Source organism: Paenibacillus sp. UNC499MF (genome assembly GCF_900107975.1).
GTDB lineage: Bacteria > Bacillota > Bacilli > Paenibacillales > NBRC-103111 > Paenibacillus_F.
Window position 1 is genome coordinate 180,304 of the sequence record NZ_FNVF01000005.1, and the last position, 113,256, is coordinate 293,559.

The window sequence follows — 113,256 nt, forward strand, 5'->3', positions numbered from 1 at the left end:
GACCCGTTCGCGAGCGCATCCCTTGTCACGGCTCCGCTTGCCAGAGCCTCCCTCGTCACGGCGCCTTCCGCGAGCACCTCGCCCGTTACGGCGCCGGCCGTCAGCGCCTCGCTCGTCACCGATCCTGCAGCCAGCGCTCTGCTTGTCACCGACCCTGCAGCCAGCGCTTTGCTTGTTACCGCGCCTTCCGCCAGTACTCTGCCTGTCACCGAGTCTGCCGCCAGCTTCTCGCTCGTCACCGAACCCGCAGCCAGAACATCCCTCGTCACGGCTCCGCTGGCAAGCGCATCACTCGTCACCGCTCCGCTCGCCAGCGCCTTGCTCGTCACCGCTCCGTTCGCCAGTGCTTTGCTCGTCACGGCGGCTTCCGCCAGCGTTTCGCTGGTCACGGCATTGTCAGACAACGCTTCACCCGTCACGGCTCCGGCCGCCAGCGCCTCACTCGTCACCACACCTTTGGCCAGATGCTGCTGCTTGACAGATCCTGCCGCCAGATGGCGTCCTTCTACAGCGCTGGAGGCAAGATGGATGCCGCTGACCGCGCCTTCCTTCAAGTGGCTTCCGTTCACGCCCTGCTCGGATATTTTAGCGGCCGTAATGGCGTTGTTCGCGATATGAACGGATTGAACGCTAAACGGTTGGATATGCTCGCTTTCAACGGCTCCGCGGGCAAGCTTTTTACCCGTCACACTGCTGTCATTCAGTTTGGCCGTGCTCACTGCGTAATCCGTCAGTTTATCCGTCGAGACGGATTCCGTCGCAAGCTTCGATGTGGTGACAGCCTGATTCGCCAAGTGAGTCGTCAAAACGGCACTTTCGTCAATATGCCGGCTTTCGACGGCTCTCCGGCCGATTTTCCCCGATTTTACGGCTCCGTTCTCAATCAGCTCCTCCGTAATTTGAGCTCCGCCGATATGACTCGAACGGATTTCCCCCTCCGCGATATGAATCGAGAGAACGGAACCGTCCGCCAAGTGCTCGGGACGAACCGATTTTTTCGCAAGCTCCCGGGAGCCTACCGCTTCTTCCGCCAATTGGGCGGAATCGACGACGCCGGGAGTCAGCTTTTCCCGTGTTACGGAACCCGGTTTCAAATGCTCGCTCCCGATCACTCCGCTTCCGATATGCTGGTCCCCCACCGAACCTTTCGCCAAGTGGATCGCATTTACCGCACTTGCGGAAATTTTGTCCCCCGCTATCGTTCCGGACACCAAGTGAGAAGCCGAAATACTTGCCGGCGCTATTTTTTCCCCGGTTACCGCTTCATTCCGGAGTTTCTCGGTAGTAATCGCGTCTTCGGCAAGCTTCGCCGAATTAATGACATAGTTGCCCAGATGGCGGGACTGGACGGCGCCGCTTTTGATTTTATCCGAAGTTACGGCCTGATCTTCAAGAAGTTCAGGAGTGATACTGGCTTCGGCCAAGTGATGCGACTGAATCGAATAAGGGGCGAATTTGGCGGCATCGATCGTTCCGTCGGCGAGTTTTTCCACCGTGATGCTTTTGTCCGCAATTTTATCGCTGGTAATCGTGCGGATCTGAATATGATCGCCGTTCACGATGCCGTAAGCCAAATGCTCGCGGAGCACCGCACCGGGAGCCAGCTTCTCGCTGGTTACGCTGCCGTCGGCCAGTTTCGAGCGCTCAACCGAAAAATCCTGGAGAGAGCGTGTGCCGATACTGTTCGGCTTCATTTTCGACTCGTCAATGGCACGGCTGGCGATTTTCTCGCCCGTAACGGCGGCTTCCACGATATCGTCGGTATATACGACGCCCTCGCTGCCCCGTTCTTCTTTGCGCTCGGACAAAAGCAGCAGCGGCGAACCGTTTCTACCGGTTTTCACGCTGTCCGGCCGGGCCCCGCGATTTGATTCGCCGGCATCCTCCGAAACTTCCGAAGCTTTCGAAGCCGCTTGAACTTCCGGCACTGCCCCGGGCTCCGGAGCTTTCGGCGCTGCAGGTGCCGCTGCAGGTGCCTGGGCTTCCGGTACTTCCGGAGCTTCTTCATCTTCCGGATCATCGGAATACCCGGCTGTTTCATCATCGTCCCTTTCGCTTACCCGCAAGTCCTCCTCCTCGTCACGCAGCAGCAGATCTTCTTCGAAATCCTCGGGCATTTCTTCCCCGGCAAAAATATCCTCTTCGGACCCAAGCTCGGCGGCAACCGACTTGATCTCGCTTTTTTCGCGGGGGGCTGACGTGTATTCCTTTGCCAGTTTCCTGACCGGTTCCGTCTGCTTTCCTCCCCCGGATGCTCCTTCGGCTTTTGCCCGCAGGAGGCCTTGAGGCTTAGCCTTCTCCGACGATCCTCTTTTGGGTTCCCCCGACGGTTCGGCTTTGCGGACCGTTTCGGCTTCCGCTTTGGAAATGACCGCATCGGCACGCCCCTTCTTCTTCGGCTCTTCATCGAGCCAGCGCAGTTCATTCATGCTCGCGTTGTATTTACTGGAGGCCGGACGCTGCGCGCCTCCTGCCGGATTTTTCTTTTTTTTCATTCCCATCTCCCTTTCCGGTTCTTCTCCCTCCTGTATCCTATGCAGCGTTCCGCTCCGGTGTTTATGCCTATTTATGAAAAAAAAGGCGCGGACATCGTCCGGCCTCGATTACTTATTTTTTTCAGGGCAGCAGGCCGTAAAAAGCCCGCTGCCTCTCCGCCATCTTTTCCCACGTGTACAGCTCCGCCACCCGCTCCAGGGAGCGCTGGCCCATCTGGCGCCTCAGATCTTCATCGGCCAGAAGCCGCGAGATGGCCTGCGCCAGTTCCGCTTCCACCGACTGGATAGGCACCAGCAGCCCCGTCGCTTCGTGAAGCACAATTTCGGGGATGCCCCCGACCCGCGTGGCGACAACCGGCACTCCCGAGGACATGGCCTCGACGTTGACGAGTCCGAACGCTTCGATCCGCATCGAAGGTACGGCGACGACGTCGGCCAGACGGAACCAGGCGGGGATTGAATCGTGCGACACGTAAGGAATGAAGCGGATATGGTCCGGATACCGGGACGCCAGCCTTTTCAGCTTCCTGACGTAAGCGGTCTGTCTCGTGCTGCCGTAGCCCGCTCCGCCGATGACGAGCAGCACGGCATCCGGGTGAGCCGCAAACACGGCGGGCATCGCGCGCAGCAGCTGCTCGACGCCCTTCATCGGCATAAGCCGCCCGGCGAAGACAATCACTTTGCGCCCCGACAGCCCCAGGGACGCCAGCATCTCCTGCCGGGCCTCCTCGTGGAACATCCGGGGAGCGAAGATCGACGGGTCCGCTCCCAGCGGATTCACGACTACCTTGTGAGCGACGGAGGGGGCCCGCCGGATGACCTCCCGGCGCAAATAGTCGCTGTTGACGAAAATAAGATCGGCACAGCGGAGGCATTCGGCGGCCTCTTTGCGCCCGATATGAGGCTTCGATATGAAGGTGATCGAATGCAGGCCCAGACAGATGGTCGCCCGTTTCATCCGCTTCCGCAAATAACGGACGAACCGGGGCCTGTTCTCTACCTGGATGAGATCGGGGTTCATCGGCCTGAGCTTCCGGTAGACCGCCTCGATGTACGGCAGACCGCTTTTAAAGCTGGGACGAACATAGGTGACGCCTCCGATCTGCTCCCTTGCCGGCCTGCGCCTCGTTCTTCTTCCCAGAACGGTGACCTGCGCCGTCTCGCTGAGCCGGTCCGCAAGACGCTCCACCACATGCTCGACCGAACTGCTGGTTCCGGAAGGAACGGCGAACGATCCCGGCGACACGATGGCTATGGATGAGATGTTCATCATTCACCTTCCTCTCTTATGGGTGAATCCGCACGACGGTGCCGATCGGAACGAGGCGGGACAGCGCAAGCACATCCTTGTTGTGCATTCTGATGCAGCCGTGGGAAGAACGCTTGCCGATGGAAGAAGGATCGTTCGTTCCGTGGATGCCGTAATGCTTCTTCGACAATCCCATCCAGAAAGCTCCGAAGGGTCCGCCGGGATTCGGCTCCTTGTTGACGATAGTGAACGTGCCCGCCGGGGTGCTCGTTCCCACCTTCCCTACACCGACCGGATAAGTCTTCACGGTTTTGCCGTCATCGGATAACGTCAGGACAAATGTCGAGGTATTGATATCGATGCGATATGCCATCTTGTGACCTCCTTAGGTACTGCATCCAGACCTTCTAACCTTCTGCAAAACGCTCCTCCTATAAGATATGACGGCCGGACTCGCCTTGGTTGGGTAAATTGTCAATAGAAAAACACCCGCAGCCGCGTTCGCCTGCATGCACAGGGCCGTTCGGACCGGAATGCGGGTGTCTTTTAACGCTGCAAAAATCCGATAAATTAAGTTTTATTGATTTTTACAAAGAAGCTTCACTCCCCCTTGTGCTAAGCTGACCATAACGCTGGCATTTTACATTTTGATAGAAAGGGAAAAAAGTAATGAACAGTGGGTTCACTTCCTGTCTGCAAATTTTTCCGGTTCCCCGTCTTCATGAGACGGCGGGCTTTTACGAACGCCTCGGTTTCAGAGCCGTCTACTATCTCGAAGCTTCCGAACCTCACGTCTGTCTCTACAAAGACGCCGTCGAAATCGTGCTGACAGCCTCCAAGCTGGGTGCGATCGTGCCTAACCGGGTCGTTCACGGCTGCGGATACGATGCGTATTTGATTACGGACTCCCAGGAAGAAATCGAAGCCGAGCTCGTCCGGCTGGGTGTGAAAATCGTCCGTCCCCTGTCCGTAACGGACTACGGCAACCGCGAGCTTGTCTTCGAAGATATCGACGGACGCTGGATTGCAGTCGGTAAAAAACTGAATGAAAAAAGGGCCGCTACCCGGTAGCGGCCCTTTTTATTATCGTTATACCGGATACCGGTATAACGGAAGTATTCCTTGCCGGCATGCCATTCCCTCACAGATGAGGTTATTTAATGCCCGACTGCATAAAGCTGTTCATAAACTGGCGCTGGAACAGCAGGAAGCCGGCCAGAAGAGGCGCAATCACGATCAGCGTCGCCGCGCTCACCTCGGCCCATTGGGCTCCGGTTTCGAACGACTGGGCGAAAATGGCCAGACCGACCGTAAGGGGGCGGTTTTCTACCGAGTTCGTCACGATAAGCGGCCAGAGGAAGTTGTTCCAGTGATAGCTGACCGATACGAGGGCAAAGGCCACGTAAGACGGGCGGGCAAGCGGCACATAGATGCGCCACAGGATCTGCCACTTCGTGCAGCCCTCCATCACGGCGGCTTCATCCAGCTCGGGAGGAATCGTCTTGAACATCTGCCTCAGCAGAAAAATACCGAAAGCCGAAGCGAAATACGGGAGCATGATGCCCAGTTTCGTGTCGAGCAGGCTCAGCTCCTTGAGCACGTTATAGTTCGGGAAAACGAGCACGTCGGCCGGAATCATGATCTGCACGAGAAACAGCATAAACACAAATTCTTTTCCTTTAAAGTTCAGCCGGGCAAAAGCAAAGGCCGCCATCGTTACGGTTAGCAGCTGAACGATCAGAATGCCTCCGGTAATGAGCAGCGTGTTGCCGTAGTAAAGCCCGAACGGAGCGGCCGACCAGACATGCCGGAAATGCTCCAGAGTAAAATCCCACGACAGCGTGGGATTGATTACGGAATCCTTGGGCCGGAATGCGGTCCACAGCATCCAGACCAGAGGTACGATCCAGACGAGCGCAACGAGAAACATGAGCGCATTCAGCCAGAAATCGAGGGTCAGCGGTCCGCGGGCGAGCAGCCTGCGTCTGGCGGATGCGGGCCTTTCCGTGCCCCCGCGGCGTGAAGCTTCGGGTGCCGCAGTCCCGGCGGTTGTGGAAGTCATAAGTTCCACCCTCCTTTTTTTTAGCGCAAAATTAACGGTAGTGAATGTTCTTGTCGAGTCCGAAATATTGAAGCGCCGCAAACGCCATCAGCAGAACGATCATCACCATCGTCAAAGCCGAGGCAAGCCCCTGATCCCAGAAGCTGAACGCCGTATCGTAAATATAGAAAAGAAGAAGGTTGCTCGCGTTGTCGGGTCCGCCTTTTGTCATAATGAACAGGTGATCGACCAGCTTGAACGAATTCGTCAAAGCCACGATCATCACAAACAGCGTTGTCGGCATAAGCAGCGGAAACGTAATTTTACGAAACACGGTCCAGCGTCCGACTCCGTCCATTTCGGCGGATTCATACAAGTCCTTCGGAATATTCTGCAGACCGGCGAGATAGAAAATCATCAGATATCCCGCTTCTTTCCAGACGATCATCGCAATCATCGCCCACATGACCGTTTCCTGGCTTCCCAGAATGTTGACCGCCTGGGATTGTCCCAGCCAGCCCATCGCTCTGCTGAGCAGCCCGTACTGCGGCGTATAAATGAACAGCCATACGTTGGCGATGGCAATCATCGGAATCATATTCGGGTAAAAGAAAGCCGTACGGACAAAGCCTTTCGCCCGGAGCGCTTTATTGGCGAACGCCGCCATGACCAGAGCGAGCGCAATGGCCGTCGGCACCGTGCCGATCGCAAACCAGACGTTGTTGCGCAGCACTTTCCAGAAGACGGCGTCCTCCGCCATATGCTTGTAATTGTCGAGTCCCGTAAAAATCGGCTGCGGCGTAGCCAGATCAGCCTGATGGAAGCTTAGGATCAGTGTCTTGAGCATCGGATAAAACGTAAACAGAATAAGAAACACCAGTGACGGCAGCAGAAGCAGCCACGCAAACCCGTTTTCTTTCCAAACCGCGACTTTCCCGGTCATTGTCTTCCCTCCCTGCGCTTTCCGGCCGGTTGAATAAAGAATCGGCAGAGCCAAAGGAGACCCTGCCGACCGCATTTCCGCTCCGGCCCGCTTACTTGTTGAACGGCGCCAGCGCCTTGTCCGCTTCTTCCTGTGCTTTCTTCAGCGCAGCCGCCGGTTCCGCCGCACCGGTAAGCACTGCCTGGAGCTGATCGCTCAGCGCTTTGGACACTTTACCGTTGTTGTGCGTGGACAGCTCGGCTGCCGCATGCTGGAGCTGGTCGCGGGCGACAAGCGCCGGCGGGAACTCCGCTACGTACTTTTTCATCACGTCGGTTTCGTAAGCGGATTTGCGCACGCCCACGTAGCCGGTCTCAATGCTCCATTTGGCCGCACGCTCCGGCTCCGTCATAAACTTGACGAATTTCCAGGCCGCTTCCTGCTTTTTCTTATCGATATCTTTGAAAATGTAGAAGTTGCCGCCGCCCGTCGGGCTTCCGTACGATTTCTTCTGCGGCAGGAACGTCACGCCGAAATCGAACTTCGCGTTTTTCTTCACGTTCGTCAGGTTGCCTGTCGTGTGGTACATCATCGCGGTTTTACCGGCGATAAAGTCGGAAGGCACCGTCGCCCACTCCGTTACGCCTTCCGGCATAATTTTGTCCTTGCGGGCCATATCGGACCAGAATTGAAGCCCTTCGGCGTTTTCTTTTGTATCGAAAAAGACTTTTTTTCCGTCTTCACTCATCAGGTTCTTGCCGTTTTGCAGGGAAAACGTCTGCATCATCCAGTAAGCGAAACCGGATACCGGAATTTCAAGCCCCCAGCGGCCTTCCTTCTTCAGCTTCTTGCCGTATTCGGCCATCTCTTCCCATGTTGTCGGCGGTTTGTTGGGATCGAGACCCACTTCCTTGAACATGTCCTTGTTGTAGTAAAGGACGATCGTGCTGCGCTGGAACGGGATGCTGTACGTTTTGCCGCCCGTCTGGGAGTTGGCCAGGAAAGCCGGGTAGAAATCCGACAGCCAGTTCTTGTCTTCCTTGGCGATAAACTCGTCCAGCGGAATGATCGCATTCATGTCCAGCAAACTGTAAAGCTCCGTCGACAGGTTAACGGCCACGTCCGGAGGCGTTTTACCCTGCACGCCCGCCTGGGTTTTCACGGTCGTATCCGCGTAGCTTCCGGTATATACCGGCTTCACGGTGATGTCCGGGTTTTCTTTCGTAAAATCGGCCGCCATCGCTTCGATCGTTGCCGTCAGAGGGCCGCCTACGGCGATCGGGTAGTAGAACGTCAGCTCGGTTTTCTCTTTCGCTTTTTCCGTTCCCGCCCCCGGGGTGCTTGCGCTCGTTTCCGTTTGAGGCTTGGCGCAGCCCGCCATCAAACTTGCCGTAAGCAGTGTCAACACACTCATTTTCGCGATTGTCCGCATTGGATAGTCTCCCCCAAATAAAATGATTTCGGTATTTGCAGTACACCGTGCTTGTCCCCAATGTAACACTCCATTTCCACCGCTGCGTTAACGTTTTGTAATGGGGATGTTAAATATTTCTTCATCGGAAGGCTTCGCAAACGCCTCCAGTGTCGGTACGATCCAGTCCGGCATGACCGTTCCCGCTCTCACCTCCTCCAAAGTCGCCGCGCCCGTCAGCACGAGCGCCGTGCGCATGCCGCTGGCGCGGCCCAGCAGGATGTCCGTCTCCAGACGGTCGCCGACCATGACGCACCGGTCCGCCGCCTTGCCGGTCCGGCGGAGGGCCACCCGCGCATAGTGCGGCGACGGCTTGCCCGCGACGACCGACGCGCGGATGCCCGAAGCCGCCTCGATGGCGGCGGTCATGGCCCCGGTGTCGGGCAGCTCGTCGCCTTCCACCGGACAGTACGTGTCCGGGTTGCAGGCAATGAGCTGCGCCCCGGACCGCAGCGCCCTGGACGCGGCATGCAGCTTCGCATAGTCGAAGCGCCGGTCCATGCCGACGACCACGTGCGTCGCCTCCAGCGGCGTCCGCACGACGCGGATGCGCTGCGCGTCCAGCTCCGCGATCAGCGCTTCCTCGCCGACGGCGAGCACCCGGGCCTGCGGAGCCTGCTCCGCCAGGTAGGCGGCGGCAGCCGCCGCTGCCGTCACGACCTGCTCGTCGCGGACGGCAAGGCCCAGCCCCCGCAGGCGGCGGCCGCAGTCCGCGGCCGTCTGCGTCGTCGTGTTGGTCAGGAAGCCGACCGTCTTGCCGGCTTCCTCCAGCGAGCGGATCAGCTCCGCCGCTCCGGGAAGAAGGCGTCCTCCGAGGAAGATCGTCCCGTCGAGATCAAAAAAATAAGCTTCTGCATCGTTCCATTCTGTCAGGCCCCGCAACCGTTTTGCCTCCTCAAACACTTCACCGGCCGGGAAGAAGACAACCCAAAAAACCCTTTATCCAATACGCGCCGGGCACAGGAAACAAGCGTACAAACGGCTCCCGTCGATAGCGGGACTTCCGTCGTGCCTTGCCCTTGCGGCGAATACTGCATAAAGGGTTTTCTCCTCATCTCAACCCTTACCGATTCAGTTGGTTCTCTCTTTGCTTCTACTTTATCCCTCAAGTGTTAGCGCTGTATGAACGCGGTTTTAAAGATTTGTAAAGATAACGGGCGCCGTCCGCCAAGCCTCGCAGGACCCTCTGCGGATTTAACGGACAACCGCCTCGTCCGCGCGCGGACGCTTCGCTTCCTTCACCCACAGAGCCCGGCTGCCCATGGAAACCGCCGCAGCCCCCGCCTGTAAAGCCGTTTCAATCTCTTCATGGTGGTGGATCAACCCTCCCGCTATGACCGGCACGCTCAGCCTCTCGCTGACTTCCGTAATAACGCGCGGAATCAGCCCCGGCATAATCTCCACGGCGTCGGGCGCGCTCTGCTGGACGTTGGCAATGCCGTTCTCCAGAGCCGCCGAATCGATAAGGAACAAGCGCTGAACGGCCGCCAGGCCATTCTTTTTCGCGTGCTTGATCAGATGCGTTTTCGTGGAAATAATACCGGTCGGCCTGACCTTCTCGGCCAAATATTTAATAATGATGGGATCGCTTCCGAGCCCGGCTATGAAATCAACGTGCAAAAACACCTTTTTGCCGCTGTCGAGCACCTGCTTCACATAATCCTGAACGGTGAACAAATCACCGACCAGCAGAAAAACGACCGGAAGGTCGCTTGCGCACGCCAGTTTCAAATCCTCCGAATGCCGGACGGCCGCAATGATGCGTCTCGGTCCCAGATTGCCGATTCCTTTATCCATAGTCACCCTTCTTTCTTCCGTCCCCATTATCGTAACCGCGGCCTGTTTGCCCTGTATTAACGGCATGTTTTTTCGTTGTAAAATCGGCCGGAAAAATATTTGTATCCGTTTCCAGTTTCTCCTATTGCCACTGTTCCGCTTTTTATCTATACTGAACGATGTACCATTTTTACAAAAACTTAATAGCAAGTTCCTCATCCATTTTTCGATGAGGTAGAGGTTGCGGGTGCTAGGAGTATTCCGGGGGAGACGATAGAGACGTCAGTGAAGCCGGAAGAAAGGAGCAGCCGCCGAAATTCGGGCCGTCTCTCTTGCGTCCGGATTGGGTCCGTTCCCGAACAGGGGCGGAACTGTCACTGCTGCCCTTCCAAGCAGCGGTGTTGCGCTATCTTCATGGAAAAGGCGAGATAGAAGCAGCAGCCGCGAAAACTCCTTTTCGGGGCTTTTTATGTTTTCTTTTATTAACCGACGGTTAGCGCAGCAGGCAAGAAACAAATTATTGACAGAGGTGTTCTTTATGAAACAACCGAACTCCGGTTCCGAAACTACGGAGCTTAAGCGCGGCCTGAAATCCAGACATTTAACGATGATTTCGCTCGGCGGTTCCATCGGAACCGGACTCTTCCTGGCCAGCGGCGGAGCCATTCATTCCGCGGGTCCCGGCGGCGCTTTAATCGCTTACGCGGCTATCGGCATCATGGTCTATTTTCTCATGACGAGTCTCGGGGAACTGTCGGCGTATATGCCGGTATCGGGCTCCTTCTCCACCTACGCTTCCCGGTTCGTCGATCCGGCGCTGGGATTCGCCCTTGGCTGGAACTACTGGTTCAACTGGGCCATCACGATTGCCGCCGAATTATCCGCGGCCACCCTTATTATGAAATTTTGGCTGCCCGACAGTCCCTCCATTCTATGGAGTCTGCTGTTCCTGGTCCTGATGTTCTCCCTGAACTACTTGTCCGTCCGCGGATACGGGGAGTCCGAATACTGGTTCGCCCTGATTAAAATCGTGACGGTTATCGTATTCATCATCGTCGGGATTCTGATGATTTTCGGCATTATCGGCGGCGAGTCCGTCGGGTTCAGCAACTTTACGCTGGGCGACGCTCCCGTCAGCGGCGGATTTATGGCCGTTCTCGGCGTATTCATGGCCGCGGGCTTCTCCTTCCAAGGGACCGAGCTTGTCGGCGTGGCGGCCGGTGAAAGCGAAAATCCGCGCGAGAACGTGCCCAAAGCGATCCGCACTATTTTCTGGCGCATTCTGCTGTTCTATATTTTCGCCATCTTCATCATCGGCCTGCTCATTCCCTACACAAGCGACAACCTGATCAGCGGCGACGTCGAAAATATCGCGATCAGCCCGTTCACGCTCGTGTTCGAGAAAGCCGGCCTGGCGTTCGCCGCCTCCGTCATGAATGCCGTCATCCTGACATCCGTCCTGTCCGCCGGCAACTCCGGCATGTACGCATCCACGCGGATGATCTGGACGCTTGCCCGCGAAGGCAAAGCGCCACGCTTCCTCGGCAAGCTCGACAAGCGCGGCGTTCCGGTACTCGCGCTGATCGCGACGGCTGCCGTGGGCATGTTCGCCTTCCTCGCCTCCATGTTCGGCGACGGCGTCGTGTACATCTGGCTGCTCAACGCCTCCGGCATGTGCGGATTCATCGCCTGGCTCGGCATCGCCGTCAGCCACTACCGCTTCAGACGCGCTTACACGGCGCAGGGCAAGGACCTTCGCGATCTGCCGTACCTGGCGAAATGGTTCCCGTTCGGCCCCATCTTCGCCCTGATCGTCTGTATCGTCGTGATCCTCGGCCAGAACTATTCCGCCATCTCGGAAAGCGGCGTCGACTGGGCGGGTCTGACCGCTTCGTATATCGGAATTCCGCTGTTCCTGATCGTCTGGATCGGGTATAAAGTCAAAAAGAAAACGAAGGTGCTCCGCCTCGAAGAATGCAAATTCGACGATTAAACGGCGAGCCTCACACAACAAAGAACCTCCCGTCCGCCAAGGACCGGGAGGTTCTTTGTTGTGCCGGGCATTGCCGCAGCCCGCTTACATGTTGATGTTGCCGACGTTGGCTTTGACGACGATCTCGTCGAACTTCGCATCCGAAGATTTCTTCTTCGACAGGACCGTTCCAAGTATGGCACCAAGAAATCCGAGAGGAATGGAGATGATGCCCGGATTCGTTAGCGGGAACAATGGCGTGCCCACGAAGATGGCCTTGCCTACTTCCGGGCTCCACACGCTCGGGCTTGCGGCTACGAGCACCAGAGAAGAGATCAGGCCGACGAGCATGCCCGTTACCGCTCCCGCCGTGTTGAAGCGCCGCCAGAAGACGGTGAACAGAATGACCGGCAGATTGGAGCTTGCCGCAATGGCGAAGGCGACGGACACGAGGAACGCGACGTTCAGCTTGGATGCGGCCAATGACAAGATGATCGACAGGATGGAGACACCGACCGACGCCCAGCGGGCTACCTTCATCTGCTCGGACTCCGTTGCTTTTCCCTTGCGCAAGATATGGCTGTAGAAGTCATGCGCGAACGCGGAAGCCGCGGAGAGAACGAGGCCGGTGACGACGGCCAGAATCGTCGCGAAGGCGACGGCCGCGATGAAGGCGAAGAAGAAGTCGCCGCCGAGCGCTTTGGCCAGGAGAGGCGCCGCCATGTTGCCGCCCTTGTCTTCCGCGATGATATTGTCATACCCCACAAAAGCGGCCGCACCGAAGCCGAGGAACAGCGTCAGCACGTAGAAAATGCCGATGATCCAGGTGGCGTACACGACGGAGCTGCGCGCGGTCGGAGCGTCCTTCACCGTGAAGAAGCGGATCAGAATGTGCGGCAGACCGGCCGTCCCCAGCACAAGTGCCAGATTAAGCGAGAGCGTGTCGAGCGGGATTTTATACTTATTGCCGGGGTCCAGAAACTTCTCTTTGAGAGGAGTAACGGCTTTCAGCTGATCGAACATTTCCGTCACGCTGAAGTTGAACTTCGAGAACACGACGATCGAGAGAATAAAAGTTCCGCCCATCAGCAGCACCGCTTTGACGATCTGTACCCACGAAGTTGCCGTCATCCCGCCGAATACGACGTAAACGGTCATGAGCAGGCCGACAATCAGTACGGACGTCGTGAAATCGAGTCCCAGCAGCAGCTTGATAAGCGCTCCGGCGCCCACGAGCTGAGCGATCATATAGAAGGTGGAGATCGTGATCGTATTCAAGGCCGCCACGCCCCGGATTTTCTTTTCGTTGAAACGGGCCGCAATCATATCCGCCACCGTATATTTCCCCAAATTGCGGAGAGGCTCCGCCACGAGATAGAGAACGACCAGATACGCGACAAGAAAACCGATGCTGTAAAAGAACCCGTCAAAGCCGGCCAGCGCGATCGTGCCCGCGATTCCGAGGAAAGAAGCGGCCGACATGTAATCGCCTGCGATGGCCAGACCGTTCTGCCAGCCCGTCAGACCTCCTCCCGCGGTGTAAAAGTCATCGGTGGAATTGGTTTTTTTGGCCGCAAAATAGGTAATCAGAAGCGTGATCGCCACGATGCCCAGAAATAACCAGAATGCCGTCAGATTCACTTGACTTCCCTCCAAGTATGAGAAATGAGATCAGCCTTTCATTTGCTGCCGGATTTGCTGTACCATCACATCGAATTTAGCGGCCCGGCGCGAGTAAAGGATACACAGCACCCAGGTCATAATAAACTGCGCAAAGGCGAATACCCACGCCCAGGAGACGGAACCGAATGCGGGGGCGTTAAGCACGGTGGTATAAGAGGTGAGAATCGGGAGCGTAAAATAAAAGGCAAAGAAGAACAGGGAAAGCGGTAAAATGAACTGTCTTTTTCGTTTCAATAAAGCTTGGAACTGACTGGACTTCGCGATTTCCGTGTAGTTGAGCTCTTTGACTCGCTTTTTCATCAGGTTCCTCCTCCTAAATTTGTTTCGTGTGGAAAGCGCTTTCATTCAAAGCTAACTTTATTATATATAATCTTTACATTTTGTACCAGTTTTTTTATCCATAAAAAATCGGTTTCAGCCTCTCCTTGCTCTCCCCGAAAAAATTCCTTCTACTATAAGACGCTGAAGCGCATACAGACCGAGCCATCCGCCGCTGGCCAGAAAGAGCGGATTCAGGAACACCTTGTGCACGCTGGTCATAAAGACCGTGTCGTTCACAAGAATCTCCGTCACGGTTACCCCGGCAATCGCCGAAAAAAGTACCAATGCGGCATATGCAGCGACATCCATTATCCTTTTGGCTCCGGCAGCTTTATTTTGAAGCCAGACGAGCAGCCACGGAACGGCGATAACCGCTCCCCACACCAAGCCGGACATAAGATCTACCCCCTTTTCTAACCAGCTTGCGCAGCCCTGGTCGGATTCATACCTGCCTGCCCGAGGATATAGGCACGGTCCCGGCGAAAAGGCGCGTTTTCAGCCGATGAGCGCCCGAAAACGCCGGGTCGCGGCAATTGTCAAAACGTTCATTCTATGGCAAGATAAAGCGGAGACTATAGTCACGTACAGATAGGAGCATTGAACCAAGCATGAAACCATTGTTTCGACTTATGACGGAACTCTCATCCCGCAAATGGATTTCCCGGATGACCGGTTCGTTTTCCAAATCCCCTCTCAGCCGCTCTCTTATTCCGTGGTTTGCCAAGTCATACGGCATTCCGGTGGAAGAGGCGGAGAAGGCAATCGGGGAATACGCCACACTCAACGAGTTCTTCACCCGCCGCCTGAAGCCCGGACTCCGTCCGGTCGATACGGATCCGGCCGCGCTTGTCAGCCCGGTGGATGCCGTTATTACCGGCTACGGCCCCGTAGAGGCGGGCCAGATGCTCAGCGTCAAGGGGCAGGATTACACCGTCGAGGAGCTGCTTAACCGTTCCCCGCGTACGATTAATTACGAGAAGGGCTTCTTTATGGTGCTTTATTTGAGCCCGACGGATTATCACCGTATCCATTCCCCGGTTACCGGCAAGATTCTGGAGAAAGAGCACGTTCCCGGCAAAGTATACCCCGTGAACGAATTCGGCCTGCGCCACATGACACGCGTGCTCAGCCGCAACGAGCGTCTCATTACCGTAATGGAGCACGAAGCCGGTGAAATTGCCGTCGTGAAAGTCGGCGCGCTCAACGTCAGCTCCATTCAGTATGTGGAAGGCCTCCCGTCTCATCTGCAGGCGGGCGACGATCTCGCTTATTTCGAATTCGGTTCCACGGTTGTGCTCGTCACCGAGAACGGAATCCTGACGCCGCGCTCCGATCTCCAGGTGGGCAGCAAAGTCCGCATGGGCGAACGGATCGGTACGCTTAAGCGTCCTACACATTAGCATCACGAAAGGAGTTCGTGCCCTATGGCGTCGCAGGCGACAGTCAGCGCCGGCACCGCACGACCCTCTGCAGGAATTCCTTCGTCGAAACCGACGGTCTACAAGGTTCTCCTTGCCATCAGTCTCGTGCATTTGTTCAATGACTCGATTCAGTCGGTCATTCCGGCTATCTATCCGATTTTAAAAGACAGCATGACGCTTTCCTACGCCCAGATCGGATGGATCTCGTTCTATTTCAATCTTACCGCTTCCATCATGCAGCCCGTAATCGGCATGTATACCGACCGGAAGCCCAAGCCCTACATGCTGCCGCTCGGTATGGCCGCCACCTTCCTCGGCATGCTCCTGCTCGCGTTCGCGCCATCGTACGGGTTCGTGCTGCTGGCCGTCTCGCTGGTGGGCCTCGGATCGGCGGCATTCCATCCGCAGGGCTCGAAGGTCGCCCACCTGGCCGCAGGCTCCCGCAAGGGACTGGCCCAGTCGATCTTCCAGGTCGGCGGCAACGCGGGCCAGTCGCTTGCTCCGCTGCTGACGAAATGGATCTTCATCCCGCTGGGCCAGTTCGGTTCGATCTGGTTCACCCTCGTGGCAGGGGCCGCCATGCTCGTGCAAACGTTCATCGCCCGCTGGTACAAGGGCGTGATCGAGGCCGGAGCCGTCACGGCGAAGAAGACCGTCCAGCGCGCGATGGATCCCGCCAAGCGGAAGAAGATCATCACCGCGGTCATCGTGCTGGTGTTCCTCGTCTTTACCCGCTCGTGGTATGCGGCGGCCATGACGAGCTATTACGCCTTCTATTTGCGCGATGTCGTCGGCACGACCATCGATCAGGCGCAAATCTATATCTTTCTGTTCCTGGCCGCAGGCGCGCTCGGAACGTTCTTCGGCGGACCTCTCGCCGACAAGTTCGGTCAGAGAACCGTTATCTTCGTCTCCATATTCGGAGCGGCTCCGCTTGCCGCTCTAATCCCTTACGTCAGTCTGGGATGGGCGACCGTGCTGCTGACGCTGACCGGATTCGTCATCTTCTCCAGCTTCTCCGTCACCGTCGTTTACGCGCAGACGCTTATCCCGGGGAAAGTCGGCATGGTATCCGGCCTGATTACGGGCTTTGCGTTCGGCATGGGCGGAATCGGAGCGCTCGTTCTGGGCAACCTGATCGACGCCCACGGAATCAGCCTCATCATGAAGCTGTCCAGCCTGCTGCCGATTCTCGGCATCCTGACCTTGTTTCTTCCGTCAGACCGCAAGCTGCGTGAATGGTCCGCAGAAGTATAAGCAACAAAAAACCGGTACTCCCCGTGGGGAATACCGGTTTTTTGTTGTTGTATCCGCAGCTCTTTATGAGCGGTCATTTCTCAGCCGACGTTTCCTACTTCAACCCGTCCATTCGTTTAAAGCCAAGATCACGACAGCCGCCAGCGCCAAAAGATAAAAGGCTCCTATTGCAATGGCTGCGGCAGCTCCCGCTATTTTGGCTATACCCAGCAGCGCTTTTTTCATTCTCTACCTCCTTCATCAGGCTGTAGCGACGGCCTCGACTAAGGTTGATCTATCAAAAATTCCCACGGGCCTTTTACCCGCGTATGAAGGGAAGACACCTTCAACTCGTACTCCTTCTGACCGGGCTGAACCGACAGAAGCATCCACTCCAGCTTATCAGTTTGCTCGTTACGGTGCCAGACCGCACCGCCGTTTAACAGACTTGGGGGAAATTCGTACAAGGTCTCGGCCGCCTGCTCGTCGCCATGAAGCTCGAACCAAATGCGGATGCTGTCTTCTCCGGCATCACCTTCTCCGTCAATTTTCTCCCCCTTGAGAATTCTCTCCACCCGGCTCACCTTGACCGGAAAACCAAACAGGTCGAACGTCCGGTTAATTTCCAGGCTGCCCTTTTCAGGAATAGGAAGCCGGATAGAGGCTGGATTTTCATAATTTCTTGTAAGGGCAAGGGCCGGCATGACCAATTTGACTCCTCCCTCCATTCCTTCCGTGCGGTCCCAATAAACTTCATTCGGATTAGGAAATGCCTCATCCTGACTATAGGGAATTTCCTTTTCCGTATCGGAAGCCAAAAGTTTCGCGGGTGGAATTTCATTGTAAGAAGAATGAAATCCGTACGAATCGATTTTAGTCTGTCCCGCTATTTGAGGAAGAATTGTCACTTTCATTTTCTGTTCATTCACCGCTGTGCTGACCGCGGTCAACCGGATCCCGTTATGCTCCTCCGTAGGGCCGAGGTCCTCAATCTGTTCCGCTTCCTGGGGAGTTACCAGCTTCAAAGGAAAGCTATCTTTGCCGGCGAGCAGCACCAAGCCGTCGGTAACTTTAATCCGGCCCTCATACCCGTATAGACCGGTCCAGCCCCCTTCTGCCCCCGTGATCATCGCTTGACGGAAAAGATACTTGTCTCCATAGATGTTCCGGAGGACAACCTCGTCATTCTTCGGAATGCCGGTACCTACCAGAGTAATGGTAGAATGTTTCTCCCCAATGGAGACCCCCCTGATTTCGACAGTCCCTCGTCCGATCTTATGAACGGACGGCTGAGGCTGTACGTATTCCACCCGCTGCTCTGTCTTTTCCGAATCGGTCACTCCCCCAAAACCGGGAAGATACTGAAGCACACGCCGCATTTGGGCGGCTACTTCCGGCTGAGATCCGACAAGCGTTGCGCCGGCAAGCAGCAGAGCCGCCGCTGCGGCCAGGAGAGCATATGCGCGCCGGCGCTTCGGCCTATTTTTCCTCATTCGCCCGTCGGACAAAGCAGCCGGTGCAAGCTCCCCGGATGAGCGAGCAACCTCAACCCTGGTCGAAATGCCGGGAGTGGTACCGGCTATTTTCTCAAGAGTCCGTTCCTTGATTATTTTCAACCTGCCGGGATCTTTCTCCAAAAGAAATTCCGCTGTATCCAAGTCGGGAATGTGATTCTCTGCCAAGTCGGCCGTTATTTCATCCATGAGCCCAAACCATTCCTGCTCTTCGTGTTTTTTCATGAGATCCCCTCCCTGCGGGCTGTTTCCATTTGTTCCTTGAGCCTTTTTCTGGCCCGGTACAAACGATTTTCAACTGCTTTTGCCGTCAGACCCACAGCAGCCGCAATCTGCTCCACGGACTCATAGAAGTAGTACCTCCGATAAAAGATAATCCGGTCCTTGTCATCCAGACTGTCAATCAAAACTAAAATTTCTTTCTGTGTCTCCCGGTCTAAAACGATCTGCTCCGTATCCGTTTCGGCAGTAAAATCCGTCACCGTAAGCGTCTCACCCATCCGGTTTTCCGAGCTCAATCGGCGGCGGTAATCCAGCGCTTTATATTTTGCGAGAATAAGCAGCCATGTTTTATAAGGTCCCCGTCTTGGTTCATATTCCGCGCTTTTGTTCCAGGCGGCGGCAAAAACATCGCTGACACATTCTTCGATATCCTCCCGAGGCGCCGCTTCTTGAAGAATACGTTGCACAAGGCCATATACATTCGAAGCATATAAATCCATAAGCGCTTCCAGTGCGGCAGGATCCTGTTCGGACATCCCACGTGCCAGCCGCTCCTCCACTTTTTCCATATGGTGTCCCCCCGCATGTCCTTGCCTCAAATCCGTTTTATCCGGTCAATATGTACTACGTCCGTTCCCTCCACAATCACACAAGGCGAAAGAAATATCGTCCAAACCGTCGCACATACACTTAAAAAAGCGGAGATTCTTCTTAACCGCCAGGGTTTGCTTCAAGCGGAACCGCGATCTTTTTCATGCGATCCGCCGACGGCAGCAGGCCTTTTCCCTTTCACATTGTTTTTTCATCCAAAGGAGGCGCAGAATGGGCATCTACATACCCGTTGAGCAGGGAGTTAACCTTTACGTCGAGGATTGGAACCCCGGACCCGGGGGCGGCGGCAAAACGATTCTGTTCATTCACGGCTGGCCGCTTAACCATACGATGTTCGAGTATCAGTTCGATCAGCTTCCGAAAGCCGGATACCGCTGTATCGGCCTCGATTTAAGGGGGTTCGGCAAATCCGACCGCCCATGGGGAGGCTACTCCTACGACCGGATGGCGGACGATATACGCCGCGTAATCGAGGCGCTTAGGCTCGAAAGCATTATCCTGGCGGGGTTTTCCATGGGCGGAGCCATTGCGATCCGGTACATGGCCAGACACGGCGGATTCGGAGTTTCCAAGCTGGCTCTGTTCGCTCCGGCAGCTCCCCTGTTTACCAAACGGCCGGATTTCCCGTACGGCAATTCAATCGAAGAGGTGAATCATCTCATAGAGGGAACTTATACCGACCGGCCTAAAATGCTCGAAGATCTCGGCGGCCGTTTTTTTGCCCGGTATGTGTCGAACCCGCTTCAACACTGGTTTCACGGAATCGCTTTGTCTTCCTCCGGGCACGCGACCGCGATGAGTGCGGCACTTTTGAGAGATGAGGATATGCGTCCCGACCTGCCCAAAATTTCAGTGCCGACGGTGATCTTCCAGGGAGCGCAGGACATGATTTGTCCCTATCCGCTCGCGCAGGCGACACAAGCGGGTATTAAAGGTTCGGAGCTTGTGCCTTTTGCATACAGCGGGCATGGCTTGTTTTACTGCGAGATGGGCAAATTCAACCGGGAGCTGATGCGGTTCGCCGGTTCCTAGCTCCGGTTTGTTGTACGGTTTGCTATTCGGTTTGTCCGCGTGAAGCTCCCTGCTCCCTGCTCGCGGTCCCCGGCATTCGGTTCGTTATTCAAGTCCGTTCTTACGTTCGCAATTCCGTTCAACCGGATTCGGGCGCATGGTGAGAAGACATTTTTTTAACCGTTCAACCCCGTGTTCCCATTGCCAAATATTGTTAACCTTGCTATACTTCATAGAAAACTTCGGACGGGGTGTCTATTATGAAAAGAAAACTAGGCTGCTATCATGCCCACTATTCCAATATCGAACATATCGAGAAAGCCCTCGGCTCTTATGACATCGAGCTTGTACATTTCGTCGATCCCGGTCTGGACCGGATTAAGAACGACAGCAATTTTACCGAAGAGCTGGCCATGAACAAAATAAAATCCACACTCGACTGGTTAGCCAGCTGTCATGTGGATGCCATTTTGATTACCTGTACGTATTTTACGGCTCATCTGCCTGAAAATTTCTCCTGCCCGGTGCCGATTATTAAAATCGACGATCCTTTGTTTCATAAAATTTTGCATTTGAACCGGCCCTCGGTTCTCGTTTTCACCAATCCTTCGACTGTCGAAGGCACGATGGAACAGCTCCATAAGTTTGCGGCCGCGGCCGGCCAGGAGATCCAGGTCGAACCGGTTCTCCTGGAAAATACGTTCCAGCTCGTTATGCAGGGCAAGAAAAACGATTATATCGAAGCGGTTTCCAGAGGCTTGTTCCATGCCATCGAAGACCATCCCCGCAAAACGGTGTTCGCGGCCCAGCTGTCCATGGTGCCCGCCGCCCAGCGGGTCGGTAGGGAAAGCGACGCGTTCCTCGGCAACCATCTCGACGCCCTTCCGGGCTATCTGAAAGATATCCTCAGCCTCGAAGCCGTGGGCCGCTGAGGCGGGTCCACAGCCCGGAAGGAATACCTACCGGTTCTCATAATAAGAACTTGGCCGGAACACGCCCCCGCTTTCCGCGTAGAATGCCTCGTTCAGCTCGAACAGTCCGTCGCGCGTGCGGGTCCAGCCCGCTCCGGCCGCCGGATGATAGCTTTCGAGCCGGTCCCAGCCGCGGTAATTTTGCCCGCCGTTGGATTCGATCAGGCCGTATGCCATCCCCGGCAGAGGCCGCAGGTGAGCCGCCAGCACGCGGGTCCACTCCACGAGCAGCGGATTGGCCGTAAGGTCGGCGCAGAAGCACGGCACTCCCCGTTCGGCGGCCAGAGCAGCGACCTTCAGACTCAGGCTCATCGACTTCGCCGCAGGTTTAAGGGCGAGGGCGCCATAGCCGAGGTCCATGTAATAGCGGGCGTCGCTTTCGGACTGAATGCTCTCATCCCCCGCAATACGGGCCGGCACATCCTCGACGGAAATTTCGCGCCCGTCCAGAAACGGCTCTTCCACCAGAATAACGGAAGGCAGCGATCCGCTGCGGTCCGCATCCTCCAACAGCCGCAGAAGATCGTCCTTGGCCGCGTAACGGCCGTTCAGATCGAGATAGTAAGACACCTCCGCAGGGGCCGGGCGGGTCTGTAAATACGCTTCCGTCAGTTCATGAATATGACGCAGGCGCCTGCTGTCCCAATCAATCATATCGTCGCCGCCGGACCCCAGCTTGATTTTGAGTACGGTACAGCCCTGATCCAGCAGGCCGGTGATTTCACCGTCTTCCGTACCGTAAGCAATGGCCGGTACGGCTGCAACCGCCTCCGTCTTCTGCTCGCCCAAGCTGCGGAATTCTTCAGGCAGCAGGTGAGAGAAGCGGTAGATCCCGCGATCCCGCGCGTACAGCACCCAAGCCGCGAAATCGACTGCCGCGAGCGCGTTCAGCACATAAGTGGGCCGGACATCCGGATGCCCCTGTCGGGCAAACCAGGACTGCGAAGGCCGCCCATACAATTCTTCGAACAGCTCCATCGGATGCGCGAAGGAGGCTCCTTTCAGCGACTTTACAGTCTCCTCCGCGAATTTGTACATAAGCTCGTTAGCTCCCTGTTCCCCGAGAGAAGCCATCAGATTCGCGTCCGACCATAACGGGCTTTGGACGCCCACTCCCGTACCCTTGTGACCGCTTTCACCGGTCAGCGTGACAATCGGCTGCCACAGCTCCGTTAGTTGTCCTCCTTTAAATCCGAAAGGATGAAGCAGCGGTTCCCGATCGGCCCGCAGGTTGCTTTCCGTGATTGTCAGCATGCGTTCTTGCCCTCTTTCTCCCCGTCCGCCGGGGTTTTCTTTTAACGGGCAGCGTAACTCCACACCCGCACAAGCACATTTCATCGTACCCATATCTTAGGAGCCACGGTAGGGCCTGTCAATGAATCGGCCATTTATCGCAACTTTATAGACACGGATGCAGTAAAATGAGAGGGAAAGAAGGGCTTAAAAACCATGCGCACAAGACCGATTTATTTGCTCTACGGAGGACTCTGCCTACTACTGACGGCCGTATACACGACCCGGTTTATCAGCGGCATGCCGGAAGTTTACAAACAGCGGACCGGGCCGCTGGGAAATGCCCAGCATTTTGATGACTTGTTCTCGAAAGGTTTGCCCTGTGCCGTTCGGCCCTGGTTATGACCTTTTTTTATCTGATTCTATATTTGGCCGACAGACCGATAAAAGAGCGAGATCAAGAGCCCGGATAAGCATGATTCGGCTTTTCCAGGGTCCTGCTGACGACATCCCCCGGTTATAATTGGATTCCCGCGCCTGGAACGGCGGGTCCTGCTTCGGTCCATGTTTATCGCTTGCGGGAAGTCCCGCCGGGTTAGCCGGACAAGACCTCCAAAGCGAGCAGCTGACCGGTTCTTTTCGTTACGGTGGCCTTCACCTGATTGCCCGCCTCCAGAAGCTCTCCGCTTTCCCCCGGCGGTATTTCCTTAGACGGCAGCCTGTAGCGCTTCACCTTGCCCTCCCGCGTTTTCAGCGACAGCCTTCCGTTGTTATAAGCCGTTACCCGGCCTTCAAATTCAACGTGACGGGATTCGATCATATCGAGCAGGACACATCCGGCGGTAAAAAGCGCAAAAAGCAGGCCCAGAACGATCAGCGGCCTAAGCGAGGCAGGCTGGTCCCAGCTTTGGATCATCAGCGTGACAAACATAAAAACGCTGAATAACGAACCGGCCAGCAGGGGAAGCAACGGATTTCGTATTTCAATCGTCTTCATAAGCTCTCCTCCTCGGCAAATGAGCGCTGTTTCGCGCAAGCAAGCTTTGTCCTCTATATTCATCCTCCGGCTGGAAACATCGCCGTGTTCTCTCCCTCTACTCTAACGAATTAACCTTGGAAAATAAATACATAATTACAAATTGTTTTACGGGTCCGTAAAAAAGCCCCCGTACCGGCCGGTACGAGGGCTTCTCGAAACTAAAATCCATTCATTGCGCTAACTTTACTTACACTGTGGAAAGGATGCCTCATCAAGAGCTTACAGATGAGCCGCCAGCTCCGTCACGAAACGCTCCAGCATAACGCGGTCGGTTTCATCAAAACGGGCCAGGCTGGGGCTGTCGATATCCAGGACGCCCAGCAGCTCGCCGTCTTTAACGAGCGGTACGACAATCTCCGAGCGGGAGGCCGCATCGCAGGCAATATGCCCGGGAAACCGCTCCACATCCTCTACGACCAGCGTCTCGCGCTTCTGCGCGGCGGTACCGCATACTCCGCGTCCGAGCGGAATGCGCACGCAAGCCGGAAGTCCCTGGAAAGGTCCGAGCACCAGCTGCTCTCCCTCCAGCAAGTAGAAACCTACCCAATTTATGTCCCGGAGAAACTGGCCGAGCAGCGCCGAAGCGTTCGCCAGATTGGCGATCCTGCTAGTCTCCCCCTCAATGAGCGCCTTCAACTGCGCTGTGACGAGAGAATACTGCTCTTCACGGGTTCCTCCGTAAGATTCCGTATGAAACATAGTATCGCCTGCTTTCCTAGTAAAACTGTAACCAGGAATTTATTATAGCATACCCGCGCCGTCCGCGGACTGCTCGGACTGGACGCTTTCGTCACCGCGGATATCCGCGCTTTTCCGTCTGGCTACGCCGGTTTCGTAAGCGGCCGCAATCACGGCCTCGCGGACCTTCTTCACGACCTGCTTATTGAACACGCTCGGAATGATGTAAAGTTCGTTGAGTTCTTCTTCCGAAACGACGGACGCGATAGCTTTGGCGGCCGCCAGCTTCATCTGCTCGTTAACCCGCGTGGCGCGGCAGTCCAGAAGACCGCGGAACAGGCCCGGGAAGCACAGGACGTTGTTGATCTGGTTCGGATAGTCGGAGCGGCCCGTCGCCATGACGCGCACGTAAGGCTCCGCTTCTTCCGGCGCGATTTCCGGTGTCGGATTCGCCATGGCAAATACGATCGGATCAGCCGCCATTTTCTTGATGTCTTCCACTTTAAGCACACCCGGTCCCGACAGGCCGACAAAAATATCGGCTCCCTCGATCACGTCGGAGAGGCGTCCTTTTTCCTCATTCGGATTCGTATTCTCGGCATACCACTGCCACGATTGATACGGATACGATTGGCCGCGGACGAGTGCTCCTTCACGGTCCACTCCGATCACGTTCTTAACGCCTGCCGCGAGCAGAATCTTGGTGCACGCGATGCCGGCCGCTCCGATGCCGCAGACGATAACCTTGCAGTCTTCGAGCTTCTTGCCCGCGACCTTGACGGCGTTCAGCATTCCCGCAAGCAGAACGACCGCCGTACCGTGCTGGTCATCGTGGAAAACGGGTATATCCAGCTCTTCGACAAGCCGGTTCTCGATTTCAAAACACCGCGGGGACGAAATATCCTCCAGGTTGATTCCGCCGAAAGCCGGGGAAATCGCTTTCACGATCGATATAATTTCTTCGGGATCCTGTGTATTGAGGCAGATAGGAAAAGCGTCTACGCCGGCAAACTGTTTGAACAGCATCGCCTTACCTTCCATAACCGGCATGGCCGCTTCCGGACCGATATTGCCCAGTCCAAGAACCGCCGTACCGTCCGATACAACGGCAACGGTGTTGCGTTTAATCGTCAATGAGAACGCTTTCGAAGGATCTTCATGAATAGCCATACAAACGTTTGCCACTCCGGGTGTATACACACGGGACAAATCATCACGGTTTTTGATCGGTATTTTCGGCGTCGTTTCGATTTTACCGCCCAAGTGAAGCAGGAACGTCTGGTCGGACACGTTAATGACTTTTACGCCGTCCAGCTCGTTCAGGGCCTTCACGATGGCACCCGTATGATTCTGGTCGCTTACATTAACGGTAATATCCCGGACGGTAACGGTTTTCGTCGAACGGTTGACGTCAATTGCCACGACATCGCCGCCGGCGTCTCCGATCGTAGTCGCGATCTGTCCGAAATTCGTGCGTTCTTTCATCATCTCAAGCCGCAAAATAATACTTGTACCTCCGGTAAATCCGGCCATATCCAATCACTCCTACGGTAATTCTATATTGCGGAAAAGCCTCGGCGAGTCAAACCGGGCTCGTCCTTCATTCACATCATAGCACAAACCTTTTGGAGATTCCCGCATGCCTATAAAAAAGTTTCCGTCAGGACTTCTCCCATCACGGCGATGCCGCGGCCGATCTCCTCCCGGGACAAATGTCCGAAACCGAAACATGCCGCGGGTCTTTCTCCGCAGCGGACATGCCTCCCCGCGTCCCGCCAGAAAACACCCCGCCCGGCACATGCGGAGGCGAAGCGCCTGTACTCCTCAGCGCCGCCTTTCCACCAGCCGAAAATATGAAGCCCCGCTTCGCTCGGCATCCATTCGAAAGCGGAATCCAACGCGGTCAGCCCCGAACGCAGCAGGGCGGCTTTCTCCCCGTATACCCGCTGCATTTTGCGCAGATGGCGCTCGTAGGCACCGCTGTTCATAAAAGAGGCCAGGGCCCGCTGCTCCAGCATCCCTGTCGTCAGCGGCTCATAATGCTGTTTCGCGCGCCGGAACGGCTCGACGAGAGACGGCGGCAGCACCGCATAGCCCAGGCGCAGGCCCGCGTACATCGTCCGCGAGAACGTGCCGACGAACAGGACGCGGCCTTCGCGGTCCAGGGCCTTCAGGGGCTCCAGCGGCCGGCCCGCGTAGCGGAACTCGGTGTCGTAGTCATCTTCGATGATGACGGCGCCGCGTTCCTTCGCCCAGCGGAGCAGCTCCTGCCTCCGCTGGAGCGGGAGAACCGCCCCGGTCGGAAACTGCCGTCCGGGGGTGACGAACAGCAGCCGCGCGTTCCACGGCTGCGGGATGATGCCCTGCGCGTCGACGGGCGCATCGACGGCCTTGCCGCCTGCGGCGGAGGCGGCGCGCACGGCGCCGCTGTACCCGGGCGATTCGACGACTACCTCGTCGCCCGGGCCTACCAGCAGCTGCATCGTCAGCGCGATCGCCTGCATCGACCCGTTCACGATTGCGACGCAATCGGGGTCCGCGTCGATGCTTCGCGAGCGCCGCAGATGCAGCGCGATCGCCGAGCGCAGCGAATAATCGCCTTGGGGGTCGCGCAGCGGACCCTCAAGGAAGGCGGCGCTGCGCACCTGCTCGTGCAGGCAGCGGTTCCAGGCCTGCCGCGGGAAAACCGCACTGTCCGTGCCGGACAGCTCGAAGACGACGGCGTCCGGTACCGCGGGTATGTGCGGCTCCGCACTCCGGGTGCGGTTGTGCGTTTGGTCCGCCCGCCCGCGGGTGCCTGAATGAGCCGCGGGCTGTACGCCGCTCGCTTGCGCGCTCCCTGCTCCTGCCCGCTCCACGCCGCCATTGTGCCCTCGCCCAGCAGCGCGTGCACCTGCCTGCTCCACGCCACCATTGTGCTCGCGCCCGGCAGCGCCTGATCCTGCCTGCTCCACGCCGTCATTGTACTCTCGCCTGGCAGCTCCTGCTCTTGCCTGATCCACGCCGCCATTGTGCTCGCGCCCGGCAGCGGCTTCACCTGCCTGCTCTACACCGCCATTGTGCTCGCGCCCGCCAGCGCGTGCACCTGCCTGCTCCATGCCGTCATTGTGCTCTCGCCCGGCAGCGCGTGCACCTGCCCGCTCCACGCCGCCATTGTGCTCTCGCCTGGCAGCGCCTGATCCTTCCCGCTCCATGCCGCCATTGTACTCTCGCCTGGCAGCTCCTGGTCTTGCCTGCTCTACACCGCCATTGTGCTCGTGCCCGGCAGCGCCAGCATCCGCGCCTGAATCCGGGTCAGCACCGCCCGGCCTCCGTTCTGCTCCACCGTACTCCCTCCTCGGGCTATCGTCCTTCTTTCCCGCCCCGTCGCCGCTCTCTTCTTTCCGCCTGCCGCCCCCGCCTCCCGGCTGCATCAAAAAATCCCCCCACGCCGACAACAAAAGGGGTTCCTCCGATAGGGAGCCGGTTCCCGCCCCCTGATCGCTCCGGTAAGCAACGAACGTCCCTTTTCCCGGCCTGCCTTCTACGTATCCTTCGGATATCAGCATCTCATACACTTGCGTAACGAGTCCCCGGGAGATTCCATACACCTCCGCAAGCTCCCGGCTGGAAGGAAGTTTTGAGCCCGATTCCAGTCTTCCTTCTACTATACTTTCCCGCAGCGCATGGTAGAGGGCGGTATTTTTATGGGGAAACAGTTGTGCATAATGATTAAAAGGGATTAAAATCTTCACATAAACCTCCGCCGAATTACGGTGCAAATAATAAGCCGCCTGTTCTTTTTCTCTGCTTCTTACCATCTCACAGAGCCGTGTTCAAAATCAACGGTATTTTAGCAGGCCTCCGGCTGCGCATAAGCCGAGTCCCATTCCGGGCGGTCTCTGCGAACTTTTATAGGGGGAAAGCAAAGCCGGGGAGATCTTTCCGCTCCCTTTTGAGGAAGCCTAAGCCGCTTACCCGTTCGATTAGGCACATTTAAAGCCGCCGCCTCTTTCCCGGGGCTGTTCCGGCAGCGGAGCGAAGCAGGGTTTCCCGCCCGTCTCATCTCCGGAACCGTAACAGGACAGACGCTAACGGTCTGCAATCGGCGCACAGAAAGGAAAATGATATGATTTTGCCTGGTTTGCGTATAACCATCCGGACCGCTCGCGACCGGTTTCGTACCCATTGGAAAAAAAGAGCCGCGCAGGCTCCGCGCTTGTTCGCTTTCTACTCGCTTTTATCCTGGCTGGGCCTGGCCGTCTTATGCCTGTCCCTGCCTTATATGAAAGACAGCCGCACATTGGTTGTGCAGGCATTTGCCTCTTTTTACGTGCTGTGGCAGCTGTGGATCGTCTGCCGTTCCAAAACCGTCGGCTGGTCCGCGTACGCCGCCTTCTTTATCATCGGCACCTGGATCGTGGCTCCGCTTAACACGCTGTTCATTCAGCTGGTCTTCCTGCCGTTCGATCCCGCGGTTTACGCCGTCTGGAACGCGTCGCTCGTTTCTCCGCTGACGGAGGAGCTGATGAAGCTGGCCCCTCTGCTCCTGTTTTTGTGGGGCTCGCGCAAGGCGACTTCGCTCAGTCTGTCCGACTTCGCCCTGATCGGCGGCGCTACCGGTGCCGGACTCCAGTTCCTGGAGGAATACTGGATGAGGCTGCATGCCAGTCTGGAGCCGGCCGGCTCCGCGGCGGTTTCGCCCGATAACGCGATGAGCTGGAACCTGTTTCATTTCCTGCCCTCCCTTGAGCAAGGTCTGGCTTCGCCTTGGACCGGGCACACGGCTGCGACCGCCCTCTGCGCCCTCGGCCTCGGAATCGCCATCCGCCTGCGCAGAGTCATCGGCAAAGCCGCTTACGCGCTGCCCGTCTTCCTGCTTGTCTGGGTCGCCGCGGATCATGCGGTGCATAACGGAACACAGGCCACCTGGCTGAACGGGTTTCATATGACGCTCGGAGGCGGCGCTTATACGAAAGCGTTGTTTATCGTGCTGCTGATCGGTGCCGTCGCGTATGATTATGCGGACTTGAACCGCATACGGAAGGGGCTGACTTTGCTCCGTTCCGAAAACTTGATCGAACCGTTCCGCGAGCTGTACCGTTCTGTGGATGCGCTGCGGGAAGGCGCCAAACGGTACGTAAGCCTGCTCCGTTTCTACCGGATCCGGCGCCGTCTGGCCTTCACCCTGCTGTACGGCAAAAAAGACGCCAAACGCAGTCTCGGAACTCTCCAGGATGAGATGAAGACACTGAACAAGGCGGCTGTTCCCGTTCTGCTTGCGGCCGGCTTCCTGCTGCTGAGCGCCGGAGCCTGGAGCGGCGGACTTGCCGCTGCCGCAGGAACAAGCCCCGCAGGCAGTGCCTGCGTTTCCTGCCTCTACGCTCCCACCGCGGCTTGGTGGAGCGGGCAGAGTGCCGCCGGGAAAGGCGTGCTTCTGCTGGGCACCGCCTTCCTGTTCACTTCCTTCTTCCCTCTGTGGGGCGCGGTAAGCGATACGCTGGCGGGCAGCTCCAATGCCCGCCGCAAACACGCCGGCCGGCTGCAGCCCGGCGAGATTTTGCCGCTGCTCGGCGCGTTTCCTCCGCGTACGGCGGCGGCGGCCGGCCTGCGGCTGCTCCTCGACCGCCTGGCGGGTCTTGCAGCCGGGAAGGAGCCTTCCGCGCCTGGCGCGCAGACGGCTTCACCTGGCGCGCAGGAGCAGGCTCACGCGGCCAAGGACGCGGAAGCTCCGTCTGCCGCGGAAAGCGCGGCGGATGCCGATGGCGGCGCTGAGGGTACGGCTGGCGCGGCGCGTGCCGGAGCCGCACCGGAACGCCGGCACCGTTTCACGACGGCGCGCACGCGGCAGACCGTCCACCGGGGTGAGCAGGCTTATTCTCCTGCCGGAACACGCTACGGAGGCGGGTGGACGGTGAAGGGGCTGCGCAACTGGAACGGCTTCTTGAACGCCGTCAGCCGGGACCGCTGCACCGTGGTAAGAATGGAGGAACTGCCGGAGAACGGAATCCGCAGAGCCGTCATCAGACGGCAGGGAACGGACCCCGTAACCGGAGAAACGTTCACCTCCCTGACATACGGCAAAACGTTTTATCCCAGCCATTACAACGATTCGGAAATCGACCGGTTAGGAGAGGACGCGTTGAACAAGGCTATTCTTCATAACCGGCTGCAAGCGCAGAACGACCATCGCGGCCGCCTTCAGGCGTATACTTTTAAAGAAGAAGTCGTCGGGCCCGACGGAAAAATCATCGGGGTTCAAGGCAGAGTCCTCCCCGATGCCGAAGGCAATTTGACGGAAATTAGCGACCATTTCCCTTACAATCACCGCCAGACGGTGTCGTTCCGCACGCTTGCGGCGGATCAGGATTAAATTTTTCCGGTTAGACGTCCGTGTGCCGCTCTTGTATCCGGCGCTGCGGTATGCGGAATGTCCGGAAAGGAGGATACCCATGGAAGCCAACATGGAGCTGCTGCGGCATTTGGCCCAGATTCACCGTCCCATCGATACGGACGCCGATGATATCTGGCATTACATGATTTTGAATATGGAAGAGGATGCCCTGGATCCTCCGGCGCTTCAAGCCGTCGCCTCCGCCCTGGAGAGCGAAACGAATCAGGGAATCGGTTTCCGGGAAATTCAGTTCGAGCGTGTGCTCGAACACCCGGAGCTTGTCGAAATGGAATATTACGAGACGAATCTGGTATGTCCGCGGGAAGCGCTGGCCGCTCACATCCGCAAGGTGCTTTTGCTGTACGATGCGGGGATGGAAGCCTAGCCTGACGCCTCGACCATCCCTATACAAAACAAATTCGACATACCGCAGAATTTGCCGTCGCATGCTTGTATATCATTCGGCGTTCTTCTCCTCCCCGCACGTTTTCCGGAGCTTTACTACCGGTTCTTGCGGGTACAAACGGCTTCCGGATACCGGGGGCCGTTTTTTTTAGGTAACGCAGTGACGCATTCCGGTAAGAAGTGCTATAATAATGGCTAAAATGAATTTCCATAACCCCGGAAGGATGGAGCGGAATGAACCCCCTTGCTAAGCAGTTGAATGAAACCATCGAAAAAGAAAACGCCTATGTGTACGAGATGTTGTCGTCGCTGGGCAAGCAAATTTATTTCCCGAAAGTCGGCATTTTGAGCCAATCGGCCGAGGCTAAAGCGAAAGCCGGTAAATATAATGCCACGATCGGTACTGCCATCGAGAAGGGTCAGCCTATGCACCTGAAGGTCATTCAGGATACGCTGTCCGCCTATGATCCCAAAGATCTCTACGAATACGCGCCTCCCGCGGGCAAACCCGGTTTGCGTACCGCCTGGCGTAAAAAAATGCTGGAGGAGAATCCGTCCTTAAGCAACAAAACGTTCGGCAATCCGATCGTGACCAACGCCCTTACACACGGCCTGAGCGTTGCGGCCGACCTGTTCGTGGAAGCGGGGGACCGCGTCATTATTCCGGATAAAAACTGGGAAAACTACGAGCTCACCTTCGGAATCCGCCGGGGTGCCGAAATCGTGACGTACCCGCTTTACAATGAAGACAACACCTTTAACTCCGCAGGACTCCGCGAACGGCTCCTTGCCCAGAAAGAAAAGGGCAAAGCGTTCGTCGTCCTGAATTTCCCGAACAACCCGACGGGATATACACCGGGACCGGAAGAAGGACGCCAGATCGTTTCGGTGATCCGCGAAGCCGCGGAAGCGGGCATCAATGTCGTGGCCGTTACCGACGACGCGTATTTCGCCCTGTTCTTCGAGAATTCCCTGCAGGAATCTCTCTTCGGCCAGCTTGCCGATCTTCACGACCGCGTACTGGCCGTTAAAGTGGACGGCGCTACGAAAGAAGAATATGTGTGGGGCTTCCGCGTAGGTTTTATCACTTACGCCGGCAAGAATGAAGCGCTGCTCAGCGCACTGGAGCAGAAAACACTCGGAATTATCAGGGCCACGATCTCTTCGTGCTCGCATCCTTCGCAGACGTTTGTCCTGCACGCCTTGAATTCTCCGGAATTCAACGCCCAAAAGCAGGAGAAGTTCGAAATCATGAAAGGCCGCGCGAACAAAGTGAAAGCACTGCTCGACAGCGGCAAGTACGGAGACTCCTGGGATTACTATCCGTTCAACTCCGGCTACTTCATGTGTCTGAAGCTGAAAACCGTCGATGCGGAATTGCTCCGCCAGCGCCTCTTGGAAGTATACGGCGTCGGAACAATCGCCCTGAGCGAAACGGATCTGCGCGTCGCCTTCTCCTGCATCGACGAAGAAAATATCGAGGAGCTGTTTGACCTGATCTATCAAGGAGTACGCGACCTTGAAACGGTTTCCGCGAATTAAGCGAAATTTCCTTGCGATACTCAAAAAGCCCGGCTGCTGCAGCCGGGCTTTTTTATCTTATGTGAGGAAGCCGCAGAAGCGATTCCATGCAGATTCATATCGTGCTCCAGGTCGTGAAAGTCAATGGAGCCGCAAGACGAGGTAACGATCAAGGGGGCGCGGAGCCGGTTCACCTCAACGGCACCCACATAGTTCCGTCCCACTGGACCGGCGTTCCCGCAGCCGTTCCGGCCGCGATTTTAGCCGCGGGCACCCGCACCGTCCTCCCCTCGATCTCCAGCACCGCCGACGTTTCGTCCAGCTCCAGCACGATACCCGGACGCCGGATTTTGCAGCTGCTTTTCTCTTCCACTGGCTTTCCTCCATTATCTTGTCATCGTTGCGGCGGCTCCGTCTCCTGTCCAATCGAGAGCTTTCCGCACCGAGCAAACCTCCCGGCGCGCGGTGCTAGGCGTCACACTATGCCTGCGCCGTACCCTGGGCCCGGTAATTGCCGGCCGCGTGACGAGTTCACAGCCGGCAGACGGCGGCCGGACATTACTCCCGCCTTCACAGCTCATGGACGGTGACTTCGCTGCGGACCATAAACCGGGCGTTAGGGCCTGCCTGACCGATTCCTTTGGAAATATAATAGGTTCCGTAAGAGGTTTGATGCAGGCCTTTCGTAATCCCTCTTGCCGGGAGCTCTCCCTTCCGGATAAACCGGAACAGAAACGGCACATGGAACTGCATGCCGTGAAAATGCCCGGCCATCAAGTAAGCAAACGGGCGCTGCAAGCGAAGGACAAGGTTCGGATTGTGGGTCAGCACAACGACAGGCTTGCGTGCAGCGACATGCCGGAACGCTTTCCCGATCCGGCTGTGCCCGGTTCCGAGATCATCGATGCCGACGAACTGGAAGGCGCCGAGATCCGCGGACGAGTTGTTCAGCAGAACAACGCCCGCCTCTTCCAAAATCGCGATAAGCTTCCTCATTCCGGCCGGGTCCAGGCGGTGATCGTGATTGCCGAGAACGGCAAACGCCGGAATTCCGCGGGAAGCGACCGCCTTCAGCATCTTTTCAACTTTCGGCAAATGTTTGCTTCTGCGGGTAAAGTCGCCGGTAAGCGCGATATAATCCGGCTTCTCCTCGTCGATCAGCCGAACAAGCCTGCCCGGACGGATTCTCAGCTTTTCAACATGAATATCGCTGATCTGCAAAATTTTAATTCCGAGCCCGGCGGACACCCTTACGCGCTCAACTTTGAGCCACATGGTGGGGACGATGAAGAAGAGATACGCGCAGGCTGCCGCAAGCAAAAGCCACACAAGTACGGTCATAAATCTCATCCTGTTCCAGATAAAGGTTCCTTCCACCATAAGGCACGCATCCCGCGTTCGTCAAGGTACGGATACCCCGGAAAAGGCATTAAAACAAAAGCTCAAATTGTGTCTTTTTTTGTCGAAATTTGATACCTTGTACAAATAGGGTCCGGAAGCTATAATGAGATTACATAATGGCATTTTATACCTATTATTTTAAAGGATTGGAGGTAAACGCGATGAAACGCTGGGTTTTTGCTATTGTCACGGTTGCGGCATTGGTTTACTCATCCGGACTGGCTTTTCCTTGGGGTCCGTGAGCCACTTAGAGGAACTGGGCTGAGCCTGGTTCTTTTTTTTATTTGGAGGTTAATATGATCTACTTCATCGTTCTGGCTATCGTCATTACCCTTCTTTCAGGACGGAATCCGCTCTCCTTGGTAGAGAAAGTGAACTTCAAACTGCCCTATCTCCTGCTCGGAAGCTTTGCCGCCCAAATCGTGATTTTCACCGTAACGGTCCGGACAAACCGGACGTACCCTTATTGGACGGAAGCGGCCATTTTGGCTGTGCTTCTGTTTTTGTGGCTGAACCGGAAAGTTCCCGGCATCCCCCTTATTTTCCTGGGCGCTCTCTGGAACTGGACGGCTCTTGTCATACACGGAGGACTGATGCCCGTATCCGATACGGCGCTGGCATGGGCGGGACTTGCGAGCCTGCCGGAAAACGAACCCCGCCATCAGCTTATGGAGGCGTCCGCCTTCTGGTGGATGGGCGATTGGATTCCGCTTGTGCGAAGAGTAATCAGTATCGGCGATATAGGGATCGGGGCCGGACTTGTCCGGTTCATGCTCGGAAATACGGTGAAGAGGAGGAAGAATGAAGGACCATAACCCGTTTACTTTCGTGCTGTCGGCTTTCGGAATCCTCACCTTGATCACCGCATCGGCTTTTATCGTGCAAAACGATTACGATCTGAAAATTTTGCTGCCTATCGCCGTCATGGTCATCGTTTTTGAAATGATGCCCCTTAAAATGCCTAACGGCACTTACTTCAGCGGCGTCACGATCGGTTTTATTGTTTCTCTGTTTGAAATGGGATTTTTTGCAAGCACTTTCTTTCTTGTTCTGAACACACTCACGTTTTTTACGCTGCATTCCAAGCCTTTCTATAAAATCAGATGGTTCCGCTTCTTCTCCACGCTCGGCATGTATGGCGTCAGTATGCTGGCTGCCTGGGGTACAGGCGTTCTGACCGCTCAGGCCCCTCTGTACGTCAAAATCGTCTGCGTATTTCTCGCGTTCGAGGGCGTGAACCTCCTGCTGAGGCTGGGCATCATGCGTTCGGTCACAGGTACACCCGTTTCCGCAGGCAAAGCCATTTATGAGGCGCGCAGCCTTCAAATCGGCATCCTGATCGCCTCGGTCGTGCTTTATAAAATGCTGAAGCAGCCCAGCTACGAGCTTTTCATTTCGGAAATCATCTTCACGATCATTGCGATCAAGATTATCCATTATTTTGTTTCCGGGTATTTGAAGCAGATCGATATCATTGAAGAGAGCAACAAGCGCTACAAAAAGATGGCTTATTACGACTCGGTCACCGGTCTGCCCAACCGGGCTCATTTTAACGAACGATTGACTCAGGACATTGCCGTGGCACGGGAAACGAAGGGGAAAGTCGGACTTCTTTTTCTCGATCTCGACCAGTTCAAAAATATTAACGACACCATGGGACACATCAGCGGGGACGCCCTGCTCGTTCAAGTGGCCGGACGGCTGCAAAGCTGTCTGGGGCAAGACCATACGGTATCCAGGCTGGGGGGCGATGAATTTACGATTATCGTGCGGGATATTACGGGGGCGCAGGACTGCGTTCTGGTCGCCGAAACGGTCCTTTCCGCTCTGAAAACGGGCTTTTTCCTGCAAGGTAAAGACATCTATATTACGCCGAGCATCGGCATCAGCCTGTATCCGGACAACGGCTACGATTCGGAAACGATCGTGAAAAACGCGGACACCGCCATGTACAGGGCCAAGGAGCTCGGCGGCAACTTGTACTCCATGTTCACCTCCGACCTGGAAGAAAATATCGAGAAGAAACTGATTTTGCAGAGAAATCTACATAAAGCGCTGGAACGCGGCGAATTCCATCTCGTCTATCAGCCCCAGCTCGAGCTGGATACGGGCCAAATTCAAGGCATGGAAGCCCTTGTCCGCTGGAACAACCGGGAGCTTGGCCTCGTATCTCCCGATGATTTTATCCCGCTTGCGGAGGAAAGCCGGCAAATTCTCGCAATCGGCGAATGGGTGCTGAGAACAGCCTGCGAGCAGAATAAAGCCTGGCAGAACGAAGGCTTTCCGCCCGTCAGGATGGCCGTTAATTTGTCTTCCATCCAGTTTGAACACGACGAGCTGATCCCTACCATCCGGCGCGTACTAGGTGAAACCGGGCTGGAAGCGCGGTGGCTGGAGCTGGAAATTACGGAGAGTCTTCTGCTCCGCAATAAAATCAAAACGATGCGTACGCTCAGGCAGCTCAAGGAACTCGGCGTTCACATCGCGATGGACGATTTCGGCGTCGGCTATTCCTCACTCAGCTACTTGAACTATTATCCGTTCGACCGGCTTAAAATCGACAAGTCCTTCATCCATCATATGGGGGAGCGCACGGGAGACGAATGGATCGTCCGCACGGTCATCCAGCTTGCCCACGGCCTCCATATGACGGTCGTTGCGGAGGGGGTCGAGACGGAAGAGCAGCTTGCCTATTTGAAAGAACAGGGCTGCGATTGCATCCAGGGCTTCCTGATCAGCAAGCCGCTTGCCCCCTCCCGGCTGAAGGAAAAGATCTGGAAAGCCGCCGGAGCGCCGGAACCCCGGCCGGATTAATACGGAAGACCCGCAGGCGGCTGCGGGTCTTTTCCGCGTTCGGGCGTGGCGGGGGCGCCTGGAGACGGCGGCATGGACGGGTTTCCGAGGCGGACCGGACCTTGGTACCGAAGGCCAGGAAACCGTATGCGGGACGAGCCGGGCTGTTGTACAGTTCGGCGGCTCATCGGGGGGCTGTGCATGGCACGACAGGGTCTACGGAAGCCGGGAGACCGTAAATCCGAGGGCGTGCCGGGCTTGCTGTACAGCTCGGCGGCTCATCAGGGCAGGCCTTGCTGCGGACAGAGGGCGGCGGAAGGCCGGAGTGAGCCCTCGCAGGGACCCCGGAAAGAAAAAAGGCCGTCTAGCGGGATTTCCACATTGCTAAGAAAACGAGCCCGTACAAAAGAGACTATCTCTCCCTTTTCCTTAATGCAGCAAGGTGTATGAAAAGAAACAATGCGGAGCGGAACGGAACTTTGACCTTGGAACGCAAATTTGTTACAGTTAAGATTACAGTTAAACCGTTTTTGTTACAGTTACCCACAAGAGGTGAGCTTATGTTGAAATTGGGGATTCTGGATCAATCGCAAGTAGCCGAAGGCCGTTCGGCCTCCGACGCTCTTAAAGAAACAACCCGGCTGGCACAGGAAGCGGACCGTCTCGGCTTCAGCCGCTACTGGGTTTCGGAGCATCACGCTTCGAAATCGCTGGCCCATTCGAGCCCCGAGGTGCTCCTGGCCCATCTCGCGGCGGCGACCTCCCGCATCCGCGTGGGCTCCGGCGGCATTATGCTGCCGCATTACAGCGCCTACAAGGTCGCGGAGAACTTCCGCCTGCTGGAAGCCCTGCACCCGGGCCGGATCGACCTCGGGCTCGGCCGCGCGCCGGGCGGCATGCCGCTGGCGACCCGCGCCCTGCAGGCGGACAAATACGTCAGCATCGACCGGTATCCCGATCAGGTAGCCGATATCGCCGGCTACCTTCACGAGTCGATGCCTCCCGAGCACCCCTTCGCCGCGCTGCAGGCCTCGCCCTCCATACCGACGGCGCCGGAGGTATGGCTGCTCGGCTCCAGCGGCGAAAGCGCCCGCATCGCCGCCAGACAGGGCGCCGCGTTCGGCTTCGCCCAGTTCTTCGGCAGCCCCGGCGGCGAGGAAGCCATGCGCCACTACAAGAAGCACTTCCAGCCTTCCGTGCTGGGCGACAAGCCCCGTACGCTGGCAGCCGTTCTGGCCGTCTGCGCGGACACCGAGGAAGAAGCGAACAAGCTCGCTTCGAGCACCGATTTGTACTTCCTGCGCCTGGAACGCGGCCTGGAGCTCGGGTTCTTCCCTTCCGTAGATACGGCGCTGAATTATCCTTACACGGAGTATGACCTGGCCCGCATCAAAGAGCGCCGGGAAAAACGCATCGTCGGCAGCCCCGAGCAGGTTAAGCGTCAGCTTCATGCAGTTGCGGAAGCTTACAGTGCGGATGAGCTGCTGATCGTATCGCCGATCCACAATTTCGGCGCCCGTCTCCGCTCTTACCGTCTGATCGCCGAAGCCTTCGGTATGAAAGCCGAGGGGTAAAGCAGGGCGGAGCATGACGCGGGCCAAGCCCTGCTGAGCGGCTTCGGCGGCTTCACACGGTAGCCGTCCGGCCCGCTTCTTCGACAAGGCGCTTCGCAAAGGGGCCGCTCGTTCAAAAAAGCCGCAGTCCGGGCATTTCCCGGATTGCGGGCTCTTCGGCCGTATTGTGCCGGTCCGCTCGCTTAGTACGGACCAACACGGCTGGGCCGATACCGCACGATAGACGGCTTGTTCTTGCCGGACGCCTTACTCTTGCGGCCTATGCAAACGATTTTCATACGGCAGCCCTACCTTCATAAAAAAGCCCGGAGCTTGGGATTTCTCCCAAACACCGGGCCTTTTGCCGTGTTTTTTATTTAATGACAATCGTCTCGACGACTTTGTCTTTGCCTTTCAGCTCAACCGGAGTCGGCTTAACCAGACGGCTTACGTCGCCCTGGATCACAACGTCGGAAGCTACCTTGTACGTTGCTTTGTCTCCACTACCGTACACCTGATTTGTCACGGTAACCGTAGCGATACGCCCGTCCTTGTTCAGCGTCATGGAGTCGAACAAGCCGCTCACCTGCAGCGTACGGTCTTCAACCGCTTTTTTCGTTACTTCGATAAAAACAACGGTGTTGTTGTACGAGCGCAGTCTGACGACATCCCCGTTTTGAAGCTGGGACGCGCTTACTTTGGCGCCGTTGCGGTAAACGAACACTTCAGGGTGCAGCGCATACGTCTTCAGGGTGCCGTTCTGATCAAGCACCAGCGTATTTCCGCTCACGGTACCCGTTACTTTGCCGACAGCCGTGGTTTGGTCCTGTCCCGGCATCTGGCTGTCCGTACGATCCAGCAGCGCGGCGAGCTGAGCGCGGGTTACCGGCATATTCGGACGGAACGTGTTGTCTTCGAAACCGTCGATCAGCCCTTTCTCGATAGCGACGGCCACATAACCGACGGCCCCGGCCGGAATCTGCTTCGCATCCTTGAACGAAAGCTGCGTGTTGACTTTCGCTTTAGCCTCGCCGTCCAGTTTCATCGCTTTCACGAGAAGGATAGTCGCCCACAGACGGTCGGCAGGCTTGGACGGCTGAACCATGTCCTCGTTTTCGCCGAACAGATCGTTCTCAAGCGCCACGGCCACGTAACCAACCGCCCAGTCGGGAATTTTGTTCGCATCCTTGAAGTTCAGCTTTGTCTGCTTCTCTTCGTTTGATTCCGCTTTATCGCGCAGGCCCATCAAGCGGACGGCAGCCGTAATGGCTTCAATGCGGGTAACCGTATTCCGCGGCTTGAACGAACCGTCCTCATAGCCTTCAAAAACACGCTTCGAAGAAAGGCTTGCAATATTTTTCAGCGCCCACTCCACATCCGAACCCTTCAGATCGTCAAACGTAATCCGGAAATCGAAAGAGCCGTGTACGCCTCCGTTTTTGCCATCTTTCCAATCTTTATCCTTATCGTGGTCCTTATCCTTGCCGTTTCCGTTAGCGAACGCGGCAGTGCCTCCGCCCATTGCCATAGCGAGTACGAGCGTGGATAGAACGGTTTTTTTCATGTTAAGTTTTTTCATCGGAAAACTCTCCTTTGTGCGTGTGGGAATCAGCCCCGGCCCGGGCTGGATGAACCGGCAACTCTTCGCGAAGTATTACGGTTTACACTATAGCAATTCTGGGAGTCTCGGCGTTTTAGGGGGGTCCGTTTCAAGAGCAACCGGTAAAATGATGAAAAAAAGTCCCACTCTACCTGAGAGTGAGACCGATCACGACGAAATCCGGATCAAAACGGACTTCTTTAATATGCACGATGGACGGCAAGTACGAATCTAGAGAAATCGCTGCGGGGGCGATAGAAACCACTCCCTGCGGCACTTCGAAGCTCCGGATATGCGTACCCGTATGCGTTACGGTCAGTTCCTTGCCTGTCCAGGCCAGTTTAAACGTCATTTGCGCCCCGACAGGAACGGTATTTTTCCAAAGCAGATTCACATCCGCGGTCAGATTATCGCCGCTTCTTGTAAAGTCCGCTCCGGTTATCGTTACATCGGGGGATACCCGTGCATGTTTGGCGATCGCCTTTTTGCCGAGCTGATTGAGTTCTTCATCGGATATGCGGACCTCGGGCTTCTTGCTCCGGATAATATCCACCAGTTGGCTTTCCAGCGAAATGTCCGTATACGCCAGATCAAGCTGCTGCTGCGGTTTGATATACGTCAACAGGCCCCAGGCCGCCAGCCCCGCCGCAACGGCCAGAACGAGCAGGACCACGATTATGCGCCGAATGATTTTCATGTTTATTCCCTCCTTGCCGTAATGACGCGCACGCTCTATTTACCCGGCGGACCCCAAATGAAAAAGCCGGTTCAACCGAACCGGCCTGGAGTCTTATACGCGTACCTCGGCCACGGTTATTTTCCGTCGCCGTCTCTTTTGGCTTTCAGCCATTTCGGCGCGCCTTTGTTTTTGCGGTCCTGGGCGGTCTCCTGCTTGCGGGCGGCCTTGCGCGAGGCCGGCTGCTGCGCGGAGCTTCCGCGCGCCGCTCCTCCGCGTCCCTCGGCCGTACCGCTCCGGGCGGCTGAGCCTGCGCTGCCCCGGCCCGTACCGGCCGGCGCGCCGCTGCGGCCGCTCTCCCCGCGGCGGTCCGCGGAGAGGCGCTCCCCGCCCGCGCCGGAGGCTCCGCCGCGGCGGGCTCCCGCTTCGTCGCTGGATGCGCTCCGGGCCGGGCCCGGTACGCGGGCTGCCCCGCCGCCCGCGTCATCCCGGCGCGGTGCGCCGCGGAAGCCGCTGCGCGGGCCTTCGCCGGCGTCGACCACCCGGCCCTCGTACATCTCCTTCTCGTCGATGGAGATGCGCAGAGCCTTGCGGAACTTATCGATGATGAACCGCTCCTTCGGAGCGACGATCGAGATCACGGTTCCGCTGCGGCCCATTCTTCCGGTACGCCCTGCACGATGCAGGTAGTACTCGGCGTTAAGCGGCATGTCGAGGTTGATGACATGCGTCACTTCCTCGATGTCGAGCCCGCGGGCCGCGACATCGGTAGCCAGCAGCAGCTGGAACTTGCCTTCGCGGAACGACTGCATGACGTTCGCCCGCTGCTGCTTGCCGGCCTCCCCGTAGAGCGCCTCCACGGACAAGCCGAGGTGCTGCAGCTTCGATACGACTTCGGACACGTCGGCCGTCGCATTGACGAACACCATCGCTTTGGGCGGTTCGTAAAGGCGGACGATCCGGCGGAGCGTGTCGATTTTATTGCGGGCTTCGCAGTTAAAAGCGAAATGCTCCAGCGTGGAAGCCGTACGCTGGTCGGGATTGATCCGGATCTCGGCGGGATCGTTCATCAGGCTTTCCGCCGCTTGCCCGATCTCGGCCGGAATGGTCGCCGAGAAGAACAGCGACTGCGACGAGCGCTGCAAGGCTTTAAAGATCGCATAAACTTCTTTCATGGAGCCCAGCTCCAGCACGTGATCGACTTCATCCACGATCAGCGTGGATACATGATGCACATTCAGTTTACGAGCCTTGATCAGCTCGTTGATGCGGCCGGGGGTACCGATAATCAGGTGCGGAGAGCCCTTCTTAAGCTTCTCCACCTGCCGGGCCAGAGCCGCTCCTCCGATCAGAGCCTGACACTTGATGGGGCCGTCGCCGATCAGATCTTCCGCCACGCGCAAAATCTGCATGCCGAGCTCCCGTGTCGGAACGATGATGGCCGCCTGGACATGCTTCGCGTTCACATCGATCCGCTGCAGGGCCGGAAGCAGGAATGCGAGCGTTTTGCCCGTTCCCGTTTGCGACTGCACAATAGCGTCCCGTCCCGTAAGAATGAGCGGGATCGCCTCGGCCTGAACGGCCGTCGGTTTGGCTATCCCCCGTTCCTTCAACTTTTCCGCCCAGACGGGGGCGATTTGCAGCTGTTCAAAATTGTCGTACATGAAGAACCTCTTTTCTGTATACCGTTGTTGTTTGTCTACATTATACGCGAGGAAGCTCCCGGTAACAAACCGGAATCACGCCAAAAAAGGATGGGCTGCGGGGCTTGACCGCTTTTCCCACCCCTTAACGGGTAGTATTGGCCTGCGTGAAGCGCTTATTTAAGAAAATCCCATTCCTCCAAAAGCATTTGCCGGATCGCTTCGCGCGCACGGTACAGACGCTGCCGGATGACGCCTTCCGTCACGTTCATCTCCTCGGCCATTTCCTTGTAAGACATGTTCTGAACGACTTTCATCGCCAGAATCTGCCGGTAAGCGGGGCTGAGCTGGTTCACGTAATGGCTTATCGCTTCCTGCATGATCTTCAGTTCAACCTCCTTCTCCAGCGGTGTGCTGCCGGCCTCGTATGCCGGGGCGGTTTCCCTTAGCGTCAGCGTAATCTCCGAATCCAGTTCGTTGCGGTTGCGCTTATGTTTCTGCAGGTAGTTAAGCGTCACGTTGCGCGTCAGCTTCTTCAGCCAGCTTTCATATTTCTCCGTTTCCTTCAACTGAGGAGCCTTGTCGATCGCGCGGAGAAACGATTCCTGAATAATATCCTCGACCAGATTGTGATCTTGCAGGATAAAATAAATGGTCGGATAGACCATGACATGGAATTCTTTATATATTTTTTCCTGGAGGCTTTTATCCAGGTGGAAGTAATTCGATGTAAACAAATGAATCATGTACTTTGACATGAGACATCCCCCTTATGTAAACCATTCCTAAAATTCATATTAGGCTATAGCGAGGGAGTTAACAATATTAAACAGCAAAAAAAATCATTATATTTACAGAAAAAGCTTACATTTCTATCCAAACCTGCTTCTAAGTCTCATTTCGTATAAATACAGGCGGGATAACGCCATTTTCAGCTCCTGAAATGGAGGTTTTTTTCTGTTTTTAATTAGGAATTTTAAACTAATTTTCTTCTTTTTTGCTTTTCTTCCCTTCTATTTCATTTCTTTTTTGCTCCATCCAGCGGAATACCTCGTCCAGCGCCACTTCGTCCATTTCTTTCGGAAAACGGTGCTCAAGCCCTTCGTAAATGAGCATGGTGTGGTCTTTGCCCGCATGTTCAAGCGCCGCTGCCAGCTTGTAAGCGTGCGAAACGTTAACCTGCGGATCGGCGGTTCCGTGCACGATCAGTACGGGAGAGTCGATAAGGTCGGCCCATCTGGCCGGCGACCTGCGGATATATTCATCCGCCTGCTTGAGGGGATGGCCGACAACCCGTTTGAGCATGCGCCGCAGGTCGACCCGCTCCTCATACGTGTCGTGAAGGTCGCTGACGCCGCCCCATACGACGACGGGGCCGACTTCCTCGCAGTCTCGGGCGGCCAGCAGCGCCATCAGGGCGCCGCGGGAGAAGCCGATCAGCGAGACCGGTACGGAAGCGACCTCGGGCAGATCCCGCAGCATCAGCAGCCCGTGATACACATCGTACCGGTCCTCACCGGCAAAGTCCTCGCGTCCTTCTCCCCCTTCGTTGCCGCGGTAGAAGGGCGCGAAGACGACACAGCCCCGCCGCGCCATCGAAACGATCCGGCGGATCCGGACCATTCCTACACGCCGGATGCCTCCCCGGCAGTAGACGACGGCCGGCAGCGGCTCCGCGTGATCCGGCACGGCCAGGTAACCTTTCACGCGAAGTCCCTGGGCCGCATACGTCACAACGTACAGCGACACGTTTCTCGCGTGCCGGGACAACAGCTCCCGCTCCAGGAGCTGGCCGTCTTTCAGGCTTCCCGCTTCGCTTCCGCCTGCCGCGCGCACGGCAGGCGACAAGGTGACCGGCGAGAGGGTGCTGATTTTTTTCCCCGATTGAATGGATTCCGACATGGTTGTACAGCCTCCTTGTATGTAAACGTCGTGATTGCAAGAATGAACAGATGCGGATGGGGTTGCCTCCGCGCTGGAACTTTACAGTCCCCCTGGCTTCCGATAGACTGGAAGTATCTTATTTTCATACGGAAGGAATGATCTTATGAGTCAAGAATTCGAAAACGAGTTTAACGCCCTCGTATCCAAAGCGGCCGAGCTGTTGACCGGAGACGATTCCTCCGAAATGACCGAGAAAATAAAAATCTGGGCCATCTATCAACACTTACATAAAGCGATGCCCGCCCTGACGAATCACTGGAACGGCTCGCATCCCGAAGCCAAAGCGCAAGTCCGGGCGATTTTCGAGGAAATACGCGATCTTAACGAGCGGCAGAAAGCGAGCCGGGGCAAGCCTGAATAAGATTCCGTCTCCACAGCCACAATAAGCCGGAGATCCCTTATAAAGGAGCAAAGGCATATGTCTAAAATCGCAGTCGAAGACAACTTGTCCAGTGTCAAACAGGCCCTGCAGAGCAGCGGCTACGAGGTTACCTCGTTAAATCAGGCGGACGGAGCGTCCTGCGTGGTCATTTCCGGTTTGGACCAGAATGTGATGGGCTTTGCGGACGCCGTCACCTCCGCTTCCGTCATCAACGCTCACGGCTTGACGGACGAAGAAATCGTTCAGGAAGTAAGCAGAACGACCGGTCAAAACCAGGGCTTCTGACCGGAGCGGCCGGTTCCCGTTTTTTTCCCGCAAGTTTTGCCGCACCAAACAACGGATTAAAAAAGCGATTCTCCTTCTGGGGAGAGCCGCTTTTTTTCTTGGCTTATTTCTTGTTCAGCATACGCTGCGCGGATTTATCCAGCAGGCGGGGAAACAGCGAATACAATTTCGTGCCTATTCCCGCTATAAAAGGGAGGTCGATCTCCGCTTTGTCTTTCTCGACCGCGCGAATGATCGCCCCGGCCACCCGCTCGGGCTTCAGCATAAACCAGCTGATGTTCTTGACGTAGTTCCCCGTAGGGTCAGCCCGTTCGAAGAACGGGGTGTCGATCGGGCCCGGGTTGACGGCGCTCAGCCGGACCCCGGTGCCGGCCAGTTCCTGGCGCAGCGAGTTAGTCAGGCCGAGCACGGCGTGCTTGGTGGCGGAATATCCGGACGATTTCGCCGATCCGATTTTGCCGGCCATGGAAGCGATATTGACGATGTGGCCGGAGCCCGATGCGATCATGGCCGGGAGAACCGCTTTCGTGCAGCGGACGATGCCCAGGTAGTTCACGTCCATCATCTCTTCGAACTGCTCCAGCGGGGCGTCCACAAACCGTTCGAATACGCCGAATCCCGCGTTGTTGATAAGAACGTCGATCCGTCCGTACTTCGCCGTAACTTCGGCGAATACCCGGTTCACTTCGGCGGTGTCCTGCACATCGAGCCGGTACACGCCGCACTGCCCGCCGATCTCTGCCGCCAGCTCTTCCAGCTTGTCCCGCGACCGTGCCATAAGGACGGGCACGGCTCCGCGCTGCGCCAACGCCCGCGCGGTCTGCGCGCCGATTCCGCTGGAGGCCCCGGTGATGACGACTATTTTGCCTTCAATATTCATGAATGTGCTTCTTCTCCTTCCGGTGACGCTTGTAGGCTTAGTATACCTTACGCGGCTTTTCTTCACCAGGCGGTGGCGGGCGGGAGGATTTTATTCCGCCGTGTTTACTGAGAGCGGCGCTTTGAGACCGGTGCGGCGGATGGGAGAGTTTGATAATTATAAAATTTCGTAGAATTTGGCTCACAAATGGGCCGCGCCTTCTTCTCCGTCCCGTAAAAAAGAAATCAAAAAAAGACTGCTTCCTATAGAAGCAGTCTTTCCGCGGCTCTCCGGCTTGATCGGGTTAATCTAAGCGAGAAGAACCTGAATATCCAATTCTCCGATTCCGTCCATGAGCAGAGGAACCGTCAGCGCTTTCAGTGCATCCACCTCATGAATGTCTCCCGTGACAACCTTGGGGGGTGTAATGTCAACCTTGATGCCCTGATTGTACAAGATCGTGCTGGCGTTGCCGCTGATCATGTTGCCGAGCTCGGAAATCGCGCTGTGTCCCATTTCGTCCAGTTCGGTCAAAATAAATCCGCCCATCATAGCGGAAACCATCCGTAGCGCCGTTGACTCTTCAAAGCCGAAGCGTATGTTTCCCTGCATTTGACCGGTCATACCGATTTGTATCCATACATAACGTTCGATAAAGTAAATATCTTTGACAGACAATTTACCGGTAGTCGGACGCACGTTCGCGACTTGTTCGATGACAATCCGCGCGGATTCCAGAAAAGGATTGATGTATTCCGCTTTCATGTGCTCTTTAACCCCTTTACCAACATATAGGAACAACAAATTGATTTCACAAGGTGATCAAACCGTCCCTCCGGTTTAGGCACTCATGTCGGATTTTTCACGAACCAACTTACACATTTTTCTACATTATATAGTAAAATTCTTTGTCCGTATACTTCTTTTGTCCTATTTTATCCATGTCAGATTTGAGACTTTCTTATCATTGGACCTATAAAGCGGAGGCAATCGGGAAAAGAATCGAGCGGCGGACCTACTTGCCGATTTCCGTATTTTCATCATGCGGTCATAAACGAATCAGACGTTTACCGGATTAGACGCCGCCGAACCGCTTTGCACGTCATAAATGACCCCGCTTGTGAGGAAGCATTCCGTTTGGTACGATTAAAGGTGAGGTGAACAAAACATGCACGGATTTTTAATTGATTTGGACGGCACATTGTACAAAGGGAACGAAGCCATACCGGGCGCGAAGGAGTTTGTGGAGCGGCTCAAGGAGAACGGTCTTCCTTATCTCCTTGTAACCAACAATTCGTCCCGCTCGCCGGAACACGTAGCCGGCCATTTGAACGGAATGGGCATAGAAATCGGCCCCGACCGCGTGTACACGACGGCCATGGCATCCGCCCAGTATTTGCTGGAACACGGCAGCGGGAAGCGTGTTTTCTGCATCGGCGAAGCAGGACTGCAGAACGCTCTGCAGGAAGCCGGATTCGAGCTTACCGAGAAGGAGCCGGACTATGTCGTTCAGGGTATCGACCGGCAGCTCACCTACGACAAGCTGGCATCGGCGGTCAGGCATCTGCTCGGCGGCGCCCGGTATATCCTGACGAACCCGGACCACCTGCTTCCGTCCGACAGCGGCCTGATTCCCGGAGCGGGCTCTATTGGCGCCCTCATCCGGACCGCTTCCGGCGCCAATCCGGTCGTTATCGGCAAGCCGTCGCCGATTATTATGAACTATGCTTTGGCCCGTCTGGAACTGGAGGCGAAAGACACATGGGTGATCGGCGACAATACCGCGACGGACATCGGCGGAGGGATAGCGGCCGGCTGCCGGACCGCCCTCGTGCTTACTGGCCTTGCCACGGAAACGAACGTTCAAGAACAGATTTCGAAGTCCGGGAACGAACCGGACCTGATTTGCCGCGACCTGCCTCATTTATGGAACAGCCTTATGAAATAATCCGGCCTGATGCCGGAAAGTACACGGAATCTTATCCATGTGAAGCGGGATTCCTTTTGAGAAAGGATGCCCGTTTCCCCCTCTTCCGTCAAACCCGACCTGACCGACCGTACGCCGAACCGTTTGTCATTTATTTACAAACGTTCGTTGAACTCTCCCCGGCGATCCTTTATAATAAAACTAAATTTAAGTTATCTCGTTATATGTTTCGATAAATTTTACTTATATCGGAGGGCTGCCCATGAATCTCAATCAATTGGAGACGCTCATCACGATTTCCAAGACGATGAGTTTCCGTAAGGCAGGCGAACTTCTCAACCTGACGCAGCCGGCCGTATCTGCGCAGATTAGAAGCTTGGAAGAAGAGTTCGGGACGATTCTGATCGACCGCAACCAGCCTGTAACGCTGACGGACAGCGGCAAGCTGTTTCTGGAGCATGCCGAGAGAATCCTCCGCACCGTCGAGGATTTGAAGCAGCGGCTGGCCGATCTGAGCCAGACTCCCCAGGGCCATATCCATATCGGGACGACCACGTCCATTGCCATGCAAATTTTACCGCGGGTTCTGTTTTATTTTCAGGACCAGTTCCCTTTAATCAAAACCACCATTCATTCCATGACCTCTTCGCAAATTATGGCCAGTGTCGACAACGGCAGTGTAGATATCGGCATTTCATATCTCTACGAAAAGTATCCGTCTCTGGAAGCTTCCGTCCTGTACTACGACACGTTCGAGCTCATCGTCTCCACCAGTCACCCGCTTAGCCGGTACGCACATATTTCCATCGAGAAGCTGCGCAATCTGCCCTTTATCATGCTGTCGCCGGAAACGGCGGGACGCCGGTTCGTGGATCAGGTGTTCAAGACGTACGATATCAACCCGCAAATCGTTATGGAGCTGTCCAGCAGCGAAGAAGTCAAACGGATGGTAGAGCTGAATCTCGGCGCCGCCATCATCTCCAAGTTGTCTGTCGTCAACGATCTCGACCACGGAACACTGAAAATGGTGAAAGTAGACGAGCTCGATATCACTCATCCCGTCGGTGTTGTGTACAAATCCGGCCGCTATCTCAACTCTGCGATGCATCAGTTCCTGCAGGATTTGAAAGGAATGCCGGAAACTCAATTTCTCGGTTCCGAATAGGAGGGCTACTAATGAAATTCGATCTTCATACGCACAACGAAAGATGCGGGCATGCAACGGGGACCATCCGTCACTACGTAGACGCGGCGGTGGAAGCGGGCTTGTCCGTGATCGGCATTTCGGATCACTCCCCTTATTTTTACAGCGAGCAGGACCAGCTGTTTCCCGGGATTGCCATGGGCAAAAGCGCTTTCGCCGCCTATGTGGATGAAGTGCTGAGCCTGAAGAAAGAATACGCGGGCAAAATCGAAGTGCTGCTTGGCGTCGAATCCGACTTTTTCCCGGAGCATCTGGACTTGTACCGTTCCATGTATGAGAAATTCCCTTTCGACTATATTATAGGATCGGTGCACTTGTCCGGAGGCGTCAGCATTTTTAACAAAAACCGGTGGAAAGGGCTTGACGAAGCCCAGCATATCGTCCATAAAGAAACTTACTACGATCTGATCCAGCAGTCGGCCAGAGCCGGACTGTTTCAGATACTGGGTCATATCGACGCGATGAAAGGATTCTATCCCGCTTTCTCGGACATCCCCACTCCGAAAGTGGACGAAACTTTGAAAGTCATCGCGGAAGAGGACGTGGCGATTGAAATCAATACCTCCGGCAAAACCAAAACCGTCGGGGGCTGGTATCCGTCCGATCTTATACTGGAACGTGCCCTTCATTACGGGGTAAAAGTCACTTTCGGCTCGGACGCCCATGTTCCCCAGCGTGTCGGCGACGATTTCGAGCTGGTAAGCAAGCGGCTGAAAGAAATCGGCTTTAAAGAATGGTGTTTCTTCCGCAATAAAGAGCGGGTTCTCGTTTCCTTGTAACTTCCCCGCGTTTATAAAAAGTCAAAAAGAAACCGGCCGTCAAACGGCCGGTTTCTTTTTGATTCTAAGCTGAGATTGCTTGAGCATTCCCGCACTTAACGGAAGCAGCGGAAAGAACACTCTAACTGCATTAAGCCTCAGCAGTCTGCTTTTGAACCGTTATCAGGCAGTAACGAAATTACTGGAAGCGGTAGTTGGCGGAATTGTTATTTTGCTGGGAGTAGATAGCGGTATTGTTGAAAGATTGCTCCAGCTGCCCGCAAATTTGCGACACGTGCTGCAATTGCTGGACGGCACGGCTGTGGCCTTGAAGAGCCGTTTGGATAATCTGGCTCGCTTGACGCTCTCTTTGGGCAAGCTGTTCCAGCTGCTGGGCGTTCTGCTGCTCTTGCTGAAGCAGCTGCTGGTATACGGCACTTGCCTGCTGCGTTTGCTGGATAAGCTGTTGAACCGTTTGCTGACAGTGCTGCAGCTGTTGATTGTAATTGTTATACATCGTGTAGTCCCTCCGGTAACGTAGTTTGGGCGCCTTCACGGACTGCCTGGAATAGCTTCCCCTCCCTACCGGAGATCATACAGGAAAAAAGCGTCCGTAACATCGGATACAACTTATATTCACGATGCAGCGTACTCATTCTGAGGCTGCCGGACATTATGGCAGCGGATGCAGAAAGGTTTCCGGACAAAAAAAGCAGGCTTACCAACGGGGTAAGCCTGAAACGTTGTATATTAAAAAGGGGGTCTTGGTTATTATAATACCTCCCTTACATTATAGGAACGTAACAGAAATGTTTCATTTATGTAACAAAATTGAAAGCGTTCTCTTATATTCCGACAGCAACTTCCCCGTGTTCGGCAGCATTCGCCTATGAAAAATCCGCTTTTGACTATTTCATAGAACAGCCGTTGCAGGATTTCGGGACGTGACGTATAATTCCAACAGAACAACCTGGTAAAGTGTCTACTATCGTCCGTTCATTCATATAACAAAAGCCGGAAAGAAGGTACAAGCCATGACCGATTATCATCATCTTGACCATGTAAAGGAACAATCCACTTCCAAGCGTACGCTGTGGATTACCCTTCTGCTCACGTTATTTTTCACCATTGTCGAAGTTGTCGGAGGGATTATGTCGAATTCCCTTGCCCTTCTCTCCGATTCCGCGCATATGATCTCAGACGTTATTGCGCTCGGACTCAGCATGACCGCCATTTACCTGGCCTCAAGAGAACCTAACAGCCGGTATACGTTCGGCTTTCTGCGGTTTGAAATTATCGCCTCCTTCCTCAACGGGCTGGCCTTGGCCGTCATCGCTATCGGAATCCTTGTCGAAGGAATCAAGCGCTTTTACGATCCGCAGAACATTGATTTCAAACTTATGCTCATCATCTCCTCCATCGGATTCGTGGTCAATCTGGTGCTCACACTGGTTTTGCACCGCAGCATGGAGGAAGAGGAGAATCTCAATGTCCAGAGCGCTCTCTGGCATTTTATCGGTGACTTGCTCAGCTCCGTAGGAGTTATCATTTCGGCGGTCATCATTTACTTTACGGGATTGCTTTGGTTCGATCCCCTGATCAGTATCGTAATCGGCGGCATTATTTTCATCGGCGGCAGCCGGATCATTAAAGAATCTTTCCTCATTCTTATGGAATCCGTTCCCGCCAAGTTTAATCTGGAGGAAATCCGCGGGGACATCGGTAACGTCGAAGGCGTCGAAGATGTCCATGAAATGCACCTTTGGGCGATTTCGACCGATCATTACTCTCTGACCGCGCACGTTTTTATCGATGACAAAATCCAACCTTTCTGCATCATTCTCGCCATTAACGAAACGCTGAAGGAAAAGTACGGCATTACGCATTCCACCATTCAAATGGAACATGCGGGCATTCATCCTCACGGCGAATACGGCCGGGAATTTCTGAAGCACCGGGAGGAAAAGCACCAGGAAAATTCTCTGCCTCCCGTTCATAAACAAGCTGTGACATGATAGGCAAACGGCATTGCAAAACACCGGTTTTCCCTAAAGGGGTCCGGTGTTTTTCGCTTTTCCGGGCTTGTACCATTCTTATGCCGGGTGATTTATAATGGATCTAATGGTTCCATCCCAGTCAACCTATCGGAGGTGCTTCCCATGAAAGCAGTTCTTCTCGAAACATTCGGCGCTCCGGAATCGTTCTCCGTCGGAGAAATTCCTACCCCCGCCGTCCTTCCCGGACACGTGCTTATCCGCGTTGCAGCCAGCGGCGTGAATCCGATCGACACGCGGATCCGCCAGGGGCTTATGCCGCATCTCGCTCCGCATGCTCCGGCAGTCCTGCACGGCGACGTGGCAGGCACCGTCGAAGCCGTGGGCGAAGGCGTGACGAAGTTCCGGCCGGGCGACGAAGTGTACGGCTTTGCCGGGGGCTTCAAGGGCTTCGGCGGCGCACTCGCCGAATACATGCTGGCCGATGCGGAGCTCATCGCCCGCAAGCCCGCCTCGCTCTCGATGAGCGAGGCGGCGGCCCTGCCCGTCGTGGCGCTTACCGCCTGGCAGGGGCTGTTCGACCGGGCGCGGCTTCAGCCCGGCCAGCAGGTGCTTGTGCATGCCGCCGCAGGCGGGGTCGGCCATGTCGCGGTCCAGCTCGCGAAATGGGCCGGTGCCGATGTCTACGCGACGGCATCCTCCGGCGCGAAGCTGGACATCGCTTCGCGGCTGGGCGCGGACGGCGTTATCAACTACCGGACGGAACCGGTAGAGGATTACGTCCGCAGATGCACGGCCGGCGGCCAGGGCTTCGGCGTCGTGTTCGACACGGTCGGGAAGGATAACCTCGACCGTTCCTTCGCCGCCGCGCGCACGGGCGGCCATGTCGTCGCCATCGCCGCCCGCTCCACGCATGATCTCAGCCCGCTTCATGCGAAAGGGTTAACGCTGCACGTGGTGTTCACCGTGCTGCCGCTTCTGACCGGCGTCGGCCGCAAGCATCAGGGCGAGACGCTGGAGCGTCTTGCACGCCTGGCCGACGAAGGCCATCTGCGCCCGCTGCTGGACGAGCAGCGGTTCACGTTCCGCGACGCGGCGGGAGCTCACCGCCGCCTGGAGTCGGGCAGCGCGATCGGCAAAGTCGTGCTGACGAACGACCTGTAAGGGCGTGAGTGTCCGCGGATACGGAAGGCAGGCTAAGCTGTGGCAGCAGACTAGCCTGTGGGCAGCAGACGACCCATGCAGCGGATGTTGCGGTGTTCATGCGCCTCAGTTCTACTACCGATAGTTGGAGACCGGTCAGGGAGCCGACCCGCGCTTTCAGCTCTTAAGCTTCCAGCGGCTTCGTGACAAGTTCGCCCCGCCGGAAACCCGCGCGGCTGCCGCTAAAATGCTTTTTTCCCTAAACCTTACAAGCCTCAGGCTTCCCTTCCATAAAGCTAAAAGCACATCCTTGCAAAGAAAAGAGCCGAAACGCTGACGCGTTCCGGCTCTTTCTATGTTTTCCCGCAAGATGGGGTCGGCTGCGCCTCCAAATCAAGCCGGCTTAAGCTCCCCTGCTTTTCCCCTCCGCAGGTGAGGATAGGCGATTCCGAAAAGAATAAGCAGGACGCCCGCCCACTGCATCAATGATACGTTTTCCCGAAGCACCGCCGCCGACAGCACGACGGCTACGGGCAGCTCGGCAGCTCCCAGAATGGAACCCAGACCCGTACCCAGCTTCGGCATGCCGTAGTTAAAGCACACGGTCGGAATCACAACTCCGAACAACCCCACGAGCAGCGCATATTTCCAGAGCCCCTCACCGAGCGCGCCGTTCCATATAAAACTCGGCGTATGATATACGAATACGAGCAGAAGCCCTCCCATATTCATCATCAACGTCCGGTTAATGGCCGGAACTCCCGTGCTCACCTTGCCGCTGAAATAAATAAAACCGGTATATGTCACGGCGGACAGCAGGCCAAGAACCACTCCCGTTACGGGTAAATCGATGGAGCCGAGGTCGGCCACTCCGGAGGCCAATCCCGTTCCGATCAGGAGCAGAACGAGGGAGACCGCCTTCGCGCGGCTCGGTCTTTTGCGTTCCAGCACCGCTTCCAGAATGACGCCGATCCAGGTGAATTGGAACAGCAGCACGATGGCAATGGAGGCCGGAACCGTCTGCAGGGAATTGTAATATAAAATACCGGTCGAACCGGTTGTCAGCCCCACCATAAGCAGCGGAATCCACTGCCCCGGCTTCATCTTATAGCGGGAGAGCGCCAGAACGAGTACAAGCGAGATCAGCGTGCCGAACAAGTTCTGGGCGCCAACTACCTCACCCGGCTCGAAACCCGCGTCATACGCGAATTTAACGAACGTAGAGAGCATCCCGTAACTGCATGCTCCCAGGAATACCAGAATAATCGCTTTCCACATGATGTGCTCCTCTTCTCTCTTACCGAACTAACGGCGTGGAACGCTTTATTTCATTAGCATGCCGCAGATTTTCTTTTCATAACAAAAGCACTTCCGCGCGGAAGTGCTGCGCGGAAGTGCCGTATTCATTATTCTATGCGGGGCAGGCGTGATTACATGCCCAACCATTTTTTGAACAGACGTTTCGTGGTGTCCTTGTTCATCTCCGCAATGGAAGTCGTGAGCGGAATGCCTTTCGGACAGGAACGCACACAGTTCTGCGAGTTACCGCAGCCCTCGATGCCTCCGTCTTCCATCAGCGTATCGAGACGCTCGTCCTTGTTCATTTCACCCGTAGGGTGGGAGTTGAACAGGCGGACTTGCGAAACCGCGGCAGGACCGATGAAGCTTGTCTTCTCGTTTACGTTCGGGCAAACTTCGAGACATACGCCGCACGTCATGCACTTGGAAAGCTCGTAAGCCCACTGACGCTTCGATTCCGCCATACGCGGTCCGGGACCCAGATCGTACGTACCGTCGATCGGAATCCAAGCTTTTACTTTCTTGAGGGCGTTGAACATCCGGGTGCGGTCGATAACCAGGTCTCTTACGACCGGGAACGTACGCATCGGTTCAACGCGGATAGGCTGCTCCAGTTTGTCGATCAAGGCAGCGCAGGCTTGACGCGCTTTGCCGTTGATAATCATGGAGCAGGCGCCGCATACTTCCTCGAGACAGTTGGATTCCCAGCAAACCGGAGTCGTTTCGCCGCCGTCCGCTTTTGTCGGATTGCGCTGAACTTCCATCAAAGCGCTGATCACGTTCATATTCGGACGGTACGGGATTTCAAACTCCTCTTTGTAAGGAGCCGATTCCGGGCTGTCTTGACGGGTGACGATAAACTTGACCGTTTTGCTTGGTACTGCTGCTTGCGCTTCGGCCATGATCAATGCCCTCCCTCTTTCTCTTTCTTCTTCTTGTCCGTAGTGTAATCGCGTTTACGCGGTGCGATAAGCGATACGTCTACGTCCTCGTATTCGATAACCGGACCTTGAGGCGTCCACTTCGCTTTGGTCGTCTTCAGGAAGTTGTCGTCATCGCGTTCCGGGAACTCCGGCTTGTAGTGAGCGCCGCGGCTCTCGTTACGCAGAAGAGCGCCCAGCGTCATCGCTTCGGAAAGTTCGAGCATGTTCCAGAGCTGTCTCGTGAAGGCCACACCCTGGTTATTCCAGCGTGCAGTATCCGTCATGTTGATATTCTGGAAACGTTCTTTATATTCTTTAATCTTGACGATCGTATCTTCAAGGTTTTTGTTGTAACGCACGACGGTCATGTTCGAAGTCATCAGCTCGCCGAGCTCTTTGTGGATGACATAAGCATTTTCCTTGCCGTCCATTTTAAGCAGGCTTTCGTAACGATCGGTGTGCTTCTGCTTCTCGCGGTCGAACATGGCGGTGGACATATCTTCCACATGCTTGTCGAGACCTTGGATATATTCGATTGCTTTAGGACCTGCCACCATACCGCCGAAAATAGCGGATACGAGGGAGTTCGCGCCGAGACGGTTCGCCCCGTGAACGGAGTAATCGCACTCGCCTGCCGCGAACAAGCCCGGAATGTTCGTCATTTGGTTGTAATCGACCCAGATGCCGCCCATCGAATAGTGAACCGCAGGGAAAATCTTCATCGGAAGCTTCCGCGGATCGTCGCCTGTGAATTTCTCGTAAATTTCGATGATGCCGCCCAGCTTAACGTCCAGTTCTTTCGGATCTTTGTGAGACAGATCCAGGTAAACCATGTTCTCGCCGTTGATGCCGAGCTTCAGGTCGTTACAAACGTGGAAAATTTCACGGGTCGCGATATCACGCGGTACCAGGTTTCCGTAAGCCGGGTATTTCTCCTCAAGGAAGTACCAAGGCTTGCCGTCTTTATACGTCCATACGCGTCCGCCTTCACCGCGCGCGGATTCGGACATCAGGCGAAGCTTGTCGTCGCCCGGAATCGCGGTCGGGTGAATCTGGATGAACTCGCCGTTCGCGTAGTAAACGCCCTGCTGGTACACGGCGCTTGCCGCCGTACCGGTGTTGATAACGGAGTTCGTTGTTTTGCCGAAAATGATGCCGGGACCTCCGGTTGCCATAATAACGGCATCGGAAGAGAAAGTCTGAATTTCCATGTTGCGCAGATCCTGGGCCGCAATTCCGCGGCAGACGCCGTCGTCATCGATGACCGCGCCGAGGAATTCCCAGTGCTCGAACTTCGTCACGAGTCCCGCTGTTTCGAAACGGCGGACCTGCTCGTCGAGCGCGTAAAGCAGCTGCTGGCCTGTCGTAGCGCCGGCAAATGCCGTACGGTGGTACTTCGTACCGCCGAAACGGCGGAAATCAAGAAGACCTTCCGGTGTCCGGTTGAACATAACGCCCATCCGGTCCATCAAGTGGATAATGCCGGGAGCTGCGTCACACATCGCCTTAACCGGCGGCTGGTTGGCGAGGAAGTCGCCGCCGTATACCGTATCGTCAAAGTGCTCCCAAGTGGAGTCGCCTTCACCTTTCGTATTAACCGCACCGTTGATGCCGCCTTGGGCGCACACGGAGTGGGAACGTTTTACAGGAACCAGGGAGAAAAGCTGTACGGGCACACCCGCTTCCGCTGCCTTAATGGTTGCCATCAGGCCGGCCAGACCGCCGCCGACGACAATTACTTTTGAATTAGCCATTGCTGGTCACCCCTCCGATCATTCCGCTAACGACAGGAAGCTCCTGAAATTGCGGGTCTTTAAATGCTACGAGAGATGCGATGAACATCACGGACATAACAAGGAACAAGCCGATCCAGATATAGGAAGATACGCGTTGGGCGCGCGGGCCCACCGTGATGCCCCAGCTGACGAGGAACGACCACATGCCGTTTGTAAAATGGAAAGACGCGGCGATAACGCCGATTACGTATATAGTCAGCAAAAGAGGCTGAGATACGATGTCATGCATCGTCTGTCCTAAGCGTTCATGCTCTACGTTGCCGATTGCCACTTGAAAACGCGTTTCAAAGAAATGCCATGCCACGAACAGGAAGGTAAGAACCCCCGTGATCCGCTGCCACAAAAACATCTGGTTGCGGAAATAGCCGTAGCGGCTTACGTTGTTGCGGGCCGTAAACGCCACGTACAGGCCGTAAACGGCGTGGTACAGCAGCGGAATCCAGATCCCGACGATCTCGAGCACAAGCACGAGCGGCAGGCTGTTCAGCCAGTTGATTTGATCCACAAACGCTTCAGGTCCCTTAGTTGCTTCAAAGTTGGTAAGCAAATGCTCGATCAAGAAGAAACCAACCGGAATAACGCCAAGCAAGGAATGCAGCTTGCGGTTAAAATACGAGTTCTTGCCCATTAGTAATGCTTCCCCCCTCAAATTTTCGCCTCGACACGATACGTCTCGACAATTCCAGACAAAACCAAATTCCATTGTACTCCCCTGTCCGGGGACCGTCAACCGCCAAAAAAGGCACACTCATCGCTTTTTCCTGCCTCGGATTAGCGACAATGAGCCGAAATTTTTGTGAACAACTGGTGACATATACATCGTACCTCTTTATCGCTTATAATGGAATTGCTGTTTTTTTATATTCATTATAATATTTTTGCATAATAAGAAGAATTTAAACCCCAGGGAGGCACGGATCATGGAACATCTCGACGTTTTTGCTGTCGTTGTCGAACAGGCCAGCTTGAATAAAGCGTCGCAGGTGCTAAATTTGTCGCAGCCTGCCTTATCGCGCAAGATCATGAAGCTGGAGGAGCAGCTCGGCGTCCAGCTCTTCTCCCGGAAGGGCAAGCGACTCGATTTGACCCGGGCCGGCGAGATCGCATACGAGTATGCTTTGGAGCAGAGGCAGGGCGAACGCCGCTTCATGCAGACTCTGTACGAATATAAGACCGCCGGGCGCCATATGAGCCTGACCATCGGAGCGAGTCTGACCACGCTGCAGACCACACTGCCCGAGCTCGTAACGATGTACCTCGCGGAATATCCGTCTACGGACATGAAAGCCCTCACCGGCAAGACTCACGAGATCGTCATGATGGTCAAGGAAAAGAAAGTCGACATCGGTCTCGTCGCCTCTTCTATCGATCAGCCCGGCCTTGCCTGCGAGCCTCTTTTCGACGACCATCTTTGTCTGGTGCTGCCGCAGGGCCATCCTTACCTGGAACGCGAGGAGCTGTCCATCGCCGATTTGAACGGCCTCTCGATGATCCTCTTCTCCAAAGGCACCTGGTACCGGGTGCTCACCGACGAGCTGTTTCACCGCTTTTTCATTTTTCCCGACGTCAAAATGGAAATCGACTCGTTCGAAGCGATCATGCGGCTCGTCGTTACGTGCCAGGCGGCCACGCTGCTGCCGAGGTCGTACCTGCACGACCGTTCGTCCGAGCATGACGGGCTCTGCGTCCGTGAACTGCCCGAGCTTATGAAAACGCCGCGGACCACCTCGCTGATTTTCGTGAAGGAAACTCACCAGAACGAGGCGGTCGCGCATTTTATCCGCAAGGCCAAAGCGCATTTCGCGGGCTTGAGCCAGTAAGCCGGGCCCCGGCAAGGGCGGCAGCCGCGCGGGCGCCTGGAACCCAGATGCGGTCATGCCTGTATGACGGCCAAGCCCTCAGCCTGCGTCTATGCTCCAAGAAGCCGCCGGTAGTGCCTGCACTGCCGGTTGCACAGAACCTTGCGGCCCTGCACGGCCTGGCGAGGTTTTTTTCGTCAATGCTTTGTTAAACTGTGTTGTTGACTTTTTAATGAAGCAATCGGCAGCATAGTGGAATTGATTATTTCCGCTTGACCCTGACACTAATGTCAGGGCTTATAATATTTGTATAACCTGCAGAAAGGGAACAAGATAAGTTATGGATATTACTCCCCAAGAAGAAATCATGATTAAGGCTCTCCGTGAGGCTGCATTACCTCCTTTATTTGTGCTCATACGTGTTAGAAATGATATTTCAAACGATACTGTAAATATCGAAGAGAGTCGAAGAGATGACGTCGTAAAAACAATGGAAAAATACATCAGCCCATTATGGAAAGACTATCATGAGGGGAAAAATTCACAAGCCAAAGAAGAATGAACCACCGAATCGGGCGGTTCATTTTTCTTTGGTAAAAAACACTCGGGATAACAGAGCCTTCGTCAAAAAACCGCCCCTGCTGGAAGCAAAGGCGGTTTCGGTCCTCATTGATTTTATCTCCGATAGTCAAGCTTTCCGTTATTGCGGTCTCGGCTCCGCGGACGGGACGCTGTCCTTGCCCCCGCTGCCGCCCTCAGCAGCCTCCTCAAGGCCCAGTTTACGCGCCACAAAGGCCGTGGTGCTTGCCTGGAACAGGATGGTGATCAGCACCGCCATAAACGTAACGGAGGCGATCAGATCCGCATGGGCGATGCCAAGCCCCGCCACCATGCCCGAAAGAGCCGCCGGAATAACGCCGGTTTCCCTCACCCAAAACATAAACACAATCTCTCTCCAGGTCCATTTCGCTTTGCGGTCCGGAAGCGTGCAGACAAGCACGGCCAGCGGACGGGCGATGAACATGAACACGAAAATAATGCCGAGACTCGGCCACAAATACTTGAGGAGCAGCGGAAAGTTAACCTGGCTGCCGAGCAGAATGAAAATCAGCATGCGCATCAGAACAGTCACATTTTCCGAGAAATGGTTCATCTCCTGCTTTTTATCCTCCATATGAAGCTTGAAGACGTCGGAGTTGCCCCAGATGAGCCCGGCCGTGAACGTCGCCATAAAACCGCTGACTCCCAGATGCTCGCCCGCCAGGTAAGAGCCAAGAGCCGCCGCCAGCATCAGAATGGTCGCGTAATCGCGCAGAAAACCGATTTTGACGTGCGCGGTCAGGAAGGCTCCCGCATACCCGATAACGGCGCCGACCGCCAGCCCGCCCAAGGCGGTTTTCACAAACTGCCATATGCCCGAAGCGGCTGATACCTGCTCCGTTCCCAGAAGAACGGCAATCAGCGAGAAGGTAAGAATGGAGCCCGTCGCGTCATTGAATGCCGACTCGCTCTCCACCGTCTCCCGCACCTTGGTCCGGATTCTCACCTGCTTGAACACGGGAATGAGTGTAGCCGGATCGGTGGAAGATATGATGGCGCCGAGCAGGAGCGCGTGCAGCCAGGGCAGGCCGAGAAACCAGTGGGAAGCGGCCGCGACCGCCCCGCACGTAAGTATGACCCCTGGGATGCTCAGCAGTGTGACGGAGATCCAGACATGCTTCAGCCCGCTCAGCCGGATATTGCGTCCTCCGTCGAACAGAATGAGCGTCGAGCCTATGATCAGAATGAACTGGTTGGTCAGCGAGCTGCTCGGCTCGGCGATCCAGTGAAACGCTTGTCCGAAAATCATTCCCGCGATCAGAAAAAGAGCCACATCGGGCAGGCGGAGCCACCCCGCCAATTTGCCGAACAGCATGCCCAGAACCACGATCAGGATAAATAAATACAGCTCATAATCAATGAGCTGTGTAAAACTATTCTCCATGCGCATACGCCCCTTTTCTTACCGGATTACGCGGCTCTCAAACGTATCGATCTGCTCCTTCGTGCCGATCACGACCATGACGTCTTTCTCGTGCAGGACATCTTCGGCGGTAGGCGCGATAATCACGTCGTCCGTTTTATTGATGGCGACGATGCTGCAGCCGTATTTGGCCCGCGGATCGAGCTCTTTCAAGGTCAGGCCGGATATACGCCGGGATACGACGAGCTCGGCGATCGTGTAGTTTTTGGACAATTCGATGTAATCGAGAAGATTCGGCGACACCAGCTGATGAGCCACCCGCACGCCCATGTCCCGCTCCGGAAAAATAATCCGGTCCACGCCGATTTTCTCCAGCACTTTGGCATGCTGATCGGTCAGCGCCTTCGCGACGACCGTTTTGACGCCAAGCTCTTTCAGCAGAATGGCGGCCATGATACTCGCCTGGATGTTGTCCCCGATAGCCACGACGGCGCAGTCGAAATTACGGACGCCGAGCGAGCGGAGAACCTCTTCGTCCGTCGCGTCCGCCACTACGGTATGGGTGAGCTTGTCGCTCATCTCGTCCACTTTCTCTTCGTCTCTGTCAATGCCCAGCACCTCATGCCCGAGCTGAGTCAATTCTTTGGATAAACTGGAACCGAAGCGTCCGAGTCCGATAACTGCATATTGAATGAAAGCCATTGTTTTGTTTCTCCTTAACCTATCGTGATTTTTCCTTCGGGATAACGGTAAAGCTCTTTCTCGGCCTTAGGCTGCAGCGCATATGCCAGTGTAAGAGGACCGAGACGTCCGGCGAACATGGTGAGGGCGATCATGACCTTACCGAACAGGGTAAGCTTCGTAGTCAGCCCCAGGGTGAGTCCAACGGTGCCGAATGCCGAAGTCACTTCATATAAAATCATAAGAAACTCGTGATCTTCCGTCGTAGACAGCAGCATGGTGACAAAAATAACAAGAAAAAGTGCAAACATCGTCAGCGTGATCGCCTTCAAAATTCGTTCCTTGCCGAGACGGTTGCGGAAGAAGACGATATCTTCTTTACCGCGCACCATCGCGACGATGGCTCCTACAAGCATCGTAAACGTAGTCGTCTTGATCCCGCCCCCGGTAGATCCCGGAGAAGCACCGATAAACATCAGGATGATCATAAAAAATTGAGTGGCCTGGCGGATAGCGGCGAGATCAAGCGTGTTCGCCCCCGCCGTACGCGGTGTGACCGATTGAAAAAACGAAGCGAGAATTTTGCCGCCGAAGTCCAGCGAACCCAGCGTTTTTGAATTGGAATACTCGAAGATGAAAATCACGAGCGCTCCGGTCACGATCAGAATACTTGTGGCGCTCAGCACCACCTTGGAGTGGAGGGTCAGCCTCTTCGTTTTCCGGTAATCCATCACATCGGACATGACGATAAAACCGATTCCGCCCAGAACGATGAGCGCCATCGTCACTACATTGGTAATAAAATCGTCGGCGTAAGCGGTCAGCGAAGTGAAGGGGCCCGTGATCGGACCGAACAGGTCAAACCCCGCATTGTTGAAAAAGGAAACGGCGTGCCAGATGCCATAGTACAGCCCCTTCGGAAAACCCAGATCCATCGACCAGCGGGCCGTGAACAGGACGGCCGCGATTCCTTCGATCGTCAGCGAGTAAATCAGTACTTTCCGGAAAAGGCGTACAATGCCTTCCATGCTGCCCTGGTTCAAGGCTTCCTGGAGCAGCAGTCTTTCGCGGAGCGATATCTTCTTGCGCAGGATAAAGGCAAAAAGCGTCGCCATACTCATGAAACCGAGGCCGCCGATTTGAATGAGCGAAATAATTACGATTTGCCCGAACGTCGTAAAATGCGTTCCGGTGTCAACCACGACCAGACCTGTCACGCAGGTAGCCGAGGTGGCCGTAAAGAGGGCGTCGATGAACGGAAGCGGAAGCCCGTCCGTTGACGAGATCGGCAGCATCAGCAGGCCGGAGCCGATAAAAATAATGAGCGCGAACCCGAGAACGAGAATCTGCGGCGGCGTAAATCTCGACTTTTTTAGCACATGATTTCCTCCTATATGAAGCACAAAAAAGACACTGGAGTCCCACTGCCCTTTCGGTTATGGTTCCTGCTGGTCGCCTACGAAGTTAGCTGACGGATTCGGATGTACAGGCCACCCTATTTACCCTGCCCGATTCAGGCACAAGCGGTAAAATTCACCCCAATGTATGGTTCCCCCGTTTTCCTGCGGAAATTCGGCGTATGAAGTTGTGCGAAGAAATGATCATCCGCATTATATATCTGTTATTAAACAAGCACAAAGCCCTTTTAACCGGATTTTACGGGAGGAAACTTAGACAATCTTCCTGCAGCTAACTGGGAGACACGAATTGGCATCCTTACGCAAACTGTGATACGGTAAAAAAAACGATCGGTGAAGGAGCTGACCATGAAAAAATACGGTCCGGATAAACCGCTGCTGCTTCTGGCCCTGACCGGATTCCTTCTGTATGCGGCCGTGGTTTATATCTACAATACCGGGGCCGCTCCCGCCGGTTCCGATCCTTACGAAACGGCTGCTTCCATTACGAAAGAACAGGCCGCGGACGCGGCGGTCGAATGGCTGCGGCAGCGGCCGGACACCGCTATCGAAAGCGGCACAGGCAGCGTTGCCGCCGGAGGCTCTCCCGGTACTTTCGTCAGCTATCAATCGGAGAAGGAACTGAGCGGCTATCTCACCAAAGAGAAGCTTCAAAAGGTGTATGACAAAAGCTACGCCAGCCGGATACCCGTCGATTACTACCGGGTAGAGGTCGCCGAGCCTTCTCCCTCGGACCGCAAGTGGATCATCGACATCCACATGACGACGAAAGCCGTCATCGGCTGGTCCGGCACCGGCGGCGAAGAGCGGGCGGCCGTGTCCGCCCCCGATGCGGAGAAGCTCGCCCGGGACGCGATAACAAGACAGGGCTACGAAGAGGCGGAGTTCAAGCGGATCAGCCCTCCTGCCGCCAAATCCGGCCAGCTGCTGTTCGAGCGGCAGAAAGAGCCTGTCGGGGACGCGAAGCTGACGATCGGTGTGGAGCTGGACGGCGCCTCCGTTTCCTCGTTCACCCAGTCGTTCGGGCTTCCCGCCGCTTTTACCTCATGGCTGGAGCACCAGGAGGATACCGCCTCCATGTGGACCCGCATCAGCTTGTGGGGGAACGGCCTGATGGCCCTGATCGCTCTGGGCTACACCGTCCTTAAATGGAGGACGGTCGATTTTTCGCGGGGCGCCCTGTTAACGGCCGTGTATGCCGTGATCTACGTCATGAACAACATCAACATGTACCCGGCCTACAAAGCCGGCAGCACACTGACGAGAAGCGGTCAGGAAGCGATGCTTTCGATCGTGCTGATCAATTTCGTCACGCTGCTGATGGCCGCGGCCGTCTACTTCTCCTTCACGGCGGGCGAAGCCTTGTGGAGACGCGAAGGAAAGTCCGTCATGCCCCGCTGGCGCGACGCCGACTTCGGTTCGCGCGTAACCCGCGGCATGGTGCAGGGGTATCTGCTCTGCCTTTTCCTGCTCGGCCTCCAGCAGGTGCTGTTCCTTGTGGCGGAGAAAGGCTTCGGCGTCTGGTCGGTGAACGACCCGATGTCCTCTCCCCGCAACATGCTGCAGCCCGCCCTTCTTCCGCTGATGGCTTGGGCGGCGGGCATATCGGAGGAAGCCACCTTCCGGCTGCTAGGCGTCGCCCTGTTCAGCAGGCTGCTCCGGTACAGATGGCTGGCCGTGCTTCTGCCGAGCCTTATCTGGGCGGCGGGACACACCGCCTACCCGATCTACCCCGTGTACACCAGGCTGATTGAGGTAACGGTGCTCGGCCTCGTATTCGGCTATGCCTTCCTGCGGTACGGGTTCCTGACCGCCCTTTTCGCCCATACGGCCATGGACAGCATCCTTATGGGCCTGTCCCTGCTCACGGGCGAAGGACTGACGGCAAGCACGCCTGCGCTCGGCCTGCTCTATATGGCGCTGCCGGCAGCGGTCGCCCTGGCGGTATCCTGGCTCCACAAGCGGGGGATGACCCGCGCAGGCAGGCACAACCGGCGGCCCGTCTAGGATCTGCAGCGGCTTCTTGAAGCGGTGTCCTAATGTCAGTGTCCGACTACATCCGCCTGCAGAAGCACTTCCGCAGACTTCCAGGCACTCGGTGCTGACACGGCACAACCCCCCACCTACCGCCTGCCACCTGCCGCTGAACGGCACCAGCCGTTGGATTGACCCCTGTCACCCGACGCGTGGTCCGGCCCAGCCTAGTGAAGCGGAAACGCAAACCACTCGCAGCGGGCATCGCCCTGCGCCTGAATTCTATGGCAACCGGACAGCGACATAAGCGAGTGTTGTCACGCAAACGATCATCTTGCACAAAAAAAAGAGGAACCGTCTCAAATGGACGGTTCCTCTTGTTCTTGTTCTCCCCGCAGGGCGGTCAATATTTGTGCGGCGAGCTTCTCGCCGATTCCCAGAGGCCGGAAGTCTTCGACTGCGGCCTCCTTGATTTTTTTCACGGACCCGAAATGCTTCAGCAGAAGCTTCCGGCGTTTCTCCCCGATACCCGGAATGGCATCGAGCTGCGAAACGACCATCGACTTCGCCCGCCGCTCCCGGTGGAACGTAATCGCGAACCGGTGGACTTCGTCCTGGATCCGCTGAAGCAGGTAAAATTCCTGGCTGTCGCGCGGAATCGGCACGACTTCGGCGGGATCGCCGGCCAGCAGCATCGCGGTTTTATGCTTCGCGTCCTTGGAAAGACCGCACACCGGAACAAACAGCCCCAGCTCGTTCTCCAGCACGTCGATCGCGACCGACATCTGCCCCTTGCCGCCGTCCACAATGATCAGATCCGGCATCGCAAGGTTTTCTTTCAGCACCCGCTCGTAACGGCGGCGGATGACTTCCCGCATGGACTCGTAGTCGTCGGGTCCCTGTACGGTCTTGATCTTGTACTTGCGGTACTCCTTCCGGTCCGGCTTCCCGTCCGTGAAGACGACCATCGCGGCCACTGGATCGGAGCCCTGGATGTTCGAGTTGTCGAACGCTTCGATCCGTGTGACAGGCCCCGTACCGAGCCAGCTGCCGAGATTTTCTACAGCCAGCACCGTGCGCTGGGCGTCCCGCTCGATGAGGCGGAACTTCTCCTCCAGGCCGACGCGCGCATTGTCTTTGGCCATGTCGACCATCTGCTTTTTCAGCCCGCGCTGCGGAAAATGCACTTTCACTTTCAGCCAGCTCTCAAGCGCTTCCTTCACGTCTTTCTGCTCCGCGGTCGTCGGCATGCTGCGCGAATCGGCAGCGGCGTGTTCCTCAGCTTCCGCAGCGAGCGGCGGCGACGAGACCGCCTCTTCCGGGGCTTCCCGCAGGCTCTCAGCCGCTGATCCGCCCTCATCTCCGGACGGACGGACAGCCGCTCCCGCCGCAGCCTCCATACCGGCGCTCAGGCTTCCTGCCGGCAGCTCCTCCCGGCTGCGTCCGGGCAGGAAAATTTCCTTCGGCAGCGCCGGGTTCTCGCTGTATACCTGCATCACGTAAGTGATGAAGTCCTCGTACTCGTCACCATAGTACGGAAACATGGTCACATGCCGTTCGATCAGCTTGCCCTGGCGCATGTACAGAATCTGCACGCACATCCAGCCTTTATCGGCGACATAGCCGAAAATATCGCGGTCCACCACATCCGTCGTCGTAATCTTCTGCTTCTCCATGACCGCGTCGATGTTCACGATCAGATCGCGCAGCTCCTTCGCCCGCTCGAAGTTCAAATCTTCGGCCGCGGCGTGCATCTTCGAGGTCAGCTCCTGCTTGACCTGTTCGTGACCGCCGTTCAGGAAGCGTACAATCCCCTGCACCATCTCGTCATTCTGCTGCTGCGTGATATCATGCTCGCACGGGGCCAGACATTGGCCCAGGTGGTAGTACAAGCAGACGCGGTCCGGTATCGTTTTGCACTTCCGCAGCGGATACAGCCGGTCCAGGAGCTTTTTCGTCTCCTGCGCGGCAAACGCGTTCGGATACGGCCCGAAATATTTCCCTTTGTCTTTGACGATCTTGCGAGTCACTTCCAGACGCGGATGCTCTTCATGGGTAATTTTGATATAAGGAAACGACTTGTCGTCTTTAAGCAGCACGTTGTAGCGCGGATAATGCTGTTTGATCAGGTTGCATTCCAGGATAAGCGCCTCAATGTTGCTTGAGGTCACGATATATTCGAAATCACGGATTTCCGACACAAGCCGCTGTGTCTTCCCGTCATGGCTTCCGGTAAAATAAGAACGCACGCGGTTTCTGAGCACTTTGGCTTTCCCCACGTAAATAATCGTGCCTTCCGCGTTCTTCATAAGGTAGCAGCCCGGCTTATCCGGCAGCAAGGCCAGCTTGTTGCGGATATGCTCTTCGCTCTCCTCGCGGGTCATTCTGTGGAGAGGTTCTCCCCCCCGTTCTTCCGTCACTGCCTCTCCCTCCTTAGGCTTCATCTATCGAAAAAATCATGTCTATATCGCATAAATGACAAAAAAGCTCCTTTTCAGCATAGCAGAAAAAGAGCTTTTTCTCATCGTTTGATTGCGCGAGGCAATTATTGGTGACGGGAAAGAACGTTCTTGAGCGCGTCCTTCGATTGGAAACCGACGACTTTATCGACCGGTTGACCGTTTTTGAATACGATCAGGGTCGGGATGCTCATAACGCCAAAGCGGGAAGCGGATTCGGGATTGTCATCCACGTTCACTTTCGCGATTTTCAGGCTTTCTTCCTCTTTAGCCAATTCTTCCAGAACCGGTGCAATCATCTTGCAAGGTCCGCACCATGGTGCCCAGAAATCAACGAGAACCGTGCCTTCTCCTTCTACTTCACCTTTAAAGGATTGGTCTGTTACGTTTACGATCGCCATGATTTCTTCCTCCTCATTTATCTAAAAGTTCATCGAAATCCTCAGCGGATCCGGATATTGTCAACATGTAAAGTATACCACAATATGTCGGTTTTTCAACCGAACAGGGCAAGCCCTAAAATCTGGCATCCTCCGGGTTGTGCCAACTTTGTCATGCTTTGAATCTCCGGGCATCTTTACAAGTTTCGCGAAAAATGGGTATACTGGCAATAAGCCTACGTCTGCTTATTTTCGGGCGGACAAGTGAGGAGGAACAGGCATGAGCGATCCTAAACATCCGGAACTTCATCTCAATGAAGAGCCCCGCAACGACTTTATGGATGTTGCCCTCGGTTTTGGCGGATTCTTCGCCGTTTTGATGATCATTTTCATCATTGGGGTCATTATTAAACTGGTGATCGGATAATCCGGACCGCCTGAAAGAAACCTGCTGCATATGCGGACAGGTTTTTTTCTTGTTTTCATCTGCGGGGATCGGGATAAAATTGCCTTTTGTCTCCATTCAAGCAGGACTTTGGTCTCAAAACGGAGAATTCTGGTAAGAGGCCGTTTTACGCCCTTCCTAATAACAGGTGAAACTAGAGAAAATGGGGTGCCCTTTTTGATTCAATTGTCTGATGACCGGATGAAGCAGGTGCGTTTTACCGGCATAACCGAGAATGACCTGCAGCTGCTAAAAGCAAATGAACCCGCTTTCAAGGAAGTCGTGGAAGAGGTGGTGGAGCAGCTCTACGAGCAAATCGCCGCCGAACCCGAGCTGAGAGAACTTATCTCGCGTCACAGCACACTGGACCGCTTGAAGCAGACGCAGGCGGATTACTTCCTGTCTATGGCTTCGGGCGTACTGAACGAACAATATATCCAGAACCGGCTGATCGTAGGCAGAGTTCATTCCCGGATCGGTCTGACAACGGAATGGTACCTGGGAACCTACATGCTGTATCTCGATCTGTCCCTCCGTCATTTTAAACGCGTCCTTCCGGACGGAGCCTGGCTTGAAGTGGTTCATGCCCTGACGAAAATGTTCAATCTTGACTCGCAGCTCGTTCTGGAAGCTTACGAGCATGACGAGAAAGCTAAAATACAGCAATTGGCCGATGATCAGGCCATCATGCTCTCCGGCATTTCCAAAGCCGTTCAGGACCTCGCCTCCATGATGGTCGAGCTGAGCAGCAGCAGTCAGATCGTAGCCGAGACGGCCGTACAAACCGCGGAATCCCAGGATAAATCGCATCAATATTTAAAAGAGCTTGAGGAAGAAGTCGGCCATATCCACGCGATGGGCTCTCTCATGAAGGAAGTGTCCGAGCAGACCCACCTTCTCGGCCTCAATGCGGCCATCGAAGCGGCCCGTGCCGGCGATGCCGGGCGCGGCTTCGAAGTCGTCGCGAACGAGGTGCGCAAGCTCGCCTCCCGCTCCCGCGAATCGCTGGAGCTGATCGAGGACAAGCTGACCGCGATCCGCACGATTCTCGGCACCGTACACGGCGAGTCCGAGCAGACGTCCATCTACGCGCGCACGCAGGCCGCCAGCTCCCAGGAGCTGAGCTCGTTCGTCCAGATGGTCGAACAGGTCGCGCACGATCTGGAGCGCCTCAAAAACAAATAAGCCGGACAACTTCCCCTCCGGCTTCACCTTCCCTGCTCCACGGCATGCTGGCGGCATACCGCGGAGCAGGACCACAAGAGCCGCCTGCGGATCGCATTCCGCGGCGGCTCTTGGCGTACACGGGCGGCAGCTAAGCCCCCCGTTTGTTATATCCGTCTACGGTCACGACTTCGACGTACGGCCGCACCCGGTCCATAATCCGCTGACCTTTGTACTCTTCGTCACCGTCTTTGTTCGTAAAGCTGAAATGCTTCTCCAGCGCGTCCAGATCGTAATTGGACGTAAAGAATGTCGGCTTGCGGTTCATCCGGTAGTTGAGAATCGCTCCCAATACATGGTCGCGAAGCCACGGATTAAGATTCTCCGCTCCGATATCGTCGAAGACCAGAAGTTCCGTTTCCTTCAGCAGCTCGATCGTCTCCTTCAGCTTTTGCGGCTCCCCGAACATCCCCTTGAGATCCTCCGCAAAATCCGGCATGTACACGATGGCTCCCGTGAAGCCTTTTTTCGCGAGCTGATAAAGCATATAGCACATCAGGAACGTTTTGCCGGTGCCGAAGGAGCCCTGCAGGTACAGCCCTTTCTTCTGCAGCCCTTCTTCCGTTGTCCGCATCACGTAGTCGTTCAGGAAATCGACGGCCTTGGCGCGTTCCATATCCGTCCGCAAAATATCCGTGTACGTATGCTCCCGGCTGAGCGCCTGCTCGTCGATGTGAAACGTGCGGATCCGGCTGCGGATCGCATCCTGGGACTGCTTCGCTATAAATTTGCGGCAGGCCGTTTTTTCTTCATGGATATAAGTGCGGCCGCCGTTATCTTCCACGTTAAGCATCGTATAATGCCCCTGCATGTCGTTAGGGCACCGCTCCAGCCCCGGGCAGTTCAGGCAGTTCTTATGCTCCGTCGCATACTGGTACAGACGGTTCATATTGATTTTCAGCGTATGATCGTCGAGCTGCGGATATTGTCCGCGAAGCTTCAGAATCAGCGGATCCTCCAGCACCTGCTTGGCCTGTTCCTCCGCCCTTTGCATCCATGTGCTCTTGGGCATTTGTTTCAGCATTTCGGACAGGGATTCCATCGGGGTTCCTCCTCCCGCCATTGTCTAGAACTCTCAGGAATTAAACATTTCGTCAAGCTTCTTCGCTTTGCGCAGCATCGCTTCCAGCTCTTCCTCCGTCACGCGGGACGTCTGCCCCTTGTTCTGGACGATCGGAATCTGCGGCTTCATCTGCTTGCCTGCCGTGCGGGCTTTCCCTCTGCCGGCATAACCGCCGGAAGCTTTGGCCGCCGCCGCTTTGGCCGCCGCCTGCTGCCGGAACTGCAGCCGCTGGCGCACATATTCGACGGCCTGCTCGAACGAGGCGATCTGCTTGCCGAGCATGTCCGACGCTACCGCTTCGATGGACGACTTGGCCCAGGAGCGTTTGTCGATATGAATGTAATGAATAAGAACGTTAATGACTTCTTCTTTCAACTTATAATTGAGATCGATTTTCTCGAAAATGTCCAGAACGCCGTTCGGAACCGGCCCCTGGGTGAAAAAGCTTTGCAGAACGAGGGTGTAAGGCTCGTTTTTAAGGAGCGAATTGTACTGGTGTTCATTGTGCGATCCCTGCAGGAACGCGGGAACTTCCAGGTAGTACTGCATTTCCACCGACCGCGCTTCTTCTTCGGATTCGGTCGTATTCTCCCCGGGGGCCGCGGACTCCGCACGGTGAAGGAAACGCTCGCGCTCCTCATCCCGCTTCTTGCCCTGGCGGAAATACAAATTCGCCTTATACTGCAGGGAATCGATCTGAAGCTCGCCGTCCTCGTCGAACATTCCGTCCTCATCCAGCAGCCGGACCGTTTCCTGCAAAGTAAGACTGTATTTCCTGGCAACCATATTAATGGAGATCATCGTTTCGGGCTTGTACTTGAGATTCTCGACATAGATGCGGTTAAACGATTCCCGGGGGTACCGGGTGATGAGATCCGCATAGGCGTAGCCTTTGGTCGTCACGTCCAGCGCCTGCGCCGTCTGTTTGCCGGCCGACGCTTCGTACAGGGCCTGCTCCAGCTCGTAATCGATCACCTGGGTGTTCAGGCGGAACAGCTCGTAGAAAGGCACCGACAAATTCTCGCTGTCCGCCCCCGCCAGCTCCGCAGGTTCCGGCATCGTAAGCTCGTCGCGCAGCGACAGCAGCAGAAACTTGCCGATTTTGTCCCGCAGGAGCAGGGTCAGATGCTGATTGCGGAAAAATTCGTTCGGCGACAGCGGGCAGAACAGCGTGTATTCATAAATGTAGTCGTCCTCGTCCTGCATGTAGATGCGCGACGTCTGAAGCAGCCCGACGGCCTCCAGCTTCGAGGATTGCTCGATGAACAGCTTGCGGCTGCGCTCCCCGGGATCGAGTTCCAGCGATAAAAAAAGCTTGCGCTGCTGCTCCAGCCCGGCATAGCCCGTCTTGTCCGACGGAACCTGCTGGTAGAGCGTATGGTACAAGCTGACGGCATAGCCCCCGATCATCGGCTGATAGATCGAAGACAGCATTTTATAATCAAGACTGCTTAACGCGAAATCCCGGTATACGCAGAACCGGTGATTTTCTGTAAAATGCAGCAAATTGGTCAATCGCATAGCATCAAACTCCATCCGTACCTTAAAAGGTCTGAACATCATTTTACCACAAATCTCGACAGGGAAGGGAATGAAAAATGTTACCTGGCCTTAATGACGAGGGGCCGCCCCGACTAAAGTCTAACTCCAAAACCGCCTTAGGGCCGTTTTGGCTCTCCTCCCGATCCGGTAAGATAAAGACATGAAATACGGAAACGGCGCAAGACAAACGATCCGGACCGGTTCCGGACAATTAATCGACCAAATCGACCAAAATCAAAGGAGAGATTCAATCATGAATAAACTTTTCCGTTCCAGAACAGACCGTAAGCTTACCGGACTTTGCGGAGGGCTTGCCCAATACCTGAATGTAGATCCGACCGTCGTCCGCCTCATCGCCGTAATCGGCGTCCTGTTCAGCTTCGGCACCTTCACCCTGATTTACATCATCGCTTCCCTGTTCGTTCCCAAAGAGCCTTACGCAGGATACGGCTACAACGATTCTTATCACTCGTATTAATCGGCTGCGGCAAGCCCACAAATGAATATCCGTTCCAATAAGAAAGCCCGGAGCTGATGCTCCGGGCTTTTGCTGGCTGTATTCACAGCGCGTTCTAGAACATTTTGAAGCCTTTGATTCTGAGCGTGCGGATGGTTGTCCCGCTCACGACGGCCCCGATGAGCCCGCCGATGACCGGGGCGATGTCCACCGCCGTAATCGATGTCATTTTGTCGCTGTAATAGAAGCTCAGCCCGATGATCAGCGCCACAAACGCATAGACCGGAAACCAGGTCGTTTTCATCAGCATATTTAGAATAAACCCGAGTCCAAAAAACAGCACGAACATCAGGACGATGACGATGACCAACTGAATCAAAATCGGTCCACTCCTTTTACGCATTCTTCTCTCTATTGTAAAGCAATTTCCACAGTCAGGTAAAGTGTCCACATCATGAACATTAAGCGCTCGACACCGTTTGTTCATTTGCCTTTTGAAAGCGGAGCCGATACAATGAGAAAGATTGGTAAGACCCGAATTCCCCTAGATTAAAGGAGGGTTTCCGTTTCTTATGAGTGAAGCCATCGAAACATTAGAAGGTTGGTACGCCCTGCACGATTTCCGCCGCATGGATTGGAACGCCTGGAAAGAAGCGTCTCCGGAAGAGCGCAAGCGCGCGGAGGACGAGCTTCGTTCGTTTATCGGCGAATGGGCAACAATTGAAGATAATAAAGAAGGAAGCACGGCGCTGTACAGCATCGTAGGCCAGAAGGCCGATATTCTGTTCATGCAGCTTCGCGAAACGCTCGAAGAGCTGAACGATCTGGAGACCGCCTTCAACAAATCGGCGTTCGCCAAATACACAATCCCGGTTTACTCGTACGTATCGGTCGTCGAGCTGAGCAGCTACATGGCCAAGCCGGGCTCCGATCCTATGGAAAATCCCGAAGTTGTCGCACGCTTGAAGCCGACGCTGCCTAAAGCAAAGCACATCTGCTTCTATCCGATGAACAAACGCCGCGAAGGCGGCGACAACTGGTACATGCTCGACCTCGAATCGCGCAAAGCCATGATGCGCAGCCACGGTATGATCGGCCGCAGCTATGCCGGTAAAGTCAAACAGATCATCACCGGCTCCGTCGGTTTCGATCTGTGGGAATGGGGCGTCACGCTGTTCGCCGACGATGCGCTGCAGTTCAAGAAGCTCGTGTACGAAATGCGCTTCGACGAAGTGAGCGCACGCTTCGGCGAGTTCGGCGACTTCTATGTCGGCAACCTGCTCGACAATGACCGCCTCGGCCGTCTGCTGGACGTATAGCCGCCCCGCGGCAAGCAAAAAAGCCTGAACGTTTCCCTTAGGGAAAACGTTCAGGCTTTTTTGTGCCCGCCGGGAGAGGGCCGCCGGCGCAGCCCTGCGGGCAAGAACCGCGGGTAGAGCGGCTCCCGCAGCTAAGATGCCCCGCCGCGAAGGCGGCAGCCCCCTCGCCCGCAAGGAACAAAAGCCGCACCTATGTGCGGCTTTTGTCTGTTCATGCTCAGTCCTCGTCGTCTTCCTCCGCGATCCGCTTCATCTCGGCTTCCATCTCCGCCTTACGGCGCAGGTAGTCCTCCGTGTCGCGGTCGCGCTGGCGGCTCTTCTCCTTGAGCCGTTCTATCGCCGGAAGGATAAGAATGTCGATCTCCTTCTGCACGACGGCCACATGACCGTATTCCTTCTGGTTCTCCAGATAGTGGCCGACTTCAATCAACGCATTGTAGCGGTCCAGCTCGCTGCGCGTCAGAAGGCCGCGCACCTGTACACTGCAGTGTCTCATTTCGTATGTACTCCTCCCCTGGCTGCTTCATCCTTTCGTATAGCAAAAAAAGCCGCCCCGGCACGCCCTTTGCGGACGGCTGCCGTTGGCGGCTTTCGGTCTCGATCATCTTGGTCTGGCCGGGAAGCCGGTTAGCGCAGCTTTCCTTTGCGGACCACGAGCGGAAGACCGCCGATCGTATACAGATAGCGCATATCGATGACTTTCTTCATAAGAGCCGCCGTACCGCCCTTCATTTTCTTCGTGCCGACGATGCCGATGGCTTCGCCCTTGCCCAGGGAAGCTACCGTGCCGCGGTTTACGAACGCGAATTCTTTCAAAGCGTTCCCGCGGATGGAAGCCACGAGGTTGAACGCGCAGTTCTCCCCCTGCTGGGTCGCGATTTGAGCCGTCGGCGGGTATGGCCTGCCTTCGGGATTCATCACCAGGGAGCAGTCGCCCGTTACGAAAATATTGTCGTAACCCGGAGCACGCAGGAATTCATCGACCTGGATGCGGCCGCGCATCGTTTCGAAGCCCGCGTCCTCCAGAAGACGGTTGCCGCGGATTCCTCCCGTCCAGATGACCGTGCCCGCTTTGATGAATTCGTCCCCTGCGATGAGGACGCCTTCCGGCGTGCATTCCTTGATCGCTGTGGCGATTTTGAACGTGACGCCCTTATCGGTAAGCAGGCGCATCGCATACTCCACCAGCTCCGGATCGAAACCGGGCAGAGCCGTCGGAGCCGCTTCGATATTGTAAATATGGACAAGCGCAGGGTCCACGTCGAACTCTTTGCACAGCTCGGGAATACGGTCCGCCAGCTCACCGACGAATTCGATGCCGGAGAAGCCTGCCCCGCCTACGACAAATGTAAGCAGTTCCTTGCGGTCCGGCTCCTGCTTGAATCTGGCGAACTGATATTCGATATGTTCGCGGATATGACGTACGCTGTTAATGCTGCGGATCGTCATCGCATATTCTTTCAAACCCGGGATTCCGAACGTTTCCGGCTCGCCGCCGAGACCGATAACCAGATAATCGTAGGACAAGGTGCCGTCTTCAAGGATGACTTTCTTCTCCCCCGGGCGTATTTGAACTACGGTCGATTTAACGAAGTCCACTTTGAATTCATCGATCAGAGAGGAAATATTGACGCGTGCATTATCAGGTTTATCCGTTCCGGCTGCGGGCATATGCAGATGGGTCGTAATATAATGATAATCATGCTTGTTCACCAGCGTTACGTCCGCTTCGTTATAATTTAACAGTTTCTGAAGACGTAAAGATGTTACAACACCACCGTAGCCAGCGCCCAATATGACTATCCTTGGGACTCTACTCATTGGTTCTCTCTCACTTCCATACTTTTTTAAGGGCTTGCATTTGTGAAAATTAACACATATCTTCTGACGGATATGTCCGTGAAAATGTTTCTCTCTCTATCCTTCAAGCGGGGCTATTTCGCCATTTTTCACGGAAATGCAGCACCAATCTCATGCAATCATATAATGTGCCCTGTTAAATAGCAAGGGACAATTTCCTCAAAAACGAAGGTTTTTCGACCAGTAATTCCCACTAAATTAAAGGGCAGTTAGTCCCAAACAAGCTCCCTTGAAGGAGCATTCCGGAACGATAGCCGACCGGTTTGCTCGGCTTTTCTTTATCTATTTGGTTTATTTCCTCATTTAGGGCGTTTATAATGGAGCAGAAGGCAATGTGCAGAACAGTGGAGGTGTCCGAGTAGTGAGTGAAACCGAAATTCAGCACGACCAAGTGAAAGATCTGATCATCATCGGGGGCGGACCGGCCGGTATGTTTGCGGCTTTTTACGGGGGAATGCGCCAGGCATCCGTTACGTTAATCGAAAGTATGCCCCAGTTGGGCGGACAGCTTGCCGCTCTGTATCCGGAGAAGCATATATATGATGTGGCGGGATTTCCGAAAGTGACCGCCCAGGAGCTTGTAAACAGCCTCGCCGTCCAGATGAACCACTTCCCGATTCACGTGTGTTTGGAAGAGAAGGTTCTGCAGGTGGACAAAAAAGAGGAGCGCCTGTTCGAGGTTATCACAGATAAACAATCTCATTTCGGCAAGGCGGTTATCATTACCGGGGGCGTCGGCGCCTTCGAACCGCGCCGTCTGGAGCTGCCGGAAGCGGCCCGGTACGAGAAAACGAATCTTCACTACTTCGTCAGCGATCTGAACTCGTTCGCCGGCCAGAAGGTCCTTATCAGCGGAGGAGGCGATTCAGCCGTCGACTGGTCGCTTATGCTGGAGCCGATCGCCGAGCAGGTTACGCTCATTCACCGCCGGGATAAATTCCGCGCCCACGAGCACAGTGTGGAGAAACTGATGAATTCCAGCGTGAACGTCGTGACGCCGACCGAAATCACGGCACTTGAAGGCGACGACGCGATCCGCAAAGTAACCCTGAAGCATGTCAAGACGGGAGAAGAAACGGTGCTTGACGTCGATGCCGTCGTCGTTAATTTCGGTTTCGTTTCTTCCCTCGGTCCGATAGCGGAGTGGGGGCTTCAGATCGAGAACGGCTCAATCGTCGTCGACTCGCGGATGGAGACGAACGTACCCGGCATCTTCGCGGCAGGCGACATCACCACGTACCCGGGCAAGCTGAAGCTGATCGCCGTAGGCTTCGGAGAAGCGCCCACCGCCGTCAACAACGCGAAAGTTTATCTGGACCCGTCCGCCAAACTTTCACCGGGACACAGCAGCAACATGAAGTTCTGATGCAAGAGCTGCCCGTCAACTCCTACAAATGAAAATAAAGCCCGGAGGGCATTCTAACTTTGACGCCGCGAACCCGCGAGCCGATTAAGGAGGAATGCCCTTTGTCTTCTTTCTGCACCGTTTGCAACGGAATGGAAGCGCTGAGCGCCGTCTGCCCGCACTGCGAAAGCGGCAGCGCGTCCGACTACGGACGGGTAAACGATTATTACGGCCCCTACGCCCCCTACCGGCCCATCGAGGATATTTCCATGACCAACGGCTACCCGGATGTGGCACGAAACGAATGCATGCATATGCTTTATTGCGAAGCATGCGGCGCAAGCTCCGTGCTGGCGGTTCCGGAAAGCCTGACTTGATCCTTCCCTATTGACCGCCGGACAAAAAAAGAAGCTACGCAAGCGCAGCTTCATCGCTATGATAAGCTTCCAGCACAATATGTCTCCGGTTAATTTCGCCTAGTAGTAAATCGACAAATTCCGATTCCAGTTCAAGGTCAAGGGCTTTGAAATACGATTCAACGAGGGTCTCGTCGCTAATCTGTCTCATACCAACCACCTTTCCTGCTTAACTTGTCATTATATTACCATGTGCCAAATATTAGAACAATCGTTCTGTTATCCACAAACCCATGTGCATATCTTGTGGGTAATTTGTGAATAGACTCTAAAATTGGCGAGTTTTGTAGGCGGATAATGTGGACAAAGTTATACACACCTTTTTTCACTTTACTGTGATAAAAACAAATAATCGGAACTTGTCCTTCTATCAACAGAATTCATTAATCTTCATTTGCGGATTTAACCAAATCTCCGCACCGATTTCCCATATAACGGGAATAATCCGACTCCTTTCGCATATATTGAACATAGTTGTCGTCCATATTCTCTTTCGGAACCTGTAAATTTCACAGGATGGACGATCACATTTAACGTAGATTTAATACTGGCCGTTTATACTGGGTTCAGTAAGCGAAAGGAGAAGTGAGTCATGATCGTCTACGACATCGTAGTCAACGGAGAAGTGAAAGAGACCATCCGGCCGCAGAAGCTCCGGTTGAAGGAACTGTATGCGTACATGCTGGAACAGTCCAAGCAGATGAAGATGAAGTACGGTGAGAACACACGCGTTCTCAAACGCATCCTCTATTAATTGTATATTGATTCCCTGGCACCCCCTTTGGTAGACTAGGAGGGTAAAAAGGGAGGCTGTATAGAACTTGGAAAATCAACCTAAAAAAATTCAAATCATCGGTGAATTCAAAAAATTTATTATGCGCGGCAACGTTGTGGACCTTGCGGTCGGCGTTATCATAGGGGCCGCTTTCAATAAAATCGTGACCTCGCTCGTCAACGATATCCTGATGCCCCCGATCGGTCTGCTGCTCGGCAAGATGGACTTCAAAAATTTAAAGCTTCCTCTGTCAGGCGGCGTCACGATCAATTACGGGGCCTTTATCAACAACATCATCGACTTTCTCATCGTTTCGGCCGTGATTTTCCTGATGATCCGCCAGATGAACAAACTGCGCAGGAAAGAAGAGTCTCAAGAGGAGCCGAAGTCGGAGCCGACGAAGGAATGTCCTTACTGCATTTCGGAAATCGCCGCCAAGGCAACCCGCTGTCCGCGCTGCACTTCGGTGCTGGAACCGGAAGCTCTGCCCCAGACTTAGGGCCGGTTCGCTCTGCTTGCATTTTACATCTAAACCTATCGGATTTTACAAAAGAAACCTGCTAGATGGCAGCCTCAGGGCGCCTCTTGGCAGGTTTTTATAGTTTTCCGGCTATCACGAATCCCGGAGGCTCCCGAACATAAAAAGAAAGAACCGAAGGGATGCTGAATCCCCCGGTTCACTATATAATCGCTAATTAGTCGTCGCACTTCTCCGCTTTGCCCTCTTCGCCCTTCACCTTGAAGGAAGCGCCGCAGCCGCAAGATGCTACCGCGTTGGGGTTGTCGATCGTGAAGCCTCCGCCCATGCCCGCATCCTTGTAATCAATCTCGACGCCATACAAGTATTTCGCGCTTTCCGGGTCCACGACCACTTTCAGACCGCTGAAATCCAGAACCGTATCTTCTTCCTTCTGGTCGTTATCGAAACCCATACCGTATGAAAACCCGCTGCAGCCGCCTTCTTTGACACCGACACGCAGAAAAAGATCCGGCGTTTCCTCAGCCTCGAGCATTTCTTTGATTTTGCCTGTCGCTTCCTCACTGATCTTGATCAGACTCATATAAATAAACCTCCTTGTACGGAGCGGCCTCAGTCCAGCGCCCGTCTCCTGAAAGCAGTCTTTTAGTAATCCACTTATCTTCCTATAGTATACTCCTATTCAAGCTTCGTCTCAAGAGGTGACTCTCCCCGCTCCAGCTGGTAGTACCGCAGTATAAGTTTGTCGAGTCTTCTGCTGTCGTGCTGTACACTCGGGTGCAGGAATCCGTATTTCATCCCGTTCTCTACCATCTGGGACCGCAGCTGCTCGATTCTGACGTCAAGCTTCTGTCTGCATTCCCACTCCTCCGATTGCTGCATATGTACCTACCATCCTATCCCAAAAAAGATCACCATTTCAGTGTACATCAAACACCGAAGGATAATAAAGACCTTTTTACCAGTTTTTGTCCGGCTCTACGAATATATTTGCCAATAACCGCTTATAAAAGGCCTTGCCGCAAGCCTGCTGGAAGAGCTGCAAGCTTTATCCTTATTGCCCCTTTGAGATGACAGGTTTATAATAGGAAGGATGAAACCGGACTTTTAACGCTTTTTTTAGTATGAAATCCTGCAGCCTTCATTATACGGTTGACGGGATATGTTTCTATGTAGAGGTTCTGATTTTGAACGTACGGCGAAAAATTTACACAGGATGGATTCAAAAGATCCTACGGGGAGGGTATACTAGTGAATGTCATTATAGACAGTCCTGACCGCCGCATGGCGGAAATTGCAGAAAAGGTCGAGAACGGAGAACGTCTTTCGCGGGAGGACGGCCTGTTTTTGTACCAATCGGACGATTTGTTGACCATTGGTCAATTAGCCAATAAGGTCAACCTTCGGAAGAACGGCAAAAACGTGTATTTCGTACAAAACATGAGTTTGTATTTTACAAACGTATGCGAAGAACACTGCGCGTTTTGCCATTTCCGCAGAGACGAGGGCGAGGCAGGCTCCTACACGCTGACGCCTTCCGAGATGCTGACGTATATCTCCGAAAATTTCCACCCGGATATTCGCGAGTTCCACATCAGCCAGGGCCACAATCCGCATGTTCCGTTCCAATACTACGTGGACGCCCTGCGCACCCTGAAACAGCATTATCCGCAAGTCGCGATCAAGGCTCATACGGCTGCCGAAATCGACTTCTTCGCGCGGATCAGCGGACTCAGCTACAAAGAGGTGCTTCGCACCCTGATGGACGTTGGTCTTGACACGCTGCCCGGCGGCGGAGCCGAGATTTTGACCGAACGCTACCGCAAGAAGATGAGAGTCGAGAAAGCCGACACGAACCAGTGGCTGGATGTCCACCGCGCGGCTCACGAGCTCGGCATGAAGACGCATGCGACGATGCTCTACGGCTCGATCGAGACGCTCGAAGAGCGTATCGAGCATATGGCCCTGCTGCGCGATCTGCAGGATGAAACAGACGGATTCCTCGTATTCATCCCGAATTCGATCCAACCGGCAAGCGCAAACGCGGGTATCCGCCGGCGCGTGCCTGCCGTGGATGAGCTCAAAACGATTGCGATCAGCCGTCTGATGCTCGACAACTTCCCGCATATCAAAGCCTATTTTATTAACATGGGCATCAAAGTGACTCAGCTTGCGTTCCAATTCGGCGCATCTGACGCTCACGGAACCATTGTGAAGGAGCGCATCTCCCATGCCGCGGGCGCTCAATCTCCGGACGGAGTCACGAAAGACGATCTGGTCTGGCTGATTAAAGGAGCGGGACGAATCCCGGTAGAACGGGATACCTTCTACAATGTGGTTCAAACCTACAACTAATTGGGGTAAGAACCTTTAGAAGCCTTTGACAGAAAGATGATGCAACGACAAAAGCCATGGCAGAAGGGATTCATGTAACATGAACAAGTTTGTTATTCTGGGAGGCGGTTATGGCGGCATTACCATAGCCACGGAGCTTCTGGAAAAAGAAATACCCGACAACTGGACGGTCACGATGGTCGACCGCTCGCCTTTTCAAGGGCTCAAGACGGAATACTACGCGCTGGCTGCCGGTACGGCCGCCGAGACGGAGCTTCGCGTTGCCTATCCGAACGATCCCAGATTATCGCTTAAATACGGAGAGGTTACGGAAGTAAACCTGGAAACAAAACAGGTGATCTTTGCCGACAAGGAACCGCTCGATTACGATTACCTCGTGATCGGTCTCGGCTGCGTGGATAATTTCCACGGCATTCCGGGCGCGCAGGAATTTTCCAACGGCATTCAGACGTTCTCACAGACCCGCATCACGTACCAGCGTGTCAATGACGTCGTGCCATACGGTCAGGTTACGATCGTCGGCGGAGGCCTGAGCGGAGTGGAGATGGCGGCGGAGCTTCGCGAAAGCCGGCAGGATATCAATATCCGCATCCTGGACCGCGGCGCAAGCATTCTGTCCTCCTTCCCGACGAAAGCGAAAGAATTCGTACGCGACTGGATGCTCGATCACGACATCGAAATGCGTTCCCACGTCTCTCTGAAAAGACTGGAAGGCGGCGATCTCTACAACGAAGAAGAGATCATCCGCACGGACGCCACGATCTGGACGGCCGGCATCAAGCCGAGTCCGATCGTCGAACAGCTTCCCGTGGACAAGGATCCTTCCGGACGCGTTCTGCTGAACGAGTTCCATCAGATCCCGTCCCACCCGAACGTATTCGTCGTCGGCGACTGCGCCAGCCTGCCGTTCTCCCCGAGCGCGCAGGCGGCCGAATCGCAGGGCAAACAGATCGTTGAAGTGATGCAGGCGCTGTGGAAGAAAGAAACGCCCAAGCTTGGCCAGATCAAGCTCAAAGGAGTTCTCGGCTCTCTGGGCAAGAAGACGGGCTTCGGCCTGATGGGCAAGAAAACCGTTATGACAGGCATGGTACCGCGTGTCCTAAAAAACGGAGTCCTGTGGATGTCCAAACACCACTGGGGCTAGAAACGCAAAAAAAAGCCCGGTTTGCACCTACTGTGCAGACCGGGCTTTTTGTTATTCAGTCGCCGAACAAATCGTACATCTCTTCGACTTCCTTTATTTTTTTGGAAATTTCGTCAAACAGCTTGTCGGCTGTCTCGGCCGCTACGATTTCGCCGTTAACCATGGCAAAAGGAAAAAGGTAACATTCCCCGCAGTTTCCCAGACACCCGTATTCGATAACGTCGTAATCCGGATTGCCTTCCAGCTTCTTCATGACGGCGTCCGTACCATGATGCATATTGCTTGCGCAAAACTCAATGATAGGTCTCATGTTTGATCTCCACCTGTTTCACAAACTATCTGTATTGTAACACATCCGGGGAGATTTGAGCATAAGAACCGCTTACGCAAGGCAGGCATTATCTTCCCCTCGTATACTCCGGTCTGAAATACAGGCTCCGCATAATGTCGGTGATCGAGTCCTGAACGTCGAACGCATCGGCCACTACGCCGCTTCCGCTGCAGCGCGCACAGGCTGTCTTCCCGCTTCCTCCGCAGGACGTGCAGATTCCCCGGTCTCCACGGCTTCCTTCACCCGAACAGCTCTGGCACTCCGTCTCCCCTTCTCCGTAACAATGGCAGCAATCGTTATTCTCGTTCATGCGAATCCATCCTTCCCGTTTTAAATGTTATAATACAGTTTCGATTTTATATGATTTGTATTATATAACATATGCTACAGAATAAGAAGTGTTTTTTTGAAAAAAAATAAACGGCCGATCTGAACGGCCGGCCGCCCCTTTGAATGCGGGGGGATATTTTTTTTTCCCGAAATGTACTATAATAAAATAAGAAAGGAGTCGATTGAAATGACTGAAAATACCCAAAGTGCAACCATGTATGATGAAGTACTTGAGGTTCTAGATAAGCTTCGCCCGTTCCTGCAGCGTGATGGCGGTGACGTGGAACTGGTGGACGTGGAAGACGGCATTGTAAAACTGAAGCTGATGGGTGCATGCGGAAGCTGCCCGAGCTCCACGATTACTTTGAAAGCCGGTATCGAGCGTGCGCTTGTCGAAGAAGTAGAAGGCGTTGTCGAGGTTGTTCAAGTATTCTAATAAAAAAACCGGCCCTTTGAGGGGCCGGTTTTTTTATGGGCGCTAAGCGGGCGCGCTTATCTGCCCTGCTTCAGCATCGGCAGCGTCTGGATCGGATCGAGGCCGCCGTTCACTTCCATGATGTTCCCCGTCAGGAAGTCCGACTTCGGGTCGCACAGGAAGGACAGCACGCGGGCTACATCCTCGCCCGTGCCGGGTCTGCCCCGCGGTGTCTCGTCGTCGGTGCAGTTCTCCACTTCCTCGATCCGCTTCTCCTTGTTGGCTCCGCGGATATCTCCCGGACAGATCATGTTCACGGTGATCCCGTGGGCCGCTTCTTCTTCGGCCAGTGTCTTCGTGAACGAAACCAGCCCCACCTTGGCGGCCGCGTAGACGGCCCTGTGGGGCCAGGCGCGCGCTTCGGCGGCATGGCCGAAGCCGAAGTGGATGATGCGGCCCCAGCGCTTATGCCGCATGTGGGGCAGCAGGGCGTGATCCAGCTGGATCACGCCGAGCAGGTTGCCGCGGATGAGATAGTCAATCTCATCGCGCGTATAATCCGCGAACAGCCTCCGTTCGCGGATGAAAGGGCCGGCGTTGTTGACGAGCACATCGACGCCGCCCATCGTTTCCCCCACCGTCTCCGCGATGCGCTCGATATCCTCGCCGCGTGAGACGTCGCCTTGAATCGCGGCGGCGCGGACGCCCGTATTCTGGATGTGCCTGACCAGATCGTGCGCTTCCTCTTCACTATGTACGTAATTGATAACGATATCATACCCTTGATTGGCCAGCGTCAGCGCCGCCATTTTGCCGAGCCCTTTCGCGCTGCCCGTGATAAGAGCCGTTCTGCGTACCTCCGCCATGATTCTCCTCCCCGTTCTCCCCTATGCTTCCCCTGGATATATACTGGAATACAAGATCCATCGTCATGCAAACCATCTCGTATCCGCGGTTCAGCTGCGCCAGATTATCCGCAATATCCTCCACTTGGATCCGGTCGCCCAGATAAGAGTGGGACTGCATCAGATCATCCAGCATCTCTACATTCACATAGTGAATTTCCATATTCCGCTGGTTTCGAAGAACCTGAAGCGGCTGTTTGGCTTCTATTTTCAGTTCGTACAATTTTTGCTGCAGGGCGGGATGAACCCCGCTCTCTCTCATTTTACGCAATACGGTAAAAAAGGAAAAGTGCGTTTTGAGCGTCTCCGTTTTGAGATCAAACAAATCGTTCAAAAAGTATCCCAGCTTATCCAGCACCGAAAAAAGACGGATGAGGGCGTTTTTATAAAAATAAACATACCGCCTGTAATCGTCCAGCTCCTCGGGCCGCATTTCATCGAGATAAGACTTTTTCACCCGCTCCGCAAAACGGCCGGCGCAGTATTTACTCTCCTCCAGCTCATCCAGGGCATCCAGAAACCCTTGGGTCCATACATAGAGCCTATGCAGCTTTTTGGGGCTGTATGAGGGCGAAGAATGTCGGCTTAGCTGAAGGACGTTCAAATAACGCTTGATCGAAGTGAAAGCTTGTTCCAGCCGCTCGTCGGAGCGTTCGCTGCGTTTCGTCTCGTTGAAAATCGTTCTTAGCATGGCTTTCACCCATTTCCTTATTTTTTTCAGTATGAGCTCCGCCTCCGCGATCCATACATGGGTATCCGGCCGGGCCGGAGCGTCATAGGAAGAGCCCGCTCCTCCCGGAACGTCTACTCTTGAATTACCCTAAATAAGCCTTTTTCGAAAAATGAAAATCGTCGGCGCCATCTTCCGGACGTCTCAACTGAACGGTTAAGCCGTTTACACCGGCCCTTCCGGGAAGCCGGGTAAAAGCCGTTTCCGGTTCCCTTTCGGATGCTTTCAGAGCCGCATCGGGTTATGAGCTGCGCGGATTATCCGGACTTCGCCCCGCATTCCGTCAGAACCATATTCGCGGTAAAAGAAAAACGGCTGCCCTTCACATTCGTGAAAAGCAGCGCGTTATCCTTCTTCTTATGAAGCGGGCGGCGTATTCCGCAAGCTTCGGGTCAATCACGTCTTGAAGACGGCTGGCCGGGACCGACCGTAAAGTCAGTCTGCAACGGCTCCCTTTCTTTTAACGGAAGCCTCCACCGATGCCGGACTCTCTTTCTTGGGACGGGAATGCTCCGCGCCGACCGGCACTCGGGCATTCAGCATGACGACGCAGAGATAGCTGATCCAGCCGAACAAGGCGCAAATCAGGACGGCGTGGATCATGCCGGTGAACAAGAAAGCCATATCATGTCCCAAGGACCAGGTAACGGTAGCTCCGCTGAAAATTTGGGCGATCAGGAAGCCCAGCACCCATCCCGCGCCTTTGTACACATTTTCAAGATGGCTGTATTTCTTGCGTGCGACCAGGAACAAAGCGAGTCCGCAGAAGAACATAATCATGGCCGCAATGCGGTGGAAAAATACGATTCCGGTGGCGCCCGTCAGTTCCGGCACGACTTGTCCGTTACACAGGGGCCAGCCGATGCAGCCTCCCGAAGACTCCGTATGCCGGACGAAGGCGCCCACATAAACGACGATGTAGCAGTAGATGCCGACGAACCAGACGAAAGCGCGGAAGCCGCGGCCGATCGGAGCCGCATCCTTCGGCAGGGCCGGTGTACGGCCGTCCGCCGTGCGGGCGACGGAAACCGTGTAGTCCCCCCATTTCGTAAACGTCAGCCAGAGCAGCAGCGTCATGGCGAAAGCAAGCAGCGAAAGGCCGAAGTGAAGCGCCATAACCGCGGAAGACTGCGAGAAGACAACGGCCAGGGCGCCCATAATCGCCTGCAGCACGGTGAAGAAACCCGCGCCCGACACGAAATATTTGGCATCCTTACGGCTGACCGTTTTGAAAACAAGGAAAAATGTGGCGAGCAGCAGCAGACCCACAAGGCCCGTCACCGCCCGGTGACTGTATTCGATAACGGATGAGATCGTATAGGCAGGAACGAACTTGCCGTTGCAGAGCGGCCATTCGTTACCGCAGCCCAGACCCGACTCGGTTTTGGTTACGAGCGCGCCCATAATCACGATCAGGAACATGCCGATCATGGTCAGAAAGGACAACCGCTTCGTTAATTTATACATAACATGCACCTACTTCTCTATAATCAATGAGGCTGTTTTGCAAGAGATTTGGCCGTGAACAGCAGCATTGCCGCTCCTATTCATTATAGCTACTATTAGGGGCCAATTCCATTCGCAAATGTTACAAAGCCTTGAAAGAAGCGGAAGGTACGCGGCCCAGTATTAGGGAGTCCTTAATGGACGCAAATTATACGGAGCGGCGGAAACCGCGATAAAGCGGCGCAGTCAGCGGGTGGAAGCGCTTCGGCAAACCGGGTGATATCGCTCGTGAAGGAGGAAGAAATTCAGAAAGCCAAGAACGCTTTGAAGCTTCGTCCGGATCCGAATCGTGTGCCCGGCGGCAGCCCGAATTCCACGAATTCGCCTAAAGGGAGTCATGTGCCACGGCCGGGGGCCAAAAGGCACCCGTTACGTGCCGGAATCTCCGGAGGCCGGAAAGCCGTACAGCACGCTTCCCAGGCGGGCGTGTAGTCGCTTTGCGGCACTTACGGCCGGAGCCAAGCGGCGCGGCGCCGCAATCGAAGCTTTTGAGAGAGCCGCGCCGGTCAGCCGGCACAAAAAAAGCCGTTTCCGAAGAAACGGCTTTTGGCATTTCAAAAGAAGGCGGAAGCGTCAGTATCACTTCGCCAGCGCGTTGCCCACTTCGATCGCACGGTCGAGGAACTGCTCGATCTCTTCGCGCGTTTTGCGCAGTTTGCTCACGAAACGGATCAGCTCCTGTCCGCTGCGGAAAGCGATAAAGCTGGGAATGCCCAGAATGTTCAGCTCTTCGCACAGGTCCGGCACTTCGTCACGGTCCAGCTCGATGAACGTGATGCGCCCGGCATACGTCTTTTCCAAGTCCGGCATAAAAGGCTCGATATAATGGCAGTCTTTACACCAGGTTGTTTTAAAAACGGCAACGGTAACCTCTGATTTCTCCACCGCCGCCCGGAAATCTTGTTCATTATGGACTTTTTCCATGGGGATCACCTCGAATAGAATCGTCCGGCCTGCATTCCCGACCGGCTTCATCGGAATCTGATAAACTTGTTTATCTTATAGCATGCTCCTTGGGGCGTGTCAATAACAGCGAAATTTCAGCTCCTCAGACCATTTACAGACATTGTAAAAAGTGATATCATAAAAATATCAAAACGATATTTGAATTATAAACTATGGATGAATTTCTTAGAGGAGATGAACGCGATGACCGAACGTCATGTATGGAAAATCAACGGATTTGCCGGCCTGCTTGCTATGGTCGTATTTATCGGAGCAGGTATTTTCTCCCTGACCGCGGAGCTGATCGTCCCCGCCGTACTGCTGTTTGTGCTGGCAGGCGTAGTTCTCAGCTCATTTACCGTCGTACAGCCTAACCAGGGGATGGTCGTCAATTTCTTCGGGCGCTACAGCGGCACCGTCCGCGACAGCGGCTTCTGGATGACGATTCCTTTCAGCGAGCGCAAGAAAATATCGCTGCGTGTCCGCAACTTCAACAGCGCGCGGCTGAAGGTCAACGATGTGGACGGCAATCCCATTGAAATCGCGGCTGTCGTCGTTTTCCGCGTAGTCGATACGGCCAAAGCCAAGTTCGAAGTCGATAATTACCAGGCTTTCGTGGAAATTCAAAGCGAAACCGCCCTGCGCCATGTCGCCTCCAAATATCCCTACGACTCTTATGCCGGAGAAGCCTACTCTCTGCGCGCCAACAGCGAAGAAGTCGCCAAGGAACTCACCTTCGAGCTGCAAAGCCGCCTCAGCGTGGCCGGCGTCGAAGTATTGGAGTCCAGGCTGACTCACCTGGCCTACTCCACCGAGATCGCAAGCGCCATGCTCCAGCGCCAGCAAGCATCCGCCATCATATCCGCACGCGAGAAAATCGTGGAAGGCGCGGTCAGCATGGTGCAGATGGCTATCGCCCGCCTCCAGGCGGAAGGCGTCGTCGAGCTGGATGAAGAGCGCAAAGCCGCGATGATCAACAACCTGCTCGTAGCGGTTGTCTCCGACAGGTCCGCCCAGCCTGTCATCAACTCCAGTTCCATCTACTAAACGGGCACATGGCTGTGAAGAAGAACTTCCCGCTGCGGCTCGATCCGAAGCTCCATCAAGCTTTGGAGCGCTGGGCAGCCGACGAATTCCGCAGCGTCAACGGGCACATCGAATTCCTGCTCCGGGAGGCGCTGGTACGTGCAGGCAGAATGCCGGGTCACGCCCCTCCTCCTCCCGATAGCGAATCCGGAGATAAGAACTGACGGGCGGGGACGCGTAAGCACCCCGTCTCGCACTGAAGAGCCGATGCCTTTTCGAAGGTATCGGCTCTTTATTTAAGACCTTTGTTTCAGCACGCTGCCGCTTTCCCTCAAACGCCGGTGCTTAAATCTTTCTTCATTTTAAAATTAACCAGCTTAATCCCTCTGCGTTCCACACACTGCTCCCGGACCAATCCGTATCCCCGATGTTCAAAAAAACGTTTGGCCGTAAGACTTGCGTCCGTTTCCAGTTCGGCAAGTCCCCGTTTTTTTGCCTCGTGTTCAAGAAGGTCCGCTAAGGCGGACGCTATCCCCTGTCCCTGAAAATCTTTATCCACATACAGTCTGTCCACATATCCGTTTGCGGTCATATCCGCAAAGCCCCTGATTACGCCATCGATTACAGCTACATAGGCGGTATTGCGGCTCATCGACTCCTTCCAGGATTCCAATCTGAGCTCCTCTTCCTCTCTGGATGCCCATGCATGAAGCTGCTCAGGAGTATAATCTTTCTTGTTTACGGAATGAACGGTTTCATAAAACAACGAGACAATGCTGCGAATATCCGATGCCTGAAACTCTCTGATTTCCATGTTAGTCTCCTCTTCGTCATCTTTGAAGAATATGCCGCATGCATCCGATTTAACCACCGGAGGCAAAAAAGAGCGGACTGTTCACAGCCCGCTCCTCTCATGCTATTCGGCTTCTTCCTTCAATTTCGGCAGTATTACTGGCGTGTAATGATGACAGCATCCTGCTCGCTGTCCCATTTCGCTACTCCGCCCAGCGTTTCGGCAAGGAATCTCAAAGGTACGTTCGTGTAATCCCCGTTAAGCTCGACTGCCTGCTCAAGCGCAACCGGCTTACCGTCGACCAGCGCTTCGGCACTGCCCAGCGTAAACACGATCGTATGTCCGCCAAGATCGTCCGTTACCGTAATTTGTTTCGTTGCGCCGTCCCATTTCACTTTCGCGTCAAGCATATTCGCTACATACGTTACCGGCGCCATGGAAACGTCACCTTTGCGGTAGCCTCCGAAGCCGAACGAAGTCATGTCTTCATCGTCCAGCGGCAGCGTAAAGGAACGCTTCGTAATCTGGAGATCCTCTTTAAGCAGCTTGTAAATCGAGGAATTCTTATCCACCGATTTCAGGAAGCTCCCGAGAGAAGGTACGGAGTCCGGATCAGTCGCATCGTAGGTGAAACGGTCTCCGTCCGCTTTTACGGGATTGATCGTAACCGGCTGGTTGATATTCCATCTTTCTCCGGTCACGCTCAGCTTGATCCCTTTCAATCCGGTTTCCGCTTCAGGCAGCGGAATGGTAAGACCCGCGCTGCTTTTGCGGATATGCTGGGAGCTGTCCACATACAAATCCACGTTTACGGACGAGCGGTCGCTCAAGATGTCGCGCAGCGGCTCGCCTGCCGGTCCGTTCAGCAACTCGTCGGTCGTTTTGTCGTAGCTCTCCAGAACATCCTTCAAGCCGGTTTGTACGGCGGCGTACATCGTTTCAACCGCAAGTGTTTTATTCGACAGATAAGCATCGAGCAGTTTATTTTCCTCGCCCGACTGTTCAGCCGCTTCTTTGGCGATCGGTCCGAATACGTCGAATACGGTGCCGAGGAATTCCTTCAGGCCTTTCTCATCCGCTGCGATGTTCTGCAGGAAAGTTTTGACCAGACCGAGCGCCTCGCTGCCTTTAATTTCGGCATGAAGCTTCTGCAGGGAAACCGTCTCGTTGTATACGTTCTCCGAAACGGACGTCACTCCGATCGTCTTCGGGTTCGGCGCATGGCCGATGAAGAACGACGCAAGCGACGGAAGTTTGTCCTCAAGCACCTTCTGAAGCTCCTGAATGCTCTTCTGTCCCGGTACGAGCAGGCCTCCGTTAAGCGGACTTGTCTGCGCGTTGCGGATGTAAATCGGCTTGCTTACGCCTTCGATACGGATAATAATATCTTCGTCCTGAAGGGACAGTTCGAAAGGAATGCTTCCCTTGCCGTATGTAAATTCACCTTTCATCGATGCGTTCCGGGGATCCTGGATTTTCTCCTCCGTAAACTTGACCGTCACTTCTTTAAACAGGCCTACCAGCTTCTGCGCCTCAGGCGGCAGCCCCGCAAGATCTCCCGTCAGAAGTTCGAACTTGAGCGTCTCCTGCGATTCAGCCGATTTGACGGCATACTGGTTGACGAGTGCCTTGTTCACGTCAAGACCTCCTACGGATTCGCAACCCGTAAGAACGATCATGAGTGCGCCAGTACCCCCGCATACAACCTTTTTCCAGTTATTTACTTTCATTTTTCCCGGCTCCTTTCCAGCTCCCAAGTATTGCTAACTCTTTTATATACGCGCAAGTAAGCAAAAAGACTCACATTCCCGATAAATTTTCCTGGAAAGCAGGACCGATGCCCATTTGTTTGCATATCGTGCAGGAAGATGGAAATCGGAAAAACCGGGCATCCTATTCATGGACGTGACGGCTGCTTCATCAAGTAATCCGGGGAAAAGAGGCTGCAATAATGAACGGCAACGGGGTCAAAGACAACAACCCGCTCAAAGCGGTCGGGCACTGGCTGGCAGGGGTGCCGCACACGATTACCCAGCTTGCATCGGGCAAACTGGCTTCTTTGCAGTCCGCTCTTCACTTGGGCCAAAGTGCCCAGAAGCTTGTACCGGGGAGGGACAGCGTCAAAAGATTGCGCAGGGCATGGAAAGGACTCGCGGCACCGTCCGCATCCCTGCCGGCTCCGGAGCTTTCCCTGTCCGATCGGGAGCGGCGGCTCGTAGAGCGTATACGCCTCGAAACGCAGCGGAGAAACCGGAACAACGTGACCCGCACACGGGCCTACTGGAACCTGTATGAGCAGCATCCCGAGCTCCACTGGGCTCTTCTCGCCCATATGGTCTCGCGGAACGGCGGCTGGAACATGACGGACCTTGAAGGGGAGTTTCTTCCCTCCCTCCTGACTCGGCCCGGACGCGAGGCTCTTTTCGCTTTTCTGGAGAGAGCGAATGCGCTCATATTCGGGGACGCTTACCCGCAGCTGCTGCTCTATGAGGAGTCCAAACGGTCCGGTGAGCCTCTGTTTCATCTGCTCCCCGCCTTCGGTGTGTCCGTTTTTATGAAGCCGGTTTGGGAGGAATTCTGGGATGTTCACGATCCGGTGCTGCTGACGGTCTCTTTAATCGTGAATGAACAGCATTTTATTGAAAACCGGGTAGTCAAACAGCACTATTTCATTACAAACGTGCTGGAAACGGCCGAATTCCAGGCTCAGGCGCTCCTTCAGCTCAATCAGGTTTTCTTTCCTTTCGCCCTGCATAAAGATCCTCTTCACAAGTCCGCAGACCGTCTGAAGCTGGCCGGTGAGATCCTGGAAGACTTCACGGATATCAAGGAACGGATCGAGTTCGGAAAAACACTGTACGCCGTCTTGTTCGGCATCCCGGCGGTCCACCAGGGCGTCGTGCTCTTCGCTTCCGCGCAGCCGCACACCGGCTCACGGGCGGACTATTGGCCGCATTTGTTCTCCCGCATCCGCAAGGACGTCCCGGGTGTAAGCCCGGCAGGGCCGAAGCTCGAAGGCTGCGAGCTGAAGGCCGGAGCGGCGGGCATCTACAGTCCGGAGCTCGAACGCACGTGGAAGGATGTCCCACTGACAGCTCCGGAGACGGGGGACTGGTTTCCCTCCAATGCCGGGAGCGTGGCGGGCCACTTCGGGAACATCGACGTTCCCGCCCTGTTCGAGATGAGCGCCGAATGCTGCTTCGGCCTCCACAAAATTCAGCTGGCCGCTCTGGCGTCCGTTCAGCTGAAAGGGAATTAAAAAAACGCCCGGCGTCCACTCTGCCGAAGCAGAGGCACATCGGGCGTTTTTGAAAGGTTTCGGCGGTCCGGAGGCCGCGCCGGGCAGAGCCTTGAGGGCCGCGGCGGCGCGGCGGGCGCAAAAGCGGAGCAGCGGGGCGCACACGGCTTGCTAGAGCGTGCAGCGTGCTAGCGTGAGCGAGACGCGAGAGCGCGCCAGGCAGGGGCGCAGCCCGCACATCGCCGGTTCACGCCCCCCGCCTGGCATGCCGTCATAAGCTTGTGCGCCGTGCCGGCCGAGCCGCCGCCCCGCGGAAGCTTTAACCCCTGAGGCCGAGCAAGCGGCCCGCCTTGGCGTAAAGCTTCTGCAGCGGCGCCGGGAAGGTCTTGATGTCATCCTTCGTGACCACTTTCGTGACAAACAGGAGGATGACATAGAGCACGCAGGCCAAGGCGCCGATTACGACGGCGTTGACGGTTGCGTTCACGACTCTCCACGGGAACAGGTGGAGATGCTCGAAGAGCAGACGCTCCGCGAACACGCCGATCACCACGACGACAGCCGTCGTGACGGCAAGGCCGGTCCAGCGGCGCGAAGCCATGATGCGGAAGGAAACCACGTTACGCATCACGGCCAGGTTAAAGGCGGACATGACGATGAAGCAGAGCATCGTCGACGCCAGAATGCCGTAGATGCCGAGCCACGGCGACAAAATCAGGTTGCCGAGCAGCTTCACGGCTATGCCGAAGACCACACTGGACACAAGCGCGCGCATTTTGCCCATGCCCATCAGAACGGCGCCCGACGTCTGCATGATGATCTGGAACATCGCTCCCGCGGTCATCATGGCAATCATCGGAGGGCCGTACTCGTAGCCCGTCGGCGTACCGCCGTAATCGAACATGCCCGAAAGCGGGCGTGCCGCCGTGCAGATCGCCAGAACCATAGGCAGGCCGGACAGGATGGCGAGCTGCATGACGCGGGAGGACTGGTTGCGGACCAGCTCCAGATCCCGACGCGAGTAGGCTCCCGAGATAATAGGGACGACCGATTGGCTGAGCGCGATCGCCAGCACGATCGGCAGCCCCGCAAGCGATTGGGCCTGCCCGCCGAGGATACCGACGATATCCTTGGCTTTGGCTTCGCCGATCTGATCCCGCAGAAGCGGGATGATGGTGGAAGAGTCAATGTTGTAAATCAGCGTAACCGTAATGGAAAAAATAACGATCGGAATGGACAATCTGAGCAATTGGCCGTAGATTTGCCCGTAACGGAGTTTTCCTCCCGATTGACGGCTTTGAGCGCTTTCCGTATACACGGGTTCGGAGACCGGCAGCGTTCCCCTGTCTTCTTTACGGAGCTTAAGCGCGTAATACAGCATAACGGCCAAAGCCGCGATACCGCCGGTTACGCCTCCGAAGGAAGCGCCCGCCACGGCCCAGTCCAAAGAGACGCCGAGCAGCACATAAGCGAGGCCTACCGCCGTAATCAACCGGACGATCTGCTCGATTACCTGCGAGATGCCGTTGGGCATCATCCGCTGGCGGCCTTGGAAATAGCCCCGCATAATAGCGATCAGCGGGAAAAACAGCAGGGCCGGGGCGATGGCCAGCGTAGCCAGCGTGGCATGAGGATCGCCGGACGACTCCGCATAATGCGGAGCCAGAAGAAACAGGACCAGGCACATGACAACGCCGGCTCCCACCGCGAATATCAAAGCGGCTTTGTAGATCCGGTTCGCTTCATCCATCCGCCCGAGCGCGGTCCGCTCGGAGATCATTTTGCTCAGGGCACTCGGAATGCCCGCCGTTGCGATAACCAGCAGATTGCTGTAGAGGTTAAAAGCGATCGCATAACTCGCCATTCCCTCGTTGCCCAGCATATAAACGAGCGGAAAACGCTGAAATACACCGAGAAAGCGGGCAATCAAAGCCGCGACCGTCAATATCAGAGTGCCTTTGACTAGCGAATCCTTAGACAATGTCGTTCCTTCTCCCCCTACATAATAAGACCGGAAAAGGAGATCCTTTTCCGGACGTGATCGGCTGACGCCGTTTTACTTCGTCTGAAGCTTCTCCAAAGGCTGCGCGTTCCCGTAAACGGGCTTCGCCGTGCTTACCGGAGCCGCCCATTTCACGCCGTTCGAAATGACCTTCAGAACGTTCTCGTTGTAATAAGTCGGATACGTTTCATGACCCGGACGGAAATAGAAAATCCGGCCCTGTCCGCGGTGGTAGGTGCAGCCGCTGCGGAATACCTCGCCGCCTTCGAACCAGCTGACGAAGACCAGCTCGTCCGGCGCCGGAATATCGAAATGCTCCCCGTACATTTCTTCCTGCTCCAGCTCGAAATACTGCCCGATGCCTTCGGCGATCGGATGGGAAGGATCCACGACCCACAGGCGTTCCTTCTCCCCCGCTTCGCGCCATTTCAAATCGCAGGATGTGCCCATCAGCTTTTTGAAAATTTTCGAGAAATGACCGGAGTGCAGCACGACAAGACCCATGCCGTCCAGGACGCGCTGGTGTACGCGGTCGACGATTTCGTCGGCGACTTCACCGTGGGCCTTGTGTCCCCACCAGATCAGAACGTCGGTGTCATCCAGAATTTCCCGCGTAAGCCCGTGCTCGGGCTGTTCCTGCGTTGCGGTGCGGATTTGGAAAGAGTCTCCCGCAATCCCGGCCGCTATGGCTCCGTGAATGCCTTCCGGGTACACTTCGGCTACTTTGGCATTCGTTTTCTCATGCACGTTTTCATTCCACACGGTTACTTTAATCATGTCGGTCTTCCTTTCCTATGGGGAAAATAAGGCGTATTCCGCGTGCTTCCGCAGTCCGCCTCTTTGACGGGTATCCCTGAGCGGGTTAAATCCAGATGAAGAAAAGAATGATCATCAGCAGTTGAAGAACGACTTTGACGACAACGCTGGAGAAGAAACCGAGAACCGATCCTACCCCGACCTGGGCGGAATGCTTAAGGTTGGAGCCGTGGAACAGTTCACCGAGCACAGCGCCGATAAAAGGCCCCAGGATAAGCCCGAATGCCGGAATGACGAACGGGCCGACGAGCAGACCGATCGTGCTTCCCCATACGGACGCCTTGGAACCGCCGAATTTTTTGACGCCGAACGCACTCACGAGATAGTCGGCGATGGTGATGGCGATAACGACCGCCGATTGGATCAGCCAGAACCAGAAGCCGAAAGGCTCGAAGCTGAAGAAAAACCCGTAGACGAAAAAGGCTCCGAAAATAGCGAGCGCTCCCGGCAGAATAGGAAAAACCGCACCCAGCATTCCGACGGCAAACAGCAAAATAATGAGGATCCATCCCAAAATAGCCATGTCTACTCATCCTTTCTTCCCGAGAAAAACGTCACCGCCAAACTTAATGGGCGGATAACGGGTCCAGCACGTATTCCTGAATGATTTTGGCGACCCCGTCCTCGTCGTTGGAAACCGTAACAAGGTCGGCAATCCGCTTCACGCCTTCCTGGGCGTTGCCCATCGCCACGCCGAGACCCGCCGCACGGATCATCGCGATATCGTTCTCGCTGTCGCCCATGGCGATGACCTGAGACATTTCGATGCCGAGAAGCTTGCACACTTCTTCAATGCCGCTTGCTTTGCTGATTCCTTTGGGATTCAGCTCGAGATTGTCCGGGTGGGAGTTGGTGATTTCAAGCTCTCCCCAGCGGGCCAGCTCTCCGCGGATGATCTCCAGGCTTTCTTTATTTTCCGTGTAAAAGCCGAATTTGAGCCACTGGGGTTTGGTGATATCCTCGGCCCAGTTATCCCGGTTGTACATGCCCTCGACCGAATAAGCCCAGTACCACGTATCGTGCTCGATCGCCAGGTCGTACATCCTTCTGACGAGATCCAAATCAAGCAGCGTACGTTTCAGCAAATCGTGCGGCGCTTTCCAGACTTCGCTTCCGTTGACGGAAACAATCGGGGTTTCCAGCTTAAGCTCTTCCGCATAAGGAAGAGCGCTTTGCACGCCGCGCCCTGTCGAGAAAATAACGGTGACTCCCGCTTCCAGAGCCGCGTAAATCGCTTCCCGATTCGCAGGGGAGACCTGCTTTTCTTCGTTAAGCAGCGTACCGTCCATATCCAGCGCTACCAGCTTATATTGACTCAACTTGTTTCCTCCTTCAAGCTCTCCTTCAGGAAAGCTGCTTCGTAAGCTTTTGCTTCGGACTCTCCTAGGGGATAACCGTGTCGTAAGCTTGGCGCTTGCGACTTTTCCCGCAGATAAACCTTTACATTAGCCTGCATGCCAATCTTTCCGGCAGAAAAACCGCTCGTAAGTATTGCCCCAGATTCCCTGAGGGAACCTGGAGCTAGGGGAACTTTTTATGTCAGAACGCGGCTACGGCTTTCTTCGTGGTTGCTTCCATGTAGGTCGCATGCCAGAGAGCGAACATGTAAATGGTCCACAGGCGGCGTGCATAATCGCCTTGTCCGTCCTGATGCAGCTTGGCCATTTTTTCGACCGCGTCAAGCCGCACATAGTCTTCGATGCCGCTCGCTTTAATCTGCTCCACCATCGTGGAACCCGTCGGCCCTTTGAGCCAATCGCGCAGCGGAACCGGGAATCCGAGTTTCGGACGGTTCAGGATGAAGTCCGGCACGATGCCTTCCATCGCCTTGCGGAAGATGTGCTTCGTGGTTCCTTCGGCAATCCGGTATTTCGTCGGGATACGCCGTGCAACCTCGAACAGTTCCTTGTCAAGCAGAGGAACGCGCAGCTCCAGGGAATGGGCCATCGTCATTTTGTCCGCTTTCATCAGGATGTCGCCCGGCATCCACAGGTTCATATCGATGTACTGCATCCGCGTCACGGGATCCTGATGCTTCGTTTTATCGTAATATTGGGCGGCTATCTGGAACGGATTCTGATACCGTTTGAACATCTCGCTGTCTACGCGCAGCACTTCCGCCTTCATATCCTCGGTAAAAATCTTCGCGTTGCCGAGGAAGCGTTCTTCCAGCGGAGTCGTTCCGCGAAGCAGGTAGTTGCGGCCTTTCATGCCGGCGGGCAGCATTTTGACCAGCCGGTGAAGCATGCGGCGCACGGAAAGCGGCAGGCTCTCCAGCGGAGCCAGCGACAGAGGCTCCCGGTAGATCCGGTAGCCGCCGAACAGCTCGTCCGCGCCTTCACCCGACAGCGTCACGGTAACGTGCTCACGGGCAAGCTGGGCCACGTGATAGAGCGCGATGGCCGAAGGGTCGGCAACCGGCTCGTCCTGATGCCAGACGGCTTTCGGCAGCGTGTTGAAGAAATCTTCGCGCGTGATGATCTTCGAGTAGTGCTCCGTACCGAGCGCTTTGGCCGTTTCGGCCGCGATAAGAGTCTCGTTGTTCGGCCCTTCAAAGCCGACGGAGAACGTCCGGATAGGCTCGATCTGGCGCATATGAGCCGCAATCGCGGTCGAGTCGATTCCGCTGGACAGGAAGCAGCCGCGCTCCACGTCGCTGACCATGTGATGGACGACGGAATCTTTGAGCGTTTCGCGGATTTGCTCCACATACTCTCCGAAAGGACGGTCCACCGGCTCGAACATCGGATCCCAGTAGCGGTGAATCGACATTTCGCCGTCGAAAGACGCTTTTATGTAATGCGCCGGCGGCAGCTTCTGAATCCCCTCGAACATCGTGTTCGGTTCAGGAACGTACTGGAACGTCAAATAGTTCATCAGGCTCTCGGTCCGGATCGACGGACTTACGCTTCCCGATGCGACAAGGCTCTTGATTTCGGAGCCGAAAAGCAGCTGCCGGTCGTTGTACTGGTAATAAAAAGGTTTGATGCCGAAATGATCACGGGCGGCGAAAAGCTGCTTCTTGCGGCGGTCCCAGATGGCAAAGCCGAACATGCCGCGAAGATGCTTCACGCACTCTTCACCGAATTCTTCGTACAAATGGACGATGACTTCGGTATCGCTGTTCGTCCGGAAAACATGGCCGCGGTCCTGCAGCATGCTCCGCAAAGATTTATAATTGTAAATTTCCCCGTTAAAAATGATCCAAACGGATTCGTCTTCGTTGCAAAGCGGCTGATGACCCTCCGCAATATCAATAATCGACAATCTGCGGAACCCGAGCCCGATTCGATTCTCCGTCCAGAAGCCCGAGTCGTTCGGGCCGCGGTGATGAATCACGTCCGTCATCTGCTGAAGCATGGATACGGATGGCTCTCTATCTTCAAAATACATAACACCGGTGATACCACACACGAGTGATTCACACCTCCACTAAAGCTACAACTAGTCTTGTTGTTATTCGATAAACTAGTATAGCACACCCGGTCGCCTTTCTGAAAATGAAAACTCGCGGCCCCCTTTAACCGCGGCTTTTTAAGCTTGCCGGAGACGCTTCATTTCTCACGGAACAGAAGCGTCTGCGCCTTTTTCGGGGACCGCGGGCCGCCCTCGTTTACAAAAACGCAATAACCCACATGAGGCGTTTAACAGATGAAGCCAGCCTCCGTTTTTTCATGTCCACCGCCCCTTTTCCTTCATGCATAATTGTTGGCATCAGGCAACTTTTAAGGGTAAAAAAACCGGGTTCCCTGCTCTCAGTCTATGTCCCTTCCCGTTAGAAGTGACAAACATGAGCAGGAGCCCGGTTTGGATAATACGACGGCATGATTCACGGCGGGTCTCGCTTATCCCGGCCGAATACATGCGGCGGGCAGCTCGGCCGCCACGGAAAGCCTCCGGCATCGTCTCCGTATCCGGAGGGAGCCCGCCGCCTTCCGCGCCATCCTCCGGTCAGACCGGCGAGGCCGTCTGTGCGGAGAACGGCCTGCGCACAGCCCGGCAGGCGTTCACCGTCACGTGTTGCTCCCGATAAGGGGCGTGTGACGGTGTCTCCTCAGCGGAGGCAGTACGGTGTTCCGGCCTAGTTCTTGGCCGTGCCGTCCGTCTTACCGTTTGCCGATCCGCGCGGGGTGCCGTTCAGGCCGATATATTCGTCGTACGCGTCGAACATTTCCCTCGCGATCGGAGCGGCGCCGTAGGAACCGTAGCCCCCTTCGGGGACGACGACCGCAACGGCAAGCTTCGGCTTATCGGCCGGAGCGAACGCGATAAATACGGCGTTGTCCACTTCTTTGGAGCCGATCTGCTGCGTGGACGTACCCGTTTTGGCGGCTACGGTGTAGTTGACGCCGTCGAAGCCCTGCTTGCTGACTTCCTTCATGCCTTTGAAAATCGTGTCCCAATACTGCGGCTTGAACGAATTTTCTTCGCTAAGCACTACGGGATCGAATTTCTTGATGGTCTCGCCTTCATACGTCGTAATCCGGTCCACGAACAGCGGCTTCATCCGTTTGCCGCGGCTGGCGAGCATGGCGGCGTGCTGGGCGAGCTGCAGCGTGGTCGACTTCTCGTTCTGCCCCCAGGAAGCGTAAACGAGTGCGGACTGCTTGCTGTCGAGCTTCGCGTTGGCGAGCGATTCGTTGGAGCCCGCATACTCGTTCGGAAGGCCGCTTTCCGTGGAAACGACGAGACCGAACCGCTTCAAGTAATCGTCCCACACCTTGAGTCCGTCTTCCCGGTCGAAATACAGCCGTTCCCCGACCAGTGCGGACATAAACGTATTGGAGGAATGCTTGAGCGCGTCGGCGGCATTGATCGGACCGAACGCTTTGCGTCCGGAGTTCCAGATCGTGCTCTGCGAGCCTTTCTTACCGAACGAATAAGAGCCTCTGTCGTTATAATAATCGTTCACGCCGAAAAAGCCTTCTTTAAGACCGACAAGCACGGTCAAAGGTTTAATCGTCGAACCCATGTACACGATGGAATTGGCGTGCTTCTTCAGCTCGTTCTCCGGATAGTCCGGATAGGCCGTCGTAATCGTCCCGTTGTTGACGAACGGCTGGATTTTTTTGTATTCCGTCGTCTTGATTCCGCCGGTCCACAGGTTGGGGTCGTAATCCGGCATGCTGGCCATAGCGACGACACGCCCCGTATCGACTTCCATGGCGACGGCGTAACCCGAACGGGCATTGGGCGAATAGCCGTAGGAGCTGGATTTCGGCTGCCGCAGGTAAGCCAGGTGATCCATAATTTTCTGTTCCGTGCGGTTCTGGATGTCCTTGTGAATCGTCAGGTACAGGTTGTTGCCTTTTTCCGGCTTGGTGACGGATACGGGCCCGATAATTTTCTGCGAGGAGTTTACGGGATATTTCTTATAGCCGTTCTTGCCGCGCAGTTCTTCCTGGTACATGAGCTCAAGCCCGTCATAGCCCACATCTTCGGTATCGAGATATTCGGCCGTGTTTTCTTTGTTTTTATAAAAGCTGAGCCCGTACTTGGATTCCCGCGCGGTCGAAAACTGCCGCATGTACCCGGTCAGCTGTACCGCGATTTTATCCTGGTCGTAAGTCCGGATGCTCTCTTCCATCACTTCGATCCATTTGAATTCATCCCGGTGCTCCAGCAGATAGGAGACCTCTTCCTTCGTGAGATCGGCTTTGATCCGTCTCGGAATCGAGTAATAGCTCGGCGCCTTCGTCTGCTGCTGGTTAATATCGTAGCCCACGTCCATCAGCTCCACGATTTCCTCGGGCGTCAGAGGTTTGGCGGTCTTGGACCCGTACTGCTGGAAAACTTCGGCAAGCTTGCGGGCGAGATCGATTACCTCTTCCTTATTGTTCTGCCCCGATTCAATCCGGAAAAAGACCGACTGAACGGGAATCGTATAAGCGATTGGGTAACTGTTGGAATCATAAATATTGCCCCGGATCGGAGGGATGGGAGTTTCCCGGTTGGTTGCCGAGTTCTCCTCTTCCGCGAGCCTGTCTCCTTCGACAAACTGGAGGATGGCCAGGCGGACAATCAGAACGGAGAACAAAATAAACGTCGTGAAAAAGAACAAATTAATGCGAACAGAGAAACGCGTGCGTTTAGAGGAATCGGGTTTTTCTAAATCTTCGTTGTGCATCCTTGCTTCCTTCCTTGTGTCCTTTTCTATCCTTGCTCTATCTACCAGTTTACCATAGACCGGTACCGCTAGAAAAATGTAAGAGAATGGAAAAATTGCTCCGCTGCGATTCCGGCAAAAGAAAACCGCCCCCCGTAAGGGAGCGGTCCTTTAAGCTTCACGGATATGCGTCTGGTTAAAGTTCGACGGGTTAAACCAGTCGCCTCCGCTGGAAAACCAGGTGGAATCGAGCGGAATCCATTCCTTGGAATCCGCCAGATACACTTCGTTCCAGGCATGCGGACCGTATCCGCCCCGCCCGTCGTACCCGAGGCCGGTCACCACTTTCACGTCAAGACCGACGGAACGGGCCATAACGGCGTAAAGACGGGAGTAGTCGATGCATACCCCTTTGCGCGTCGCAAACGTATCCTCCGGCGTCTGTTCCTTCCAGATACGCTGCTGCTCGTAAAGCTCGACTTTGTTCCAGTCGTATTCGACCCGGCTGCCGACCCATTTGTAGAGCAGCTCCGCTTTCTCCTCATCCGTCTTGCCCGCCCTCGTGACTTCCTGGGCAGCCGCGGAGATATTGTTCGGAATGTTCGCGTCCAGCACTTCGTATTTGCGCTGCAGAATCTGGCTGAATTCCTGCTCGACGGCTCTGGTGAATACCGGCACCTGATTTTGCAGAAAATCGCCCGTAAACGGCTGGATGACTTCCTGCGCGCCTTTCTGGTACAGGGACGAAGCCTGAATATACCCGGCGGGCTTCGCCTGCGGGAACAGCGTCACAAAGACAAACAGCACGGCTACGACGAGCAGGGCCCGCCAAACGCCCGTTACGGACCCGATCAGCCCGCCTGTCGCCGCGCTGATGACGGAAGGGCTGTTCTCCCGGTCCCAGCGGCTTTGCGCCCATCTGAGCAGAACGGGGTCGACAAACCAGTAAAGAGCCTGACGGATGATCAGATAAGCCAGCAGGAACAGGACGCCGAAGCGGAACAGCTCGAAATCGCGGACAGCCGTAACCGCCGTGTAATACGTCTGCTTCCAGACCGGCATTTCCTGGGCCGGTATTTGAATGGCAAGGCTGTTCAGCCAATTGCGGACGGGGTCCGAAACCAGCGTCGCGGTCTGCCAGGCCAGATAAATGGCCACTACCGTGATCAGAATTCCGCAGACCATATGAAGCAAGTGCTTGGCAGAACCGGAGGCTCCGCGTATGATGCCTTGAACGGCTGAAACGATCACGATGAGGATAAGTGCAACCGAGATGAAATTGATCGTCGTGTCCCCGGAAAACAACGAGGTAAACATAGGCATGCGGGCCTCCTTTTGTACAAATATGACTTCGCTTTGTATTATTGGCCGGCGTTCTTCTTCGCCTGCTCTACGAATGCGCGGACCGCTTCTTCTGCTTTAACCTTAAAAGTCTGGTTCATAAACGTGACGGACACCTCGGACGAGCCGGGTGTTCCTTCAATTTTAACATTTTTGGTTGCCGCTGTATAAGTACCGTCCGGGTTGGCCGTGTAGGTGGCATCTTTGGCTTCGTTCTGCACGGCTTTGACCGCTTGGCTGCTGAGCTCGGTTAAGGCGGCGTTACCGATACTTTGCAGCGTATCCTTATAGTTGGCCCCGTAAACCACGAGCGCCCCCACGATGGCGATAACCAGCAGCCACTTGACCACGGTTTTGACAAGACTGACGACGACGAGCAGAACGATGACAGCCACGAGAATCAGCAGCCAGCGCTCCTGAAAAAACGCTATCCAGGCATCCATTTCCTTGTATATCCCCCTTTGTAAAATAAAATACCGGCTCCGCCCGGCGGAAAGTCTTTACTCCTCTTCCCGTTTTCTGCGAAGCTCCTTCAATTCCTGCCGGATCTGTTCTTCACGGTCGGTTTCCTGCCGCACGCTCCGTCTCGTTCTCAGAAACCGGATAACGGCCAAAGCGCCGAGCGCGGCCAGCAGAGCGACGATGAACGTGTCCATACGGCCACCTTCTTCCTTTTCTAATACGTGCCTGAATGTTAACGGTAGCATAAGTACGGGACAAGGGGCGTACATCTAGAAAAGACGAACGGAACCGAGAAGTTGTTTCGCCAGCAAAAATAACGAGGCGGTGTGCTACGTATGAAAACGGCAATATGGCTTTATTTCTTCATGTTTGTCGCATTCTTCGACTTACATGCCCAATACCCCATCCTGACGCCTTTCGCGCTGTCCCTGGGCGCGGCGCCTTCGTTTATCGGTCTGATCATGGGGATGTATTCTCTCACCCATCTCCCCGGCAATCTGCTCGCCGGCTACGGGGTCGATAAATACGGAAGCAAGCTCTTCATCGTGTTCAGCCTGATTGTAGCAGGTATCGTGCTTATCTTTCAATCGCAGGTTAAGGACCCCTGGCAGCTTCTGATGATCCGTTCCATCAGCGGCTTTGTGCTCGCCTTCCTGTCTCCCGCCTGCTTGTCGATGCTCGCCAAAATCGCCAGAGACAGCGTGCACCAGAGCAAGCTTATGGCCGGAAACGGGCTGATCCATACGCTCGCGTCCGTCGTCTCTCCCGCTGCCGGAGCCTATCTCGTCGCCCAGTTCGGCTTCACGGCCTCCTTCACGCTTCTCGGCTGGCTGCTGATTGTGACGGGCCTGCTGTCCATTCCGTGGCTGAAAGAGACGCGCCCCGAAGGCGCGCTTCCGCCGCTTCACACGGGAGCCGGTTCAGCCTCCGCTTCCGCACGGAACGGCGTATCCGCCCGGACCCGGAACCCCGAAAACGGCGGCACGGATACCGCCGCGGCTCCACCCGGATCGCAGGGTGCCGGACGGAAGGCTTCACAGCTTCATGCGCCGGCAGCGGACAACTCCGGAGTTCTGGACGGCAGCGGGGATGCCGACAAAATCCCGTGGATGTTCTATTTCGTTCCGCTGGCGATTTCCTGTTCGCAGGGAATTTTATTCTTCGAGCTTCCCCTGATGAAAACCGCCCAGTCCTCGCTGCTTACTTCCGGGCTGTTCTTCTCCGTGATCAGTCTCGGCGCTCTTGTGACGCTCAGCATGCTGTTCCTGAACCGGATCCCGCCCGCGCACCGGACCGTTGCCGGAGCTCTTTCCCTGGCTGTGCTTTTCTTCGGGCTCGCGGTGGACTGGCCGCTTCCTTTGACGGTCACCCTGTTTATGATCGGGATGGCCAAAGGGCTTATTTTCCCGTCGCTCGCGACCCTGCTCGCCGGTATAACGAGCAGCAACCGATACGGCCGGGTGTTCTCGCTCCTCTCCATCGCCTACTCCATCGGCGCTTTTATCGGTCCGATGGTGGCGGGCAAGCTGCGTGACTCCATCTCGCCCTACTTTCTTGCCTTCGTTATCCTCATGGCCGCGCTGACATTGCTACCGTTCCGGGTTCTGAAGCACAAGCCCGTGGCTGTCTGATCCCGTCCGTTTCGCTGCCGCCCTCTTGGGCTAAAGCGCAGGAATTCCTTTTATTACAGTCATACGATACAAGGTCAGGTGATCAATCGAACAAAGGAGTGAAGACGAGCAATCGGCGGATACGGCGTTTGGACTTCGACGGGAACGATTCTCGTTCTGTTCATTTTGCTCGTTATCATTTCGCGCACATTCATCTAACCATACAGCATAGCGCCTGCAAAAGGACGCGAAAGACGGCTTGATTGTTCAAGCCGTCTTTTTTGGCGTTTCGACATTTCCCAGGAAATGCACATCATTCTTTGCCGATCGGACTATTTGTGAGCGGGAATTCTGTCTATTATAATAAATATCGACACTTATCTGCACCTTGAACAGACAAGCGGAAGGCGCTTGAACGGAGGAACCGGAATATGTCTATCGCCATTATCGTGGAGGGAAAAAACGACCGCAGCAGGCTACGGCGTCTGCTCAGCGGTGAAGTCGATATTTACTGTACATACGGGACACCCGGCACGGAAGCTCTGGAGCAGCTGAAGAAAAAAGTCGGGACGCGTGAAGTGTATATATTTACGGACAACGACTCTTCCGGCAAAAAAATCCGCGGCCGCCTCCGGGACTTGTTTCCGGACGGCGAGCAAATTTACACGAGACGCGGCTACGCGGGCGTGGAAGGTACACCCGAAGAATATTTGATCCAGCAATTGGAAAAGGCGGGGCTCGAAGAATACATCCTGTATCCCCCGGCTCCCGCCTTGTAAGTGCTTATGCTTTTTCCTTGCTTAATGTCTTGATGTCTTTCACAATGGTTTTGTAATCGAGATCGGGTCTGCCCGGATTGTAATACGTACGAATCTGGCCTTTTTTGTCTACGAGCAGGATGACATTGGAATGAGTGAAATTCCCTGTGTTGTCCTTGGTGACGCCTACCAGATACTTCTTGGCCAATTGAGCCATGGCCCCTTCGTCCGTGCCGGTCAGGAATTTCCATCCCGTGAAATCGGCGCGGTTGCGGACCGCATACTCCTTAAGAGCGGCAGGCGTGTCTCTCGCCGGATCGAACGAGATCGATACGATGTCCGCTTTGTCCGCAAACACTTTCTGGGCTTTCATCTCATCCTGGACTTTGGATAAAAAATTGGTCGTTATCGGACATACGTCCGGACAGCTTGCGAAAAAGAAATACACCAGTTTAACCTTGTCGTCGAAATCGGAAGAAGAAACTTTTTTGCCCTCCGTATCCGTCAGTTCAAACGGCGCCGCGGTGCCGACCGGCTTATCCTTCAAATACTCGCTGGCCTGCTCCTGGCCGTATAATTTGTAGGCAAACGATGCGATGATCGCAAGCAGAACGACGGTAATACCTACCTTAAACCAGTTTTTTGCCCAAAAGCCACCCGCCATAAATACAATTCTCCCCTCTAAATAAACATCCCATGTCGCCATGGGATGTCTTGTTCATCTGGATTCAAGTTTGGGTAATGTATCTTATAAATTCATAATGGTCGAATCGACCACCATGATCAAGAACAGCAGCGTCAGGTAATTCACGGAATAAATGAACATGCCTTTGGCCCATTTGTCGTCATCCTTCGCCTTAAATCCTTTGTAGCACATAAAGGCCCAGATCAGACCCATAATCGTCGCCGCGAAGAAATACAGCGGTCCCACGTGAGCGTCTCCGCTGTAGAAGAAGAGAAGCTGGGAAACCGGCACGAGCAGGACGATGTAACGCATCATGCTGACTTTAGTGACGTAGTTGCCTTTCACGACAGGCAGCAGCGGATATCCGGCCGCACGGTATTCTTCCTTCCTGCGGATTCCAAGCGCCCAGAAATGCGGCGGCTGCCACAGGAACATAATGAGGAACAGGATCAGCGCGGTCATATCGAGCTTGCCCGATACGGCGCAGTAACCGATCACCGGCGGAACCGCTCCGGAGAAGCTGCCCGCGAACGTGCTCCATACGGAAGTACGTTTGAAAATTGCCGTGTAAACCCACACATACAGGAAAAGACCGGTCAAACCGAGAAGAGAACTTAACGGGTTCACGGCGACAAACAACAGGGCGATACCTGCTATGCCGAGAATAATCCCGTAGCCCAGCACCACGGACGGCTTGATTTTGCCGCTTACGGTAGCGCGCTTCTTCGTCCGTTCCATTTTGGCGTCCATGTCGCGGTCCAGGTAATTGTTAAGCACCGTTCCCGAAGCCATCACAAGCGCCGTGCCGACCAGGGTAAAAATCATCAGGAAAAACCAGTCTATCGTAAAGTTTCCCGCCGATGCGATCCAAAATCCGCCGAAAGCGGTAATCAGATTAGAAAATATAATCCCCGGCTTGGTCAGGGCGAAATAATCTTTCCAGGTAGCCGGCTCCGAAGGAACATCAGCCTGCACCGCCGATCCGACTTCCGCTTGATGATCCGCGTGAAGCACCGTATCGGGAGCAGCCTTGTATCCTAATTGTTTATCCAAGGATCTCAACCTCCATAGAAATTCATCAAAACCATAACGAGTCATCTGTCTTTCGTACCCACTCATCATATCAAGCAGGACAACGTTTGACAATGTAATGGCATGAGTTGTCATCATATTGTCGAATTCGGACAGACCGACCCGCCGCGTCCCCGACGAATTCTTTCCTAGACGGCACAAAACGGATTTAGTATAGTTATAGATAAATTAATCGTTTTAGGAAAATTAAAGAAAGCAGTTAAAAAAGTTTTAGATTCCTAAACATTTTCCTAACAATTTTCATCAACCTCATGCAAGGAGGGTCCCCCTTAATGTCGAGCATTCTGATCATTGAGGACGATAACAGCATTGGGGATATGATGTCGATTTACCTGGTGGAAGACGGGTATACGGTAAAACGCGCTTCGGACGGTCAATCGGGGCTCCGGCTATTCAAGGAATTCGAACCTGACCTGATCGTGCTCGATATCATGCTCCCCGATTCCGACGGGATGAAGCTGTGCGCCGATATCCGCAGTCTATCTTCCTTGCCTATCCTCATGGTTTCTGCGAAGAACGATGTGTCCGACCGCGTAAAAGCCCTGCTGATCGGCGCCGACGATTATTTATGCAAACCTTTCAGCATGCGGGAGCTTTCCGCCAGAATTCAGGCTTTACTCAGACGGTCTCAAATCGTACAGGCCAAATCCGCTCCGGCGGCACGGGAGGCTCCGCCGTCCATCCATGTGGATACCGACAAGCGCTGTTTGTACGTCAACCATGCGCCTGTGGAGACTACTTTTTCCGAATTTGAACTTATTAAACTGCTCTGGCTCCATGAGGGGAAAGTGTTCAGCCGCGAAGAGCTGCTTAACCGGATCAGGGGCATTGATTCGTTCGTAACGGAACGGGCCATTGATGTACATATCGCAAATTTGCGCAAGAAGATCGAAGTCGATCCCAAAGATCCCAAATACATAAAAACCGTGTGGGGAGTCGGATACAAATTCATTCTCGCCGCGGAGTAGCCCTTATGAATAACCTTGAATACGGCCTTGTGCCGGCTCAAGGTTTTTTTTATGTCACGAGACAAGCGCCTAGCCCATATGCTAAGTAAGGAAAAACGCCCATCCGGCAAAAGCCGGCGCAAAAGCGAACTTAATGGGCATTACAAGGAGGGTGTACTCCCATGACGATCAGTTCAAACCCAGGCAGCAAATCGAACGGTACGGCAGCAGCTCCCGGTTATACGACTTACCCGTCTTATCCCGGCTCCTCGCAGGGCGGCTACCCGTCATACCCCGGGTCCGCTCAGGGCGGCTATCCGTCCTACCCCGGGTCCCAGTTCCCCGGAAGCCAATTTCCCGGCACGCAGTTCCCCGGTTATCCGTCCTTTCCCGGTCCCGGTCAGGTGCCCCCGCCGGGTGGAACGAGCCAGCTTCCCCTGGAAGAGTCGTACATCGAGAACATTTTGCGGCTCAATCTGGGCAAAGTCGGCACCTTTTACATGACGTATGAGAACAACAAGGAATGGAACGCGAAAATTTTCCGCGGCGTCGTGGAAGCGGCGGGCCGCGACCACATCATCATCAGCGATCCCAAAACGGGCATGCGCTTTCTGCTGCTGATGGTGAACCTCGATTACGCGACGTTCGACGAGCCGCTGAACTACTTCAACACGCCGATTCAGCCCCGTTAACGGAGACAGGATGAAGCCCCGGCAGGCTGCCGGGGCTTTCCTCGTGCCCGGCAGCTTTATTTCGCTCAAGCCATAGGCTTTGCAGGTTCTAACCGGTTATTAAAGGTTAATGAAAAGTAGCCGGACCGGCCTTCTATTCATCGGGACCGATGGACCGGAAATGCCAGATGTGCAGCTTTTCCCGCCCGCCTTTGATCCAGGAGTGCATAGGTCCCCATACCGGATCTCCGTTCCCGAGACGGACTTCCCGCATGTGAGTAAATTCGTCAGGGGAAACGGGAGTCCATATCTCCACGAACAAGTTAGGCTGGTCTGTCCCTTCCAATAAGGAGAGTTGTCCGTTCTCCCGGAGCTTCTCCCTCATAAAGGACAGATAAGCTTCGCGTGATTCCGGCAGGATGGCGTATTCAACAAAAACTTTACTCATTTTTCCCCTCCGCTTGATTTAAATTCACACTGAACATGGTAAACTATAATATACCGTCAAAGACAATTCCAGCTTAGGAGGAGAGCCAGTGGATACGGGAACCCATTTAGTCATCGGCTTCGGCCTCGCCGGCTTATCCATGGTGGATCCGGTGGTAGCCTCCAACCCTTCGGTCATGACCGCTGTTTTCATCGGGACCGTATTGGGCTCGCAGGCTCCGGATTTCGATACCCTGCTCAGATTCAAGAACAATGCCGTCTATATCCGCAATCACCGCGGCATTTCCCATTCCCTGCCGTTCGTCGCGCTTTGGACCCTGCTTATCACGGGGATTCTCGCCCTAATTTTCCGGGGAGTGCCCGTCCTGCATTTGGGGATGTGGGTTTTGATCGCCGTGGCGTTCCATGTCTTTACCGATTTGTTTAACACGTACGGAACGCAGGCCTTCCGGCCTTTTAACCAGAAATGGATATCGTGGAACATTATCCACATTTTCGATCCGTTTATTTTTACCGCACACCTTGTCGCGATATTTCTGTGGGCCGTGCACGCCGCGGAACCCACATTGATTTTCCCGGTGCTGTACGGGCTTATCGCTCTCTATTACGTATGGCGGACTCTCGCCCACTATCTCGTGGAGAAGAAGCTGCCGATCCAGGACCCCTCACACAAAGCCGGGGATAAATATATGGCCATTCCCACCTATAGTTTAACCGCATGGAATGTGGTCAAGCAGGGCGAAGACGGCCTGTACACGCTCGGGGACCTGCGGAAAGGGAACCTCCGGTGGATCGATCAGGTCAAATGCGACATTCATCCGGCGGCCGAAGCGTCCAAAAGCCACAAGGACATCCAGGCTTTCCTTTATTTCTCGGGTCATGCGTGCGCCCAGGTAATTGAAAAGCCTTGGGGTTATGAAGTAAGATGGAGCGATGTAAGGTATCGGCACCGCAAGCAGTATCCGTTCGTCGCGGTACTGCTGATGGACCACAGCTACAAGCCCCTCGATTCCTATATCGGCTGGCTCAGCGACGACCGGCTTCAGAAGCGGCTCCGCGTGGACAGCTATTAGAGCGGGAGCCGGGACAACTCGAACAACTTAGGTACGAAGGTACGACGATGGTGAATTCCGCGCCGATGCAGGCGCGGTTTTGCCGTGTCCGCAGCTTCGGAGCACATGGCAAAGCCCGAGGGACAAGTCCCTCGGGCTCATATGAAGACTGCGTATTACAGTTCCGCAAGAATTAGCGGCTTTGACCTGCCAGCTGCTGCTCAGCGATTTGAACCAGACGGCGAGTGATGTGTCCACCGATCGCGCCAGTGTCACGAGTAGCCATGTAGCCGTAGTAACCGTCTTGAGGAATTTGAATGCCGAGTTCTTGAGCGACTTCGTATTTCAATTGTTCCAAAGCTTGGTTAGCTTGAGGTACTACCAGTACGTTGCTGTTGCGAGATTGTCCAGTTCCCATTGGGATCAGACTCCTTTCGGTCAGTTAAGATTCTTGATGTATTTGCAAGCTTGCAAAGATAGTATGTGACGGTTGGAGAATTCTATACGCACCGCAAACAAAAAACTTTGAAAGCAGGGGATTTTCAATGAGTCGCGGACTCGCACTACTTTTCGCCGTTATCGGCACTCTACTTCTGGCAGGCATCAGCTTCGCCATCGCCCTGAGGGAACCGCTGCTGGTCGTGCTGTTCATCGTCTTGTCCATCGGTTTTATGGGATTCGGTTTCGCTACAAAAGCAAAAATGCGCCGCAAGCGGGAAGCCTCGGGAAAACAATAACCCGAAGCGCCGCTGCGGCGCTTTTTTATACGTACTCGTTCATGGACCGTGAACCGGATACTTTACAGAAGAACAAAGCCCATCCGTTCTTTCACCTGTTTGACCGTTTCTCCCGCAAGCTCCGAAGCTTCGGCCGCCCCCTTGCGGAGCACATCATAAAGCTCTCCGGATTCGCGGATCTCGCGGTAACGCTTCTGAATCGGCTCCAGCGTCTCAACCACAACTTCGGCAAGATCTTTCTTAAAGGCGCCATAGCCTTGGCCTTCATATTTCGCTTCTACCTCGGCAACCGTCATATCCGAACATTGGGAATAAATGCCCAGGAGATTGCTCACTTCCGGCTTGTTCTTGGGGTCAAACTTCACTTCGCGGCCCGAGTCCGTTACGGCGCGGCTCAGCTTCTTGCGGATGACCGAAGGCTCATCCAGCATGGCGATGTAGCTGCCCGGGTTCGGATTGCTCTTGCTCATTTTCTTGGAAGCATCGTCCAGCGACATGATGCGGGCGCCTACTTCGGGAATGTACGGTTCCGGAATCGTGAACGTATCCCCGTAGCGGTGGTTAAAGCGGGCCGCAAGGTCGCGCGTAAGCTCCAGGTGCTGCTTCTGGTCATCGCCTACCGGTACGAGATCAGCTTTGTACAGCAGGATGTCCGCCGCCATGAGCGAAGGATACGTGAACAATCCGGCGCCGACAGACTCTTTACCGGCCGACTTGTCTTTGAACTGGGTCATCCGTTCCAGCTCGCCGATGTAAGTCAGCGTCGTCAGGAGCCATCCCAGCTCGGCATGCTCCTTAACCGAGGACTGCAGAAACACGCTGGCTTTGGCAGAATCAATTCCGCAGGCCAGGTAAAGAGCGGCTACCGACTCCGTCTGTTCTTTCAGAGCGGCCGGATCCTGGGGAACCGTGATGGCATGAAGATCCACAATCATGAAATAACAGGAATGCTCGTTCTGGAGCTTTACAAAGTTGCGAAGCGCCCCGATATAGTTGCCGAGGGTCAATTGACCGCTCGGCTGAATGCCTGAGAGTACATGTTTCATAACAAAAAACCTCCTGTGTGAATCGAATTTGGTATTGGAATTGGAAAAACAAACGCAAAAAAGGCCTCTCGTCGAAGGGACGAGAGACCGCGGTGCCACCCTTATTCGTTTGTCTCCTTGCAGCTATCGGATCTGAATCCGTCACGCACCGCAAAAAGAACAAACCTTCGTCTCCGATAACGGGGAGAAAAACCGTTTCCGTATACTGGGAAAGGTTCCCGCGGCTTTGAAAAAAGCAGCTGGTTCCGAGGACATCGCATTGTCCGCTTTCCGTTCCACTTTAAGCTCGGGGATCCATTCGGCCTGCATGTTCCGCCGGTTCACACCACCCACCGGCTCTCTGAACGGAACGTATGCCGCTTACTTGTTCCCGTCTTCGCGTTAACTGCACTGATTTTTATTTATTATACCCCGTTTGCTCTTAAAGTCAACGGCAGCCTGAACTACATCCAGGTCGTTTTCTCCTCATACGGGGTTCTTGCCGTAGGCTTCGCGGGCTCTGCCGGGTAACCGATAAAAAGAGTCCCGACGACCTTCCGATTCTCGGGCGAGCCGATAAATTCATGCATGCGCCCGTCATGGACAAGCCCCACCCCGCGGGTCCGCCAAACAAGGCCCAGACCCAATTCCTCGGCCGTGAGCCACATGCCGTAAATCGCGCAGGCGGCCGCATATTCATTGTCACGGCTGGATGGTTCGTCGCCCGGGATAACGTCGGACGTTACGACGATGACGAGCGGCACGCCTTTGACGGCCTTCATCGTTTCTTCTACCAGATGCGGCTTGGTCGGAAATCTTTCCGTCAGAAAAGCTTCGGCTGCAGCCTCGTAGCGCGCTTTGGCTTCCCCTTGGATGACGTAAAAATGCCAAGGCTCCCTAAGTCTGTCGTTGGGAGCACTGACGGCGGCTTGCAAAAGCGTCCGTACAGCTTCTTCCTCAACGGGTTGTCCGGTATATCCGCGCACGGCCCGCCTTCTGTTCAGCAGGTCCAGAATAGATGCTGCGGCTGTAGTCATATGGGGCGCACCTCCGTATTCGATTTGATTTTCATGTAATTTGGCCCTCCCGCATCCTGCGGAAGTGAAGGCATTTCTCGATCCATCTGCGCGGCATGTCCGGATTGGAAGCGAAATGAAGATGGGTATACCCCGATACGAGGCTTCCGCTGAGCGCTCCCTCTTCCTTCGAACCGCGCATTCCTTTGGTTTTGTAAGCGGGCGGGAGTGTCGCGGACGGCGCAGGCTCGAATACGGAATAGTGAAATTCGTGCCCTCTCGCCGTATCGTGCGGACCGAGCAGAAAATTTCCTTCGGTCCCCGTCGCTTCCCTGTACCCGAGTGCCGCAAGCTTGGTCTGCATGGTCACGGTTCCCGGAACGAGGCCGAGCATCGGGTATCTCCTGCCGGCGGTATCCACGATCGCGTCCGTCAGGAACATATACCCGCCGCACTCCGCCAAGGTCGGCAGACCTGCCCCGATGCCCTCGGCAATAGACCGCTTCATCTCGTGAAGCCCTGCCAGACGCTCGGCAAATTCCTCGGGGAAGCCCCCGCCGAGGTAAAGGCCGTCCATCCCTTCGGGCAGCTCCTCGCCGGCAAGCGGGGAGAAATAAACAAGCTCCGCCCCGCAAGCCTGAAGCAGCTCCAGATTCTCCGGGTAGTAGAAGTGGAAGGCAGCGTCCTTAGCCACCGCGATACGTACTCGCGGGGCCATCGGGCGAAACGTGCCGGGTGCCTCTTCCGCGTTTACACGTCCCGGCCGTATCTCTGCCGCCTTCTCTGCCTCGCCGCCTCCATCCGCCTCAAGCGGCCGGAAAAGCTGG

At 55.2% G+C, this 113,256-nt stretch carries 113 protein-coding genes, 1 pseudogene and 2 riboswitches (1 of these 116 only partly in view); of the genes and pseudogenes, 44 read left to right on the top strand and 70 right to left on the bottom strand.

The features are described from left to right. The 3 genes and pseudogenes from C4S74_RS26565 to C4S74_RS13350 form a co-directional block, all read right to left on the bottom strand. Positions 1–2,495 (bottom strand): annotated as a pseudogene (locus C4S74_RS26565) (hypothetical protein); the annotation flags it as partial. 121 nt (positions 2,496–2,616) lie between these two features. After that, on the bottom strand, positions 2,617–3,768 hold the full coding sequence (locus C4S74_RS13345; protein ID WP_103995806.1) for a glycosyltransferase family 4 protein: 1,152 nt from the start codon (positions 3,766–3,768) through the stop codon (positions 2,617–2,619). 13 nt (positions 3,769–3,781) lie between these two features. Further along, positions 3,782–4,117, bottom strand: coding sequence for a L,D-transpeptidase (locus C4S74_RS13350; protein ID WP_103995807.1), 336 nt, complete (start codon positions 4,115–4,117; stop codon positions 3,782–3,784). 296 nt (positions 4,118–4,413) lie between these two features. Between C4S74_RS13350 and C4S74_RS13355 the strand changes: the two genes are divergently transcribed. Beyond that, on the top strand, positions 4,414–4,815 hold the full coding sequence (locus tag C4S74_RS13355; RefSeq protein WP_103995808.1) for a VOC family protein: 402 nt from the start codon (positions 4,414–4,416) through the stop codon (positions 4,813–4,815). Positions 4,816–4,897: 82 nt separating this feature from the next. Here C4S74_RS13355 and C4S74_RS13360 read toward each other — a convergent pair whose 3' ends face one another. The 5 genes from C4S74_RS13360 to C4S74_RS13380 all read right to left on the bottom strand — a co-directional run bounded on the left by C4S74_RS13360 (position 4,898) and on the right by C4S74_RS13380 (position 9,975). Then, positions 4,898–5,806 (bottom strand): carbohydrate ABC transporter permease, encoded by a 909-nt coding sequence (locus C4S74_RS13360; protein ID WP_103995809.1) that lies wholly within the window; start codon positions 5,804–5,806, stop codon positions 4,898–4,900. A 31-nt stretch (positions 5,807–5,837) separates the two neighbouring features. Then, positions 5,838–6,728: a carbohydrate ABC transporter permease gene (locus C4S74_RS13365; protein WP_103995810.1), complete on the bottom strand. Its 891-nt coding sequence runs from the start codon at positions 6,726–6,728 to the stop codon at positions 5,838–5,840. Between the two features lie 91 nt (positions 6,729–6,819). Beyond that, positions 6,820–8,139, bottom strand: a complete 1,320-nt coding sequence (locus C4S74_RS13370; RefSeq protein WP_103995811.1) for an ABC transporter substrate-binding protein — start codon at positions 8,137–8,139, stop codon at positions 6,820–6,822. An 87-nt stretch (positions 8,140–8,226) separates the two neighbouring features. Continuing rightward, positions 8,227–9,060 carry an HAD-IIA family hydrolase gene (locus C4S74_RS13375; RefSeq protein ID WP_103995812.1) on the bottom strand — a complete coding sequence of 278 codons (834 nt, stop codon included), beginning with the start codon at positions 9,058–9,060 and terminating at the stop codon, positions 8,227–8,229. A 312-nt stretch (positions 9,061–9,372) separates the two neighbouring features. Beyond that, positions 9,373–9,975, bottom strand: coding sequence for a glycerol-3-phosphate responsive antiterminator (locus tag C4S74_RS13380; RefSeq protein WP_103995813.1), 603 nt, complete (start codon positions 9,973–9,975; stop codon positions 9,373–9,375). A 206-nt stretch (positions 9,976–10,181) separates the two neighbouring features. Continuing rightward, a riboswitch (Lysine riboswitch) is annotated at positions 10,182–10,371 on the top strand. Between the two features lie 121 nt (positions 10,372–10,492). Between C4S74_RS13380 and C4S74_RS13385 the strand changes: the two genes are divergently transcribed. After that, a complete protein-coding gene (locus C4S74_RS13385; RefSeq protein WP_103995814.1) occupies positions 10,493–11,947 on the top strand; it encodes an amino acid permease in 1,455 nt (484 codons plus the stop codon). A gap of 84 nt (positions 11,948–12,031) precedes the next feature. Here C4S74_RS13385 and C4S74_RS13390 read toward each other — a convergent pair whose 3' ends face one another. The 3 genes from C4S74_RS13390 to C4S74_RS13400 all read right to left on the bottom strand — a co-directional run bounded on the left by C4S74_RS13390 (position 12,032) and on the right by C4S74_RS13400 (position 14,326). Continuing rightward, positions 12,032–13,567, bottom strand: coding sequence for a cation acetate symporter (locus C4S74_RS13390; RefSeq protein ID WP_103995815.1), 1,536 nt, complete (start codon positions 13,565–13,567; stop codon positions 12,032–12,034). Positions 13,568–13,597: 30 nt separating this feature from the next. Continuing rightward, positions 13,598–13,909 carry a DUF485 domain-containing protein gene (locus tag C4S74_RS13395; RefSeq protein ID WP_103995816.1) on the bottom strand — a complete coding sequence of 104 codons (312 nt, stop codon included), beginning with the start codon at positions 13,907–13,909 and terminating at the stop codon, positions 13,598–13,600. 114 nt (positions 13,910–14,023) lie between these two features. Next, positions 14,024–14,326 (bottom strand): hypothetical protein, encoded by a 303-nt coding sequence (locus C4S74_RS13400; protein WP_103995817.1) that lies wholly within the window; start codon positions 14,324–14,326, stop codon positions 14,024–14,026. A 212-nt stretch (positions 14,327–14,538) separates the two neighbouring features. Here C4S74_RS13400 and asd point away from each other — a divergent pair, with 212 nt between their 5' ends. Both asd and C4S74_RS13410 read left to right on the top strand, forming a co-directional pair. Next, positions 14,539–15,330 carry an archaetidylserine decarboxylase gene (gene asd, locus C4S74_RS13405; RefSeq protein ID WP_103995818.1) on the top strand — a complete coding sequence of 264 codons (792 nt, stop codon included), beginning with the start codon at positions 14,539–14,541 and terminating at the stop codon, positions 15,328–15,330. Positions 15,331–15,354: 24 nt separating this feature from the next. Beyond that, positions 15,355–16,608: an MFS transporter gene (locus tag C4S74_RS13410; protein WP_103995819.1), complete on the top strand. Its 1,254-nt coding sequence runs from the start codon at positions 15,355–15,357 to the stop codon at positions 16,606–16,608. Positions 16,609–16,707: 99 nt separating this feature from the next. On the opposite strand, the gene C4S74_RS27000 is transcribed toward C4S74_RS13410, so the two are convergent. Genes C4S74_RS27000 through C4S74_RS13420 form a run of 3 tightly spaced genes read right to left on the bottom strand, consistent with a single transcriptional unit; the run spans position 16,708 to position 18,892 of the window. Beyond that, the gene (locus tag C4S74_RS27000) at positions 16,708–16,833 is read right to left on the bottom strand and encodes a hypothetical protein (RefSeq protein WP_258042480.1); all 126 of its coding nucleotides are present in this window, start codon (positions 16,831–16,833) and stop codon (positions 16,708–16,710) included. 38 nt (positions 16,834–16,871) lie between these two features. Further along, on the bottom strand, positions 16,872–18,326 hold the full coding sequence (locus C4S74_RS13415; RefSeq protein WP_103995820.1) for a Tat pathway signal protein: 1,455 nt from the start codon (positions 18,324–18,326) through the stop codon (positions 16,872–16,874). Next, positions 18,323–18,892: a sigma-70 family RNA polymerase sigma factor gene (locus C4S74_RS13420; RefSeq protein ID WP_103995821.1), complete on the bottom strand. Its 570-nt coding sequence runs from the start codon at positions 18,890–18,892 to the stop codon at positions 18,323–18,325. The genes C4S74_RS13415 and C4S74_RS13420 overlap by 4 nt, the downstream gene beginning before the upstream one ends. Positions 18,893–19,145: 253 nt before the next feature. On the opposite strand from C4S74_RS13420, the gene C4S74_RS13425 reads away from it, so the two are divergent. Together C4S74_RS13425 and C4S74_RS13430 are read left to right on the top strand one after the other, a co-directional pair. Further along, positions 19,146–19,967 (top strand): alpha/beta fold hydrolase, encoded by an 822-nt coding sequence (locus C4S74_RS13425; protein WP_103995822.1) that lies wholly within the window; start codon positions 19,146–19,148, stop codon positions 19,965–19,967. 239 nt (positions 19,968–20,206) lie between these two features. After that, positions 20,207–20,878, top strand: a complete 672-nt coding sequence (locus tag C4S74_RS13430) for a hypothetical protein (RefSeq protein WP_103995823.1) — start codon at positions 20,207–20,209, stop codon at positions 20,876–20,878. Between the two features lie 27 nt (positions 20,879–20,905). Here the strand turns inward: C4S74_RS13430 and C4S74_RS13435 are convergent, their stop codons facing one another. The 5 genes from C4S74_RS13435 to C4S74_RS27005 form a co-directional block, all read right to left on the bottom strand. After that, a complete protein-coding gene (locus C4S74_RS13435; protein WP_103995824.1) occupies positions 20,906–22,171 on the bottom strand; it encodes an enolase C-terminal domain-like protein in 1,266 nt (421 codons plus the stop codon). 574 nt (positions 22,172–22,745) lie between these two features. Then, positions 22,746–23,147, bottom strand: coding sequence for a hypothetical protein (locus C4S74_RS13445; protein ID WP_103995825.1), 402 nt, complete (start codon positions 23,145–23,147; stop codon positions 22,746–22,748). A 261-nt stretch (positions 23,148–23,408) separates the two neighbouring features. Continuing rightward, positions 23,409–23,888: a GAF domain-containing protein gene (locus C4S74_RS13450; protein WP_103995826.1), complete on the bottom strand. Its 480-nt coding sequence runs from the start codon at positions 23,886–23,888 to the stop codon at positions 23,409–23,411. 42 nt (positions 23,889–23,930) lie between these two features. After that, complete coding sequence (locus C4S74_RS13455; RefSeq protein WP_103995827.1) at positions 23,931–25,400, bottom strand: NAD-dependent malic enzyme; 1,470 nt, start codon at positions 25,398–25,400, stop codon at positions 23,931–23,933. Positions 25,401–25,510: 110 nt separating this feature from the next. Beyond that, positions 25,511–27,601, bottom strand: a complete 2,091-nt coding sequence (locus tag C4S74_RS27005) for an aminotransferase class I/II-fold pyridoxal phosphate-dependent enzyme (RefSeq protein ID WP_258042481.1) — start codon at positions 27,599–27,601, stop codon at positions 25,511–25,513. Positions 27,602–27,975: 374 nt separating this feature from the next. Between C4S74_RS27005 and C4S74_RS13470 the strand changes: the two genes are divergently transcribed. From C4S74_RS13470 to C4S74_RS13480, 3 genes are all read left to right on the top strand, one after another. Then, positions 27,976–30,219, top strand: coding sequence for a PrsW family glutamic-type intramembrane protease (locus C4S74_RS13470; protein ID WP_103995828.1), 2,244 nt, complete (start codon positions 27,976–27,978; stop codon positions 30,217–30,219). Between the two features lie 79 nt (positions 30,220–30,298). Beyond that, entirely contained in the window at positions 30,299–30,625 is a 327-nt protein-coding gene (locus tag C4S74_RS13475) for a hypothetical protein (RefSeq protein ID WP_103995829.1), read from the top strand. A gap of 254 nt (positions 30,626–30,879) precedes the next feature. Beyond that, entirely contained in the window at positions 30,880–32,187 is a 1,308-nt protein-coding gene (locus C4S74_RS13480) for an aminotransferase class I/II-fold pyridoxal phosphate-dependent enzyme (RefSeq protein ID WP_103995830.1), read from the top strand. A 169-nt stretch (positions 32,188–32,356) separates the two neighbouring features. On the opposite strand, the gene C4S74_RS13485 is transcribed toward C4S74_RS13480, so the two are convergent. Continuing rightward, complete coding sequence (locus tag C4S74_RS13485) at positions 32,357–32,539, bottom strand: hypothetical protein (protein WP_103995831.1); 183 nt, start codon at positions 32,537–32,539, stop codon at positions 32,357–32,359. A gap of 197 nt (positions 32,540–32,736) precedes the next feature. Next, positions 32,737–33,507 (bottom strand): metallophosphoesterase, encoded by a 771-nt coding sequence (locus tag C4S74_RS13490; protein WP_103995979.1) that lies wholly within the window; start codon positions 33,505–33,507, stop codon positions 32,737–32,739. A 356-nt stretch (positions 33,508–33,863) separates the two neighbouring features. Between C4S74_RS13490 and C4S74_RS13495 the strand changes: the two genes are divergently transcribed. The 3 genes from C4S74_RS13495 to C4S74_RS13505 all read left to right on the top strand — a co-directional run bounded on the left by C4S74_RS13495 (position 33,864) and on the right by C4S74_RS13505 (position 37,934). Further along, positions 33,864–34,382 (top strand): DUF5317 domain-containing protein, encoded by a 519-nt coding sequence (locus C4S74_RS13495; RefSeq protein WP_103995832.1) that lies wholly within the window; start codon positions 33,864–33,866, stop codon positions 34,380–34,382. Further along, positions 34,369–36,381: a bifunctional diguanylate cyclase/phosphodiesterase gene (locus C4S74_RS13500; protein WP_103995833.1), complete on the top strand. Its 2,013-nt coding sequence runs from the start codon at positions 34,369–34,371 to the stop codon at positions 36,379–36,381. Before C4S74_RS13495 ends, C4S74_RS13500 begins: the two co-directional genes overlap by 14 nt. A gap of 539 nt (positions 36,382–36,920) precedes the next feature. Continuing rightward, positions 36,921–37,934: an LLM class flavin-dependent oxidoreductase gene (locus C4S74_RS13505; RefSeq protein WP_103995834.1), complete on the top strand. Its 1,014-nt coding sequence runs from the start codon at positions 36,921–36,923 to the stop codon at positions 37,932–37,934. Positions 37,935–38,286: 352 nt separating this feature from the next. Here the strand turns inward: C4S74_RS13505 and C4S74_RS13510 are convergent, their stop codons facing one another. The 5 genes from C4S74_RS13510 to C4S74_RS13530 form a co-directional block, all read right to left on the bottom strand. Next, complete coding sequence (locus C4S74_RS13510) at positions 38,287–39,492, bottom strand: S-layer homology domain-containing protein (RefSeq protein ID WP_103995835.1); 1,206 nt, start codon at positions 39,490–39,492, stop codon at positions 38,287–38,289. 169 nt (positions 39,493–39,661) lie between these two features. Next, positions 39,662–40,210, bottom strand: a complete 549-nt coding sequence (locus tag C4S74_RS13515) for a hypothetical protein (protein ID WP_103995836.1) — start codon at positions 40,208–40,210, stop codon at positions 39,662–39,664. A 116-nt stretch (positions 40,211–40,326) separates the two neighbouring features. After that, positions 40,327–41,853: a DEAD/DEAH box helicase gene (locus C4S74_RS13520; RefSeq protein ID WP_103995837.1), complete on the bottom strand. Its 1,527-nt coding sequence runs from the start codon at positions 41,851–41,853 to the stop codon at positions 40,327–40,329. 155 nt (positions 41,854–42,008) lie between these two features. Beyond that, a complete protein-coding gene (locus C4S74_RS13525; protein ID WP_103995838.1) occupies positions 42,009–42,590 on the bottom strand; it encodes an RNA polymerase sigma factor in 582 nt (193 codons plus the stop codon). A gap of 223 nt (positions 42,591–42,813) precedes the next feature. Further along, complete coding sequence (locus C4S74_RS13530; RefSeq protein WP_103995839.1) at positions 42,814–43,734, bottom strand: S9 family peptidase; 921 nt, start codon at positions 43,732–43,734, stop codon at positions 42,814–42,816. A gap of 145 nt (positions 43,735–43,879) precedes the next feature. Between C4S74_RS13530 and C4S74_RS13535 the strand changes: the two genes are divergently transcribed. Next, positions 43,880–44,137, top strand: coding sequence for a DUF2573 family protein (locus C4S74_RS13535; protein ID WP_103995840.1), 258 nt, complete (start codon positions 43,880–43,882; stop codon positions 44,135–44,137). A 57-nt stretch (positions 44,138–44,194) separates the two neighbouring features. After that, positions 44,195–44,443 (top strand): YkuS family protein, encoded by a 249-nt coding sequence (locus tag C4S74_RS13540; protein ID WP_103995841.1) that lies wholly within the window; start codon positions 44,195–44,197, stop codon positions 44,441–44,443. Positions 44,444–44,546: 103 nt separating this feature from the next. Here C4S74_RS13540 and C4S74_RS13545 read toward each other — a convergent pair whose 3' ends face one another. Together C4S74_RS13545 and C4S74_RS13550 are read right to left on the bottom strand one after the other, a co-directional pair. Then, positions 44,547–45,323 (bottom strand): SDR family oxidoreductase, encoded by a 777-nt coding sequence (locus C4S74_RS13545; RefSeq protein ID WP_181024412.1) that lies wholly within the window; start codon positions 45,321–45,323, stop codon positions 44,547–44,549. A gap of 288 nt (positions 45,324–45,611) precedes the next feature. Next, positions 45,612–46,067, bottom strand: coding sequence for a chemotaxis protein CheX (locus C4S74_RS13550; RefSeq protein WP_042233396.1), 456 nt, complete (start codon positions 46,065–46,067; stop codon positions 45,612–45,614). Positions 46,068–46,470: 403 nt separating this feature from the next. Between C4S74_RS13550 and C4S74_RS13555 the strand changes: the two genes are divergently transcribed. The 3 genes from C4S74_RS13555 (at position 46,471) to C4S74_RS13565 (ending at position 49,212) form a co-directional block, all read left to right on the top strand. Continuing rightward, entirely contained in the window at positions 46,471–47,250 is a 780-nt protein-coding gene (locus C4S74_RS13555; RefSeq protein WP_103995843.1) for a TIGR01457 family HAD-type hydrolase, read from the top strand. 241 nt (positions 47,251–47,491) lie between these two features. Next, positions 47,492–48,394 (top strand): LysR family transcriptional regulator, encoded by a 903-nt coding sequence (locus C4S74_RS13560; RefSeq protein ID WP_103995844.1) that lies wholly within the window; start codon positions 47,492–47,494, stop codon positions 48,392–48,394. A gap of 11 nt (positions 48,395–48,405) precedes the next feature. Next, on the top strand, positions 48,406–49,212 hold the full coding sequence (locus C4S74_RS13565; RefSeq protein WP_103995845.1) for a histidinol-phosphatase: 807 nt from the start codon (positions 48,406–48,408) through the stop codon (positions 49,210–49,212). Between the two features lie 178 nt (positions 49,213–49,390). Here C4S74_RS13565 and C4S74_RS13570 read toward each other — a convergent pair whose 3' ends face one another. Continuing rightward, a complete protein-coding gene (locus C4S74_RS13570) occupies positions 49,391–49,708 on the bottom strand; it encodes a hypothetical protein (RefSeq protein ID WP_258042482.1) in 318 nt (105 codons plus the stop codon). Positions 49,709–50,225: 517 nt separating this feature from the next. Here C4S74_RS13570 and C4S74_RS13575 point away from each other — a divergent pair. Continuing rightward, positions 50,226–51,206 (top strand): cation diffusion facilitator family transporter, encoded by a 981-nt coding sequence (locus tag C4S74_RS13575; protein WP_103995846.1) that lies wholly within the window; start codon positions 50,226–50,228, stop codon positions 51,204–51,206. A gap of 144 nt (positions 51,207–51,350) precedes the next feature. Further along, entirely contained in the window at positions 51,351–52,349 is a 999-nt protein-coding gene (locus tag C4S74_RS13580; protein WP_103995847.1) for a zinc-dependent alcohol dehydrogenase family protein, read from the top strand. A 372-nt stretch (positions 52,350–52,721) separates the two neighbouring features. Here C4S74_RS13580 and C4S74_RS13585 read toward each other — a convergent pair whose 3' ends face one another. The 4 genes from C4S74_RS13585 to C4S74_RS13600 all read right to left on the bottom strand — a co-directional run bounded on the left by C4S74_RS13585 (position 52,722) and on the right by C4S74_RS13600 (position 56,974). Continuing rightward, positions 52,722–53,606, bottom strand: coding sequence for a DMT family transporter (locus tag C4S74_RS13585; protein WP_103995848.1), 885 nt, complete (start codon positions 53,604–53,606; stop codon positions 52,722–52,724). Between the two features lie 152 nt (positions 53,607–53,758). Continuing rightward, positions 53,759–54,529, bottom strand: coding sequence for a succinate dehydrogenase iron-sulfur subunit (gene sdhB / locus C4S74_RS13590; protein ID WP_103995849.1), 771 nt, complete (start codon positions 54,527–54,529; stop codon positions 53,759–53,761). A 2-nt stretch (positions 54,530–54,531) separates the two neighbouring features. Then, positions 54,532–56,304 carry a succinate dehydrogenase flavoprotein subunit gene (sdhA, locus tag C4S74_RS13595; protein WP_103995850.1) on the bottom strand — a complete coding sequence of 591 codons (1,773 nt, stop codon included), beginning with the start codon at positions 56,302–56,304 and terminating at the stop codon, positions 54,532–54,534. Further along, positions 56,297–56,974 carry a succinate dehydrogenase cytochrome b558 subunit gene (locus tag C4S74_RS13600; RefSeq protein ID WP_042233415.1) on the bottom strand — a complete coding sequence of 226 codons (678 nt, stop codon included), beginning with the start codon at positions 56,972–56,974 and terminating at the stop codon, positions 56,297–56,299. Before C4S74_RS13600 ends, sdhA begins: the two co-directional genes overlap by 8 nt. A gap of 292 nt (positions 56,975–57,266) precedes the next feature. On the opposite strand from C4S74_RS13600, the gene C4S74_RS13605 reads away from it, so the two are divergent. Together C4S74_RS13605 and C4S74_RS13610 are read left to right on the top strand one after the other, a co-directional pair. Further along, positions 57,267–58,166, top strand: coding sequence for a LysR family transcriptional regulator (locus tag C4S74_RS13605; RefSeq protein ID WP_103995851.1), 900 nt, complete (start codon positions 57,267–57,269; stop codon positions 58,164–58,166). Between the two features lie 319 nt (positions 58,167–58,485). Beyond that, positions 58,486–58,707 (top strand): hypothetical protein, encoded by a 222-nt coding sequence (locus C4S74_RS13610; RefSeq protein ID WP_103995852.1) that lies wholly within the window; start codon positions 58,486–58,488, stop codon positions 58,705–58,707. A gap of 138 nt (positions 58,708–58,845) precedes the next feature. Here C4S74_RS13610 and C4S74_RS13615 read toward each other — a convergent pair whose 3' ends face one another. Genes C4S74_RS13615 through C4S74_RS13625 form a run of 3 tightly spaced genes read right to left on the bottom strand, consistent with a single transcriptional unit; the run spans position 58,846 to position 62,168 of the window. Continuing rightward, positions 58,846–60,129 carry a sodium:proton antiporter gene (locus C4S74_RS13615; RefSeq protein WP_103995853.1) on the bottom strand — a complete coding sequence of 428 codons (1,284 nt, stop codon included), beginning with the start codon at positions 60,127–60,129 and terminating at the stop codon, positions 58,846–58,848. An 18-nt stretch (positions 60,130–60,147) separates the two neighbouring features. Further along, positions 60,148–60,810 carry a TrkA family potassium uptake protein gene (locus C4S74_RS13620; RefSeq protein WP_103995854.1) on the bottom strand — a complete coding sequence of 221 codons (663 nt, stop codon included), beginning with the start codon at positions 60,808–60,810 and terminating at the stop codon, positions 60,148–60,150. 14 nt (positions 60,811–60,824) lie between these two features. Next, positions 60,825–62,168: a TrkH family potassium uptake protein gene (locus C4S74_RS13625; RefSeq protein WP_103995855.1), complete on the bottom strand. Its 1,344-nt coding sequence runs from the start codon at positions 62,166–62,168 to the stop codon at positions 60,825–60,827. A 60-nt stretch (positions 62,169–62,228) separates the two neighbouring features. Beyond that, positions 62,229–62,377: riboswitch (cyclic di-AMP (ydaO/yuaA leader) on the bottom strand. A gap of 178 nt (positions 62,378–62,555) precedes the next feature. On the opposite strand from C4S74_RS13625, the gene C4S74_RS13630 reads away from it, so the two are divergent. Beyond that, the gene (locus C4S74_RS13630) at positions 62,556–64,214 is read left to right on the top strand and encodes a CPBP family intramembrane glutamic endopeptidase (protein ID WP_103995856.1); all 1,659 of its coding nucleotides are present in this window, start codon (positions 62,556–62,558) and stop codon (positions 64,212–64,214) included. 326 nt (positions 64,215–64,540) lie between these two features. On the opposite strand, the gene uvrC is transcribed toward C4S74_RS13630, so the two are convergent. Further along, entirely contained in the window at positions 64,541–66,565 is a 2,025-nt protein-coding gene (uvrC, locus tag C4S74_RS13635) for an excinuclease ABC subunit UvrC (RefSeq protein WP_181024425.1), read from the bottom strand. A gap of 161 nt (positions 66,566–66,726) precedes the next feature. After that, on the bottom strand, positions 66,727–67,041 hold the full coding sequence (gene trxA, locus C4S74_RS13640; RefSeq protein ID WP_009676258.1) for a thioredoxin: 315 nt from the start codon (positions 67,039–67,041) through the stop codon (positions 66,727–66,729). Positions 67,042–67,300: 259 nt separating this feature from the next. Between trxA and C4S74_RS13645 the strand changes: the two genes are divergently transcribed. Further along, positions 67,301–67,447 carry a YqzM family protein gene (locus C4S74_RS13645; RefSeq protein ID WP_103995858.1) on the top strand — a complete coding sequence of 49 codons (147 nt, stop codon included), beginning with the start codon at positions 67,301–67,303 and terminating at the stop codon, positions 67,445–67,447. A 186-nt stretch (positions 67,448–67,633) separates the two neighbouring features. After that, entirely contained in the window at positions 67,634–68,650 is a 1,017-nt protein-coding gene (locus tag C4S74_RS13650; RefSeq protein ID WP_308458020.1) for a globin-coupled sensor protein, read from the top strand. Between the two features lie 130 nt (positions 68,651–68,780). Here the strand turns inward: C4S74_RS13650 and dnaI are convergent, their stop codons facing one another. After that, positions 68,781–69,731, bottom strand: coding sequence for a primosomal protein DnaI (dnaI, locus tag C4S74_RS13655; RefSeq protein ID WP_103995859.1), 951 nt, complete (start codon positions 69,729–69,731; stop codon positions 68,781–68,783). Positions 69,732–69,764: 33 nt separating this feature from the next. After that, positions 69,765–71,273, bottom strand: a complete 1,509-nt coding sequence (locus tag C4S74_RS13660; RefSeq protein ID WP_103995860.1) for a DnaD domain protein — start codon at positions 71,271–71,273, stop codon at positions 69,765–69,767. A gap of 274 nt (positions 71,274–71,547) precedes the next feature. On the opposite strand from C4S74_RS13660, the gene C4S74_RS13665 reads away from it, so the two are divergent. Then, on the top strand, positions 71,548–71,772 hold the full coding sequence (locus tag C4S74_RS13665) for a PspC domain-containing protein (RefSeq protein ID WP_103995861.1): 225 nt from the start codon (positions 71,548–71,550) through the stop codon (positions 71,770–71,772). A 94-nt stretch (positions 71,773–71,866) separates the two neighbouring features. On the opposite strand, the gene C4S74_RS13670 is transcribed toward C4S74_RS13665, so the two are convergent. Then, on the bottom strand, positions 71,867–72,130 hold the full coding sequence (locus C4S74_RS13670; protein ID WP_009676274.1) for a YuiB family protein: 264 nt from the start codon (positions 72,128–72,130) through the stop codon (positions 71,867–71,869). Between the two features lie 193 nt (positions 72,131–72,323). On the opposite strand from C4S74_RS13670, the gene hemQ reads away from it, so the two are divergent. Further along, positions 72,324–73,070, top strand: a complete 747-nt coding sequence (hemQ, locus tag C4S74_RS13675; RefSeq protein ID WP_103995862.1) for a hydrogen peroxide-dependent heme synthase — start codon at positions 72,324–72,326, stop codon at positions 73,068–73,070. A gap of 217 nt (positions 73,071–73,287) precedes the next feature. Here the strand turns inward: hemQ and C4S74_RS13680 are convergent, their stop codons facing one another. Together C4S74_RS13680 and C4S74_RS13685 are read right to left on the bottom strand one after the other, a co-directional pair. After that, positions 73,288–73,566: a hypothetical protein gene (locus C4S74_RS13680; RefSeq protein ID WP_009676256.1), complete on the bottom strand. Its 279-nt coding sequence runs from the start codon at positions 73,564–73,566 to the stop codon at positions 73,288–73,290. A gap of 131 nt (positions 73,567–73,697) precedes the next feature. Continuing rightward, on the bottom strand, positions 73,698–74,891 hold the full coding sequence (locus C4S74_RS13685) for an NAD(P)/FAD-dependent oxidoreductase (protein ID WP_103995863.1): 1,194 nt from the start codon (positions 74,889–74,891) through the stop codon (positions 73,698–73,700). Between the two features lie 400 nt (positions 74,892–75,291). Between C4S74_RS13685 and C4S74_RS13690 the strand changes: the two genes are divergently transcribed. After that, positions 75,292–76,296, top strand: coding sequence for an NAD(P)/FAD-dependent oxidoreductase (locus tag C4S74_RS13690; RefSeq protein ID WP_103995864.1), 1,005 nt, complete (start codon positions 75,292–75,294; stop codon positions 76,294–76,296). Positions 76,297–76,397: 101 nt separating this feature from the next. Next, on the top strand, positions 76,398–76,652 hold the full coding sequence (locus tag C4S74_RS13695) for a hypothetical protein (protein WP_103995865.1): 255 nt from the start codon (positions 76,398–76,400) through the stop codon (positions 76,650–76,652). Positions 76,653–76,686: 34 nt separating this feature from the next. Here C4S74_RS13695 and sda read toward each other — a convergent pair whose 3' ends face one another. Next, entirely contained in the window at positions 76,687–76,842 is a 156-nt protein-coding gene (sda, locus tag C4S74_RS13700) for a sporulation histidine kinase inhibitor Sda (RefSeq protein ID WP_009676266.1), read from the bottom strand. A 441-nt stretch (positions 76,843–77,283) separates the two neighbouring features. Between sda and C4S74_RS13705 the strand changes: the two genes are divergently transcribed. Together C4S74_RS13705 and mscL are read left to right on the top strand one after the other, a co-directional pair. Next, complete coding sequence (locus C4S74_RS13705; RefSeq protein ID WP_009676280.1) at positions 77,284–77,445, top strand: hypothetical protein; 162 nt, start codon at positions 77,284–77,286, stop codon at positions 77,443–77,445. Positions 77,446–77,539: 94 nt separating this feature from the next. After that, positions 77,540–77,965: a large-conductance mechanosensitive channel protein MscL gene (gene mscL / locus C4S74_RS13710; protein WP_103995981.1), complete on the top strand. Its 426-nt coding sequence runs from the start codon at positions 77,540–77,542 to the stop codon at positions 77,963–77,965. A gap of 196 nt (positions 77,966–78,161) precedes the next feature. Here the strand turns inward: mscL and erpA are convergent, their stop codons facing one another. Continuing rightward, entirely contained in the window at positions 78,162–78,521 is a 360-nt protein-coding gene (erpA, locus tag C4S74_RS13715; RefSeq protein ID WP_181024426.1) for an iron-sulfur cluster insertion protein ErpA, read from the bottom strand. Between the two features lie 101 nt (positions 78,522–78,622). Further along, entirely contained in the window at positions 78,623–78,826 is a 204-nt protein-coding gene (locus tag C4S74_RS13720) for an aspartyl-phosphate phosphatase Spo0E family protein (RefSeq protein ID WP_016423556.1), read from the bottom strand. A gap of 369 nt (positions 78,827–79,195) precedes the next feature. Between C4S74_RS13720 and mqnE the strand changes: the two genes are divergently transcribed. Together mqnE and C4S74_RS13730 are read left to right on the top strand one after the other, a co-directional pair. Continuing rightward, positions 79,196–80,299, top strand: coding sequence for an aminofutalosine synthase MqnE (gene mqnE, locus C4S74_RS13725; RefSeq protein WP_103995867.1), 1,104 nt, complete (start codon positions 79,196–79,198; stop codon positions 80,297–80,299). Positions 80,300–80,378: 79 nt separating this feature from the next. Next, positions 80,379–81,443 (top strand): NAD(P)/FAD-dependent oxidoreductase, encoded by a 1,065-nt coding sequence (locus C4S74_RS13730; protein WP_103995868.1) that lies wholly within the window; start codon positions 80,379–80,381, stop codon positions 81,441–81,443. A 55-nt stretch (positions 81,444–81,498) separates the two neighbouring features. Here C4S74_RS13730 and C4S74_RS13735 read toward each other — a convergent pair whose 3' ends face one another. Next, complete coding sequence (locus C4S74_RS13735) at positions 81,499–81,753, bottom strand: YuzB family protein (RefSeq protein ID WP_103995869.1); 255 nt, start codon at positions 81,751–81,753, stop codon at positions 81,499–81,501. An 88-nt stretch (positions 81,754–81,841) separates the two neighbouring features. Beyond that, complete coding sequence (locus C4S74_RS13740; protein ID WP_103995870.1) at positions 81,842–82,084, bottom strand: hypothetical protein; 243 nt, start codon at positions 82,082–82,084, stop codon at positions 81,842–81,844. 207 nt (positions 82,085–82,291) lie between these two features. Here C4S74_RS13740 and C4S74_RS13745 point away from each other — a divergent pair, with 207 nt between their 5' ends. After that, positions 82,292–82,540 (top strand): NifU family protein, encoded by a 249-nt coding sequence (locus C4S74_RS13745; RefSeq protein WP_009673094.1) that lies wholly within the window; start codon positions 82,292–82,294, stop codon positions 82,538–82,540. A 56-nt stretch (positions 82,541–82,596) separates the two neighbouring features. Here the strand turns inward: C4S74_RS13745 and C4S74_RS13750 are convergent, their stop codons facing one another. The 3 genes from C4S74_RS13750 to C4S74_RS13760 form a co-directional block, all read right to left on the bottom strand. Further along, entirely contained in the window at positions 82,597–83,385 is a 789-nt protein-coding gene (locus C4S74_RS13750; protein ID WP_103995871.1) for an SDR family oxidoreductase, read from the bottom strand. Beyond that, positions 83,294–84,115 carry a Cthe_2314 family HEPN domain-containing protein gene (locus tag C4S74_RS13755; protein WP_146065502.1) on the bottom strand — a complete coding sequence of 274 codons (822 nt, stop codon included), beginning with the start codon at positions 84,113–84,115 and terminating at the stop codon, positions 83,294–83,296. Before C4S74_RS13755 ends, C4S74_RS13750 begins: the two co-directional genes overlap by 92 nt. Before the next feature lie 474 nt (positions 84,116–84,589). Then, positions 84,590–85,621, bottom strand: coding sequence for a heme A synthase (locus C4S74_RS13760; protein ID WP_103995873.1), 1,032 nt, complete (start codon positions 85,619–85,621; stop codon positions 84,590–84,592). Positions 85,622–85,888: 267 nt separating this feature from the next. Between C4S74_RS13760 and C4S74_RS13765 the strand changes: the two genes are divergently transcribed. After that, positions 85,889–86,092 carry a hypothetical protein gene (locus C4S74_RS13765; RefSeq protein ID WP_181024413.1) on the top strand — a complete coding sequence of 68 codons (204 nt, stop codon included), beginning with the start codon at positions 85,889–85,891 and terminating at the stop codon, positions 86,090–86,092. A 147-nt stretch (positions 86,093–86,239) separates the two neighbouring features. Here C4S74_RS13765 and C4S74_RS13770 read toward each other — a convergent pair whose 3' ends face one another. Then, positions 86,240–86,584 (bottom strand): co-chaperone YbbN, encoded by a 345-nt coding sequence (locus tag C4S74_RS13770; protein ID WP_181024414.1) that lies wholly within the window; start codon positions 86,582–86,584, stop codon positions 86,240–86,242. A 225-nt stretch (positions 86,585–86,809) separates the two neighbouring features. Here C4S74_RS13770 and C4S74_RS13775 point away from each other — a divergent pair, with 225 nt between their 5' ends. Both C4S74_RS13775 and C4S74_RS27010 read left to right on the top strand, forming a co-directional pair. After that, positions 86,810–87,652: an SPFH domain-containing protein gene (locus C4S74_RS13775; protein WP_103995876.1), complete on the top strand. Its 843-nt coding sequence runs from the start codon at positions 86,810–86,812 to the stop codon at positions 87,650–87,652. An 8-nt stretch (positions 87,653–87,660) separates the two neighbouring features. Continuing rightward, positions 87,661–87,855 carry a toxin-antitoxin system HicB family antitoxin gene (locus tag C4S74_RS27010; RefSeq protein WP_103995877.1) on the top strand — a complete coding sequence of 65 codons (195 nt, stop codon included), beginning with the start codon at positions 87,661–87,663 and terminating at the stop codon, positions 87,853–87,855. A gap of 107 nt (positions 87,856–87,962) precedes the next feature. Here the strand turns inward: C4S74_RS27010 and C4S74_RS13785 are convergent, their stop codons facing one another. Continuing rightward, positions 87,963–88,445, bottom strand: a complete 483-nt coding sequence (locus C4S74_RS13785) for a GNAT family N-acetyltransferase (protein WP_103995878.1) — start codon at positions 88,443–88,445, stop codon at positions 87,963–87,965. Positions 88,446–88,579: 134 nt separating this feature from the next. Then, entirely contained in the window at positions 88,580–90,154 is a 1,575-nt protein-coding gene (locus C4S74_RS13790; protein WP_103995879.1) for a copper amine oxidase N-terminal domain-containing protein, read from the bottom strand. A 221-nt stretch (positions 90,155–90,375) separates the two neighbouring features. Here C4S74_RS13790 and C4S74_RS13795 point away from each other — a divergent pair, with 221 nt between their 5' ends. Continuing rightward, entirely contained in the window at positions 90,376–91,683 is a 1,308-nt protein-coding gene (locus tag C4S74_RS13795) for a DUF2515 family protein (RefSeq protein ID WP_103995880.1), read from the top strand. Positions 91,684–91,981: 298 nt separating this feature from the next. Here the strand turns inward: C4S74_RS13795 and C4S74_RS13800 are convergent, their stop codons facing one another. The 9 genes from C4S74_RS13800 to C4S74_RS26575 all read right to left on the bottom strand — a co-directional run bounded on the left by C4S74_RS13800 (position 91,982) and on the right by C4S74_RS26575 (position 102,583). Next, entirely contained in the window at positions 91,982–93,643 is a 1,662-nt protein-coding gene (locus C4S74_RS13800; protein ID WP_103995881.1) for a polysaccharide biosynthesis protein, read from the bottom strand. 75 nt (positions 93,644–93,718) lie between these two features. Further along, entirely contained in the window at positions 93,719–94,441 is a 723-nt protein-coding gene (locus tag C4S74_RS13805; protein ID WP_103995882.1) for a ThuA domain-containing protein, read from the bottom strand. 85 nt (positions 94,442–94,526) lie between these two features. Then, complete coding sequence (locus tag C4S74_RS13810; protein WP_103995883.1) at positions 94,527–95,003, bottom strand: DUF456 domain-containing protein; 477 nt, start codon at positions 95,001–95,003, stop codon at positions 94,527–94,529. A gap of 43 nt (positions 95,004–95,046) precedes the next feature. After that, positions 95,047–95,799: a Cof-type HAD-IIB family hydrolase gene (locus C4S74_RS13815; protein WP_103995884.1), complete on the bottom strand. Its 753-nt coding sequence runs from the start codon at positions 95,797–95,799 to the stop codon at positions 95,047–95,049. 220 nt (positions 95,800–96,019) lie between these two features. Beyond that, on the bottom strand, positions 96,020–97,894 hold the full coding sequence (asnB, locus tag C4S74_RS13820) for an asparagine synthase (glutamine-hydrolyzing) (RefSeq protein ID WP_103995885.1): 1,875 nt from the start codon (positions 97,892–97,894) through the stop codon (positions 96,020–96,022). A 667-nt stretch (positions 97,895–98,561) separates the two neighbouring features. After that, entirely contained in the window at positions 98,562–100,607 is a 2,046-nt protein-coding gene (locus C4S74_RS13825; protein ID WP_103995886.1) for a penicillin-binding protein 2, read from the bottom strand. A gap of 150 nt (positions 100,608–100,757) precedes the next feature. Continuing rightward, entirely contained in the window at positions 100,758–101,903 is a 1,146-nt protein-coding gene (locus tag C4S74_RS13830) for a transglutaminase domain-containing protein (protein WP_103995887.1), read from the bottom strand. Between the two features lie 44 nt (positions 101,904–101,947). Beyond that, on the bottom strand, positions 101,948–102,370 hold the full coding sequence (locus tag C4S74_RS13835; protein WP_103995888.1) for a hypothetical protein: 423 nt from the start codon (positions 102,368–102,370) through the stop codon (positions 101,948–101,950). 57 nt (positions 102,371–102,427) lie between these two features. After that, entirely contained in the window at positions 102,428–102,583 is a 156-nt protein-coding gene (locus C4S74_RS26575; RefSeq protein WP_181024416.1) for a hypothetical protein, read from the bottom strand. A 141-nt stretch (positions 102,584–102,724) separates the two neighbouring features. On the opposite strand from C4S74_RS26575, the gene C4S74_RS13840 reads away from it, so the two are divergent. The 3 genes from C4S74_RS13840 (at position 102,725) to C4S74_RS13850 (ending at position 104,778) form a co-directional block, all read left to right on the top strand. Continuing rightward, positions 102,725–104,020, top strand: a complete 1,296-nt coding sequence (locus tag C4S74_RS13840) for an MFS transporter (protein WP_103995889.1) — start codon at positions 102,725–102,727, stop codon at positions 104,018–104,020. A 111-nt stretch (positions 104,021–104,131) separates the two neighbouring features. After that, positions 104,132–104,218: a dihydroorotate dehydrogenase gene (locus C4S74_RS27015; protein WP_103995982.1), complete on the top strand. Its 87-nt coding sequence runs from the start codon at positions 104,132–104,134 to the stop codon at positions 104,216–104,218. Positions 104,219–104,430: 212 nt separating this feature from the next. Beyond that, positions 104,431–104,778, top strand: coding sequence for a toprim domain-containing protein (locus C4S74_RS13850; RefSeq protein ID WP_103995890.1), 348 nt, complete (start codon positions 104,431–104,433; stop codon positions 104,776–104,778). A gap of 4 nt (positions 104,779–104,782) precedes the next feature. On the opposite strand, the gene C4S74_RS13855 is transcribed toward C4S74_RS13850, so the two are convergent. Beyond that, the gene (locus C4S74_RS13855; protein ID WP_103995891.1) at positions 104,783–105,421 is read right to left on the bottom strand and encodes an SCO family protein; all 639 of its coding nucleotides are present in this window, start codon (positions 105,419–105,421) and stop codon (positions 104,783–104,785) included. A gap of 84 nt (positions 105,422–105,505) precedes the next feature. After that, positions 105,506–106,495: a heme o synthase gene (gene cyoE, locus C4S74_RS13860; protein WP_103995892.1), complete on the bottom strand. Its 990-nt coding sequence runs from the start codon at positions 106,493–106,495 to the stop codon at positions 105,506–105,508. Between the two features lie 311 nt (positions 106,496–106,806). On the opposite strand from cyoE, the gene C4S74_RS13865 reads away from it, so the two are divergent. Next, the gene (locus C4S74_RS13865; protein ID WP_103995893.1) at positions 106,807–107,502 is read left to right on the top strand and encodes a response regulator transcription factor; all 696 of its coding nucleotides are present in this window, start codon (positions 106,807–106,809) and stop codon (positions 107,500–107,502) included. A gap of 161 nt (positions 107,503–107,663) precedes the next feature. After that, positions 107,664–108,173 (top strand): spore coat protein GerQ, encoded by a 510-nt coding sequence (gene gerQ, locus C4S74_RS13870; protein ID WP_103995894.1) that lies wholly within the window; start codon positions 107,664–107,666, stop codon positions 108,171–108,173. A gap of 133 nt (positions 108,174–108,306) precedes the next feature. Here the strand turns inward: gerQ and C4S74_RS13875 are convergent, their stop codons facing one another. Next, on the bottom strand, positions 108,307–108,600 hold the full coding sequence (locus tag C4S74_RS13875) for a hypothetical protein (protein ID WP_103995895.1): 294 nt from the start codon (positions 108,598–108,600) through the stop codon (positions 108,307–108,309). 88 nt (positions 108,601–108,688) lie between these two features. On the opposite strand from C4S74_RS13875, the gene C4S74_RS13880 reads away from it, so the two are divergent. Next, entirely contained in the window at positions 108,689–109,672 is a 984-nt protein-coding gene (locus tag C4S74_RS13880; protein WP_103995896.1) for a metal-dependent hydrolase, read from the top strand. A 172-nt stretch (positions 109,673–109,844) separates the two neighbouring features. Here C4S74_RS13880 and C4S74_RS13885 read toward each other — a convergent pair whose 3' ends face one another. Continuing rightward, a complete protein-coding gene (locus C4S74_RS13885) occupies positions 109,845–110,069 on the bottom strand; it encodes an alpha/beta-type small acid-soluble spore protein (RefSeq protein ID WP_103995897.1) in 225 nt (74 codons plus the stop codon). Between the two features lie 127 nt (positions 110,070–110,196). Here C4S74_RS13885 and C4S74_RS13890 point away from each other — a divergent pair, with 127 nt between their 5' ends. Then, positions 110,197–110,388 (top strand): DUF5325 family protein, encoded by a 192-nt coding sequence (locus C4S74_RS13890; protein ID WP_009673090.1) that lies wholly within the window; start codon positions 110,197–110,199, stop codon positions 110,386–110,388. 62 nt (positions 110,389–110,450) lie between these two features. Here the strand turns inward: C4S74_RS13890 and trpS are convergent, their stop codons facing one another. The 3 genes from trpS to C4S74_RS13910 form a co-directional block, all read right to left on the bottom strand. Beyond that, positions 110,451–111,434 carry a tryptophan--tRNA ligase gene (trpS, locus tag C4S74_RS13895; protein WP_103995898.1) on the bottom strand — a complete coding sequence of 328 codons (984 nt, stop codon included), beginning with the start codon at positions 111,432–111,434 and terminating at the stop codon, positions 110,451–110,453. Between the two features lie 443 nt (positions 111,435–111,877). Further along, entirely contained in the window at positions 111,878–112,450 is a 573-nt protein-coding gene (locus C4S74_RS13905) for a nitroreductase (RefSeq protein ID WP_103995900.1), read from the bottom strand. A 31-nt stretch (positions 112,451–112,481) separates the two neighbouring features. Then, positions 112,482–113,256, bottom strand: the end of a protein-coding gene (locus C4S74_RS13910; protein WP_103995983.1) for a cobyrinate a,c-diamide synthase. It continues 803 nt past the right edge of the window; the window shows 775 of its 1,578 coding nt (coding positions 804–1,578); its start codon lies off the right edge, out of view; the stop codon is at positions 112,482–112,484.

Coding starts and splice junctions, on each gene's coding strand:
- C4S74_RS13450 (WP_103995826.1), bottom strand. CDS start 23,888: ATGTTTCATACGGAATCTTACGGAGGAACCCGTGAAGAGCAGTATTCT.
- C4S74_RS13580 (WP_103995847.1), top strand. CDS start 51,351: ATGAAAGCAGTTCTTCTCGAAACATTCGGCGCTCCGGAATCGTTCTCC.
- C4S74_RS13570 (WP_258042482.1), bottom strand. CDS start 49,708: ATGTATAACAATTACAATCAACAGCTGCAGCACTGTCAGCAAACGGTT.
- C4S74_RS13810 (WP_103995883.1), bottom strand. CDS start 95,003: ATGGCTATTTTGGGATGGATCCTCATTATTTTGCTGTTTGCCGTCGGA.
- C4S74_RS13835 (WP_103995888.1), bottom strand. CDS start 102,370: ATGGATGCCTGGATAGCGTTTTTTCAGGAGCGCTGGCTGCTGATTCTC.
- C4S74_RS13415 (WP_103995820.1), bottom strand. CDS start 18,326: ATGAAAAAACACGAAGAGCAGGAATGGTTTGGGCTCATGGATGAAATA.
- C4S74_RS13795 (WP_103995880.1), top strand. CDS start 90,376: ATGAACGGCAACGGGGTCAAAGACAACAACCCGCTCAAAGCGGTCGGG.
- C4S74_RS13630 (WP_103995856.1), top strand. CDS start 62,556: ATGAAAAAATACGGTCCGGATAAACCGCTGCTGCTTCTGGCCCTGACC.
- C4S74_RS13555 (WP_103995843.1), top strand. CDS start 46,471: ATGCACGGATTTTTAATTGATTTGGACGGCACATTGTACAAAGGGAAC.
- C4S74_RS13775 (WP_103995876.1), top strand. CDS start 86,810: ATGACCGAACGTCATGTATGGAAAATCAACGGATTTGCCGGCCTGCTT.
- dnaI (WP_103995859.1), bottom strand. CDS start 69,731: ATGGAATCCCTGTCCGAAATGCTGAAACAAATGCCCAAGAGCACATGG.
- C4S74_RS13475 (WP_103995829.1), top strand. CDS start 30,299: ATGGAAGCCAACATGGAGCTGCTGCGGCATTTGGCCCAGATTCACCGT.
- C4S74_RS13600 (WP_042233415.1), bottom strand. CDS start 56,974: ATGGGCAAGAACTCGTATTTTAACCGCAAGCTGCATTCCTTGCTTGGC.
- C4S74_RS13645 (WP_103995858.1), top strand. CDS start 67,301: ATGAGCGATCCTAAACATCCGGAACTTCATCTCAATGAAGAGCCCCGC.
- C4S74_RS13430 (WP_103995823.1), top strand. CDS start 20,207: ATGAAAAGAAAACTAGGCTGCTATCATGCCCACTATTCCAATATCGAA.
- C4S74_RS13905 (WP_103995900.1), bottom strand. CDS start 112,450: ATGACTACAGCCGCAGCATCTATTCTGGACCTGCTGAACAGAAGGCGG.
- C4S74_RS13830 (WP_103995887.1), bottom strand. CDS start 101,903: ATGTTTACCTCGTTGTTTTCCGGGGACACGACGATCAATTTCATCTCG.
- C4S74_RS13530 (WP_103995839.1), bottom strand. CDS start 43,734: ATGTCGGAATCCATTCAATCGGGGAAAAAAATCAGCACCCTCTCGCCG.
- C4S74_RS13540 (WP_103995841.1), top strand. CDS start 44,195: ATGTCTAAAATCGCAGTCGAAGACAACTTGTCCAGTGTCAAACAGGCC.
- C4S74_RS13350 (WP_103995807.1), bottom strand. CDS start 4,117: ATGGCATATCGCATCGATATCAATACCTCGACATTTGTCCTGACGTTA.
- C4S74_RS13445 (WP_103995825.1), bottom strand. CDS start 23,147: ATGAAGACGATTGAAATACGAAATCCGTTGCTTCCCCTGCTGGCCGGT.
- C4S74_RS13545 (WP_181024412.1), bottom strand. CDS start 45,323: ATGAATATTGAAGGCAAAATAGTCGTCATCACCGGGGCCTCCAGCGGA.
- sdhB (WP_103995849.1), bottom strand. CDS start 54,529: ATGGCCGAAGCGCAAGCAGCAGTACCAAGCAAAACGGTCAAGTTTATC.
- C4S74_RS13360 (WP_103995809.1), bottom strand. CDS start 5,806: ATGACTTCCACAACCGCCGGGACTGCGGCACCCGAAGCTTCACGCCGC.
- C4S74_RS13745 (WP_009673094.1), top strand. CDS start 82,292: ATGACTGAAAATACCCAAAGTGCAACCATGTATGATGAAGTACTTGAG.
- C4S74_RS13525 (WP_103995838.1), bottom strand. CDS start 42,590: ATGTCAAAGTACATGATTCATTTGTTTACATCGAATTACTTCCACCTG.
- C4S74_RS13355 (WP_103995808.1), top strand. CDS start 4,414: ATGAACAGTGGGTTCACTTCCTGTCTGCAAATTTTTCCGGTTCCCCGT.
- C4S74_RS13740 (WP_103995870.1), bottom strand. CDS start 82,084: ATGAACGAGAATAACGATTGCTGCCATTGTTACGGAGAAGGGGAGACG.
- C4S74_RS13705 (WP_009676280.1), top strand. CDS start 77,284: ATGATCGTCTACGACATCGTAGTCAACGGAGAAGTGAAAGAGACCATC.
- C4S74_RS13760 (WP_103995873.1), bottom strand. CDS start 85,621: ATGTATAAATTAACGAAGCGGTTGTCCTTTCTGACCATGATCGGCATG.
- C4S74_RS13665 (WP_103995861.1), top strand. CDS start 71,548: ATGAATAAACTTTTCCGTTCCAGAACAGACCGTAAGCTTACCGGACTT.
- trpS (WP_103995898.1), bottom strand. CDS start 111,434: ATGAAACATGTACTCTCAGGCATTCAGCCGAGCGGTCAATTGACCCTC.
- C4S74_RS13850 (WP_103995890.1), top strand. CDS start 104,431: ATGTCTATCGCCATTATCGTGGAGGGAAAAAACGACCGCAGCAGGCTA.
- C4S74_RS13425 (WP_103995822.1), top strand. CDS start 19,146: ATGGGCATCTACATACCCGTTGAGCAGGGAGTTAACCTTTACGTCGAG.
- C4S74_RS13370 (WP_103995811.1), bottom strand. CDS start 8,139: ATGCGGACAATCGCGAAAATGAGTGTGTTGACACTGCTTACGGCAAGT.
- C4S74_RS13575 (WP_103995846.1), top strand. CDS start 50,226: ATGACCGATTATCATCATCTTGACCATGTAAAGGAACAATCCACTTCC.
- C4S74_RS27000 (WP_258042480.1), bottom strand. CDS start 16,833: ATGAAAAAAGCGCTGCTGGGTATAGCCAAAATAGCGGGAGCTGCCGCA.
- C4S74_RS13865 (WP_103995893.1), top strand. CDS start 106,807: ATGTCGAGCATTCTGATCATTGAGGACGATAACAGCATTGGGGATATG.
- C4S74_RS13790 (WP_103995879.1), bottom strand. CDS start 90,154: ATGAAAGTAAATAACTGGAAAAAGGTTGTATGCGGGGGTACTGGCGCA.
- C4S74_RS13560 (WP_103995844.1), top strand. CDS start 47,492: ATGAATCTCAATCAATTGGAGACGCTCATCACGATTTCCAAGACGATG.
- C4S74_RS13455 (WP_103995827.1), bottom strand. CDS start 25,400: ATGGCCGGATTTACCGGAGGTACAAGTATTATTTTGCGGCTTGAGATG.
- C4S74_RS13620 (WP_103995854.1), bottom strand. CDS start 60,810: ATGGCTTTCATTCAATATGCAGTTATCGGACTCGGACGCTTCGGTTCC.
- C4S74_RS13395 (WP_103995816.1), bottom strand. CDS start 13,909: ATGAAAAAGCGAGTCAAAGAGCTCAACTACACGGAAATCGCGAAGTCC.
- C4S74_RS13735 (WP_103995869.1), bottom strand. CDS start 81,753: ATGAGACCTATCATTGAGTTTTGCGCAAGCAATATGCATCATGGTACG.
- C4S74_RS13755 (WP_146065502.1), bottom strand. CDS start 84,115: ATGCTAAGAACGATTTTCAACGAGACGAAACGCAGCGAACGCTCCGAC.
- C4S74_RS13520 (WP_103995837.1), bottom strand. CDS start 41,853: ATGTACGACAATTTTGAACAGCTGCAAATCGCCCCCGTCTGGGCGGAA.
- C4S74_RS26575 (WP_181024416.1), bottom strand. CDS start 102,583: ATGGACACGTTCATCGTCGCTCTGCTGGCCGCGCTCGGCGCTTTGGCC.
- C4S74_RS13515 (WP_103995836.1), bottom strand. CDS start 40,210: ATGAAAATCATTCGGCGCATAATCGTGGTCCTGCTCGTTCTGGCCGTT.
- C4S74_RS13660 (WP_103995860.1), bottom strand. CDS start 71,273: ATGCGATTGACCAATTTGCTGCATTTTACAGAAAATCACCGGTTCTGC.
- C4S74_RS13750 (WP_103995871.1), bottom strand. CDS start 83,385: ATGGCGGAGGTACGCAGAACGGCTCTTATCACGGGCAGCGCGAAAGGG.
- C4S74_RS13510 (WP_103995835.1), bottom strand. CDS start 39,492: ATGAAAAAACTTAACATGAAAAAAACCGTTCTATCCACGCTCGTACTC.
- C4S74_RS13490 (WP_103995979.1), bottom strand. CDS start 33,507: ATGACCGTACTTGTGTGGCTTTTGCTTGCGGCAGCCTGCGCGTATCTC.
- C4S74_RS13550 (WP_042233396.1), bottom strand. CDS start 46,067: ATGAAAGCGGAATACATCAATCCTTTTCTGGAATCCGCGCGGATTGTC.
- C4S74_RS27010 (WP_103995877.1), top strand. CDS start 87,661: ATGGCTGTGAAGAAGAACTTCCCGCTGCGGCTCGATCCGAAGCTCCAT.
- C4S74_RS13885 (WP_103995897.1), bottom strand. CDS start 110,069: ATGGGAACTGGACAATCTCGCAACAGCAACGTACTGGTAGTACCTCAA.
- C4S74_RS13785 (WP_103995878.1), bottom strand. CDS start 88,445: ATGGAAATCAGAGAGTTTCAGGCATCGGATATTCGCAGCATTGTCTCG.
- C4S74_RS13420 (WP_103995821.1), bottom strand. CDS start 18,892: ATGGAAAAAGTGGAGGAGCGGCTGGCACGTGGGATGTCCGAACAGGAT.
- C4S74_RS13535 (WP_103995840.1), top strand. CDS start 43,880: ATGAGTCAAGAATTCGAAAACGAGTTTAACGCCCTCGTATCCAAAGCG.
- C4S74_RS13365 (WP_103995810.1), bottom strand. CDS start 6,728: ATGACCGGGAAAGTCGCGGTTTGGAAAGAAAACGGGTTTGCGTGGCTG.
- C4S74_RS13610 (WP_103995852.1), top strand. CDS start 58,486: ATGGATATTACTCCCCAAGAAGAAATCATGATTAAGGCTCTCCGTGAG.
- C4S74_RS13500 (WP_103995833.1), top strand. CDS start 34,369: ATGAAGGACCATAACCCGTTTACTTTCGTGCTGTCGGCTTTCGGAATC.
- uvrC (WP_181024425.1), bottom strand. CDS start 66,565: ATGACCCGCGAGGAGAGCGAAGAGCATATCCGCAACAAGCTGGCCTTG.
- C4S74_RS13770 (WP_181024414.1), bottom strand. CDS start 86,584: ATGGAAAAAGTCCATAATGAACAAGATTTCCGGGCGGCGGTGGAGAAA.
- C4S74_RS13615 (WP_103995853.1), bottom strand. CDS start 60,129: ATGGAGAATAGTTTTACACAGCTCATTGATTATGAGCTGTATTTATTT.
- C4S74_RS13470 (WP_103995828.1), top strand. CDS start 27,976: ATGATTTTGCCTGGTTTGCGTATAACCATCCGGACCGCTCGCGACCGG.
- C4S74_RS13605 (WP_103995851.1), top strand. CDS start 57,267: ATGGAACATCTCGACGTTTTTGCTGTCGTTGTCGAACAGGCCAGCTTG.
- C4S74_RS13410 (WP_103995819.1), top strand. CDS start 15,355: ATGGCGTCGCAGGCGACAGTCAGCGCCGGCACCGCACGACCCTCTGCA.
- C4S74_RS13890 (WP_009673090.1), top strand. CDS start 110,197: ATGAGTCGCGGACTCGCACTACTTTTCGCCGTTATCGGCACTCTACTT.
- C4S74_RS13720 (WP_016423556.1), bottom strand. CDS start 78,826: ATGCAGCAATCGGAGGAGTGGGAATGCAGACAGAAGCTTGACGTCAGA.
- C4S74_RS13400 (WP_103995817.1), bottom strand. CDS start 14,326: ATGTCCGGCTTGGTGTGGGGAGCGGTTATCGCCGTTCCGTGGCTGCTC.
- C4S74_RS13345 (WP_103995806.1), bottom strand. CDS start 3,768: ATGATGAACATCTCATCCATAGCCATCGTGTCGCCGGGATCGTTCGCC.
- hemQ (WP_103995862.1), top strand. CDS start 72,324: ATGAGTGAAGCCATCGAAACATTAGAAGGTTGGTACGCCCTGCACGAT.
- C4S74_RS13505 (WP_103995834.1), top strand. CDS start 36,921: ATGTTGAAATTGGGGATTCTGGATCAATCGCAAGTAGCCGAAGGCCGT.
- C4S74_RS13495 (WP_103995832.1), top strand. CDS start 33,864: ATGATCTACTTCATCGTTCTGGCTATCGTCATTACCCTTCTTTCAGGA.
- C4S74_RS13875 (WP_103995895.1), bottom strand. CDS start 108,600: ATGAGTAAAGTTTTTGTTGAATACGCCATCCTGCCGGAATCACGCGAA.
- C4S74_RS13385 (WP_103995814.1), top strand. CDS start 10,493: ATGAAACAACCGAACTCCGGTTCCGAAACTACGGAGCTTAAGCGCGGC.
- C4S74_RS13685 (WP_103995863.1), bottom strand. CDS start 74,891: ATGAGTAGAGTCCCAAGGATAGTCATATTGGGCGCTGGCTACGGTGGT.
- sda (WP_009676266.1), bottom strand. CDS start 76,842: ATGAGACAGATTAGCGACGAGACCCTCGTTGAATCGTATTTCAAAGCC.
- C4S74_RS13585 (WP_103995848.1), bottom strand. CDS start 53,606: ATGTGGAAAGCGATTATTCTGGTATTCCTGGGAGCATGCAGTTACGGG.
- asd (WP_103995818.1), top strand. CDS start 14,539: ATGAAACCATTGTTTCGACTTATGACGGAACTCTCATCCCGCAAATGG.
- C4S74_RS13855 (WP_103995891.1), bottom strand. CDS start 105,421: ATGGCGGGTGGCTTTTGGGCAAAAAACTGGTTTAAGGTAGGTATTACC.
- gerQ (WP_103995894.1), top strand. CDS start 107,664: ATGACGATCAGTTCAAACCCAGGCAGCAAATCGAACGGTACGGCAGCA.
- trxA (WP_009676258.1), bottom strand. CDS start 67,041: ATGGCGATCGTAAACGTAACAGACCAATCCTTTAAAGGTGAAGTAGAA.
- C4S74_RS13840 (WP_103995889.1), top strand. CDS start 102,725: ATGAAAACGGCAATATGGCTTTATTTCTTCATGTTTGTCGCATTCTTC.
- C4S74_RS13565 (WP_103995845.1), top strand. CDS start 48,406: ATGAAATTCGATCTTCATACGCACAACGAAAGATGCGGGCATGCAACG.
- sdhA (WP_103995850.1), bottom strand. CDS start 56,304: ATGGCTAATTCAAAAGTAATTGTCGTCGGCGGCGGTCTGGCCGGCCTG.
- C4S74_RS13805 (WP_103995882.1), bottom strand. CDS start 94,441: ATGATTAAAGTAACCGTGTGGAATGAAAACGTGCATGAGAAAACGAAT.
- C4S74_RS13480 (WP_103995830.1), top strand. CDS start 30,880: ATGAACCCCCTTGCTAAGCAGTTGAATGAAACCATCGAAAAAGAAAAC.
- C4S74_RS13380 (WP_103995813.1), bottom strand. CDS start 9,975: ATGGATAAAGGAATCGGCAATCTGGGACCGAGACGCATCATTGCGGCC.
- C4S74_RS13680 (WP_009676256.1), bottom strand. CDS start 73,566: ATGAGACACTGCAGTGTACAGGTGCGCGGCCTTCTGACGCGCAGCGAG.
- C4S74_RS13435 (WP_103995824.1), bottom strand. CDS start 22,171: ATGCTGACAATCACGGAAAGCAACCTGCGGGCCGATCGGGAACCGCTG.
- C4S74_RS13825 (WP_103995886.1), bottom strand. CDS start 100,607: ATGCACAACGAAGATTTAGAAAAACCCGATTCCTCTAAACGCACGCGT.
- C4S74_RS13730 (WP_103995868.1), top strand. CDS start 80,379: ATGAACAAGTTTGTTATTCTGGGAGGCGGTTATGGCGGCATTACCATA.